Source organism: Spirosoma sordidisoli, from assembly GCF_004138325.1.
Taxonomy (GTDB): Bacteria; Bacteroidota; Bacteroidia; order Cytophagales; family Spirosomataceae; genus Spirosoma; species Spirosoma sordidisoli.
In genome coordinates, this window is the sequence record NZ_SBLB01000006.1 from 115,344 (window position 1) to 230,686 (window position 115,343).

Here is a 115,343-nt window from a genome sequence, read left to right on the forward strand (position 1 = left end):
AACAGCCAGCAGCGAAGACCTGGCCCGAGTGTCGCGGTTTTACGACATGGCCCCCGAAATGCCGAAAGTAGACTGGGCACAGGGTCTGAAGCACCTGCCGGTACAGAACATCATCAGCAACGCCAATGGTCAGAAAGGCATCTACGAGAAGATGATTGTTCGGAAACCGAACGACCCGGCCTGGTACACGGGTGGCTTGTACCACGACAACATGCCGTTCAACGTACCGAGCTACTGGTTTGCTTCCTGGTACGATGTCTCGACGGGCCCCAACCTGGCGCTGTTCAACCACGTCCGGAAAAACGCCGTAGACCCTAAAGTCCGCGACGCCCAGTACCTTGTCATTGCCCCTACCCTGCACTGCGCCTATAAACGTGCCACCGCCAACACCATCGTGGGCGAACGAAGCGTAGGCGACGCCCGGCTCGATTACGACGCCCTTACCTACGGCTGGTTCGACTACTGGCTCAAAGGCGAAGCGAACGACGTGCTCAAAACCACCCCCCGCGTCCGGTATTATACCATGGGCTCGAATAAATGGCAGACGTCCGACAGCTGGCCACCCGCCAACGCCACCCCAACGACCTATTACCTGACCAGTGGCGGACGGGCCAATAGTCTATACGGTGATGGCAAACTGACCACGACGCCCCCCGGCAAAAGCGACAAGCCCGACCTCTTCGCCTACGATCCGGCTTATCCGGTGCCCTCGTACGGCGGTAACGTCTGCTGTACCGGCAATGCCGTGCAGGGCGGTGCCTTCGACCAGCACCAGATGGAAACGCGACAGGATATTCTGGTCTATACCACCGAGCCCTTCGCCGACGGTGTCGAGTTGAGCGGCTCCATCGAAACAACGCTCTATGTGGCCTCCGACGCGAAAGACACTGACTTTACTGTAAAACTGATCGACGTATACCCCGATGGGAAAGCGTACAACCTGGACGAAACGATCCTGCGCGCCCGGTACCGCGAGGGTTTCGACAAGGAGGTCATGATGGAGAAAGGAAACGTGTATAAACTCACCCTTAGCCCCATGGCTACCAGTAACTTCTTCGCTCCCGGCCACCGGATACGGGTCGAAGTGTCGAGCAGTAATTTCCCGCGTTTCGATCGCAACATGAACACGGGAGGCAACAACTACGATGAGACCAAAGGAGTTGTGGCCCATAATCAGGTATTCCACTCCGCCCAGTACCCATCGCAGATAAAACTCCCCCTGGTGAAGAAATAATATACATTCAGCTGGTTTTGCTGACGCAGGAGTGGTCCGTGAGGACACGGACCACGGTGTAGGTATGTAGAGACGCAACCCATTGCGTCTCCTGTCCGGATGGTTTTCGCTGACGCGCGAGTGGTCCGACTACGCGTCCCGGTGCGGACGCGTACGCGGTGACGGAACCCTGTCATATTTATATACCGACGGGCTCGCGGATGCCGAACAAATCGCGGAACCACGCTGTTCTTGGAACATACCCCTGCCCCAGCCAGGCCACTGACAGGGGCAGCCTACAGCAGGTGAAAACCAGGACGCCGGTATGGCCGCGTCGCTACATAAACAACAGACGAATGAAAGGCTTTCAGTTTTCCGACTACATACCCCCCGAGCAGAAAGAAGGCTCTAAATTCGATCAGCTCCTCAACATATTCCAGCAACTGCTGCTGTTGACCTCCGGCGACGTTGAGCAGGCTATGTCGTGGATGAGCCAGCTCGACCGCCAATACGGCCTGACCGACGATAAATACGGCATCGGCAATTTCTTCGACGACCTCAAGGAAAAGGGATACCTGACCGAAGAGAACCAGGAAGGCCGCATCGTGATGACGCCCAAGAGCGAGCAAACCATCCGGCGATCGGCGCTCGAAGAAATTTTTGGCAAGCTGAAACGGTCCAAGTCGGGAGGCAATCACAAAACCCCGTTTACCGGCACCGGCGACGAGCTGAGTAGCGACCTGCGGACCTACCAGTTTGGCGACACGCTCGAACAGATCTCGATGACCGAGTCGATCAAAAACGCGCAGATCAACAGTGGCGTTGAGGAGTTTACGCTCATGGAACGCGATCTGGAGGTCACCGAGAAAGAGCAGAAGACCCAGACCTCTACCGTACTGATGATCGACATTAGCCACTCGATGATTCTGTACGGTGAAGACCGCATCACGCCCGCCAAGAAAGTAGCACTGGCCCTGGTCGAACTGATCAAGATGAAATATCCGAAAGACACCCTCGACATTGTGGTGTTCGGCAACGACGCCTGGCAGATTCAGGCTAAAGACCTGCCCTACCTGGAGGTTGGCCCCTACCACACCAACACCGTGGCCGGGCTTGAACTGTCAATGGACCTGCTGCGTCGGCGGAAAAATAAGAACAAGCAGATTTTTATGATTACCGATGGTAAACCGACCTGTTTGAAGGAAGGCATCAAATATTATAAAAACTCGTTTGGGCTGGATCGGAAAGTGGTGAGCAAAACCCTGACCCTGGCCGCGCAATGCCGTCGGCTGGAGATCCCGATCACCACGTTCATGATTGCCAGCGATCCCTACCTGAAGCAGTTCGTGCAGGAGTTTACGAAAGTGAACAACGGCCGGGCCTACTACAGCGGATTACAGGGGCTGGGCAACATGATGTTCGAAGATTTTCAGCGCAACCGCCGGAAAAACATCAAATAACGGGGATTCGGGATGACCCGTCGGGAGCTTCGCTACGTAGCGTCGGTACGATTTACGATAGCTGCGGGTGCTGATCTGACAACCGTTGACCGCGAATCCGAAACCAGCATCCGTTTAATCGCATGACTAGTTCACCTAAAGTCGGGACGTCCATCCCGACTTTGTTTTTGTTCCTGAGCATGACACTGACGGCTTCGGGTCAGCCGTTACCCGACCGGCTGACGGCCTATCTGCAACAACTACCTGCGTCGGCGCGGGTGAGCGTGGCGGTCGAATCGCTGGCCGACAGTTCGGTTTCGTTTGCGCACCGGGCCGACGAGCGGGTTCCGTCGGCGAGCGTGATTAAGCTACCGATCCTGCTCGAAGCGATGGAGCGCGTCAAAGCCGGTACGCTCGACCTGGACGAGATCCATATCCTGACCGACGCCGAAAAAGTGGGGGGCGATGGTGTGCTTAAAACCTATTCGCACCGCAGTCGCATTGCCTACCGCGACCTGCTCCGGCTCATGATGGTATACAGCGACAATACAGCCACCAATATTTTCATTAACGAACTGGGTATGGACGCCATCAACGCCCGCATCCGCGCGGTCGGTCTCCCCAGGAGCCAGCTGAACCGGGTCATGATGGATACCCTGGCCGCCCGGCAGGGGCGCGACAACTACGTAACCTGCCTGGAGATGAACAGGCTGTTGAAGAAAATCTACCACCGGCAGGTAGCCACGCCCGAGCTGTGTGAGCAGATGCTAACCCTGCTGAAGCAGAACGAAGATACCCTTACCATACCCCGGCTGCTGCCACCGGGTACCGTAGTTGCCCATAAAACCGGTACCCTGTCCTACGTCCGGGCCGACGTCGGCATCGTATACGCCCATCAGCCGTTTTTGTTATCGATCTTTGTAGAAGGGCTGCCAACGGCCGAAGCCGAGCGGACTATTGCCGAAACGGCCCGGATTTGTTTCACTTACTTCGCCAGGCCATGACGACCTTTGCCGATCGAGCTATTCCGTATTACCACACACTGACTGCCCCGACCAACTTACCTCCTGGCCTCGGGGTTATGAATCCATATCAGGAGCCGGCCGTGCAGGCCATCGTAAGCGAGTTCTACGGCAAATTCTACAACGACACGACCCCGCGGGTGTTTGTGCTCGGCATCAACCCCGGTCGGTTTGGCGCGGGCGTAACGGGTATATCCTTCACCACCCCCCAGAACCTGGATCGGTACTGCGGCATTGCCAACAGCCTGCTCGATACCGGTCCGTCGCGCCGGCCGGAACTATCGAGTCGGTTCATCTATCAGGTTGTCGATGCGTTCGGGGGGGCGGGCGACTTCTACGGCCGGTTTTTCCTGACGTCGCTCTTCCCGCTGGCCCTCACCAAAGACGGGAAAAACTACAATTTCTACGACGACCGCCTGACCACCGATGCCTTGTGGCCCGCCATTACCGAAGCGGTACGAACCCAGACAGGCTTCGGCTACGATCGGCGCGTGGCGGTCTGTCTGGGGCGTAAGAACGAAACCTACCTCCACCGACTCAATGACCAGCAGGGCTTTTTCGACCGGATCGTCACCCTCGACCACCCGCGCTATATTCTTCAATACAAGGCCAAAAGCGTGGCAACGTACCTCGATCGATACATTACCACGCTTCACGATTGTCTGGACGCACAATAACCCGTCTACTTCTTCATTTTGATGGTTGTGGTGTATGTTTTCGGCCCATTCCCATAGTCTTCTTCGGCCGACCTCACCAGGGTAAGCGTACTGTCGGTTCGGGCAACATCATATACTCTGGACTGGAGATTACTGGACAGAGTCAGTTTATTTCCTTCCAGTTTCCAGGTGGAATTTTCTGCAATTCCGATCAGGTCGTATGCATACAATGTACAGGTCGGAGCTTCTTTGATAATAACTCTCTTATTACTATTAAAAGTAACGGTGGTAGAGGTCAGGCAGGTGATTATATCAGTGCCTGACCCGTCAGACAAAGTATCCAGATAAGCGATCAGGTCAGTTATTTCCTCTCCCGTGTACAGCAGATCAGCGCCGGGCTCGCTTCTTAAGCCAGCGATACGCCAGGTTCCTTCAAGCAGGCTGGGGGTTACCGCGCTATCGGCCTCTTTCCTACAACTGCCAAACCAGAGCGGCATGGCCAGTAAGAGTGCCCAGGGCAATACCCTGGCTCCAGTCATATTCGTCATATGAGTTGTTTGATAAATGTATGATTCTGACTCAAGTTGAACTCAAGTTGACTATCAGATACAGTTCGACGGGTAGTATACAGTAGAAGTAACGGCCCCAAATCGGTAGTAAGCGGTCATCCCCACCCGAAAAGTATAAACCCCTTTATTGTCTCTTTCTGACTAAAAACCTGTTTCTCATGATCCGTATCCTGCTCGTTTTTCTGCTCGTCAGTTTATCCATCGTTGTGGCCCCAGCCCAGTCTGTCTACCAGCCGTCGGCCGAGAACCTGGCCGCCCGAAAAGCCTTTCAGGACGACAAATTCGGTCTTTTCATTCACTGGGGGGTCTACAGCCTCCTGGCCGATGGCGAATGGATCATGAACCAGCGGCAGATTCCGGCTAAAGACTACGAAAAGCTGCCGACCTTCTTCAACCCGGTCGATTTCAACGCGAAAGAATGGGTCAGCATGGCCAAAAATGCGGGCATGAAGTACATCACCATCACCAGCAAACACCACGATGGTTTTGCGATGTACGACTCAAAGGTGTCAGATTATGATATCGTGGATCGGACGCCCTACAAAAAAGACGTGCTGAAAATGCTGGCCGACGAGTGTCAGGCGCAGGGCATCAAACTCTTCTTTTACCACTCGCACCTCGACTGGCACCACCCCGACTACTACCCACGCGGTCGCACCGGCCAAAAAACCGGCCGACCCGAAAGTGGTGATTTTGAGAAGTACCTCACCTACATGGACACCCAGCTGACCGAACTGCTGACGAATTACGGACCCATCGCCGGCATCTGGTTCGACGGCTGGTGGGATCAGTCGTCCGACGATGCGGGCCACGTAGGAAAAACCGCTCCCGCCAACAAAAACGGCATCGACTGGAAACTGGACCGCACCTACTCACTTATCCATAAACTCCAGCCAGCGGCCCTGATCGGCAACAACCACCACGTAGCGCCTTTCCCCGGCGAAGATTTTCAGATGTTCGAGAAAGATCTGCCGGGTAGCAAATCGACCGGGTTCAACGAAGCGCAGACCATCGGACAACTACCGCTCGAAACCTGCGAGACCATGAACGGCTCGTGGGGCTTCAACATCAAAGACAATCGGTACAAGAGCACCAAAGACCTGGTTCATTACCTGGTAAAAGCCGCCGGCCATAACGCCAATTTCCTGCTGAACGTAGGGCCGATGCCCAACGGCAAGATCCAGCCTGAATTTGTCAAATCGCTGGCCGAAATAGGTCAGTGGATGCAGAAAAACGGCGAAACGATCTACGGCACGCGGGGCGGACCGGTTGAGGCCCGTAACTGGGGCGTTACGACGGCGAAAGGCAACAAAGTCTATGTCCACATCCTCGACTGGGCCGACCGGCAACTGACGCTGCCCGCCCTGCCGGGTAAGGTAAGCGCAGCCCGGCTGTTTGCCGACAAAAGCCCCGTCAAAATCACCCAGTCGGCCGAGGGTGTGGTGCTGACCATGGCGGCTCCGCCAGCGGCCGATATGCTGGATACGATCATTGAACTGGATATGGCGCCGGCTACCGCTAAGAAGTAAGATTTTGGCAGATGCCAAAACTCTGCGTTCTTTGCGTAGCGCTGCACTGGTTGCCTCAGGTTGGTGACCAGCTCGGCTTACTCTGCTCCTATGCTCATCACGACTACGTCAAACATCGAAGGTAAGCACATTACCAAGTACATCGGTCTGGTTAATGGGGAAGCCATTATCGGTGCCAACATTGTCAAAGACTTTTTCGCCAGCATCCGCGATGTGGTTGGCGGTCGGTCAGGCGCCTACGAACAGGGCCTGCGTGAAGCCAAAAGTATTGCCATCAAAGAGATGGTCGACCAGGCTACCCGGCTCGGCGCCACCGCCATCATCGGTGTCGATCTGGACTACGAGACCATCGACGGCTCGATGCTTATGGTCAGCGCCAACGGCACGGCGGTCGTAACGGACTGAGCTTACCAATAGCCTGTTCCGAACGCCAGTTGCTCCGTATGGCAGCTTCTGGCGTTGGCGGGTTCTGTCGTAAAAACGAAAAAGTCCGCCCGGTGAGTGGGTGTTCATAAACAAAAACGGGCTGAAGAGCCCGTTTTTGTTTAATTCGTATGACTGGCAGATCGGTTAATACCGGTCGTCGTCTTCGTCTTCCTCTTCGTCGTCTTCGCCGAACTTGCTACCGGGGCTGAACATCGACCCGAGCAGGTCTTTGAACGACTGGCCCGTATCCATCGCTTTTTTGCCGACGAGCGAATGCTCGGCGAGTCCGTGCAGGGCAAACTCCATCATGAACAGTTTTTCGGGCTTGCTCAGTCGCGACTGAAACTGATCGACTACATCGTCGAGGCCGTCGATGGTGCGGAGCCGGGCTTCGTAATCGCGGTTGGTCAGGTCGTTGAGGATGTCCATCGTATTGCCATCGCCAAACCAGTCGGTAATCTTTTTGTAGGGATTGCCGCGTTTGTCTTTCTTGGCTTTTTCCGGATTGGGGAAGTACTGCAGAAACTGGTTCCGGATGGCTTTCCCGATCAGGTTCTGGGCCACAATGACGGGACCCTCTACCTCACCTTCGTAAACGAGCTCGACCTTACCGCAGATAGCCGGCACAACGCCGTACAGATCGGCAATGCGCACGTAGGTATCTTTCTCCCCGTTCAGCAACGCCCGGCGTTCGGCCGCCGACAGCAGGTTTTCGTAGGCCGAGATGGTCATCCGGGCCGACACTCCGCTTTTGGCATCGACATATTCGCTTTCCCGGGCTTCGAGCGCAATCTGCTCGATGAGGTCGGCAATGATGTCGTTGGTTTTGACCATGCCTTTCTGCTCGGTCTTGACCACGGCTTCCTGCATCGTAATTTTCTTCCCGATCTCGATCGATTTCGGATAGTGGGTCACGATCTGGCTGTCGATCCGGTCTTTCAGCGGAGTTACGATGCTACCCCGGTTCGTATAATCCTCAGGGTTAGCCGTGAAGACGAACTGAATATCGAGGGGCAACCGAAGTTTGAAACCCCGAATCTGGATGTCGCCTTCCTGAAGAATGTTGAAGAGCGAAACCTGAATACGGGCCTGCAGATCGGGTAGTTCGTTGATGACGAATATGCACCGGTGCGACCGCGGAATCAGCCCAAAGTGAATGGTTCGCTCGTCGGAATACGGTAGTTTCAGCGTGGCGGCTTTGATCGGGTCGACATCCCCGATCAGGTCGGCTACCGACACATCGGGCGTAGCCAGTTTTTCCGTGTAGCGATCGTTGCGGTGAAGCCAGGCTATGGGCGTGTCATCCCCCTTCTCCGCAATCAGATCAAGCGCGTAACGCGACAGTGGCTCGAGCGGATCGTCGTTCAGTTCAGAACCGGCCACGAACGGAATGTACTCGTCGAGCAGATTCACCATCAGGCGGGCAATCCGGGTTTTAGCCTGTCCGCGTAACCCGAGCAGGTTGATGTGGTGCATCGACAGAATAGCCCGTTCAACGTCGGGAATGACGGTGTCTTCGTACCCCCATATTCCTGGAAACACCACTTCTTTATCCTTGATGCGTTGAATCAGGTTATCGCGCAGTTCCTGCTTGATGGATCGGGATTCGTAGCCGGCGGCTTTCAGCTCGCCCAGGGTCGTAATTTTGGTTAAATTAGATGATTTCAGGCTGCGATAGTTCATCGGGAGTTAATGATAATGTAGAATGAATAATGGGAATGTACAGGCCAGATGCGGGAGTCACTCTACATCATTCACTATCTACTAATCCTAACAGGCATTCGAATGAAATGGTTTTTAGACGTCAAAAATGGCTAATTTTACAGACCTTGTGCCAGGCAGGAGCCGCTTTATCGTTTATGAAATCAGCTTTATCCTACGTTATCCTTTCCTGTTTTACCCTCGCGATGGTAGCGGGCTGTCGCGTCCAGAGCAATCCACCGGAGCTTACCGGCCTGACGCCACGCCAGGCTTTTGTAGGCGAAGAAGCGGTGTTGAAGGGATACCAGTTCGGTACTGATCCGGCGGTATTGTTCAGCAACAGCGAAACCTCGCTGGCCGCGCCCATACTCAGCCATGACGACAATACCATTCGGGTCCGGATTCCATTGATCGCGCCAGGCCCCGCCCGGGTGCAGGTACGCACCGACGAAGGAACATCGGACCCGTTGCCTTTCATTGTACAGCAACCATCGCCGAGCGTAGCCACGATAACCCCCGGCAATGGCCTGCCCGGCACCGCCGTTGTCATTGCCGGCAATTACCTGAACCAGCTGATTCGGGTGCGTTTCAACGAAGCGGGGGCTGTCATCAAAGACAGCTCGGCCCAGAAACTGACCGTTACGGTTCCCACCAACGCACCCCGAGGGCCCCTGTCGATCATCATCGAAACCGCCGGTGGGCAAACTAGCTTTCCGTTTATCGTAGCGGGCACACCCACCATCACGGCCGTCAGCCCAGTCTCGGTGCGGGCCGGGGGCGACCTGCTTATTCAGGGAACGAACCTGACCGACGGCGTCGTACGGGTGAACGGACTGGCTATTTTCCGGGAACAGACGACCGTTAAAGACACGGAAATACGGGCCAGAATCCCTGACAACGCCACGTCCGGCCCCGTTACGGTTACGGTATTTGACAAGCTTGTAGCGACCAGCCCGCAGCCGGTTCAGGTCGTTCGGCAACCGGTGCTGGCTAACCTGAACAGCCGCGAGGGTATTCAGGGCGATAAGGTCTTGCTCAACGGGTTCAACCTGAGTACCGTGTCGGGCGTGCTGTTCAACACGACCGCGGCCCCCTTCCGGGTAATCAGCGATACGCAGCTTGAGGCAACGGTCCCCGCCCTGCCTGCTCCTACATCGGTAACGGTTACGCTCAGCGGTGTGGGGGGCAGTTTTGCCGAAAATAACGCTTTCTTTTTCTATACGATTCCGGGGGCTATTACCGTCAACCCGGCCCGGCAGCTCCGCGAACGGGCCATCACGATTACCGGTCCCAATCTGCATCGCATTCAGGAAGTTCGCGTGAGCGGGCAGCCGGTTCCGATTACAGGCCGGGTGGAAGGATCCGAACTTACGGTCAACGTGCCCGGCAATGCGGTTAGCGGCCCGGTTACCGTAACCAACCGGGCCGGTACCGCCACCACAGCCCGGCCACTGGTTGTCGTGCAAAAACCGGTTATAACCGACATTATTCCGAAGGTTGCCCGGCCCGGCGAGCGCGTCGTACTGCGGGGCGACTTCCTGCTGAATGCGCAGATCGTTTTTGCCGGCACCACCGCCCCGGCCGCCGATGGAGGTCGGAACGAGGACACAGAACGCTGGGTGCTGGTACCGACCGATGCGCAGACCGGCCCACTCCGGATCACCAACGCTACCAACGATCCAACCACAACGGAGTTGTTCACCGTGCTTCGGGTCGTTACCAACGTCGATTTTTCGCCCAAGACGGCTAAAGTTGGCGATGAGCTGGTCATCACGGGTACCAATCTGGCCTCTGTACAGGACGTTCGGTTCAACAACGGAGCGCTGGCGGCCACCCGGTTCACGCTGAGCAACAACACGATCCGGGTAACGGTACCCACCGGTGCCATTACCGGCCAGATCTGCCTCATCAACGGAGCCGGCACCACCTGTACCAGCGCCAACGTTACGATCAGTCGGTAAGTTTTGGGGAGGCTTACGACTTCACCTGCCTGATCTGCCGCACCAGCACCTCGTTGATACGCACGTAGCTTTCGTGGGTCCAGCCCGCTACGTGGGGGGTCAGTACGACCCGCTCCGACTGACGGAGATAATCGAAGGCGGTTTGCTGATCGGGCGTAAGCCGGGCCAGTTTCTCATTTTCGAGTACATCGAGGCAGGCCCCGCGAACTTTACCCTGTTCCAGTCCCCGCACTAGTGCCGACAGGGAGGTAATCTCGCCCCGGGCAATGTTGATCAGGTAGAACGGCCTGCTCATCTGGCTGATGAAGGAGTCGTTGACCAGCTGGCGCGTATCGGGCGTGAGCGGTATGTGCAGACTCAGCACGTCGGCATCGGCCATGATCTGTTCCAGCGAGGCTTCCTGGACGTACGCATCGCCGTAGTGGGTGCGGTACTTATCGTAGGCCAGCACCCGGCAGCCGAACCCACTCAGCCGCCGGGCCGTGGCGCTGCCGTTGTTCCCATATCCGATAATGCCGACGGTCAGGCTTCCCAGTTCGTAACCCCGGTTTCCTTCCCGGTCCCAGACTCCCTGCCGAACTTCGCGGTCGGCCTTCAGAATATTCGCCAGCAAACCAAGCAGCATTCCAACGGCATGTTCGGCCACGGCATCGCGGTTACCTTCGCCCGCGTGAAACACCTGAACCCCCCGACGGTCGGTTTCGTCGAGATCAATCAGGTCCAGGCCAGCGCCGGCCCGGCCGATGAACCGCAGCCGGGGGGACTGGCTCAGCAGATCGGCATCGACCGTGGTTTTACTGCGGATGATTAACCCGTCGAAAGGGGTGAGGGCGCTGATCAGTTCGGCGCGGGTGATGGTGGGCTGGTAGTCGAACGCAAACCCTGCATCGGTAAGCATCGTAAACAGCGACGGGTGCATCTCGTCGGCAATCAGAATGGAAGGCGTGTTCTGGGACATCCGTAGGCTTTTCGTAACTTGCGAATCAATTTCCTCACGACCCCTGTTTCTTCGGAGATGGCAACGGCTGAAACCGGCTACCTGTTCTTGCTCCGCAGCGGACTGAAGAGGGTGATGAGGAATTTTGGCGAAACTAACGAAAGTGCATGGAACAACGCCAATCCGACGAACTGAATGACGGTCGCCCCGAGCCAACGCCCGGCACGCAACCTGTACATACGCCCCAGGATCAGACCGAGTCAGCTACCGCAGCCCGGCAGATTACCATCAGCCAGCCGAACAAAGAAGACCGGCGCGAAAACCGGCCACCCAACCGGGGCAACCGACCCGAGCGCGAAGGTAATCCCAACCAACCCCGGCAGCAGTCTCCCAACGGCCCGCGCCAGAACGGCACCGGTCAGCCCGGCAACCGGCCAGCCAACCGACCCGAGCGCGACCCCGCTTCGGCCGAAGCGACACCCGGTCCGAAACAGGGTGGGCAACCCAACAATCGGCAGGGCGGCCGCGACAACCGCAACGAACCGCGTAACGACCGCGACCGGAACAACGGCGGACGCGAGCGGGAGGCTCCCCTCCGCGAAGCCGACGACCAGGCCGACCGCGATACGGGGCTGGGCGAAGGCGCCGGTCGTTCCCGCGATGAACGGCTCGTGATCGGTATCAGCCTGGGCGATTATAACGGGATAGGCCCCGAAGTCATTCTGAAGGCACTCCAGTACAACCGGCTCCAGAAGCTCTGCACACCCGTTATCTACGGGTCTATGCGGGTGCTGAATCGCTACCGAAACCTGATCGACCTGAAAGACTGGAACCTCAACGGAACCCAGACCATCGGTCAGATCAGCCACAAACTGACCAACGTCATTACCTGCTGGCCCGACCAGAACCAGGACATTCAGCCCGGGCAGGTAACCCCGGAAGCCGGTCAGGCTGCGCTGGCCTGCCTGCAACGCGCCGTCGATGATCTGAAAGCCGGTAAACTCGACGCCCTGGTTACGGCACCGATCAATAAGTACAATATCCAGTCGGAGGAGTTCAAATTTCCGGGTCATACCGAGTACCTCGCCGAGCAGTTCGGCGTGCAGGACAACCTGATGTTCATGGTCAGTCCAACGCTCCGCGTGGGTGTAGTAACAGGCCATGTGCCGCTGGGCCGGGTTCGGCAAAACGTTACCCGCGATCGTATTGCCCAGAAGTTAACCCTGATGATGCGATCGCTGAAACAGGACTTTGGCATCGACAAACCCAAAATTGCGGTGCTGGGCCTCAACCCCCACGCGGGCGAAGAAGGGCTGCTGGGTAACGAAGAGCAGGATATCATCAAACCCCTGCTGGCCGAATGGCGCAACAAAGGCCAGCTGGTATTTGGCCCCTACCCGGCCGATGGCTTCTTCGGCACCCGTAGCTACACCAAATTTGACGCCGTGCTGGCCATGTATCACGATCAGGGGCTGATTCCGTTCAAAGCCATTGCGTTCGAGGAAGGGGTCAACTTTACGGCGGGTATGCCCGTTGTTCGTACCTCACCCGACCACGGCACCGCTTATGATATTGCCGGCAAGAACCTGGCCGACGAAACCTCCATGCTCCAGGCGATCTATACCGCCATTGACGTAGCCCGCCAACGGAAAGAGTTTCTGGAACTGGAAGCCGGGGCACTCAAATAGCGACACTCATCAGGAACGATATTCGGTCTGCGGTTTTCAGTTTTCGGGAGCCAACACCGGGGTTACACCGTACCGACGATAAACTGACAACCGAATAAACGATACATAGTATGCTTAAATCAATGACCGGCTTCGGCAACGCAACCGTAGAAGCCGGTGGCCTGTCGGTAACGGCAGAAGTCAAGACCCTCAACTCAAAGTTTCTGGACATCTATTGCCGTATACCCCGGCAGTTTTCCGACAAGGAGATCGAACTGCGTGCCCTGCTTACCCAGCAGCTGGAGCGCGGTAAAGTGGAGCTATCGGTCAACCTGGCCCGTACGAGCGCGGTGCGGCCTGGCGTCACCATCAACCGCCCCCTGGTCCTGGCTTATGTGAGCGATATCAAGGAAACGGCCAACAGTATGCTGATGAGCGTATCGGACAGCGATGTGCTGCAACTGGCGCTGCAACAACCGAACGCCTACCTGACCGAGTCGGCCGACCCCGGCGCCGACGCGTCAGAATATGCCACCGTTCGGGCCGCCGTCGAAGAAGCCGTTCGGCGCTGCAACGAATTCCGGCAGCAGGACGGGGCCGTACTCGAAGGCAAATTTCAGGAGTATATCCAGACCATCAGCGACCGGCTGGCCGACGTCGAAGAGCAGGACGTTCGCCGGATTCCGGCTGTTCGCGACCGTATGCGCAACAGTGTCAGCGAGCTGCTCAACAGCGACACCTTCGACCAGAACCGGTTCGAGCAGGAGCTGGTCTATTACGTGGAGAAGTTCGACATATCGGAAGAGAAAGTCCGGCTCAAGAACCACCTTGGCTATTTTCTGGAAGTGCTGGCTACGGAAGAAGCCAACGGCAAAAAACTAAACTTCATCTCGCAGGAAATCGGCCGCGAAATCAATACCATCGGCTCCAAAGCCAACGATGCATCCATTCAGCGATTCGTTGTTCAGATGAAAGACGAGCTGGAGAAGATCAAGGAGCAGACCATGAACGTCATCTAGGGCGCTACGATCAGCGTATACCCCGGTTTCATAGCCTCGAACGGAATAACACGCCCATTGTAGCGAAGCTCGCTGGCGCGGGTCCAGCCGTTGCAGGGGGTGTTATCGACGTATGTCTTCAGCTGTATGACACCCAGACGACTGGCCCCACTGTCCAGCCAGAAACGGGTGGTGTCGCCCGTTTCCCGGCTGATGGTCAGCGCGTCGTAACTGCTTATGGCATTGGTGGCTGGGTTTACCCGGGCATCGGGCAGGCTCACCCATTGCCCGTTGCGGTAATACCCAATCCCTACATCGGCCGCCGTGGCGGCTGTAATCAGGGGTGCTCCGGCCGCATCGGTCAGAAAAACCTGTACCGGCTGGGGTGAACTCTGGCAGTCGACACTATCGGAACAGGCCGCCAGCAGGGTAGCCCCGCCCAGCAACAGTATTCGGACGAAAAAGGTCATACACGAAAAAGAGGGTACAATCGCAAACAAGATACTTGTTCTGTCGATTAAAATCTACCCGGGCGACATCAAAGAGCCTGGTAATACCAATCACGCCAGCCTGTTGTACCAAACCAGCTGGACTACGAATCGACTTTATGGCTGCTTTATCCCTCCCGTTCTACGAAAACCACGATACATTGACCCTGGCTCAGCGCCTGCTTGGCTGCGAACTGGTCCACGATTCTCCAGCGGGCCGAACAGCGGGTATCATCGTCGAAACGGAAGGCTACCTCACCGGCGATCCGGCCTGTCATGCCTACCGGCGCGCGACCAAACGCAACGCGGCTATGTTCGGCCCGGCCGGTACGCTGTATGTTTATCAGATTTATAACCATTACCACTGCATCAACGTCGTAACCGGGCCCGAAGGGGTGGGCGAAGCCGTACTGATCCGTGCGCTGCAACCCACCGATGGTCTGGCGCTGATGGAAGCCCGCCGGAACGAAGCGTTTACGACCGGGTTTGAACGCTACCGCAACAACACCATCGACGCCAGCACCCCCGAGGGGTTCCGCAACCTCTGCAACGGTCCCGGCAAACTGGTCATTGCCATGGGCATCAGTCGGGCCGATCATAATTTCTCGTCGCTGGTTTCGGGGCCGGTGTCCATACAGGAGCCTGTTCTGACCGATTTCGAGATGATTACAACCACCCGGATCGGCATCAAATTCGGAGCCGACCTACCCTACAGGTATTATATAAAAGGTAACCGCTTTGTAAGCAAAAAATAGGCGTTGTTACGTACATTCGGGAATCGATCACACTTGCTATGTACCACCGACCCGACTTGGCCGGGGTGTAGCTTATCCGTAGTCCCTTCCTGTTATGAACCGTTTATCGATCGCTCTTTTTATCCTGCTGGTAATCGGGAGCAGCCGACCTCTGGTTGCCCAAAACCGAAACGCCAACCTCACAGACGCCGACAAGATTGCCGGCCTTTCGCTGTTCTGGTCAGAAGCCCGGTACAACTTTGCGTACTTCGATAAAACGAAGGTCAACTGGGACAGTGCCTACCGGGCTTTTATTCCGCAGGTGCTATCGACACGAACGACTTATGACTACTACCGAACCCTCGAGCGGTTCTGCGCCTTACTGAACGATGGTCATACCAACGTCTACGCGCCCTGGTCGGTACTAGGCTACTCTACCTACGTTCCGCTGCAACTGCTTGCCATCGATCAGAAAATATACGTATCGCAGGTGCTGAAAGGTCTGTCAGACAGCGTCCCCATCGGTTCCGAGCTGTTGACCGTGAACGATCAGCCCATACGACAATACCTCGACCAGAAGGTGTTTCCGTATGTCTCCGCATCGACCGAACACCATAAGTGGAACAATGCGCTGTTCAGACTATGGAGCGCGACCAGCGATACGACCACCGTATACCCGATGACGTTCCGAACCCCTGACGGCAAGACCATCCGGTTCGACTCGCGGCTTTTTTCACAGCGGGAACGCAATCAGTCGCAATGGCTTCGCGGCAATGGCACAAGTCCGGCTAAATCCCAGCTTTCGCGGCTCACCATGCAACCGGGCAACATTGCCCATGTTGAGCTGAACAGCTTTGGCGATAAAAAAGTGATTGACCAGTTTAAAGACATGCTCCCGCAGCTCCGAAGCGCCAAAGGAATCATTCTCGACATACGGCAGAACGGCGGGGGCAATTCGGACATAGGGGCCGAAATTCTGAAGTATTTCACGGCCGAGAAGCGGCTGGTTGGCTCGGCCTGGCGTACCCGCGAGCACCGGGCCGCTTATAAAGCCTGGGGAACCTGGCAGGCAAAATCCCCTTATGATTCGACAAAAGCCAAAACCGACGCCTGGTACCGCCGGGCCTATCAGACCTTTACCGGGGATTTCTGGTATGCCGGTGATACCATGACCTACGATAACGACCTCAACGAGCCGAGGTTATCCATGCCTGTCGTAGTACTGGCCGGTAATCAGACGGCGTCGGCCGCTGAAGACCTGCTGGTTATTATCCGTCAGCTGAAGACCACCCGTATCCCCATCCTGGGCGAACCGTCTATGGGCACCACCGGCCAGCCGCTACCGTTCGACCTGCCGGGCGGTGGCAGTGCCCGAATCTGCACCAAACGCGATACCTACGTTAACGGAACCGACTTTGTAGGCGTTGGCGTAAAGCCGGACATCCTGGTGAAGCCAACTGTGCAGAGCCTCATCAGCGGCCGTGATGTGGTACTGGAACGGGCGCTGGCCGTACTGACCTCTTCGCCATCGGCTATCGGAAAGAAATGACGTTGCAGGTGGTGACAGGAACCTATTCGCCCAGGGCCGGCATTTGCTCTTTGTCCAGATGCCGGGCAAACGTATAGCCGGTAATCGAACACTCATGGAAAGCAATAGCCTGGGCCGCTGCTATCTTTAGCGGTTCCATACCATGAGGAAGTATAACAAACAAAGCGGGACAGGAAACGAATCTAACCCGTTTTCTGTCCCGCCCGTCTGGTTGGTTTATGGTCGCAACTTACCGTCTGGTTGTCAACACCGTCTGGCCGCCCGGATAAAGCACATCGGCGTTGTCTTCAGCCGTGATAAATACGTTATCAGGCTTTGTCGTTTCGGTGGTGGTCAGCCGGGCTTTGAGGTTCCTGGAGGCTGGTCGTATCTGACCCAGCTTTTTGGCGGCATCCCGGCCCGATTCCATCCAGACGACGTAGGTATCCCGGGGCGGGTCGAGCCGCTTTGGCTCGGCCAGATTCCGCACGTTTACGTCGACGACGAAGTTCTTGTTTTTATCTTTCTTCACCCTGACCTCTCCGGTAGCCGCCGGCACGATCTGGGATGGTACAAAGTTCATTTTCGGCGTGCACGAACTGATCGCGACAAGCAGGAAAAGTACGGAGGCAATAACGTTGATCGTTTTCATAACGGAATACTGGTTAACTAGAAATCTAACCAATAGTATTGTAGAGATGTTTTCCGTCCTGTCCTATACCCGCCGGCTACGCGGCACCCTGCTGGCTGGCTTTTGTCTGCTGAGTCTGCTGAACACGGGTTTCGGCGCCCACGTCGACACGATCGATGTGCCCAGCGCCCGCATGAACCGTACGCTACGGGCCGCCGTCGTTTTACCCGACCGCTACGTGAGGGCAAAACGACGCGACAGGCAGCCCTTTCCGGTCCTGTATCTGCTCCACGGCGGCACCGGTAGTTTTCGCGACTGGCTCACCAAAACGCCCGACCCAACCCTGCTGCACCGCTTGGCGGATCAGTATAACCTCATCATAGTTACGCCCGACGGCGACCCAACCAGCTATTATTTTGATAGTCCTCTGGTTAAATCCAGCCAGTTCGAGACGTTTATTTCGGCCGAGCTGATCGAAAAAATCGATGCTACCTATCGCACCATCCGTGACCGGAAAGGCCGGGTTATTGCGGGTCTGTCGATGGGAGGGCACGGTGCTATGTTCATCGCCAGCCGTCATCCCGACCTGTATGCCGCTGCGGGCAGCATGAGTGGTGTCATGGATATCAACACCGCCACCTGGAAGGTGGCGCCCGACTTTGCCAAATCCCGCGCGGCTAATTTTGCTACGCTGCTGGGCCCGCCAGCGGCCGGTAACTCGCCGTACCCGGGCTATACGATGGTTACGCTGGCCGACCGGCTTAAGGCCAATAACCTTCCACTGATCTTCGATATTGGCGTCGATGATTTCCTGATCGAAACAAATCGGGAACTTCACCGGCTGCTGCTGGCCAATCAGACGCCCCACGAGTATATCGAACGCCCGGGGGCCCACACCTGGCCGTACTGGCAGTACGCACTCCCCTATCAGGTTCTGTTTTTCAGCCAGATTCTCAAGGCCAATCAGGCCGCTACTCCTTAACCAAACCTATGAAAATCAGCCCTTTGTTTCTGTGCCTGGCGGCCCTGACCCTATTGACCAAACCCGGAGCAGGCCAGTCGTCTGTCGTCCCCATAACAGGTGGCCGGATTAGCGGAACCACGAACGCCAAAGGCGATGTACGTATCTACAGAGGCATTCCTTTTGCGGCTCCGCCCGTTGGAAACCTTCGCTGGAAAGCTCCTCAGCCGGTTGTCCCCTGGTCGGGTGTTCGAGCCTGCAACGCCTTCGGGCCAAGTCCCATGCAGGGCTCACCGGCCCCGTTCAGCATGTGGAGCGCCGAATTTCTGATTCCGAAAGAACCCATCAGCGAGGACTGCCTCTATCTGAACGTCTGGACAGCGGCCCGATCGGCCACCGAAAAACGGCCGGTCCTGGTCTGGATCTATGGCGGGGGCTTCAACAGCGGAGGGAGTGCCGTACCCATCTACGACGGGGAATCAACGGCTCAGAAAGGGATCGTGTTGGTTAGCATCAACTACCGCGTTGGGGCATTCGGGTTCATGGCTCACCCCGAACTGACCCGCGAGTCGGGAACAAACGCTTCGGGTAACTACGGCCTGCTCGACCAGATTGCGGCTTTGCAGTGGGTCAGACAGAACATTGCCGCTTTTGGCGGAGACCCGGCCAACGTGACCATTGCCGGCCAGTCGGCCGGGTCGATGAGCGTCAGCTGCCTGGTGGCGTCGCCCCTGGCCAAAAACCTCTTCAATAAAGCCATTGCCCAGAGCGGAGCCGGTGTCGGACGGCCCTATGCTTCCCTGAAAACGGCCGAAGAAACGGGGGTGAAAATTATGCAGACGCTGGGCGCTGCGTCGCTGGCGGAGCTGCGGGCTACCCCGGCGGCCGAGATTCAGCAAAAGGCGCAGGGGATACGCGGCCCTATTATCGACGGCTACGTACTGCCCGCATCGGTCACCGAGCTCGTTACAGCCGGCCGTCAGGCCAACATAAGCCTGCTGACGGGCTGGAACGAAGACGAAGGCCTGCTCCCCGGCCCCATCAAACCCGCCGTCGAGTTCCGTAAACAAACCGAACAACGGTACGGCCCCGACGCCACAACGCTCCTCCAGTACTACCCCGCCGGCACCGATGCCGAAGCCGATCAGTCGCAGCGAAACCTGGGGCGTGATCTGACCTTCGGAATTCAGAACTACAGCTGGGCCATGCTGGAGGGCGGGCAGGGCAAAACCGTATACGTATACCGGTTTCGGCGGAAACTGCCGGCTACGGGCCAGTATGCCAGTTACGGTGCGTTTCATACCGGCGAGGTGGCCTATGCCTACGACAACCTCCGGTTCATCGATCACCAGCTGCGACCGCTGAACGCTACCGATGCCGACCTGGCCCGCATTATGGCTACCTACTGGGCCAACTTCATCAAGACCGGCAATCCCAACGGTCAGGGCTTACCCCAGTGGCCGGCTTTCTCGCCGACCGGCAAACAGACCATGATTCTGGACATGCCGGCAAAAGCCCAGCCGCTACCCGATGCCGCTGCCCTCGACTTTCTGTCCGGGCTGGTCGGCCGGCAACCTTAAGTCTCAATTGCCAGCCGGTCAGGAGACCGTCTTGCCGTACGCCAGCGCTGGGGTACCCAGGCCGTATTCATTCTGTAATACCTGATAGGCACGCTCTTCTTCGGCATCGTACATGCTTTTGTCGAAGAGCGACTGGTGGCCCGAACTGACGGCGCTGGCCCATCCGTGCTGAGCATACGGATCGTACTCGAAGTTGGTGGCCCGCAGCCCCATCTCGCTGATCTGCCGAAACCATTTGGTGCCCGTATCGACCCCGTCGGTTATGCCCAGCGGATAGGCCGGTCCGTACGGCATCGTAACCCGGCGCGCCAGGGGCATATTGATCAGCGCCGTAAATTCGTTAAGCCGGCATTCGGGCAGGGGCCAGGAATGATCGGCGCAGATGATCTTCTGAAAGGGCGTTTTGCGGACGTTTCCGTAGGTCTGGTAGAGCTGCTCGATTTCGGCGTAGTCGGGCTGGTACTGATCGTACATACCGCCCCAGCATTTCTGCGCTTTATAGGCCGGGCAGTTCCAGCACTGACCCACTTTCCCGATACCTACCGCATCGCCTATACGCTCGAGGTACGCGCCCACAATATCGTCCCGGTAGAGAACGTCGTTGTGAGTCAGCAACAGATACGACTTATCGGTTTTCTCCCAGGCATACTGATACCGAACGGCATGTCGGAAAGCCGATAAAGACAACAGATGGCGTTTGTAGCTCTTCGTAATGTCTTCGTACCACAGGAAAAACCGGGGTGTATAGTACACCGTGTTGTAGTCCCGAAGCAGTTGGTGCAGTAACGTAAGGTCGCTTCCGTTGGGTTGTTTACGTTCTTCAGTGATGTATATTTTATCGATCCACTGACCGGAATACCGCATCAGCGATAGCAACGTGACGGCGGTCTGATATGGTTTTCCATACACGCTGACGGCAACGTCGACAAGAGGGCGGGCTTGCATTAAGAGTAGTTGAGGAGTTGGACATCTGTTTTATGGGGTTCATCTGAAGTTTCATAACGCGTTGAGCCACACCAAATTCTTCAACTTTCCCTCTGGAATATGTATACCAACTACCCAAAAAAAGAGGAGGACCAGATACCGTATAGTAGAGATAAAGCTGTATGCTACTTATAAATTTATCATGTAACTTTTGGGGAAATAAAGATAAAAACAGTTTTCATAATTTATTTATTCAAGTACAAATATTTTTACTAAACGGCTATTATCTACTCCCTGTTCAGGTAGTCGACCAACTCATCGATTGAGCGTAAACCCAGTTGCTGCGTTTGTTCCCGACGCATCATCAGGCAGTAACTGTTGTTGAATCCGAGCGGGCGCTGCCAAACCAGGCCATACTGCCGCGCAAAGGCATTTTTCACGTATCGGTACACCGTGTCAGCCTGCATCGGTAAGGTCCGGAGGGTAGCAGCGGGCGGTTGCAGAATAACCAGCAGCCCCGTTCCGGTATATTCAGGGTAAAAATCGATAGCCCCTGTCCGCAGGGCGTCGAAGCAGATCTGGGTGCCGCCCAGGCCCGTACGCGTGGCAACCCGCAGGCGCGTATGCCCCTCGATCAGCTGCCGGTAAATCTCCGACAGGATATACTGCTCGGTAAAGAGTTTCGAGCCCATCACCACGGTTTCGGTGCGGTTGCCGGGGGGGCTTGCTTTGTAGAGTCCCGTCTGCTTCAGAAAACGGGTAGCGATTTGTTTGGGCGACTGGTGTAGAAAATCGGCCTGGTAGTTCAGCGCGGTCATCACCGAATCGGTCAGTTTACCTGCCAGCCGGTCGAGGGTCGGGCCCAGTTCGGGGTGGCGGTCGAGGGCGGCCTGCCGAACAACGGGAGCGGCATCGTAGGGCGGAAACGCATGTCGGTTATCGGTCAGCACCACCAGATCGAAAGCCCGGATACGGCCGTCGGTCGAGTACCCGCTGATGATGTCGACCTGTCGGTTACGAATGGCTTCATACATCAGATTCTGGTCGATCAGTCGCGGGTGCAATCGGAGGCCGTACGTTTTCTGAAGGCCGGGATACCCATCGGCGCGTCCGTAGAACTCGTGTGCAAAGCCAGCCGTCAGTTTATCGCCCCGCATCGGCAGCAGGTAAAACCCCGACAGAACCGGCACCAGCGCCACGAAGGCAAGCGCCCCGACGCGCATTTTCCGGCCACTAAGCCGCTGCAGCGCGGCCAGCCCCAGGTCGAACCCGATGGCCAGCAATGCCGCCGGTATGGCCCCGGCCAGGATCATATTGGTGTTACTCAGCGCAATACCGCTGAAGATAAACTCACCCAGCCCGCCAGCGGCTACGTAAGCCGCCAGGGTGGCAACGCCTACGTTGATGACCGTAGCCGTACGCACGCCCGCAAAGATGACCGGCAGCGCCAGCGGCAATTCAACCTTGGTCAGGATCTGCCGACTGGTCATACCAACACCCCGGGCTGCTTCGCGAACCGTAGGGTTAACCTCCGTAATGCCTACGTAGGTATTACGGATAAGGGGAAGCAGCGCATACAGAAACAGCGCCACCAGCGCTGGACCAGCGCCAATCCCCAGCAGCGGAATCAGGAACCCCAGCAAAGCCACACTCGGTACGGTTTGCAGCACCCCCGCCACGCCCAGTATACCACTGGCCAGCCGCGGCCGACGGGCAATCAGAATACCGAGCGGAATACCCACCACCAGCGCCAGCAGCAGCGATACGAAGGTCAGTCCAATGTGGGTCAGGGTTTGTTCGAGGAGCTTGTCGGCGTTCTGGCGTAAAAAATCGAGCATGGATCAAACGTCTAGGAAATCGCGGACAAAATCGTTGGCAGGCTGGTTCGTCAGGTCGCCGGGCAGACCGATCTGCACGATACGGCCCTGGTGCATGAGCGCGATGCGATCAGCCAGTTCAAGAGCCTCGGCCACGTCGTGAGTCACGAGCACCACCGTTGTTTCCTGCAACTCACTGAGGCCAAACAGTTCACGCCGGACGTGACGACGGGTGAACGGGTCCAGCGCCCCGAATGGCTCGTCCATCAGGACCACCGGGGGTCGGGTCGCCAGCGCCCGCGCGAGTCCGACCCGCTGACGCTGGCCCCCGCTCAGGTCGGCCGGGTAACGGTTCAGGACGGCTTCGGGTAGCTGTAGTTTACGGATCAGTTCGTCCGTACGCTCCCGGATGCGGTCGGGTTCCCAGCCCAGCAGGTTCGGCACGGTAGCGATAGCCTCGGCTACAGTATAGTGCGGGAACAAACCCCCATCCTGAATAACGTAGCCGATGCGTCGGCGCAGCGTGGGCGCATCCTGTTGCCGCACGTCGGTTCCGTCCAGCCGGATCTGGCCGCTGTCGGGTTCGATGAGCCGGTTCAGCATTTTCAGGGTCGTGGTCTTGCCGGAACCACTGGTTCCCAGCAGCACCAGCGTCTCGCCCGGTGCTACGCTGAACGAAACGTTATCTACCACCGCCGTGGGGCCGTAGCGTTTGCTGAGGTTCTCGACCCGAATCATAAATGCCTGTCGGTTTATCAAGAGGTAAAGTTACAGGGAAGGGCCAGCGCCCAGCATATCGTCGTCACAAATTTGTCGCCTTGCCCGATGGACGGCGTTATTCCTGACGCGCACCGATTGTCGCTGCACGTAACGACGGTCTTTCCGGTCAAATCCCCAAAAAAACGCCGTTTACCCCCGGCCTAACCAGAGCGGGAGCAAACGGCGCCACAACTGCCGACCCGAATCGGCTTATTTCAGAATCTGCACGCTGATGACGGAGTTATCGTAAACCCGGTGGGTGGCTTTTTTGAAGTCCTTCTCCTCAGCTTTGAAGATATTATCGACGTAGGTCTGCGGATTGCGGTCAATGAGCGGGAACCACGTACTCTGCACCTGGATCATCATCCGATGGCCTTTTTTAAACGTGTGCAGAACGTCCTGCAACCGGAATGTCACGTCGGTTATCTCGCCGGGCTTAAACGGTTCGGGCTTCTCGAAGCTATTCCGGAAACGCCCGCGCATGGCTTCTGACCGAACCATCTGCTGGTAGTTGCCCAGGGTAATATTCTTGTTCGGCATGTACGGGTGGTTGGGTTCATTGGGCGGGTACACGTCAATCAGTTTCACGACCCAGTCGGCATCGGTGCCGGTGGTGCTCACTTTCAGCTTAGCCGTAATTTCGCCCCCCAGCGTCAGATCTTCGGTCAGCACATCGGTCTGAAAGGTTAACACATCGGGCCGCCGACCCGCAAACCGCTGATCTTCCGACATGTAGTTGAACGGCGTAAAGCCCTGCGTTGTGGTAATGTCTTCGGTATAGGGAACCGGTTTCATAGGGTCCGATACGAACTCGGTAAAGCCATTGCCGCTCGGATCGGCCGAGCCCATGATCTTGTTCGAGGCCAGCATACCGTCAGAATTCAGGAAATACTCTTTGGTTTGGGCGTCGGCAGCGGGCCATTTGTCGAAGGTGCGCCACTCGTTACGGCCGGTGTTGAAGAGGTACGCTTCGGGCAAACCGGTTTTGCCGTCGCCCGCTCCTTTCAGGAAATGACCGAAGAAGTTTGCCTCGATATTGCGCTGGTAGAAGGTAGCGATGCTATCGCCGAAATACACGTTCGAATGCAGCGTATGCCCCGTCTCGCGCGACCACCGGCCGTGCCCAAACGGGCCCATAACCAGGGTGTTGTAGGCGCCGGGTGTATTTTTCTCGATGGTTTTGTAGATGTTCAGCGGGCCGTAGAGGTCTTCGGCATCGAACCAGCCACCTACCGTCATCACGGCCGGCCGGGTATTTTTCAGATGCGGCAGGATACTGCGCTTCTGCCAGAACGCATCGTAGTTGGGGTGTTCAACGGTTTCCTGCCAGAAGAAGTTGTCCTTGTAGTATTTCTGTACATTTTTCAGCGGACCCAGATCGTACTGAAACTGAAAGCCGTCGCTGCTGCCGGTCTTGATAAACGAGTCGTTATACCAGGCCGTGGTAGTTGGTGCCGGATGCTGCACGCCGAATACCGGGTAGGTAAACAGATATGCCTGAATGAACGCGCCGTTATGGTGGAAATCATCGAAGAAAAAGTCCGACACGGGGGCCTGGGGCGAAGCCGCTTTCAGGGCCGGGTGCGCATCGGGTAATGACGCTGCCGTGTAGAAGCCGGGGTAGCTGATGCCCCACTGGCCCACCCGACCGTTGTTGTTCGGCACGTTCTTCAGCAACCACTCGATGGTGTCGTAGGTATCGGAGCTTTCGTCGGGTGCTCCGGCGGTAGTGGCCGCGGGCTGTGCTTTCTTACGCCCTTTCGTAGCGGCCGGTGCCGGATCGGGCAGGTTGGGGGTCATGTTGGTCCAGGTTCCTTCCGAAGCCCAGCGCCCCCGCACATCCTGATAAACGAAAATGTACTTGTCGCGCATCAGCGTACCCGATGGACCTACGGCCGCCGGGTACGCATCAGGCCCATAGGGCGCCACGCTGTAGCAGGTACGCTGCATTAGAAACGGATATTTGTTGATAGCCGACGCATCTTTCGGCACATACACGTTGGTGTGCAGTTTGGTGCCATCGCGCATGGGAATCTTGTACTCGAACTTCTGGTAATTGTCGCGGACAAAATTACCGGTTGCGGTTGTCTGGGCAGACGTGGCGGCACAGGAACCGATGAGCGCCAGCAGGCTGTAAAGCCATTTTTTCATGGGGTTGACGGGGTTAACGATGAACAACCGTAAAGATACAGATTCGGCCGGCATCGCGGCTTCATGACCGCACCCGTTACGCGTCGGCCCGGCCGCACCCGATCTCTAATCGGTTTCTAACATGGGGTTAATCCGGCTCTAAACCGGAGCCTGCACCTTTGTATCACACAAAACAACAAGGCTAACACGAGCCGGCTGTCTGTTCTGTTTCATTTTACCAACAATCGACATGCAATCCCTTCCGACACTACCCGCCGATGGATCGGCCCCTATCCAGGAAATCACCGAGACCATTACCTATAACGACCGGCTGGCCACCTTGTATCTGGGTCTGGGCAATGCCGTCTATGCGCTCACCAAAGTAGATGGCCGTATCCAGCGTGAAGAGTCCGATACGGTAGAGCGGATTCTGGTTAGTCTGCCCCAGGGGCATCTGGCGCTGCAGGCCTTCTCGGTGCTGGACAGCTGCGACGTGCCGGTCGAAGCCGCCTACGCCTTTGCCATGCGCCGATTCTCCGACAATCGGAAGGCGCTGAGCGAGGCCTTAAAAAAGCAGTTTGTTGCCCTGCTCCTGCAAGTTGCTGAAGCGCATGATAGCATGTCGACCAAAGAGCAGGAGTTCATCAAGCGGTTTCGGCGCGACCTCCGACGGTTTTGACCGGCCGCTTTCCAATCAATTGTGTATGAACCATGAAAACCATAAAATTTCTCTTGCTGCTGGTATTCCTGACCAGCCCCATTTTCATATTCTCCAACTTCCGTCCGTCGGCCAATGGGTCGTTCGGAGCCACTGTAGAAACGGAACCCGAGCGGATACGGGTGCTGATCGACAAACCCGCCAACAGCCTGCTGACGGTTCAGGTAACGGATCAGGACGGTTGGCCACTGTACGCCAGCACGCTCGACAAACAGCAGACTTCCAGCCCGTTTACGTTTAATCTGAACGGATTACCCGACGGGCAGTACCAACTCCGGCTATCGAACGGCAAACGAACGAAGATCAGCCAGATTCAACTGGTATCGACCGGCAATCCCGCCGACCAACGGCAGGTGCTGATCCAGCCCATTAACTAAGCCGCATCCGCGCCAACCGGTCTGTCATGGACTGGTTGGCGCGTTGTATCCGGGGTAATGGAGCTTCTTATTTCTGATTGGCCGCGTACCACTCGCGGAAACTCTGCTTCGGTGGCTCGGGCATTTCGCGGGCAATGGCCCAGGGGTTGATGGTACCGTTATGCGTCAGCGCGGAGGGCGTGCTGGCCAGCATCCGGCGCGCCACCCGTCCCAGCCGGGCATAGAGCCGGGGGCGGGCCAGCACTTTGGCCAGGAGCTGCATGCCGACCCGTTTACCAGCGGGCATGGCTTTCTGGCTGCCAATGATCTGCCGCCATTTATAGAGCTGAACGTGAATATCGATTTTGACCGGACACACATCGGAGCATGAGCCGCAGAGCGTACTGGCAAACGGAAGGGTACTGTGCTTTTTCAGGTCGACATTCGGCGACAGAATCGACCCGATCGGGCCCGGTACTGTATAGTCGTAACTATGGCCGCCACTCCGCCGGTAAACCGGACAGGTGTTCATACAGGCACCGCACCGGATACACTTCAGCGACGCCCTAAAATCCGGCCGGCCCAGCTGCTCTACCCGCCCGTTATCTACGATGATGACGTGCAGTTCCTGGCCGGGGCGGGGCCGGTGAAAATGGCTGGTGTAGGTCGTTGACAGTTGCCCCGTGGCCGAGCGGGCCAGCAGGCGCGTGTATACGCCGAGGTGGTCGAGCCGGGGAATCATCTTCTCGATGCCCATGCTGGCAATATGAACCGGAGCCAGCGTAACGCCCAGGTCGGCATTACCCTCGTTGGTACATACGACAAACCCGCCCGTTTCGGCAATGGCGAAGTTAACCCCCGACAGCGCTACGTCAGCCGCCACAAAATGCCCGCGCAGGTGCTGACGGGCGGTTTCGGTCAGAAATTGCGGATCGCTGGCGCCCTCGGGCGTGCCGAGGTGCTTGTGAAAAATCTGACCCACATCTTCCTTCTTGAGATGGATAGCAGGCAGTACGATATGGCTCGGTGGCTCGTCGTTGAACTGAATAATTCGTTCGCCCAGATCGGTGTCGACTACCTCTATTCCTTCTTTGATCAGAAACGGGTTCAGATGACACTCTTCGGTCAGCATGGATTTGCTCTTGACCAGGCGCTTTCCGTTATGCTGGCGAATGATCTGCAACACGATCTCATTGTGCTCCTGTGCATTGGCCGCCCAATGGACCCGAATCCCGTTAGCCGTCGCATTCCGCTCAAACTCCTCCAGGTACTCGTCTAACCGGCTGAGCGTATGATTCTTGATCTGCGAAGCCAGCTCACGCAACTCCTCCCATTCGGGCAACGAATAGGCCATACGGTCGCGTTTCTGGCGTACAAACCAGAGCGCGCCATCATGCCAGGTGGTGCGGTCAACGTCGGCCGTAAATCGTTTGGCTGCCTGAGCGTGCGTCATGTGAGTAGGGTTCTGCAAAAAGATAGTTTCGCTGGTTCGCTGCCGGTCTGCGCTCCAGTCGCCTGGGCCGGGCTTACCCAAAATTACGGCAAAGCAACCGCATTTCCCGGCCCGATTGTCAGTTAAACAGGCTCGTCGAGTAACAGCTTTGCTGCGCGGTTCAGGACCCAGGCACCTGCTTAATCGGTTTCGTCTAATTCAAATAACGCTTCTACCGGCTTTTGGAATACGTGAGCCAGCTTCAACGCCAGAATGGTGGATGGCACGTACCGGCTCGTTTCAATCGAGTTTATAGTTTGACGGCTCACCCCAATTCGATCAGCCAGGTCGGCCTGAGAGAGATTATTTTCAGCGCGGCATACTTTCAGACGGTTCTTCATGCGGTCAACTGCTGGGTATCGCGATGGGTAAGCCAGCGAAAACGACCGATGAATACCAGCAATACGGTAAACATGTTATAGATCATCATGCTAAAAAATACCCCGTCGTACGTGACTATAATGGCGACAACCAAAATGAGATAGTTTATATACACACTCCATTGCAAGGCTTCGAGCCGTAGCCTGCCAGTTCGCTCGTCCTCAATTTTCTCCCGAGAAAAAGCAATCAGCAATAAGCCCACAATACTTCCTAGACTGGCTATTTCATCCGTAAAGTTACCAGGTAATAAGGCAGTAGGCGAACCTATGGATAACCAGTCGATAGTATACTCACCATATAAAACAAAAAGTCCCAATATAACTGATGGAACCACGATCAGCCAGCCAGCTAACCGGTATTGATGCGGAAAAAGCCATTTTGTATTCATATAAATGTAAAGTTTGTTTGACCATGCAATGGTAAAGTAAATTTTACATATAGTCAAATAAACTAGTCTTTTTTATGGCAAATTTTGCAGGAGTTTGTTCGGAAGCCGGTAAAGAGGCATTGCCCCGCCAAGGATAAAGGTGGTGAACCAATGCAGGTGAGTTTATAGACAGACGCACCGCCGGGGCTACAGAGAAGGATTAGGCAGGACAGGGCTATCGACATGGCGCCCCTGGGGCTACGAAAGCGGATTGGCTTAGGTGGGGCCAGCGATATGACGCACCGCCCAGACTCGATGAAACAATGTGTTAATAACCTCACCCCTCTACCGCCGTAGGTGCGGTATGTCAGTAGCTTCCAGGACAGAAATCCGACACAAAGTCCCAGCGGGGCGACACGGTATCAACCATCAATTATGTAGTGGCCGTTAATATCTCGGCGACATGCATCACCCGCAGAGGAAGCTTCTGACGCCGGACAATTCCTTCCAGATGCATCAGGCAGGACACATCGCCACCGGTAATCACCTGGGCTCCGTTTTTGACATGATCCGACACACGATCCTGCCCCATCCGGGCCGACACAGCGGCCTCTGACACGCAGAACGCTCCCCCAAAACCACAGCACTCATCATACCGATCCAGCTCGACCAGCTCCAACCCCCGAACCTGCTTCAACAAGCGGCTCAGATGACCATCGCGACTCGGCGACATCTCCGAATCACTGGCCAGGCGCAGGCCCCGCTGACCGTGGCAACTCTGGTGCAGACCCACCCGGTACGGAAATTCAGCGTTGATACTCGTGATACCGAGCACCTCGGTCAGGAACTGCACCAGTTCATACGTGCGCTCCCGAACGTGCTTTACGGCGGGCGTCTGCTCAATGATGTTGAAATGCTTTCGGACGTGGTAAACGCAGCTACCCGATGGCGCAACGATGTAATCGAAATCGGCAAAGGTCCGTACGTAGTTGTGGTAGACCGGAATCGAATCGGCTTCGCAACCTGCGTTGGCCATGGGTTGTCCACAGCAGGTCTGCTCCATGGGGAAGACAGCCTGCACCCCCAGCCGCTCCAGAAGCTGCAGCGTAGCGATGCCTACCTGCGGGTAGAACTGGTCAACGTAGCAGGGAATGAATAGAGCAACGTTCATACCGTAGTGCCGAACCTCCGGGCCCGGAAGAAATCGTTTGTTGCGACCGAACCCGGCAGGCCAGCCTTACAGACTAAAAATTTTGTTCATCAACAGCCACTTCTCACCGGGCTGCGCCATGGGCAGCGCCTGCTGGTAGGTCCACATGAGGTCTTCCCACTTCTGTACGATGGGGTTAGCCGCATCGGCTGCGGCTTTGGCATCGAAGGAGAACGAATCATTGGTTTCCATCAGCATGAACAGCCGGTTCCCGACCCGGTAGATCTCCATGGCCGTTATGCCCGACTCGCGGATACTGGCTTCGATATCGGGCCAGATTTGCTCGTGGTAGCGTTCGTATTCGGCAATCAGCGCCGGGTCATCTTTCAGGTCTAGAGCAAGAGCGTATCGCATGGCCACTAAACGATGGGGGCGTGTTCAACCTCCGATGCCCGCGCCTGATACCCCTGCAGAGCGTAGAAGACGATGTACGAAAAACAAACCAGCGGCACGATCAGCGCGTAAACGGCTCCTTTGGCAAACAGCGCCCCGGCAACCAGCGGCAGCAGTGCCCCGCCCACAATGCTCATAATCACGAGCGACGACGCAATTTTCGACTCGGCTCCCAGGTTCTTGGTAGCCAGCGCGAAGATGGTCGGGAACATGATACTCTGGAAGAAATACGTGAAACTCAGCGCGATAACGGCCGTCAGCCCGCCCGACACCATGGCCAGAATGACCATCAGTACCGAACCCGCCGAGAACAGGGCCAGCACCTGGTTGGGCCGGATACGCGTCATCATCGATGTACCGACGAACCGGCCGAGCATGAACAGCAGCAGGGCAAACGACGCGTGAAAACCGGCCACCTGGGTCGGCGACAGATCACCCGATGCGCCCCCGGTCAGGGTGTTGATGCCGTTCATGTAGCCCTCGGCCAGCGCCCAGTGCCCATCGCGGGAGAAGTCTAGCTTCAGATCGACGAAATAGCCCCAGAGCGTAGCCTGAGCCCCTACGTTTACGAACTGAGCAATGACGCCCAGCGCCAGCTGCCGATGCCGCAGTACGCTGAAAATCGGAATCTTACCAGCCGCCTGCTCTTCTTCAGCACCGACCTCCGGCATTTTGGTGATCGCAAACAGAATGGTAACGAGTGCAATGATCAGCCCGATGGCCAGATAGGGGCCCTGCACCGAGAGCGCTTCCTGCACCCGAATGGCTTCGGCCTGGGCCGAGTCCATGGCGGTGAGCATTTCGGGGGTGTACTCCGTTTTCGAGAAGATAAACAGCGCCCCGATAATCGGTCCCAGAATGATGCTGATGCCGTTGAACGACTGCGAAAAATTGAGCCGCCATTCGGCCTTGGTCGGATCGCCGAGTACGGTTACGTAGAGGTTGGCGGCCGTTTCGAGAAAGGCAATTCCGCAGGCCATGGTAAACAGGGCGAACAGGAAAAAGCCGTATACCCGTACCTCGGCGGCCGGGTAGAACAGAAAGGCTCCGCCCCCGTAGAGCAGCAAACCGAACAGGATACCCCGCTTGTAGCCAAATCGACGCATGACATAACCGGCGGGTAAGGCCATGAAGAAATAGCCGAGGTAGAAGGCGAAATCGACAATGCCAGCCTGAAAGCGGTTCAGATCGAGCGCAATCTGAAACTGCTTGATCAGCGATCCGTTGAGACTGTTGGCCAGGCCCCACAGGAAAAACAAACTGGTGACCAGCGCAAACGCAATTTTGTAATTACCGGTAGCCTGACCAGGTTTCAGGGTAACGTTTTCGGTTGAAGGTCCGAGTGCCATTGGGTAGGGTTTAGAAATACAGAAAGCAGGAGCGCCGACCCGGCAGCGAGAGCCGCCCGAAGCCGACAGAAACAGTCAAATATAGGTCGGTTTTTGACAAACGCCGTAGCCCGGCCGTTAGTCGGTAATAGCCCGATCCAGGTGCGTATAGCCACCGTCGACGTGGATGAGCTGGCCGGTGGTGTGGCTCGACCGGTCCGAAAGCAGGAACGCCACCGCGTTGGCAATCTCTTCGGTGGTTGTCATCCGTCGCTCCAGCGGAATCTTCGAAACGATCTGTTGCAGCTTCTTATCCGGATCGGGCAGGGTTTTGATCCAGTTGGCGTAGAGGGGTGTCCAGCTTTCGGCCACAACTACGCAGTTGACCCGGATGCCGTACGGGAGTAGCTCAACGGCCCATTCGCGGGTGAGTGCGTTTCGGCCACCGTTGGCAGCGGCATAGGCCGAGGTGCCCCCCTGCCCCGTTTCCGCCACTTTCGAGCCTATATTGACAATGGCCCCTTTAGAAGCTTTCAGCGCGGGTAGCGCATGATGAACAATCAAATAATAGTGGACCAGGTTGCTGTGGAGCGATTTCATAAAAGCCTCGTACGAGCCGTTCTCCAGACTGACGCCGTCATTGACCCCGGCGTTGTTAACAACCCCATCGATCCGGCCGTACTGAGCCAGGACCTGCTCTACCGCCCGCCGACAGTCATCGGGTCGGCTGAGCTCGGCCGCAAACTGATGGGCCTGACCGCCATCAGCCCGCAGGGCATCTACCATTTTGAGGTTGTCGGCTTCGTTGCGGCCAATGATGACCGGAATGGCGCCTTCGGCTGCCAGCACCCGGCTAATGCCTTCGCCTATTCCTTTCGCCCCGCCCGTAACGAGGATGATTTTATCCTGAAGATTTAGGTTCATTACCAAAATGAATTAACAGTCATTCGTGGTCATTAAGTAGCGATTGCCCGTAAACTACTGAATGAGCACGAATGACTGTCCCGGTCAGGAAGGACTACCTGAGGGTGTCCGGCGCCGTTAGGGTACGTACGTTTCCAGCACGGTCATGTCGCCGTCGGGGACGAGCGTAACGTTCCGGACCGAAGCCGGAATCAGCACACACTGCCCCATTTTGAGCGAAACGCTATAGCCTCCGGGTGCATTGACGGTCAGCCCGCCCGATACGCAGATCAGGACAACGAACGAGTCGAGGTGGGTATAGTCGTGCTCGACTTCCTGGGTGAAGTTCAGCACGTTCGTGACGAAATAGTCGCTTTTAACGGCGTTGACGCTCTCGTTCTGCTTGCGCTCGTAGGCGGTCTTGTACTGGTCGTAATGGTGGTAGTCGATGGCATCGACGGCGAGTTCGGTATGGAGCTCCCGTTTCTGGCCGGTTGTGGCATCGACCCGGTCAAAGTCGTAGATGCGGTAGGTCGTATCGGAGGTTTGCTGAATTTCGGCCAGCAGCAGTCCTTTCCCAATGTAGTGGACCCGGCCTGCGGGCAGGAAAAATACATCGCCGGCCTGGGCTTCTTCGATGTTCAGCAGGTCCTGAATGGTATTATCGGCAACGGCTTTTACGTATTCTTCCTGGCTGACCTCCCGGTTAAAACCCGAGTTGAGCCTGGCCCCTTCGTCGGCCTGGATGATGTACCACATTTCGGTTTTGCCGTAGCCGCTCCCGCGCTGCTCAGCCAGCTTATCGTCAGGGTGTACCTGAATAGACAGGTCGTCGTTGGCGTCGATGAATTTGATCAGCAACGGAAACCGGTCGCCATACTGTTCGTATACGCGCTGCCCTACCAGTTCTCCTTTATACTGCTGCACCAGTTCGCGCAGCGATTTTCCTTTCAGCGCGCCCTCCCGAACAACCGATACGTTGCCTTCAACGTCGGACACCTCCCAGGTTTCTCCGCAGTTGGGCAGGGGCGAAAAGTCTTTCCCCAAAACCGTTTTAATTTTCTGACCACCCCAGATTTTGTCTTTGAAAATAGTTTCGAACGTAAGCGGATACATATAAATAAGCTATGATTAACGATACATAGTGCGCCAAAGCCCGTCAGGAGATTGTCTGACAGTCGGGCTACCGTTCCTGCGGCCAGGTTTGGCATCAACAACGGACCGGCAAGGTACGGGGTTTGTCGATTCAATGGAAGACGGGCAACTTCAGGGTTAAAAGAATTAGGAAATAGCTACTTTATGACCCCTATTTTGTTGGTTTACCGGGTATTAATTAGCCAAAATCAAGATTTTAAATGTTTGTTTAAAAAAACTATTCAATCTTCTTGCGCGTTGTTTGACTAACACATACTTTTGACTGCCCAATGAAAAAAGCAATGAACTGTTTCCCATCCCAGTCTACCGAAGAGCGTATCAAGGAAGCTGCCCGGCAGGTATTCCTGGAGAAGGGATTCGACGGGGCCACTTCGCGCGATATTGCCGAAGCCGCCGGGATCAACATTGCCCTGACCAACTATTACTTCCGAAGCAAGGAAAAGCTGTTTGTCACCATTTTCGAGGAGATTACCGAGTTCTTCTTTACCGGCATGTCGGCCATTCTGAACAAGCCGATCAGCCTGCGCGAGAAAATTGCCGAACTGATCGAGCATGACTTCCGGATGCTGCGCGAAAATCCCCGCCTGATCAACTTCATCCTCAACGAGGTACACCGGAACCCGGAGCGGATGGGCAAAATGATTGGCTTACAGAAAGTCCTTCACCACTCGATGCTGGACGAACAGGTTCAGCGGGAAGTGAGACAGGGTACCATTCGACCCATCAGTTCCATGCACCTCATGACCATGATGGTATCCAACATCCATTTCCTGTTCGTGAGCAAACCCATGACCACGCAAATCTGGAACATGACCGAAGACGAGTTTACGAAGTTTGCCGACGCACACAAGAACCTCGTTATCGATATGGTAACCAACTACTTATTCGAATCAGAAAAGGCCTAGCCTTTTTTTTGCCCTAATTTTAAACAAACTTTTAAAACGATTAATTATACGCCATGTTTAAAACAGAATCAAAATCCCGACGACTGGCCCGGTGGTGGCTCCCCGTTGCGCTGCTGGCCGCTGGCTCGTCTGTTCGGGCTCAGGAGTACACCCTCGATCAACTCCTGGCCAAAGCCCAGACCAGCAGCTTTTCGGTTCAGTCGGCGCGGCTCGACGAGGTTAGAACAGAGGCCCGGATTGCTGAAGTGAAAGCCGGCGCCCGCCCCCAGGTGAACCTGGCCGGCGACTACAAACGGTACCTGAAAATTCCGGGGCAGGTTGTGCCCGCATCGGCCTTTGGCGGTCCGGACGGTACGTATCAGGTGCTGGCGTTTGGTCTGCCCTATAACCTGTCGACAACCGTACAGGCCGTTCAGCCGCTCTACAACCAGTCGCTGCTGATAGCCACCAAAGCCGCCAAAGCCAGCCGCGACCTGTCGGCCCTGCAAACCCAGAAAGTCAGAGAAGACGTTGCCTACAACGTATCGGCTACCTATTATAATCTGCAGACAACGGCCCAGCAGATCGCGTTTCTGCGGAGCAACGTAACGGCTACCGAGCGCCTGATTGGTATTACCGATCTGCTTCGCCAGAACCAGCTGGCCAAAGGCGTCGATGTGGACCGGCTGCGGTTGAGCCGAACCTCCTCCCAGACGCAGATCGAGTCGCTGCAGGCTACGTATAATCAGCTGCTCAACACGCTCAAGTTCCTGGCAGGAATTCCGCAAACTGATTCGCTCACGATTCGCACCACCATCGACGAAACCACTCCTGTTGCGCCCGCCAACGAATACACCATCAACCGAACCGACCTGCAACTGCTCGATCAGCAGCGAACGCTGAACAGCCTGGAGCAGCAGAATATCAAAGCGGGCTTCGTGCCGACCCTGACGGCCTACGGCGTTGCCAACAGTACGGTATTTGCCGTGGGGGGCGATAACTCCTACCTTAAAAACGTACCAGGCTACTGGGTAGGTCTTCAGCTCAACTGGAACCTGTTCGACGGATTGACCCGCAAAGCCCAGCTCAGCCAGAAACGCATCGACAATCAGCAGCTGGATGTTCAGTCGCGGCAGGTGCGGGAATCGATCTCGATGGAGATTGCCAACGCCCGCAACCAGTTTCTGGTTCAGCAGCAGAACCTGAGCACTACCCGCAGTCAGGTAACCCTGGCCGAGCGGGTCTACGCCCAGACCCAACTCCAGTTTAAGGAAGGCACCGTCGATGTTACGGACGTGGTGCAGGCCGAAAACACCCTCCGCGACGCGCAGAACAACTACCTCAACACCCTGGTCAGGCTCCGCACGGCCGAGCTGGACTGGAAAAAAGCAACCGGCAGCCTCGTTAGCCGATAAGCCAGACCCGGTTTCTCACTCATCCGTTTTTCAGCACTCTCTTGCTTATACCGGCCGTATGACCAGCACCGCCCGGGTGGCTGCGACTGCCCTACCATCAAATACCACAATCCAAAAACGAAACAGGTTATGAAACGCATACTAACCGTACTGGCCCTCATCTCTACGCTGGGCCTGACCGCCTGGACGCTCCTCAACAACAAAGAGGCTGTAGAAGCCAGGGTCTACAAACCCAATCCCGATCAGAAAGTAGGCGTTCGCGCAGCCACGGCCGAACTACGCAATCTGACGCAGGCCAGCGAATTTCTGGGCTCGTTTTCGCCTAACCGCACCATCGAAATCCGTCCGCAGGCGGGTGGCCAGATCGTTCAGCTCCCCATCGAGGAGGGGCAGACGATAGGCGCCGGCCGACTCATTGCCAAGCTGGACGACGAACAGATCCGGTACCAGATCGAAGCCTTGCAGGTAACCCTCGAAGGGTATCAGAACGACCTCAAACGGTATGAGACCCTGGTGAAAGGCGACGCAACGCCGGCCATTAACCTGGAACGTACTCAGCTCAGCATCCGGGCCACCCAGGCGCAGATCAAGCAACTTCAGAAGCAGCTGGCCAATACCACCGTTACGGCTCCGTTTGCCGGTATCGTGACGGAGAAAATGGCCGAGCGCGGTTCGGTTGTGTCGGTAGGTGCCCCCATTGCCAAAGTAACGGACATCTCCAGCCTGAAGCTGGTCGTCGATGTACCCGAAAAATCGATCAATCAGTTCCGGGTGGGCCAGTCGATAGCCGTCGAAACGGAGGTCTATCCCCAGGTTCGGTTTACGGGCCGGGTCTCGATGATCAGCGCCGAAGGGGATGCGGCCCATAACTACCCCGTCGAAATTACCGTACGTAACTCAGCCGCCCATCCGCTGCGGGCGGGCATGTATGGCTCCATAGCCAACACCAGCCAGCTGAAAAGCCAGACGCTGGCCATACCCCGTCAGGCTATTGTCGGGTCGGAGAAGCAGCCCCAGGTGTACGTAGTTGAAGGAGGCAAGGCGGTACTGAAGCCGGTCAAAATTGGCGCTACGACCAATGACTACTACGAAATCATCAGCGGCCTCACGGCTGGCAGCCAGGTAGTTACCAGCGGTCAGATCAACCTCCAGAACGGCACGCCGGTAGTGGTTCAATAACGTAGCGGGCACCCGCACAGCGCGCTGGCCCTTTCACTCTTCCATCTACGATCATGAATTTCGTTGAAACGATCATCAAACGCCCCTCGCTCATTATCGTGCTGTTTGCGGTACTGACCATTGGTGGCCTGTTCTCCTATAATCTGCTGAGCTACGAGTTACTGCCCGAATTTTCGGTACCCACCATTACGGTGACGACCGTTTACCCCGGCGCGGCCCCTTCGGAAGTAGAAACCGAGGTCAGCAAGAAAATTGAAGATGCCGTGTCGGGGCTCGACAACCTCGACGAAGTGACGGCCAAGTCATTCGAGAATGCGTCGGTCCTGATCGTGCAGTTCAAGCCCGGTACGGATATCGACGCAGCCATGCAGGATGCCCAGCGCGAGATCGACAAAATGGTCAGCGACCTGCCCGACGATGCCCAGCAGCCCTCGCTGTCGAAGATATCGCCCAGCGACCAGCCCATCATGCAGCTCCTAGCCACCTCGTCGCAGCCGAACGCGGTGTTTTACCAGCAGATGGAAGACCGGTACCTGCCCGTGCTGCAACAGATCAAAGGCGTTGCCGACATCGCAATGGTGGGGGGCGACAAACGGGAAATCCGCGTGAACGTCGATGACGATAAGCTCAACTATTACGGGCTATCCCTGCTGCAGGTCACCCAGGCTATCAACCAGGCCAACCTCGACTTCCCGACCGGTAAGGTAAAAAACACCGCCGAAAACATGACCCTGCGGCTGGCGGGCAAGTTCACCTCACTGGACGACGTTCGGAAGCTGGTTGTGGCCACGCATGGACCCAGCGGCAGCCCCATCCGCGTTGGCGATGTAGCCAACGTAACCGACGGACTCACCGAACCCACCAGCATCAGCCGCTACAACGGTCAGAACGGGATCGGTCTGTTCATCAAGAAACAGTCTGACGCCAACGCCGTCGAGATCAGCCGGGCCGTGCAGGAAAAACTGGCGCAGATCGAAAAAGACAACAAGGCCGACAACGTTCATTTCGCCATTGCCTACGACAGCAGCGTGTTCACCCTGGCCTCAGTAGAAGCCGTTACGCACGATCTGTTTCTGGCCATTGGCCTGGTGGCGGTGGTGATGCTGCTGTTCCTGCACAGCGTCCGGAATGCCTTTATCGTCATGGTATCGGTACCGGCTTCGCTGATTTCGGCCTTCCTGTTCATGTATGTCATGGGCTACTCGCTCAACCTGATGACCCTGCTGGCCCTGTCGCTGGTAATCGGTATCCTGGTCGATGACTCGATCGTGGTGCTGGAAAACATTCAGCGCCACCTCGAAATGGACGGTCCGACGGGTCGGAAGAACCGCTGGCAGGCCACACTCGACGGCATGAAGGAAATCGGCTTTGCGGCCGTTGCCATTACACTCGTTATTGTGGTGGTGTTCGTGCCGATTACGCTGGTCAACTCGGTCATTGCCGATCTGCTGCGGCAGTTTTCGCTGACCGTAGCCTTCGCCACGATGGTCAGTCTGCTGGCCAGCTTCACCCTGACGCCCTGGCTGACGTCGCGGCTGGCCAAACTCGAACACCTCAATCCTAAAAACCCCTTCCAGGCGTTTCTGCTCTGGTTCGAGCGGGGTCTGACCGCCCTTACGGCCTGGTATCACCGGTCGCTCGACTGGGTGCTGAGTCATAAGCTGGCCTTCACGGGCATCCTGATCGCCATGTTTGCCTTCACGGGCTGGGTGATGAGCCTGGGCATTATCGGGTCGGAGTTCGTCGCCGAAGGTGATCAGGGCAAGTTTCTGCTCACCATGAAGCTCGACAAGAGCGCATCGCTGCAACAGAATAACCTGGCCGCGCGATCGATCGAAGATTACCTGCGCAAAAAGCCCGAGGTGCAGACCATTTTTGCCAACGTAGGGGGCGCCAGCACCGGTCTCAACAGTACCGGACAGGGCGAAACCAACCGCAGTGAGCTGACGGTACAGCTGGCCCCCGCCGACGAACGGCCCGGTCAGCAGCCTACCGAAGCCTATATGATCGCCGTTCGGCAGGAGCTGGCCCAGCGGTTTCCGGCCATCGAATTCAACTCATCGGTGGTGGGTATTGTCAACTCCGGTACGGCACCCATCGAGATTTTCCTCAGTGGCGACGATGTGAACCAGAACCTGGCCGCTGCTGAAGACCTGGCCAATCGGCTCCGCCGAACCCCCGGAGCCAACGACGTCAACGTATCCGTAGAATCGGGCAACCCCGAAGTACGGGTCGACATCGACCGCGAAAAAATGGCCCGGCTGGGTCTGAACATCCAGACCGTTGGCGCCACCCTGCAGAACGCATTTGCGGGTAACGACGACTCCCGCTTCCGGGACGGTGGCGAAGATTACGACATCCGGGTGATGCTGGACGCTTTCGACCGCAAGAACCCCGACGACGTGAAGCGCATCAACTTCTACAGCCCCGCGGCCAACCGGACGGTGCGGCTGGCCGAGTTTGCCAACGTATCGCTCAGCAACGGCCCTTCGCTGCTGGAACGCAAAAACCGCCGGTCGTCCGTAACGGTAACGGCCAACACCCTCGGTACGGGATCGGGAACGCTCACGGGCGTCATTCAGGCCGACCTCGCCAAAAATCCGCTGCCCGCCGGGGTAACGATCAGCTGGGGGGGCGATGCCAAAAACCAGAGCGAAGGCTTCGGGTCGCTGGGGATCGCGATGCTGGCTGCGCTGCTGCTGGTTTATTTCATCATGGTGTTGCTCTACGATAGCTTCATCTACCCGCTGGTGGTTATGTTCTCGGTACCGGTGGCGGTAGTAGGCGCGTTGCTGGCCCTGGCGCTCACCTCGTCGGACATCGGTATTTTTGCCATGCTGGGGATGCTGATGCTGATTGGCCTGGTTATCAAAAACGCCATTCTGATCGTCGACTTCGCCAACCAGCAGAAAGCGCAGGGTGTGCCCTTCCGGCAGGCCATCCTGCACGCGGGCGAAGAGCGGCTACGGCCTATTCTGATGACGACCATCGCCATGGTTATCGGTATGATTCCCATTGCCACCGCCAGCGGAGCCGGGGCCGAATGGAAAAACTCGCTGGCCTGGGTACTGATTGGCGGACTAACCAGTTCCATGGTGCTGACCATCTTTCTGGTACCGATGGTCTACTACCTCGTTGACCGGACGCAGCAGTGGTTCAGCACCCGCTTCAGCCCCTCGAAGAAGAGCGAGCCCGTTGCCGACGTGCTGGTTTCCTGACCGTATCGACCTTGTTCGGATTATATCCGCCCGGTATAGTCCGAACTCATTCATTCTCATGTCCAAACAACCCAGCTAACTCATGACATCGCAGCAAATCGACAATCAGCTTCGTACTATCCTGACCAACACCGGCATCAGCACCACCGCCCTGACCGACCAGGCTCATTTCAGCCGCGACCTGGGCTTCGACTCGCTCGACATTACCGACTTATTACTCCAGGTAGAATCCGGTTTCAGCATACGGATTCCGGACGAAGACTGGTGGCAGCTTCAGACGCTCGGCCAGTTGAAGGATTATCTGAGAAATCAACTGACGTTTGGTGAAACGCAGCTCTTATAAAGCGTGTTAATCAGATGACCTCTTTACACGACCATCCGTTACACTGTGCTTGCCGGCCAACCGGCGGCAAGCACAGCTTTTTCCATCAACTCACATGGAAACGCTTATTGAAGAACCTATACGAAGGGAGCAGTCGCTCCGGTACCAGCTGTCATTCCGTCCGTTTCTCCGCTACCTGAACGCCCAGCGTCAGGCGGCCGGTTCAGGCAGTATGGCCCGGCTGTACACCTACCTCATCGAGCAGTTTGAGCCGGTAGCCACCCTGACGAGTCAGTCGCTCGACGCGCTGCCGGCCGATACGCTCAGCAACTACTTTCAGCTGGCTACCACGGCGGTTCTGCCGCTGGCCGACTCCAGCCAGTCTGTTCCGTACGCCTTTGGGCTTCCGATGCCCCTGCGGCTTTTTCATCATTCGCCCGCGCTGGAACGGCTGATCAGCCAGTTTCCTCAGCTGCTGGTTACCCCGCCCGTTCATGACGACCCGGCCAGCAAACAGCGGTTTCTGTACCGGCTTATCCTTGAGAAATGTTACGACGTATCGATGCCGTACAGTCCCGGCCTGTCGTTCCGGTTTCAGCAGGAAGTAAGCGGCCTGACAAAATATTACCAGCTGGACGTCAACGTATCGTTCGTTGAGCCGTATGCTACCGGTGAGCTGCCCCCTCTTCAGCCCGCCTGGATCGAGTTTGCCCGGGGTAGTGCGCCCCTGCCCGCCCAGGTCGAGCCGCTGCCGCTGGAGGAGTTTACCTTCGAAGGCTTTTCTTTTTTTCGGGTCGAAGACGTAACCGAGTCCGAGTCCATTCAGCAACTGCGCGACGTTTTTGTACACCTTACCTCAGCTACCGAACCCGAATCCTACACCCATTTCGAGACGGCCCTGCGCAACCTTTGCGGTCAGCCCGGCCTCGAAATCGGGTTGTTGCCGCTGCCTAAAGTGAACGGACAGCCGGTCGTTCTGCCCGATAATCACGAGCGGAGCGTTTTTCTGCGATTCTCGGGCCTCCGCATGGACGACTGCGATGAACTCATGACCCAAACGATGGTCAGCGAGCTGAGCTGCAACCCCTGTCCGCACCTGGTCACCGACCTGAGTGCACTCCCCCAACCGGCTTATCAGCTACTGGCCAGCAAAGGGTTCCGCAGCTTTCTGCTCTACCCGATCGTGGTTGGCGGAGAGATGCTGGGGGTTCTGGAGATGGGAAGCCGGCAACCCAACGCCTTCGACGAGACCATGCTGGGCCATATCGAGCGGGTGCTGCCGCTGATTCAGGAACTCATCCGCTACCAGCTCCAGCAGTTTCAGGATAGGCTGGAGACGTATATCCGGACCAAGTTTACCTCGCTGCAACCGGCCGTTGAGTGGAAGTTCTACGAAACCGCCTGGGCCGAGATAAGCCAGCCCACCACCGACCCGGCCCATACGAGTCCGTTGCCGATCCGTTTTCCGCAGGTTTACCCGTTCTATGGGGCCGTCGACATCCGAAATTCGTCTGCCGAGCGGCAGAAAGCCATTCGCCAGGACCTGCTGAATCAGCTGAGCCTGATCGAAGAGATTTTATACCAGGTTCGGCAACCGGCCGTCGGCGATCGCCACAACAAACTGATGCTGAGCAGCTACCAATGGCAGACTCACCTCACCAACGGACTTACGCCCGACCAGGAGCAAAGCATTACCCTGTTTTTTCAGGACGAAGTGGCGCCGTATTTACAGCGGCTGCAAACCGAACAGCCGGCCCTGACGGCAGCCATCAACCAGTATTTTGCGCAGATCGACCCCAAAACCGGGTTCGTGAATCAGGCGCTGTCGGCCTATGAACAAACCATGGATCGGCTGAACAACGTCGTCAACAACTACATCAACCAGGAAGAAAAAGAGCTACAGGCGCTGTTTCCCCACTACTTCGAGCGGTATCGCACCGACGGCACCGAGTATAGCATCTACGCCGGCCAGTCGATTGCGCCCGGCACCAGCTTCCCCGAAACGGTTCGGCAGCAGCTCTACCAGTGGCAACTGAAGTCGATGGTCGATATGGCCCGGCTTACCCATCAGCTGCGTCCCGAACTTCCGTTGCCGCTACAAACCACCCAGCTGATTCTGGCGCATACCCAGGCCGTAGACATCAGCTTCCGGCGCGACGAACGCCGGTTCGACGTAGAAGGCTCCTACAGCATCCGGTACGAGGTGCTGAAAAAACGCATCGACAAGGTAAACATCCGCAACACGAACGAGCGGCTCACCCAGCCCGACACCATCGCGCTGGTATACACCTACTCCGACGAGATCGCTGAATACCTGCCGTTTATTGCCGAACTCCAGCGGCAGGGCAAGCTGAAGCCGGGCCTCGACTACGTTGATCTGGAACCGGTACAGGGTGTCGCTACCCTGAAAGCCCTCCGGGTAGCCATCCAGTATCCTGACTGACCGTCACCCCACCGGCATGAAATCACTACACAACATAGCCTGCGGGCTGGCCGTACTGATTGGTCTGGTCGGCGGCTACCCACGGGCACTGGCCCAGACGGCCCCGCCCGACTCGGTTCGGCACCGGATTATTCTGATTGGCGATGCCGGTCGGCTTCGGCAGCAGCGCAACCCGGTTGTCGACGCCGTAACGGCCCGCTACGACCTCAACAACGCCCGCACCACCCTGCTGTACCTGGGCGATAACGTGTACCCGCGCGGACTACCCGACGAAGGCAGCCCCGACTACAGCGCCCAGACCGAGGTGTTGCGGTACCAGGCTCAGCCCGGCAAACAGAGCCGCATCCTGTTCATACCCGGCAATCACGACTGGGGCAAAGGCAAACCCGACGGCTGGGAACGGATCCGGCAGCAGGGCCGCTGGATCGACAGCCTGAAAGCGCCCAACATCCGCCTGCTGCCCGCCGACGGTTGTCCGGGTCCGGAAGAAATACACCTCAGCGATCGGCTGTTGCTGGTCATCCTCGATACGCAATGGTGGCTCCACCCCTATGACAAGCCCGGCACCGATTCCGACTGCGCCTGCAAAACCCAGGACGAGGTGCTGGTCCGGCTCCGCGATATTGCGTACCGCAACCAGGGAAAAGGGCTTATTCTGGCTACGCACCACCCGTTTCGGAGTTACGGTATCCACGGCGGCTACTATACGGCCCGGCAGCACCTTTTCCCGCTGACCGATTTTGCGCCCCGGCTATACGTACCCCTGCCCGGCATAGGGTCGCTGTATCCGCTGGTGCGGGGGGTGTTCGGCAACATTCAGGACCTGCCCAACCCGACCTACCGGGAGATGGTCCGCGCCATCGAAACCACGCTGGCCCAGGTGCCGAATGTCGTGTTTGTGTCGGGTCATGACCACTCCATCCAGCACATTGTCGATAACAACCGGTCGTATATTGTCAGCGGATCGGGTATTAACCGGGAGCGGGTGAAGTCCGGAAAACTGGCTCGCTTCGTCAGCCCGGACTGGGGCTACGTGGTGCTCGATGAGCTGACCAGTGGCAGCCTCAACGCCACCTTTCATACCGTCGACGAAGCCGCCACGGCTACCCAGGTCCATGCGGCTGCGATCTTCGGCCGGCTTCCGGCTATTGATTCAACCCGGACGGGGTCGGCTCGTTCCACCCGCTGGCCCGACAGCGTTACCGTAGCCATAGCCCCGGCCTACGACAGCGTAGGTGGCGTTCACCGGCTGCTGCTGGGCAACAACTACCGCCAGACCTGGGCCACCCCGGTTACCTTTCCGGTCTTTGACCTGACCCATACCCTGGGCGGCTTCACCATACTCCAGCGGGGGGGCGGTATGCAGACCAAATCGCTGCGGCTGGCGAATGTCGATGGACGCGAGTGGGTATTGCGGAGTATTCAGAAAGACCCGACCGGTGCCCTGCCGGTGGCCCTGCGCCAGACCATTGCGAAAGACGTGTTACAGGATGAAATATCGGCCGGGTTTCCGTTTGCGCCACTGGCCGTCGCTTCCCTGGCCGAAGCCGCCGGGGTTCCCCACGCAACACCCCGCCTGGTTTACGTACCCGACGACCCCGCCCTGGGCATCTACCAGGCCGATTTCGGGCAGTCGGTAGCCCTGCTGGAAGAGCGTAATCCGGTCGACGGCAAGTCGGTCAGCACCGCCAAAGTCCTCGAAGCGCTGGCCGACGATAACGACAACCGCGTAGACCAGCGGGCCGTACTCCGGGCCCGGATGCTCGATCTGCTGATCGGCGACTGGGACCGGCACGAAGACCAGTGGCGGTGGGGCTCTCGCAAAACCACCGGCGGCAAAATATACTACCCCATTCCCCGCGACCGCGACCAGGCTTTTTTCAGGGCTGGCGGTCTGCTACCCTCGGTGGCGGCCCTGCCGTGGCTACAGCCCAAATTTCAGGGATTTGCCACGAAGCTGGGCAACGTAAACGGGCTGATGATGAACGCCCGCTACTTCGACCGGCTGTTCCTGCAGGAACTTTCCACGCGGGACTGGATAAACGAGATTACGGATCTGCAAACCACGCTGACCGACAGTGTGCTCCGCCAGGCCATCGGCCAGCTCCCCGAAGCGGTTCGGCAGCAGTCGGGCGATCGGCTGTTCGAGACGCTGCGGGCCCGTCGCGGCTGGCTGCTGCGCGAGGGGCTGACCTACTACCGGTTTCTGGCCAAAACCGTCGACATACCCGGTTCCGATAAAGCCGAGCTGTTTCGCGTCGACCATCGGGACGACGACCATGTAGCGGTTTCGGTGTATAAGATCGGCAAAGACGGGGCCGATGCCCGGCGGCTGTACTACCGCGTTTTCGACACGTCGGTTACGCGCGAGATCCGGCTGTACGGACAGAAAGGCAACGACCGCTTCGAGGTCGGCGGAACGCAGAACGCTAACGTAACCATCCGGCTCATCGGCGGCAAGGGCAACGACGTCTTCACCGTTACGGGTACACCCGGCAAACCATTCATCTACGACCGGACAACCGAAGCCAATACCCTGCCGGAGCCCGGCCTGGCCCGGCTGCGGCCCGGCACCGACAAAGCCGTTAACCAATTTGATCCGCACGCATTCACCTACGACCGGCTGGCCCCGCTGCTGTCGGCAGGCTATAACCTGGATGACGGCCTGCTGCTCGGCGCGGGGGTGCAATGGAAAACCCACGGGTTCCGGAAAGCCCCGTTTGCGACCGACAACCGGCTCCTGATCAGCCGGGCGCTCGCCACCGACGCCGTATCGCTCCGGTACAGCGGCACCTTCACCGACGTAATCGGCCGAAACGACCTCGTCGTCAGCGCCGTGGCGAAAGCGCCTACCAACGTCTCCAACTTCTTCGGCCCCGGCAACGAGTCGGCCTACGACCAGACCCGCCGGATCAGGTACTACCGCACCCGTTATAACCTCATCACGGCGTCGGCCCAGCTCAGGCACACGCTGGGTACGCACGCCAGTATATCGGCGGGGCCCGTATTTCAGTATTTCAGCCTCGACCTGGCCGACAACCGGGGGCGGTTTATCGAGCGCTATCTGGCCGATCAGGGAACGGCAGTTTTTTTACAGCGGGAAAGTTATGGCGGTATACAGGCTGGTATAACCCTCGACACCCGCACCGATCCGGCGCAGCCGATCGGGGGCGTTTACTGGCACACCACCCTGCTGGGGCTACAGGGTTTCGGGCAGCAGGCCAATCACCTTACGCAGCTTCAGTCGGCTTTTCATCTGTATACGCGCCTGGACCCGGCCGGGCGGCTGGTGCTGGCCCACCGGATCGGGGGCGGCCTGACGTACGGCAACCCGGCCTTCTACCAACTGCTGTACCTCGGCGGGCAGGATAACCTGCGGGGTTTCCGAAACTTCCGTTTTGCGGGTAACCACATGCTTTACCACAGCCTTGAAGCCCGGCTCAGGCTATTCAGCTTTCAGTCGTTCCTGTTTCCGGGTCAGGTCGGGCTTACGGCTTTTCACGACATCGGGCGGGTATGGTTCACCGGCGAGTCGTCGCACCGCTGGCATAACGGCTACGGGGGCGGGCTGTACGTGACCCCGGCCAGTCTGCTGGTCATAACGGCGCAGGCCGGTTTGTCGACCGAGGGGGTGTTGCCGTACGTTTCTATGGGTTTCCGATTCTAATCTTTACGTCCAATCCCGCTGCCCTATGCAGGCCATTAACCTTCACCACCTAAAAAACTACGTGCACCGCTTCTTTCAGGAGCACCCCCGCCCCGAACTGGTCTACCATAATCTGGAGCATACCAAAGAGGTGGTCAACGCCGTCGATGAACCGGCACAGCATGCCAGCCTTAGCGAGTCCGATTACCTGGCCGTGATGGCCGCGGCCTGGTTCCACGATCTGGGCTACCTGACAGGCCCACCCGAGCAGCACGAAACCGCCAGCGCCGACCTGGCCGCGGCCTACCTGCGGGAAGCCGGGGCCGACGCCGACCTTATCGACCGGGTGCAGCGCTGTATTCTGGCAACCCAAATGCCGCAATCGCCCCAAACGCTGCCCGAAGAAATCCTGTGCGACGCCGATCTGTACCACCTGGGCTCCGACGCCTATAAAGACCGGCAGAAACGGCTTAGGAAAGAGCTGGAGCAACTGAGCGGGCAGTCGATTTCGGGCAGCGACTGGCGGCAGCAGAACATAGCCCTGCTCGAACAGCATCGGTATTTTACCCCGTATGCACAGCGGCACCTGCAAAAAGGACAGGCCGAGAACCTGGAACGGATGCGCGACAAACAGGCCGAAAAGGCAGCCGTCGCCCCGGCCAGTGCGGTTACGGAAGCCCAGCCGCAGCCAGCCGCTCCGGCCAGTGAACCCGAAAAAGGTCGAAAAAAAGACAAGGAGAATCGCCCGGACCGCGGGATAGAAACCATGTTCCGGACCACCTCGACCAATCACCTGCGGCTGAGCGAAATTGCCGATAGCAAGGCCAACATCATGATCTCCGTCAACTCGATTATGGTGTCGGTACTGGTATCGGTACTGCCCCGCCGAATCGAAGAAAACCCGAGTCTGATGGTGCCCACGGCGCTGTTCCTGACCACCTCTATCCTGACGATCATCTTCGCTATTCTGGCCACCCGACCCAACGTCACCCAGGGCACTTTCTCCCACGAAGACATTCAGCAGCGAAAGGGGAACCTCCTTTTTTTTGGCAACTTCCACCAGATGAGCCTGGGCGAATACGAGTGGGGCATCAGTGAGCTGATGCGCGACAGCACCTATCTCTACAGCTCCATGACGCGCGATATATATTACCTGGGCAGGGTCCTGGGCAAGAAATACAAATTGCTACGGGTGGCCTACAACATCTTTATGTTTGGCTTTGTGGTATCGGTGCTGGCCTTCCTCGGCGTCTTTTTCTACTCCGGCAAATAACGACACCCCACCATCAATCGCCCCAACCCAGCCAGCCTCTACCTGTCGGCGTCTGTAAGCAGTACAAAAGCCCTCAGAGGTTGTTGGGGGAAGTCAGTTGAGAAGGTAAAGCCGTGATGAGACCCGATTTTATACCCCCCCAGCCCCCTAAAGGGGGAGAGAGCCCCGCCGTTTTTTCTCCCCCTTTAGAGCTTGTTTGGGGAAGGAATTTATGTGAATTCCTCTAGCCCGAATGGCTACCGTTTCACCCCCCAGCCCCCTAAAGGGGGAGATAGGCCCGCCGAATGGGCTCCCCCTTTAGGGGGCTGGGGGGGTGAAAAGTCCAGCCCATTCGAGCGGACTAACGTCAGCAAGTATCTTCCCCAAACAATCCCGTCAGGGGGTGATATGTCCATAGCCTCCCCGCAGCCAACGTGATCCATCTCCGGCGGGAGTGACATGTAAAAAGCCCCATGCTCTGCACGGGGCCTGTTTATTGTCGATCACTGACGGGCCGATAGCCGGGCCGTTGTTGATTATTTCTGGCTGATCTCCGCTTCGCCGGCCGATGCCTTGTACACACCAACTTCGGCCAGTTCAACGGGGCCACCAAGGCTCGTAAACGAGAACCGCAACCGCGAGGAACGCACTGCCGGAAACCGCAGCAGCCGCTTGTGGCCCACGGTGGTAAACGATTGCAGCGGCTGCCACGCACGGCCATCCCAGTACTCGACCCGTCCGCCCGATACGCGCTGCCCGCTGGCGATGTTTTCCTGGATGGAAATTCGGTCGAACGACGACTCGCCCGCCAGGTCGACCGTCAGAGACTGGCTGGCGGGCAGCGTCACGAACGTGTTCAGCTTTCGGTCGGTTAGTTTGGGATTCTTCGCCACGAGGTTGGTCCGGAAGGTTTCGTTCAGAATGGTGCGAAACGCTTTCAGACTGGCCACATCCGAATCAGACAGGAGCCCGTCGCGGTTAGGCGGCACGTTGAGCAGCAGCAGGCTGTTCCGCCCGACGGACTGGTAATACAGATTCACCAGATTGGCCCCCGAGCGGACCTTGCTGTCTTCGGCAGGGTGATAGAACCAGCCGGGCCGGATGCTCACGTCGGTTTCGGCCGGAATCCAGCGCTTACCCGCCGGGTCGCCCGTGTTCAGGTATTTCGAGTCGGCCACGCCCGGCGCCATGCCATCGGTGTTGATCATCGACCAGCAGGTTTCGCCCGCATTACCGGCTTCGTTGCCGACCCAGCGCACATCGGGTCCGGCGTCGGAAAACATAACCGCGTTGGGCTGCAACTCGCGAACCAGTGCCCAGTAACCGTCAAAATCATAGGTCATGTCTTTGGCATTCTCGCCCTTAGCTCCATCGAACCAGACTTCCGATACCTCACCGTAGTTGGTCAGCAGTTCGCGCAGCTGCGCCTTGTAATAGTCGTTGTAGGCGGCCGTGCCGTAGCGTGGCTCGTGCCGATCCCAGGGCGATAGATAGACGCCGAATTTCAACCCGAACTCGCGGCAGGCATCGGCTACCTCCCGAACAACATCCCCTTTGCCACCCTTCCACGGACTGCTCTTTACCGAATGGTCGGTCAGTTTGGTTGGCCACAGGCAGAAGCCATCGTGGTGCTTGGCAGTAATGATGGCCATTTTGAATCCCGCATCGCGCAGGGCCCGCACCCACTGCCGGGCGTCGAGTCGGGTCGGGTTAAAAATAGCCGGGCTTTCGGTACCATCGCCCCACTCTTTATCGGTAAACGTGTTGACCGTAAAGTGCAGAAACGCCGTGGTTTCCAGTTGCTGCCAGTTTAGCTGGCGGGGGGTAGGTTTGGGTTGGGCCTGGCCGACCGTACCCAAAAGAAGGCTCGCCAGCAGGAGGGCGGTTACATACGTCAATTTCATGCAGGGAAACAATCAGTAGTCAATAGTCCTGCAAAGAAGCCAATAAATTGGAATGAGTACTGGTGAACCTGTCAGATTTCTGCGAACGGCCTCGTACCGTCCATCCATTCTACCGGGACAGCTTTCCGGCGACCCCCCGGGGCGCTACTGGTTTTTCTTCGCCGACAGCCCGACCGTTTGCCGAACGACCTGCATGGTAGCGGCCTGCCGTTGCCGCACGAAGGCCATGGCTTTGTTCACCCTGGCTTTTGCGGCCGGATAGTCGCGGTGAATAGTCAACAATTCGGCACTCAGGGCTTCGGCGGGGGTCTGGTCGATCTCGAACAGCCAGTTACCCAGACCGATATCGCGGAACATCCAGCCTTTGCGGCCGTGGGCCAGGGGCCGCGCATGAACAACGGGCACGCCCAGCGCCAGCCCCATGATGAGCGAATGCGGCTCAATCCCGAACATCGAATGGGCGCGGGCATAAACCGACATGGCTTCGTCCGCATTCCAGTAGGTATCGCGCCAGACCACCTGCCGCTGAATATCGGCGGGGAGCTGGTCGTATACGCCGGTTTTGGCCTGCGCCACTTCCTTGCTCACTTCGGGTGCCAGCAGTACTTTCAGGCCCGTTTCTCTGACCCAGGTCGTAATGAGCTCTCGTACTTTGGCCAGCCGCTGCCGGTCCTGCTCCTGCTGGGCGGGGGTTGGCTGCGCCGGGTTCAGCGGACTGCCTTTGCTTTTGTCGTACAGGTGCGGGGTGTTGGTCCGGATCACGACCGTCAGAAATTTCTGGTCCTCCAGCCCATTCTTTTTCAGGAAAGCCATTCCTTTCTCTTCATCACGAACGTCGATGCCGAAGCAGCCGTCGGGGCCGAACTCCAGCTTGCCGGGCCGGAACGCATGCTCGCTCAGGAACGCCCGGGATTCATCGTCGCGGCAGTAGATAAACGCAGCCCGGCTCAGCACGTCCTTAAAGACAGGCATGGCCGGATGCGCGAACTTATCGAACGACTGCCCATACAAGCCGAACGGAATGCCGCGGTCGAGGCAGTAATAAAAAGGCGTCAGGCCCGCCATGGTAGTCCCCCATTCGTAGCCGAACAGCCCGTAGTTATACACCATACCTGAGTTGACTATGTACAGGCTGGCCCGGTCGAAAGCCTCTTTCAGCTCTCCCTCAAAGGGCTTATCGCGGTCGTAGAAGGCACCGCGCACGATTTTCACCTTCGGAAAATGTCGGGTGATGACTTTTTCCGTTTCGGGCCGCGGGTCCTGGTGCCACAGTAGAATCTCGGCTTCGGGTACGTACCGTTCCAGCAGACGCAGCGTACCGGGGGTGTGGCCCTGATCGCCGATGTTGGCATCGTTCCAGGACGACCGGAGCAGAATAACCGGGTTCCTGGGGGGAGCAACGGCGGGTCGATCGGCTACCCCTGGCAGGGATTCGGCTGGCAATACCGCCGTTGCCGACGACAGCGCCGATAGTTTGATAAAGTCGCGTCTTGTTGTCATAGATTAACTGGCGGTCAGGGCCTTCCGAACTACACCCATGGTTTCCTGCTGGCGTTTCTGTACAAATTTCTGAGCCTGAGCAACGGTTTTCCGGGCGGCTTCAGGGTTCTGGGCCATCTTCAGCACCGTCGGTACAATACGGGCCACGTCGGCCGGCGTATCCATATCGAACAACCACTGGTCCAGGCCAATATCGCGCCACATGAAGCCTTTGCTCGTCTGCTCTTCAAAGCGACAGACTATAGCCGGTATACCGTTGGCAATGCACATAATCGGCGAATGCATCTCCAGCCCGAACAAACCCGCCGACCGCCGGTAAGTACTGACGGCCTCGTCGGTCAGCCAGTACCGATCGCGCCAGACCACCCGGGCTTTCACATCATCGGGCAGCGGGTCGTACAGCATCTCTTTGCCGATCCTGACCTGGGTTTCGTTTTCCGGCACCAGCAGCACCTTCATGGGCGTTTGCCGCACAACGGCTATGATGGCCTCCCGGATGGGCGCGTTATCGTGCTCTTTCATCTGTTCGTTACGGGCGTGTTTGGCCGGATTGACGGCCAGCTTCTTCTGCGGCAGCTCCCACCAGGGCGAGAACCGGAGCTGCGGAATGGCACACAGAAACCGGCCGTCTTCGAGCCCATGCTGCCGAAGAAACGACACGGCCGCTTCGTCGTTTTTCACATCGACCGCAAAAGCGCCATCGGGGCAGAACTCCATCACCGGGTTAGTGACCCCGGCTTTCCGGGCAAAATCAAGCGAGACCGAATCACGGAAATACGCGAACCGGGCCTGGTTCAGCAGCTCCACATCCAGCGGGTTGACCGTTTGCCGGTCGGCAGGCAGGCCGTAGATGCCGGGGAACGTGATGCCGTAGATGCCATAGGGCTTGCCGGTCTCCCGGTGCCAACGGTCCAGGTCAGGACGCGCCACCAGCGAGGGGCCGGAGCCGTGTAACAGAAAGCTACAATCGGCAAACGCCCGGGCCACATCGGCTGGCGTCTGTACGATCGTCACCCGGGGAAACCGCTTCCGCAGCATCTCCTCCACGCCGTTGTCGACATGCATGGGCCACAGCCGCACCGGTGCGTCGGGCAGGTATTTTTCGAGGAGCGCCAGCACACCCGGCGTGTGGCCAATGTCGCCAATATTTTCGGTCTGCCACGACGACCGGAGCAGTATCGTTTTTTTATCGGCCAGCCGGGCCAGCGCGGGCAGGCTCATCAGCAAGCCGGCCAGAGCGGGCGTTTGCCGCAGAAACGTACGACGGGTTTCCATCTATCAACTAGGCTGTTTTTTTCAGAAGTCCCATGGTTTCGCGTTGCCGCTGCTCAACGAACCGACGTCCCTGGGCGGCCTTGGCCCGGGCCGCTTTGGGGTCTTTGGCCATGGCCAGCACCGTGGGCACGTAGCGGCTGACATCCTGCTCGTTGTCCATATCGAACAGCCAGTCACCCAGCCCGATATCACGCCACATGAAGCCTTTGCTCGTCTGCTCGGCAAAGCGACCCACCACGGCCGGAATCCCGTTGCCAATACACATGATGGGCGAGTGCATCTCCAGGCCGAACAAACCCGCCGACCGCCGGTAGGTGCTGACGGCCTCGTCGGTCAGCCAGTACCGATCGCGCCAGACAACCCGTGGCTTTACGTCATCGGGTAACTTATCGAACAGGATTTCCCTGCCCAGCTTCACCTGCGTTTCGTCTTCGGGGCAGATCAGTATGTTCATGGGCGTTTGCCGCACAATAGCCACCATGGCCTCCCGAAGCGGAGCGTTGTCGTGTTCTTTCATCGCCTGGTTGCGCGCGTCGCGGGTGGCATCGAACGGGGTCTTTTTGCTGGGTATCTCCCAGTAGGGCGTGAAGCGGTTACGCGGTATCACGCACATGAACTTACCGTCTTCCAGCCCATGCTGCTTCATGAAAGCCAGCGCAGCCTGATCGTTCTGCAAATCGACGGCGAAGGCGCCATCGGGGCAGAACTCCATCACGGGGCTGGTTACGCCATTGGATTTGGCAAACGACAGCGACACCGAATCGCGGAAGAGCGCAAAACTGGCGTTGCTCAGCAGCTCTACATCCAGCGGGTTGGCCGTTACGCTGGCGTTGGGATCGGGGCTGTACACGCCGGGGAAGGTGATGCCGTAGATGCCATAGGGCTTACCGGTTTCGTTGTGCCAGCGCTCCACATCCTTACGCGCCACCAGCGAGGGGCCCGAACCGTGGAGCATAAACGCGCACTCCTTCAGCGCCCGCGCCTGCTCATCGGGGGTTCTAAGGATAGCCACCTTCGGAAACCGACGGCGCAGCAGTTCTTCGACACCATTGTCGACGCTGGAGGGCCACAGCCGCACCTCGACATCGGGCAGGTATTTCTCCAGCAGAGCCAGCACACCGGGCGTATGGCCAATGTCGCCGATGTTGACCGTTTGCCAGGACGACCGGAGCACGATCGATTTCCTGGCGGCCGGCTGCGCCAGGGCGGGTATGCTCATCAACAACCCCATCAGCGATGGGGTCTGCTTCAGAAACTCTCTTCGGTTAGTCATAAACGAGGGTACGGTTAATAGCCCGGGTTCTGGGCCAGATTGGGGTTAGCGTCCCGGTCCGATTGCGGAATGGGCAGCAGCACATGAAAGGGCTGAATGGCGGCATTTCTATTGAAGCTGTTCTCAGCCTTGACGGCTGCGAGCAGACGGCCCGTCCGGATCAGATCGAACCGGCGGCTCCCTTCAAACGTCAGCTCCAGCCGCCGTTCCAGCCAAACGGCCTCCTGAAACGCCTGGTAGCTGAGGCCACTCAGCGGGCTCAGGCCCGCCCGGGTTCGTACCCGGTTCAGCGCGGCAAAGGCGTCGGCCGTTGGGCCGTTGTTGGCTTCGTTGAGCGCTTCGGCGTACATCAGCAGCACATCGGCATAGCGCAGAATGGGAATGCTGGTTCCTTCGCCCCCGTTGGTTTTGGCCGTTCTGTCCCACAGTTTCTGGAAAGCGACCGCTTTGGTCGGGTCCGGATCGGTTATGGACAGGTTGGTCGTAACCCCGTTGAAGACATAGGACGTCAGGAAGGTAACCGCCTTGCGCTGGTCGGCGCTGGTGTAGGCGTTGAACAGGCTCGCCGTTGGCCGCGCAATACCCGATCCGCCACCGGGGTAGATGGGCCCCGACCGTACGCCAAAACCCCGGCCCAGTCCGTGGCCCCGCACGTCGGTCAAGTACTGTACCTCGATGATATTCTCTTTGCCACCCCGGGCCGTCAGGGCGAAGGCTTCGGCAAAGGTAGCGTACAGGTCATAGACGCCCAGATCGATTACTTCTTTCGCTTTGGCAGCGGCCTGCGCCCAGTAAGGCGAGTTTTTGGTGGTGCCGGCCCGGGTCAGGTAGACCTTGGCCAGCATGCCTTTTGCCGCGCCCTGCGTCATCCGGCCCGATTCGCTGGCCGGATACGATTTGGGCAAATCCGCTTCGGCTTCTTTCAGGTCGGTTTCGATCTGTTCGTAGATTTTGGCTACGGGGTCTCGTGGTACCGCCAGTCCCTCCAGCGAAGTTGTTTCCTTAATGACCAGCGGCACATCGCCGTAGAGCCTGACGAGGTTGAAATAGTGAATGGCGCGCAGGCATTTGGCTTCGGCTACGTACCGTTTTTTCAGCGCTTCGTCCATCGGAATACCCGGCACCCGGGCCATGACGATGTTGGCGCGGTTGATCCCCGAATAAGCGCCACCGAACCCGCCGATCAGGGTATTGGTCGATACGATGTTGTAGCGCCACAGCAGCGGCCGGTCAGCCGCCCCGGTCAGAAACGGCACCCCGTCGTCGGTGGTCGTCACGTCGACGCTATGTTCAATGGGGGCGTTCAGGGAAGCGTAACACGCGCCCAGGGCGGCCCGCGCATCATCGGCGGTTTTGAAGTAGGTAGCGTCGGTCAGGTTCGTGACCGGCACCAGATTGAGTTGATTTTCGCACCCCAGCGTCACCAGGGCCAGCAACGGAAGTATGTACTTGATTTTCATGGGTCAGGCGATGCGTTTAGAAAGAGAGGTTCAGACCAGCCAGTACGGTTTTAGCCGTTGGATAAGCCCCGTAGTCCAGCCCCTGGCTGAGCGATGAGCTGCCAAACCGGTTCACTTCGGGGTCGTAGCCGGTATAGTTCGTGAAGGTGAACAGGTTCTGAGCCGTCACGTACACCCTGGCGGTGCTGACCGACAGCCGGTCGAGCAGGCTTTTAGGCAGATTATACCCCAGCGAGATATTCTTGACCCGCAGGTACGAGCCGTCTTCGACCTGGAAACTGGACAGAATCCGCGACCCACCGGCGGCATTGGCGCGGGGAATGGTGTTGCTGGGATTGGTGGGCGTCCAGCGGTCCAGCACCCGCGCCGACTGGTTGTTACCGCCCGTCAGGTTGATGAGGTCGAAGGTGCCGTAGTTCAGTATGCTGTTACCCGATACGCCCTGAATAAAAATGTTCAGGTCGAAGCCCCGGTAGGAGAAGGTGTTGTTAAGCCCTCCGAACAGTTTTGGGTTGGCATTGCCGATCACGTCCCGGTCGAGGTCGTTGATGGTTCCGTCGCCGTTCAGGTCTTTGTAGCGCAGATCGCCGGGCCGGGCCGTTTTCTGAGCCGATGCGTCGACTTCGGCCTGGTTTTGAAAAATACCGTCGGTTACGCGCCCGTAGAAGTTACCCAGCGGACTCCCTACGCGCAGCAGAATCGGGTTGATGGTGGTGGCGAAGATGACCGCATCGGCTCCCGTGGTGAACTCCTGTCGCCCATCCAGCGTCAGAATTTTGTTCCGGTTCAGGGTTACGTTGAAGTCCGATGTCCAGCGGAAGCCGCCCCGTGCCGAGTTGCTGTTGATATTGACGGTATTCAGCGCCAGTTCAAACCCTTTGTTTTCAACGCTACCGATGTTTTTCAGGGTCGCGTTGAAACCCGAGGAGGTCGGTACACCCACGAAAAACAGCAGGTCAGCGGTTTTTTTGATGTAATAATCGGCCGTAAGCTGAATCCGGTTGTTCAGGATGCCTACGTCAAGGCCCGCGTCGAACTGGGCGCTGCGTTCCCAGCGCAGGTCGGGGTTGGCAATACCGGCGGTGGTGGCGCCGGAGTTGAGTACCCCTCCCAGTACGTGTGAGTAGTTGCCGATGTTGGCCAGGTACTGATAGTTTCCGATTTCCTGGTTGCCCGACAGCCCGTAACTGACTCGTAGTTTGGTATCAGACAATATGTTCTGGTTCTTCAGCCATTTCTCGTTGGCCAGTTTCCAGGCAAAAGCCCCCGACGGGAAGAACCCAAACTTGTTGTTGGTACCGAAGCGCGACGACCCGTCCCGACGGGCGGTAAAGGTCAGCAGAAAGCGGTCGTCGAAGCCGTAGTTGACGCGGGCCAGGTACGAAATCAGCCGCCAGTCGTTGGCTCCGCTGCTGGGCGCCAACAGCGACGAACCCGCAGCCAGGTTGTTGTACAGCGCAAAGTCGTTCGGGAACGTATTGGCTCTTGCCATCACATTTTCGGTAGCAAGCCCCTGAATGGTGTATCCCAGCAGCGCGCTTACCGTATGGCGGGTGGTCAGTTGCCGGCTATAGTTCAGCGTATTCTCATTGAGCCAGCCGATGCTCTGCACCGCGTTGACCGAGGCCGAACCGCCCGAGCTAGACCCGTCCAGCACCAGCCGCGAGCTGTAGTTGTTGCCCTTTGTCGCTTGCAGATCGGCCCCAAAACTGGTTCTGACGGTCAGCCCTTCCGTGATTTTGTAGTCGACGTAGGAGTTGGCCAGCAGGCGAATCAGCGAGCTGAGGTTCCGGATTTCGTTGGCAATGGCAACCGGGTTATCGACGCCGTATCCGTTCAGGGTGCCCAGGTTCCGGAAGTAAGTGCCGTCGGGGTTATAGACCGGAAACGTAGGCGAGTTACTCAGCGACGCACTCGTTACCCCACCGCCCGCGTTGCCGTCTACTTCGGTCCGGGCACTCCGGCCGGTCGTATAGGCTCCCTGCACGGTAAGCCCCACCCGCAGCCGCGACGATACGTCATTGTCGAGGTTGGCGCGCAGGCTGTAGCGTTTGAAGTTCGAGTTGATGATGATCCCCTGCTGATCGAAATACCCGAACGACACCGCGTAGCGCGACTTTTCGGAGCCGCCCGACACGCCGAGCTGGTGGTTCTGGATGGGCGCGTTGCGGAGTATTTCGTTCTGCCAGTTGGTGCCTTCGCCCAGGCTGGCCGGTAAGGGCCGGTCGGCGGTGCTGCCGTCGAAATAAGGGCGCCCGCCGTTGTTGGTCTGCGCTTCGTTGACAAATTCGGCAAACTGCCGGGCGTTGAGCAGCGGTATGGTTCGCCGGGCCGACTGCGACCCGTAATACATCTCGTAACTCACCACCGACTTGCCCGCCCGGCCGCGTTTTGTCGTTACCAGCACCACCCCATTAGAGCCCCGCGAGCCGTAAATGGCCGTAGCACTGGCATCTTTCAGGACTTCGATCGATTCGATATCGTTCGGGTTGATGGAGTTGAGGCCCGTTGTCGGAAACCCGTCGATTACGTAGAGCGGGTCGTTGCTGGCGTTGACAGAACCCGACCCGCGAATCCGGATCGTGGCCGCCCCGCCGGGCCGGGCTGAGTTCTGCACGACCTGTACCCCGGCGGCCCGCCCCTGCAGCGCCCGGTCGAACGCCACGATGGGTGTCGCCTTGATGTCGGTCTCCCCCACCCGGGCCACCGCCCCCGTCAGGTCCGACTTCTTGACGGTTCCGTAGCCGACCACCACTACCTCGCTCAGGGTTTTGTCGTCTACCTTCAGCGTAACGGCCAGCGTGGTCCGGCTCCCGACCGGTATTTCCTGCGGCAGGTACCCTACATAGCTGAACACCAGCACAGCCTCGGGGCCCGGAACGCTGATGCGGTAGTTGCCGTTCTGGTCGGTCGACGTGCCCCGTACGGAGCCTTTCACCACGACGCTGACGCCCGGCAAACCAGCCCCGGTTTCGTCGGAGACGGTACCGCTCACGGTTTCGTCGGCCACATCCGCACTGGTCGGGCTGGCCGATACCCCGGCGGTGCGCTGGGCAACGGCCGATTCGGCACCAGCGGGAGCAGCCGTACCGGGTTCAGAAAATCGGCTGTTGCTGCCCAGGTCGGGCCGAGCGGCCGGTTTGGCCAGTACAACATAAGACGTTCGGTTGATTTTTTTGTAGCGCAGCCCGTGGGGGCTCAGGATGGCCGTCAGCGCTTTTTCCAGTGACGATTCGGCCGCAAACTGACTGGGCGAAACCAGCAGGTTATCCACCGTTTTCAGCTCAAACAGAATGTCGACCTGGTACTTACTTTTCAACTCGGTCAGGACTTCTTTCAGCTGGCGCGACGCGTTGGCTCTGGGCATCTGCCCCTGCCCCGGCTGCGTTTGCCGGGCAATGGCCAGCGCCTGCGACCAGCCCGGTTGCGGCCCAAAAAGCAAAGCGGTTAGCAGCAACCCCCAGCAGGAGGCTTTGGGTAGTCGGTAATTCATAGGAAGAAAGGGTTAGCGGAATGACTGCTTAGCGGGTCGACAGGCGCACGTGATTACCCTGTCGCACCACATTGATATCGAGTAGTTCAGAAATCGTTTGCAGAAGCTGATCGACGTTATCGGCCCGGAACGACCCCATCAGCACGCGGCTGGCCAGCGCCTTATCCCGGATTTCTACCTCCAGGCCGTAGCTTTCGCGGAGCATGTAAGCCACCTCCTGCAGCGTTGTTTCGTCGAATACAAATCGTTTGTCCTCCCAGCCGGGATACAGCTGCGGCTGATCGAGGGCCCGGTGGGTCAGGCGGTTTCGGCGGTCGAGGGTCACCTGGTCGCCGGGCTTCATGAGCAGTTGTTTCGGCTGGTTCCGGTCGGCGTAGTTGACCTGCACTTTTCCTTTCCGAAGCACGACTTTAGCCCCCCGCTCGCGGGTGTAGACGCTAAACTCGGTGCCGAGTACCACCACGTCGAGCCGCTGGTCTGTTCTGACCACGAACCGCCGGTGGTCGGGCAGGTGCTTCACCGCAAAACTGGCCTCGCCCCGCAGCCAGACCTCCCGCGACTGGTTACCAAACCCCCAGCGCGGCACCTGCAGCGTCGTATTGGCGTTGAGCGTTACCCGGCTCCCGTCGGCCAGCCGGACCGTCGAAATCTCGCCGTAGTCGGTGCGGTAGGTCTGATACCGGAGCAGATCCCGAAACAGCCAGCCCCCCAGGCCCAGCAACAGCACCACCGACGCAGCCATGAGCCAGGTCCAGCCGTAACGCCGTTCCCGTGTCGGCCGACTGGTATCGACCGGTGCCGGAGCGGGCTCGTCGGTATGCGGATTACTGGCCAGAAAGCGGCTGTATTGCTGCAGGGCGGCTTCCGTCTGGGCCACATACTGCGGACCATTGTTTTCCCACTCCTCCAGCCAGACGTAGTACTGCTCTTCGTTGGCCCGCGTCCGCAACCACTGCTCGATCAACTGCCGTTGCAGGGGCGACGTTTTTCGGGCAAAGTGGTCGAAAATCAGTTCTTTGTTTATTTCTGATTTCATAGCGATGACAGGCGTTTACAGACAAGACACGTTTTTGGCAGAATCACCTTACTGCTGGTCGAAGAATCTGGCCAGAATGGCGGGCAGCATCAGCATCAGCCAATGGTTTTTCAGCCCCTTTCGCACCAGAGCCAGGGCCTTGACGATGTGAACTTCTACGGTCTTGATAGATATGCCGAGTTCATCGGCCACTTCCTGATACCGTTTCCCTTCGAAGCGGTTCAGCAGAAAGACCTTCCGGCACTGGGGCGGCAGCTGCTCAACGAGCTCTTGGACCTGCTGAAGCACCTCGTCATACTGCATGATCTGATCGGGACGCTGTTCGATACCACCGTCCGTATGGCGGGCTTCGTCGAGATCGTCGAGCTGCTGAAACTCCAGGCGCAGGTGGTTGTAGGCTTCGTTCCGAACGCTCCGGAACAAGTAAAACCGGTACGAGGAGGTCACGGTAGCGTAGGCCCTGGTTTTCCAGAACCGGCAGAACACCTCGCTGACCAGATCTTCGGCCACCTCCCTCGAGTATACGAAGCGCACCGCATGGCTGCACAGCGCCTTGTGATACCGACGAAACAGCAGTTCGCAGCCCCGGCTGGGGTCCTGCTCCATAATACGACGCAGAAACAGCTCGGAGTCAGGGTTCTCCGGCTCTTCGGCTTCCGGCCTGCCTACAGGCGTTGCCCGAAGTGGCAACACCCGCAGGCGGAGCGAGTCATCGGCATAGTCGTCTGGCAGGCGTTCTGGCATAATCTTCGGTTCAGACAAAATTTTCTAAAAAATATACTCGAACCTTTCTATAAGACCAGACAACAATTCCGGCATATCACCTTACTCGGCGCTCCTTTTTTTTGAATTATTTTTTCGGACCGTGCTTCCCGCCTACTCAGGCAGCGCCGATGGCATGGCGTCGGCGGGTCGGCTTCCCCAGTTCAGGTTTGGCTGAGGGCCCATGATCAGGCTCAACTCCCCGCCCGCCAGCAGTTCAGCGTGGGTAAGGTAGGTGCGCGCAAACGGTTTGCCATTGAGCGTAGCCGACTGGATGTATACGTTGGCGGGGCTGTTGTTACGGGCGCGGATGGTAAACGGCTTCCCGGCGCCGGACCGGATCGTTACGGCATCGAGAGCCGGACTGCCCAGCACATAATAGGGCGTTCCGGGACAGACCGGGTACAGGCCCGCCATGCTGAACACCAGCCAGGCCGACATCTGGCCGCCGTCTTCGTTGCCGCTCAGCCCGCCGGGACCCGTACTGTACTCGTCGGCGATTAGCTGCCGAACCCGCGCCTGGGTCTTGTAAGGCGCACCGGCGCAGGCATACAGATACGCAATCTGGTTGTTGGGCTCATTGCCGTGCCAGTAGTGCCCGCCGTTGAACAGGGTATCCAGCTTGGCCACCAGCCGATCGCGCCCACCAACCAGCCTGGCCAGCCCCGGTATGTCCTGCGGTACGAAAAACGTGTACTGCGCCGGAGAGCCCTCGGTAATGAACGACGCCCGTAACGCAAACGGATCGAACCGGTCAATCCAGCGTCCGTCGGCGTAGCGGCCCCGAACGTAGCCCGTGGCGGGGTCCAGTACGTTGCGGTAGTTGCGGGCGCGGCCGGACAGGGTGGCCGCATCGGCGGTTTTGTTCAGCGCTTTGGCCAGCTGGGCCAGGCAGAAATCATCGTAGGCGTATTCGAGGGTCCGGGATACCTGCTCCCGCTTATGAAACGCCTGCCAGACCGAGTCTTCGAGCGGAATGTAGTTATAGGTCAGGTACGAGCTCATGGCGCGTCGCCCTTTCCCGGCTTCGTAGCTGGCCCGGTCGCTGTTGGCCTCGAACGCATTCCGGCGCAGGTACCGATAGGCCGTGTTGACGTCGAAGTTGCGCACCCCCTTCACGTACGCATCTGCAAAGGCCGATTGGGCATGGTCGCCGATCATGGCTGCGGTATAGCTGTTCCAGCAGGGGAAGATGGGCATCCAGCCCCCCTGTTCCGCTTTTTTCACGAGCGATTGCATGAGGTGTCCCGATCGTTGTGGATTCAGCAGGGTCTGCAGCGGCTGGCAGGCCCGGAAGGTGTCCCACAGGCTGAAATCGCAGTAGTAGTCGAACCCGTCGGCTTTATGAATGGCTGTATCGTCGGCAAAACCGGGGTATGACCCATCCACGTCGGAGAAGATGCGGGGCGTCAGGTTGGCGTGGTACAGGGCCGTGTAGAACAGCGTCTTGTCGGCGTCGCGGCCAGTGGCCTGCATCCGGCCCAGCTCGGTATTCCAGGCGGCTTCGGTCTGCTGCCGGACGCGCGCCAGATTCCAGTCCGGAATTTCCTGGCGGAGGTTGGCCCGCGCCCCGGCTTCGCTCACGAACGAGGTGCCGACCCGCACCCGCACTACCTCGCCGGGCTTCAGGTTCCAGCGAACGTACGCGCCCACCGATTCGCGTTTGCCGGTGCCTTTGGCCTGCTTCGCCCCCGCGGTCGGCTCGTAGTTGGTCCAGGTACCGAACGACGCCAGCGGCCGGTCGAACTGCACCACAAAATGCCCGCTGAAGCCCGCCGACTGTCCCGACCCCTGGTAAATCCGGTGGGCGGGGTTGTAGCCAACAATTTCGTTCCGCTCGGGATGGATCTCGACAAAACCTTCGCCCTCGTCGCTGTTGGGCTCGATCAGCAGCGCACTTTCTCCGCCTTTCTCATAGGTAAACTGCAGGAGCCCGGCCCGCGTATGCGCCGACAGTTGAGCCCGGATACCCGAATCGACCAGCCGAACATCATAATAAGCCGGGGTTACGGTTTCTGCCGCATGATCGAAGCGCGAGCCCCGTTCGGCGGGGCGCAGGGTCAGCGGGCCCGACAGCGGCATGATTGTCAGCGAGCCGTAGTCCTGTACGCAGCTGCCGTTGAGCCAGTGAGTGCCCCGAAATCCGTTGATTTTAGAGTCGTTGTAATAGTAGGGCGCCAGGCATTTGGTCTCGGTGGCCTGGGTCTGCGGGGTCCAGGTCGTCATGGCATGGGGCCGGCCGATGGCGGGTATAATCTGTCCTTTCAGCTCGCTGCCAGCTTCGCTGTGTTTTTTGGCGGTAGGCGTCTGGCTGGGGGCCGAGCCAATCAGGGGATTAACGTACGCAACGGGCGATTTGACCAATCCGGGTTTGGGTTGCCCCAGCAATGGACCGGCCAGCAGGAACAGCAAAAAAAATAGACGCATATCGATCGAACTCAGGCTTTTTATAAGCCTAGAAGCATGATCGACCGCAAAACATAATCATCAACAGGTCAAAATTATGATACTGGATGCGCCCGATACAGCTGCCCGAGCGGAAAAGCGTTGCCAAAGAAGAGTGGGCAGGCGGTCAGGTATACTCGTTATACCAATGCCACCCGTCTGGTTTCAACGGCGACTATTAGTTCGTGAACCTATCGGCCAGTTTCTGATTTCCTGCCAGCGAGAGTCTTCGTCCACAGAAAAAGCGTAACCAGCTGTTTATCATACCTATTACAAAAACCAACGGGCAACAGCGCTAAAAGTACTGTTGCCCGTTGGTTTTCACCCCGTCACTGTCATTTGTTTCTGTCGGCAACCGTTGTCGCCATATCATGCGGGGGTTGGCCGGTCTGAACAGCTTCCGTTGCGGATTTTTCTTTCTTTCCTATGTACAGGCCACCGATTACCAACAGTGTGCCGATAACCGTATACGACGTTATGGGTTCGTTTGTCAATAGGTAAGCGTAAACGAATCCGAATATCGGACATAAGAATAGCCAGAGTGAGGCTTTTGTCGGCTCTGCTTTCAGTAGATATAACCAAAGCTGAACGGCAACAATTGAGATAGGCACAACTAACCAGAGTGCCGAAGACCAGAATAACAGCCCAAAATGATTTTCGGCTCGATCAAACAAAAAAGCGGTAAACGGTAAGAGAATGACACTGCCAAATAAAACCTGCCAGCCATTGATGCATAATCGGGGCAAGGTCCATTGTATACGCTGGTAATAAACGGTTCCTACCGAGTAACACACCATCCCGGACGTCAGTAACAACACGCCCAAGGGGGTGGCATGCGCATTGACCAGTAATGGATACACAGCAATGGCCACTCCGCTTAATCCGAAAAAAAGGCCCGTCCAAATATTCCAGGTAATTTTCTGCCGCAACCAGATAGCGTTCAATACACTGATCAACAACGGGCAGGTAGCACTCCCCAGCGTTCCGATTCCTGCTGTTACGTGTTTCATAGCGTAAACGAAAACAGTGGGGTAGATGGCCATACTTAATAAACCACATAGCAGCAGAGAAACCCATTCGTTGCCCCTCGGCAAACGGTCTTTGTTGATTAACCGTGAAATACCCAGCATCAATACCGCGGCAAGAATAAAGCGGGTGTTTATAAGCAAAAGTGGCTGCGAGACGGTAATTCCTAATTTTGTGGCTACTGAACCCGATCCCCAAAGCGCTGCGAAAAGTACCCCTGCGAATAGTATTCTCATTTTTTTAGTCGTTCGTAAGCGGTGGGCGGTTCGTTTCAATCCAGACGCAGCGGCATTCAACCAATTTCCCCTATCTGGCTACTGAGCGACAACAGGCATTGATGCTAATTGCAGCGTCTTTCTTCAGGCGGCCGAATAATCCGGAATGATCGACAACCCGGGTGACCAACCTATAAACCAACTGACGAGCTACTGACACTCAGGTATCGGGACCGGTAACGAGCCACCAGCTTCTGGTCGACAAACGGGTGCTTTTTTGCCGTATAGAGGAAGAACCGTCCAGGACTGCCTGCCTATTCTATTGAAAACGTCGAAGCGTAGCCGTACGACCTGCTGGCCCACGACTACGCTTCGACGTTTACTAACCAGAACCGGTTACGGCCTGAGTTTGATTACTTCTGATCCGGCCAGCAGGAACGCGCCGGTGCCGTATACTTCCCAGCTGTCTTCGCTGAAGTTCCGGCGCGGATCGGCACCGATGGGCTGCACCCACCCCACCCGCCCTTCCGGCGACACGAGTTTTGTCAGAGCTATCCACGCTTTCTCGACGGCGGGCTGGTACGTCTTCCTGGGCAGAACCCCCTGGTTGATGCCCCAGGCCAGCGCGTAGCAGTCGAAACCCGACCCGCTGGCTTCACCACCCGGATACGAGGCCGGGTCGAGCAGGCTGGCCCGCCAGAGCCCGTCGGCCTGCTGAAGCGCCAGCAGCCGCTCGCTCATCTGCCGGTACAGGTTCAGGTAAAACGGGCGGCTGGGGTGCTTGGCGGGCAACTCCTGCAGAACGCGTACCAACCCGCCCATGACCCAGCCGTTCCCCCGCGACCAGAAGATCTTCTGGCCATTGGCTTCTTTTTTGCCGTTGCCGCTGGCGTCGATCAGGTAACCGGCGTCGCGGGCGAAGAGGTGCTCCTGCGAGTTGTAAAGCAGGTCGTAGGTTTGCTTGAAGAGCGAGTCAGAAAATGCGTTGTACGACGGATCGTTCAGGGTTTTGCTCAGCTGGGCCAGCACGGGGGGTGCCATAAACAGCGCATCGCACCACCACCAGGTCAGGTTGTGTTTAGCCAGTTCGTTACCCGGCACCGTCCGCAGCTTCTGTACGGTATCGATCGTGGGCTGAATCATGCGCCGGTCTTTCCGCAGCCGGTACAGGTTGATGTACGTCTGGCATATGGCGATATCGTCGGCATGATCGTACCGCCGACCGGGCTGCCACTTCATCCGCTCGCCCATGGCCAGCAAAGAATCGAGAATCTCGGGTGATTTGGTGGTTTCGTAGGCGGCAAAGACACCGGCATAAAACGCGCCGTTGGTCCAGTCGGTCGGGCTATGTTTAGGGTGCTGGAGCTGCCATTTCGTCGCTTTCTGGAGTACATCGCGGATGTAGGCGGGTGAGAAAACGGCGTCGCGGGCTGCGGGGCCGGGCTTGTGAGCGGGTCGGGTCGGGGGTTCGGCCAGGGCCGTTCCCAACACGAATGACAGGCCCAGAACGGGCAGCAATCGACGACACTGGCTTAGTAGATTGATCATTGTATCAGCATTCTGTACGCTTAGCAAAGAAGCCGTCAGGGCCGGGCCTACTCATAAACCAGCCAGTTATGGCCTGCTTTATCAAACGAAAGCCCCTGTCAACGCTGACAGGGGCTCCGGGCTGCGTGGCTAATAGCCGGGGTTCTGACTGATCTTGCTGGGGTTGATATCAATCTGACTCTGCGGAACCGGAAAGACCAGGTTGTTTTGTGTCAGGTTCGTTTTGATCCCGATGGCCGCGGCTTTGGCCTGTAATACCGGCAGCGCCCGTCCCGTACGCACCAGGTCGAACCAGCGATGTCCTTCGAAGGCCAGTTCGACCCGGCGTTCCTGCTCCAGCGCCAGCCGCATATCGGCCTGCGACAGAGCCGTTTTGTCGGCCAGCCCAACCCGTTTCCGAACGCGGTTCAGCAAGGGCAGGGCTTCGGCGGTACGGCCGGTTTCGTTCAGGGCTTCGGCGTAGAGCAGCAGCACGTCGGCATAGCGCAGCACGTAGAAATTATCTTCGGCGTCGCCGTTGACCGTGGGGGCGTCGAGGTACTTCCGGATGTAATAGTAATCGATGCGGGTGCCGCTGCTGTTGACGTAGCTGGTAGCGAACGAAGCAGCTCTGCGGGGGTCGTTAGCCTCGAACGCCTGCTCCAGATCGGGAGTTGGGCGGTTGTTGCCGCCCCCGCCAAACTGAATAACGGCGTTTCCCGAGTTCTCGGGTGCGTAGGTATTGCCGAAGTTACTCCCCTCGCCCAGCGACCCTTTCTTATACTGCACCTCGAAGATCGACTCGCGGCTGTTTTTGTTGGCGGGCCTGAACAGATCGGCGTAGACGGGCAGCAGATCGTAGGTGTTGGCATCCACCACTTCTTTCAGCTTGGTGGCCGCTTCGGCGTATTTGCGCTGGGTCATATAGACCTTTCCCAGCAGCGATTTGGCCGCTCCGCGGGTGGCCCGCCCGATGTCGGCGCCGGTATACCGCTCCGGCAGAGCCGCTTCCGCATCGGTCAGGTCTTTGGTGATCTGCGCGTATACATCGGCCACCGGCGACCGCCCGTATTCGTAGCCCTGCGTGGGATCGGTGATTTCGGTCAGCACGAGCGGCACATCGCCAAAGGTGCGCACCAGGTTGAAGTACATCAGCGCCCGCAGAAATTTGGCTTCGCCCACCAGCCGCTTCTTCAGGGTCTCGTCCATGGTTACGCCCGCAATTCGGTCAATAACCACGTTGGTCCGGTAGATGCCCCGGTAGCCATCGTTCCAGCGGGTGACCAGAAACGGATTGGTTGTCCGCAGGTAAAACTTATCGAACTCGTCCTGATCCGTTACGGAGCCCGACAGAACCGGGGTGGTATCGTCGGAGGGAATTTCGGAGAATACGTAGTTCTGTCCGTACTGACCCGCAAACTGCAGCGCTCCGTAGGCCCCGTTCAGGGTGATGATCATGTCAGACTGCGTTTTGAAAAACGAAGCCGTGTTGGCCTGCGCAATGGGAGCCAGATCCAGAAACTGCTCGCGGCAGGACGCCAGGCTCAGACTGAGCAGACTGGCCAGGATATATGATTTTTTCATGGAAGTCGTGTCTAAGAGTCAAGCGTTAAAAGCCCAGATTGATGCCCGCGGTATAGGTCCGCGCCAGCGGGTATGAACCGTAATCGACGCCCCCCGTCAACGGCCCTTCGTAGCCGCTCACTTCGGGGTTGTAGCCCAGGTATTTGCTGACGGTCAGCACATTCTGCGCACCGACATAAACGCGTAGCGTCTGCATCTTAAACCGGTTGGCCAGCGTTTTGGGCAGGTTGTAGCCCAGCGTGATATTCCGGATGCGGAGGTAACTGGCGCTTTCGATCCAGCGGGTAGACACCTGGTTGTTGTTGCCCGTAGACCGGCTGTTGGCGCGGGGCGTTACCCCATCGCCCGGGTTCTGGGGCGACCGCCAGCGGTTCAGCACCGTGGTGAGCTGGTTGGCGTTTCCTTCGAGATTCTCGAAAAACCGGCGCGACAGGTTCAGGATTTCGCCCCCTTGTACCCCCTGCACCACAATACCCAGATCGAGTCCCTTGAACGAGAAACTGTTGGTGAAACCGTATACGAAGTCGGGCTGGTTATTCCCGATCAGCGTGCGGTCGTCGGCGTTGATACGGCCGTCTTTGTTCACGTCTTCGTACTTGACATCACCGGGGCGGCTGTCGGCAAAGCGCGGGTAACTGTCCAGATCCGCCTGATCCCGGAATACGCCCAGCTGCCGGTAGCCGTAGAAACTGCCCAGCGGCTCGCCAATGACCGAGATGTTGGTTTCGCCGATGCCCGAGCCACTCCGGACGGGATCGCCCGTGGGTCCGAGGGCCAGCACTTTGTTGCGGTTAAACGAGAAGTTCAGATCGGTTGTCCAGGTAAAGGCGCCGGTCAGGTTGCGGCTCGACAGGCTGAACTCCATGCCCTTGTTCTCCACTTTACCAATGTTCCGCACCGCCGAGGTAAAGCCCGTCAGCGACGGCACCTGTACCGACAGCAGCAGATCGGTCGTGATGCGTTTGTAATAATCGACCGTCAGAAACAAACGGTTCTGGAACAGGCCGATGTCGGCCCCGATGTCCGTTTGCCGGCTCTTCTCCCAGGTCAGACTTTCGTTACCTATTGTACTGGTAGCCAGGCCATTGACCAGGACGTTGTTGAATACGTAGTTGTCTTTGGTCAGCACCCCGATGGCCGGGTAGTTGTTGGGACGACCGTCGGGGCCCAGGAACGCATTGTTGCCCGACAGGCCGTAGCTGGCCCGCAGTTTGAGTTCCGAGATGACCGGTATGCTTTTCATGAACGGCTCTTCGGTTACGCGCCAGCCCACCGACGCCGATGGGAACGTACCATACCGGTTGTTGGCCCCAAACCGCGAGGAGCCGTCGCGCCGGATCGACACGTTGAACAGGTACCGGTCCAGTAACGCGTAGTTGAAGCGGGCGAAGTACGATGCCATCGTCCACTGATCGCGGAAGGAAAGCCCACCCGTAATCACCCCCGCGTTGATGGTGCGGACGGCGTCGTTGGGGAAATTATTGGCCGTTACGCGGTTTTCTTCGTAATCGTTCCGCTGGGCTTCCATACCGATGAGGGCTTCGGCATGGTGTTTGGTCCCGATGTCGAGGGTGTAGTTCAGCGTGTGGTTGGTTACCCAGTTGATATTCTGCGAGGTGAACGATGTACCGTTGTTGGCGTTGGGGGGCAGAAGCTGATTGAGCGGAATGGCCGACGTCTGGAACTGGTTCTGGCGGAACGACGACACATCGCCCCCAATGGTGCCGCGGTAGCGCAGCGATTTCCAGATGCTCAGTTCGGCGTAGGCGTTACCCAGCAGCCGGAGCGTATTGGCTTTGTCGTCGCGCTCGGTGATATTGGCCACGGGGTTCGTTATGCCGGGATAGTCGTACGGCGCTGCGATAGACGCCTGCGAGTTGTAGGTGACGCCGTCGGCCTGGTAGATCGGCAGAATGGGCATGGCCGACAGAGCCGCGTTGATGACCCCGTTGTTGGCCCAGTGCCCGTCGGAGTTGACCCGGTTTTCGAGCGTATACGACGGGCTGAAACTCAGCCCTACTTTCAGCTTCGACGACAGCTGCGCATCGATGTTCGACCGGACGGTATACCGGTTCAGGTCCGACCCGCGAATGATGCCCTGCTGTGTCAGGTAGTTGCCCGACACGAAGTACTGCACCCGGTCGGTTCCGCCCGAGGCCGACACCTGGTAGTTGCTGATGGGCGCACGCCGGAAAATCAGGTCCTGGTAATCGTAATACGTCAGACTGGCCGGGTTGTCGAAGTTATAGCCGGCAATCTCGCCCCGCGGGTACCGGTACCGCTGGCCGGAGGCCCGCTGGCTGTTGGGGTCGTTGATCGATGCCCCCGGCACCCGTTCCAGGTAGGCCGTATTCGAGGCTTCTTTCGAATACTCGGCAAATTGCTGCGCGTTGAGTAGCTCTACCTTCTTGCTCACCTCCTGAACGCCCGTGTAATAATCGACATTGATGCGGGGCTGGCCCGACTTGCCGCGCTTGGTGGTGACGAGTACGACACCATTAGCACCCCGCGATCCGAAAATGGCCGTAGCCGACGCATCTTTCAGCACGTCGATTTTCTCGATATCGTTCGGGTTGAGGAGGTTCAGCCCACCCGCATTGGTCTGGGTACCCGAGTTGATCGGCTGGCCGTCGATAACGACCAGTGGCCCGTTACCCGCGCTGATGGAACCCAGCCCGCGTACTTTTATGGACGGCGCATTACCCGGCGCGCCCGTATTCTGCTGTACGAGTACGCCCGGCAGCCGACCCGTCAGCCCTTCAACCACGTTCGTGACGGGCTGGTCGCGGATGGTCTGGGTGTTGATGGACGCGATCGACCCCGTCAGCTCGCGCCGGTTCTGGGTACCGTAGCCCACCACCACAATTTCGCTCAGGGTTTTATCGTCGACGGCCATAGTCACGTTGACGGTGCTGCGGTTGCCCACAGCGACCTCCTGGGTAACGTAGCCAATAAACGAGAGCACCAGCGTAACGGCACCATCGGGCGCGTTGACCCGGTAATTGCCTTCGCCATCGGTGGTGGTGCCCCGGCTGGTTCCTTTCACGACCACGCTAACCCCGGGCAAACCCGCGCCGGTAGCCCCGTCGGTTACCCGACCGCTGATGGTCTGGTCGGCCACGGCGGTCCGCTGTAGCGTATTCGTCAGCGGTGCCGACGGCTCCGTTTCCAGCCGCTGCCCGCTGGCCAGCGCCGTGGTCGGCAGGGTCGTTATCTCACTCGCTTCCGATACTTTGCGGGCTTTGGTCTCGGCCAGCACCAGGTACACGCCGGTTTTCACCTTTTTATAGCGAAGCCCCTGCGGCCGCAGCACGTTGGTCAGATTCCGCTCCAGCGATGCGCCGGGGTCGATAACGCCGGGCAGTATGCGCTGGTCGCTGACGAGCCGGTCTTCGAACAGGATATCGACCTGGTAGCGCACCTTCAGCTGGTTCAGCACGTCGCGCAGCTGAATGGTCTGCGGAGGAGCCAGCTGGTAGGTTGCTCTGGGCAGCGACCGGGCCGTTGCCATAAACTGGGCCAGTCCGGGATAGCCGCTGAACAGCAGCATTCCGACCAGGCCGACCGATGATAAACGTATAGCCATCATGTAGTACAGGATTTAGTAGATAACAGGCAATTAATCAGTGAACAGAACGCGGTCATTATCGCGGATGTAGTTGATCTGGAGCAGCTCAGCCACCAGCGCCAGCACCTCATTGGCATCGCGCGCCGGAAACGAGCCCGACACGGTTCGGCTGGCCAGCTGCGCGTCTTTGATGGTGACGGTGAGGCCGTAGTTTTCGTGCAGTATATCGGCGATCTCGCGCAGGGAGGTCTGCTCAAACGTGAATCGGTGTCGTTTCCAGGAAGCCAGCGCTTCCGGATGCCGGACGGGCGCAATAGCCAGCCGACCGGTTGGGCCGAGGGTGGCCAGATCGCCGGGGCGCATCGTCAGCGAGGGGCGGTCTTGCTGCTGCCGGAGACTGAGCGCCACCCGACCCGAGTGCAGCACCACGCGCGTACTCCGCTCGCGGCTGAGAACGGTAAACTGCGTACCCAGCACCGTTACAACCAGGCCTTTGGGCGTCTGTACCATAAACCGCTGGTGATCGGGCAGGTGCCGGACCGCAAAGTCAGCCTCTCCGGTGAGCTCGACCGTGCGCGGGCCAGCGCCGAAAAGGCTCGGCCCGAAAGTTACTCTCGGAAACCGCAGCGACGAATTAGCGTTCAGGGTCACGACCGAGCCGTCGGGCAAGGTCAGGGTCTTGATTTCGCCGAAGCCGGTCTGCTCTGTCCGGTACAGGAGCTGGTCGCGCAGCAGCCAGCCGCTGAGCCCGACAACTACGCAGACGGAAGCCGCTACGGCCCATACCCGACCCAAACCACGACTCATCCGCTGCCAGACGGGGTTCGACCCGGCGGGGGTATTGACCGGGGTCGCGGAGGTGACCAGGCTAACCCGCCGGGCCAGCTGTTCAAAGGCGGGCTGCCAGTCGGTACCCGCCTGCAGGTGTTTCAGCTCCCATTCGTGCAGCCATTGGTAGTACTGCTCGCGGTTACCGGCTTCGGCCAGCCAGGTCTCTACCGATTTTTTCTGGAGTGGACTGACCCGACCCGAAAAGTAATCGAACAGCACCTCTTTAGTTATGATGTCTTCCATACATGAGCCTTTCTTGATTGGACACGCAACCCGGCGTTTACCCTTAGTAGAGCCAGGCTGCCAGGAGCAGGCCCGCCGACAGAAATACGCGCCGGAGCTGCTGCAAGGCCCGGGCCATATGAGCCTCTACCGTTTTAAGGGCCAGGCCCAGTTCATCGGCGATTTCCTGATTTTTCCGGTTCTCGAACCGGCTCATCAGAAACACCCGCTGACACTGGGGCGGCAGCGCATGAATCACCTGCTCGACCCGCTGAAAGGTTTCGTCATACTCGATCAGCGTCTGGGGGGTTTCGGTCTGGCCGGTGTCGTCGAGCGCGTCGAGCGAAGCGGGGGTTCGGGTGCCAGTCAGCTCGTCGCGGAGGTAGTTGTGGGCGCGGTGGCGAACGGCCGCGTAGAGATAGGTGCGATAGGTATGCTGAACGGATGCGTAACTACCCGTTTTCCAGAGCTGATAAAATACCTCGCCCACAATATCTTCGGCCACTTCGCGGGTGTAGACGAACCGCAGCGCATGGCTGCACAGAGCCTGATAATACAACCGAAATAGGGCTTCGAAGCCCTGTTGGGGCGATTCGGCAAAGGCGAGCCGAACAAAATATTCGTTGTCCCGCACGGGTACCGGCCCATTCGCTGGCCCGGCGGACTGGGGTGAACGGGCCGGGTCCGGTCCTGTTTGTTCGTCGAGTCCGGTCATAGAGTAGTAAGTCAAGTACCAGAATGACACCAATCAGCTGCCTTACCCTTAGCGTACCTTATCGTTTCAATGAAATATTTTCTCTAATTTTTACTAAAAAGCGGGGCAACTCATCCTGATTGACGCTCAGTGGTTTCGTGCCGACCAGGACGACTCCTTATCCAAAAAGTCCGGGACCCGGCTTGTACCGAACGGCTCATTTCCGGGACGGACATTGTTTCAGCAGCCAGGTTGCCAGCTCTTTACCAGCCCGGAAATTCTGGTACTCGTTTGGAATGCGTCGACCATCGGTGTATTCGTTATACAGCCACGGATCGCCCACTACGAATACGGTACCTTTTCCTACTTTCGCTGTCGCCATGATGACCCGGCCTTTCGCGTCGGTCAGGGCGGACTGGGCCGGGCGGGTCAACGTCAGGGGCGACAGTTCTTTGATGTAAATGGTCCGCGTGGTGCTGAATATAGGACCGCCGGCCGGGATAGTCAGTTTGCCCCCCTCCCATTGGGTTCCCTGCACCGGGTTTACCAGCTCGCTGCCGAAGCGAACGCCGAAGCGGCCAGCCAGTTCGTTAAAATGAGGAATCTCGCAGTTGGCGGTGTCGTTGGCCATCAGCACCAGGACCCCACCCGCCCGCACCCAGTCTTCAACAGCCTTGCTGTCGGTCGGCTGAATATAGCGGGGAGCAGCCGTTTCTTTGGGTGTGTCAGGATCAACGATGATGTACACATCGACGTTTTTGAGGCTCTGGGCCGTGGGCGCCATGGGTACGGCAACCGTTTTAGCACCCAGTTCACGGAAGGTATTGCCCCAGAGCCAGAAGCCCGAATGCATACGATCTTCCCAGGTATAATGAAACGGTTCGCGCTCGGGCGCTCCGGGACCGGCATCGCTCTTTCGGAATTCGTGGTTAAAATAGTAGTCCAGTCCCACGTTACGTCCCCGGCCAACCGCCGGCTCATCGGCTATCTCCATTTCGACACTGGCCATAATAAAGGGTCCAACGCCTTTGAGATCGTTTTTTTTGATGGGTTCGCTCAGGTAATACGCGTAGCTGCCATCGCGGTAGGGGTTACCGCCCAGCCCGCCTACGCTCACCGTTCCGTTCAGATGCGGCAGTCCGTTGGCGTCGGTCTCGATAAAGGTTTTCTGGATACCGGCATAGCCACGCCGGGCGTTGTCGAGCAGGGGGGCGGGCAGGTAGCCCATCCGTACACCTTTGGCCAGGGCATACACGAACATGCACGACGCCGACGCTTCGGGATAGTTACCCTTGCGGCTGGCCTGATCGGGTATCTGATACCAGCAGCCCGTGGCTTTATCCTGGTAGCGCACCACGATGGGCATCAGCCGCTGCAGATACCCCACGAGGTCGGCCCGGCGCGGGTGATTCGACGGAAAATAATCGAGAACATCGACCAGCGCCATGGCATACCAGCCGATTGACCGCCCCCAGAAGTTGGGCGATACCCCGGTTTTGGGATTGGCCCATTTCTGCTGGCGACTCTCGTCGTAGCCGTGATACAGCAAACCGGTTTTCGGGTCGAGCAGATTTTTCTCGATCAGCGCGAACTGCAGGGCGATATCGTCGAAGTTTTCGGGTTGCCGGTAGAGGGCGCTGTATTCCGCGTAAAAAGGTTCGGCCATGTACAGACCGTCGAGCCACATTTGGTTCGGGTACCGCTGTTTGTGCCAGAAGCCCCGCGCCTGGGTGCGCGGCTGGCGGGTCAGCTGGGCACGGAGGGTATCGGCCGCCCGCCGAAACTTCTCGCGACCCGCTTCGGTCTGCTGCGCCAGCGTGAGCAGGGTCCGGCCGGGGGTAATATTGTCGAGATTGTACTCGTCCATCCGGAACGTACGGATGCGGCCATCGGCACTGATGAACCGGTTCATGTCGCGCAGGATATAGGCATAATAGCGACCGTCGCCGGTGCGTTGCCAGACCCGTTCGAGGGCTTTCAGCACGAGTCCCTGTTCGTAATCCCAGCGGGCGGGGTTGCCTTCTTTGGTAACGATGGAATCGCGATGGAGGGTCATGACCGTTTCGGCCATGCGCTCAGACATCGGTTTGGGCTGGGCCATAAGCCCATAGCAGCCAGGTATAAGCAATAAACAGGTCAGGTAAACGGGTAGACGAACGGGCATTGGTTTCGGGGGTATGTATCCTCAAAAGCGTCTACCCCCTCTATTCTTACCTAATGCAGCCCGAGCGGCCGGGGTTACAGCACCTGTTCCAGCATACGGATGTAGCCATCTACCCCTTCGCTGATTTCCCGCAGGTAGATAAACTCATCGGCCGAGTGCGACCGTCCCGAATGGCCGGGGCCGCACTTCAGCGAAGGGCAGTTCAGCACCGCCTGATCCGACGTGGTGGGCGAGCCGTAGGTATGTCGACCCAGCGCCAGCCCGGCCCGCACGATGGGATGATCGGCCGGGATGCTCGACGGTTTGAGCCGAATCGAGCGCGGCTTCACCTCCGACCGAATATTTGTGCGGATGGTATCGATGACTTCCTCGAGGGTATACTGCTCCGTAACGCGCACATCGACCGTAAACGTACAGACATCGGGCACTACGTTATGCTGGCTTCCGGCCTGGATAATCGTCACCGACAGTTTGATGGGCCCCAGCGTTGGCGACTCTTTCGGAAACTGGTAGGTTGTGAGCCAGTTGATGTCCTGTATGGCTTTGTAGATGGCGTTCTCCCCTTCGTTCCGGGCCGCGTGACCGCTGACGCCATGGGCGGTACAGTCGAGCACAAGCAGGCCTTTTTCGGCAATAGCCAGCTGCATCTCGGTCGGCTCGCCCACTATGGCGAAGCTGATCGGTGGCAGGTGCGGCAGCAGCAGCTCCAGCCCGTTGCGCCCCGAAATCTCTTCTTCGGCGCTGGCCGCCATTACGACGTTATGGCTCAGGTCGGGCCGGTCGTAAAAGTAGACGAACGCGGCTATCAGCGATACCAGACAACCACCGGCATCGTTGCTTCCCAGCCCGAACAGCTTATCGTCGCGCTCGACGGGCGTAAACGGGTCGAGCGTCCAGGACGGGTTGGGCTTCACCGTATCGTGGTGTGAGTTGAGCAGCACCGTTGGTTTGGCCGGGTCGAAGAACCGGTTTTTGGCCCAGATGTTATTCTCCAGCCGCTCGTACGGGATCTGCTTTTCCCGAAAAAAGGCTTCGATCAGCGCAGCCGTCTGCTGCTCCTCCCGACTGAACGAAGGGGTAGCAATCAGGCGTTTCAGCAGCGCGAGAGCGTCGGCTGTGAGGGTGGTTTGCAGCGGAGTCGTATCTGAGAGAACGTTCATATGCGTGGTCGTTTACGGCCCAAAGATACGACCAAAGCCCCGAAAAGCGGGCGATATCAGGCCAGCCAGCCCCTTACCGGATAACCGCCTTGATGACAACGGGCTGATGATCGGACGGGTACCGCTGCTGATTGGCGTCGGTCAGAACGGCATAACTGAGCACATCGATGTCTTTACTGACGAAGATATAATCGATCCGGTCTTTCATGGGCGCATCGAAGGCAAAGGCGTTGAACGTACCGACCGGCCCGTAAGGCGGGGTAGCTGTTACCCGGTAGGCGTCGTTCAGCCGGGTTTGCATGGTCCGGATCTGCTCCGTATCGGGAGTCGAGTTGAAATCGCCCGTACAGATGACGGGGGCATCTTTGGCGATCTCGCTGATTTTCTGAACCAGCAGCTTCCCCGACTGCCGGCGGGCCTCGACCCCCTGGTGATCGAAATGGACGTTGAACACATACAATTCTTTCCGGCTTCGCTGATCGCGGAGTTTAGCCCACGAGCAGATGCGGTTGCAGCAGCTAGCATCCCAGCCGAGCGAGGGTTTATCCGGCGTTTCGCTCAGCCAGAAATCGCCCGATTGCAGCACAGAAAAGCGGTCTTTCCGGTAAAAGATAGCCGAATGTTCTCCGCCTTCTTTGCCATCGTCACGGCCTTTACCGATGCGGGCAAACCCAGGCATCTGGCTCAGGTCGTTCAGCTGATTCAGCAAGCCCTCCTGCGTGCCCATAATGTCGAACTCATGGTAACGAATCAGGCCCTTCACGTTTTCTCTCCGATTGGGCCAGGCGTTGGGCCCATCTTTAGGGGTGTCGTATCGGATGTTGTAGGTAGCTACGCGGATGGGGTCTATTGTCTGGGCCAACAGGCTGGCCGGGAGCAGGGCAGAAAGCAGAAACGACAGAATCAGTACACGCATGACAGAAAGAGTAACGTTGACAAAAGAAAGAGATACAGCATTTACAACCAGAAACGGATCGACTGGTCAGGCCTCGTAGAACGGCACGCCCCGCTCGCGCAGAAACGCCTTAATAACGTCGACGTGAACACACTGACCCACGTTCAGAAAGGGATAGTTGGAAACGCGGCTCCGGCGGCCGTTGACCATGACTTCGCGGTCTTCGATGTCGAAACCCAGGTGCAGGTGCCGCGTGGCCGACTGCATCCCGTAGATCAGCCCGTTCGTGTCGAAGAGCGGGCCCCCGCTTTGCCCGCGCAGGCCGGGGGTACTCATTTCAATCCCCACAATACCGGAGCTGTCGCTCAGCAGGCGGGTAACGATCCCGTCGATCGGAAAACGGGGCGACGTAACCTTTCCTTCGGCGGTCCATTCGATATCGTCACTGCCGGCGTTGTAGCGGTAGTTGGTAAACTCTGGAAACGGGTAGCCCAGACGGCATAAACTGCGGCCAGGTTTCACCCGACTGGTGTCTTGCAGGAAGGTGGCGTGGGATTGATAAAGCAGTCGATTATAGCCCTTGAACCGCAACAGGGCCAGATCCTGCGTCGGGTGCATCTCGATGGTCACTTCGGAAAACAGATCGACGCATCCCACGAAGCTGTTGCGCACCCGGATAATGGTGTCGGACTGTAATTTGAATTTTTCTTCGAGCTGGCTGATGCGCTGGGCCGCATCCCGTTCGCGGAGTACCGACCGTCGCTCACCCTGAAAGTTCAGGTAGTTGTGGTAGATGGTATCGGCTTTGGCAACCAGCTCGGCGACGTGCTTACAGGTAACAGCACAGCCGTATTCGTTCACAAAAAAAAGGGTGGCAGTTCCCGGAATCACTTCATCATGCCCATACAGGCGCACAATCGAATGCAGCGGGCGGGTAAACGGATCAACGCGGTCAATAGCGTCAACAAACATACAATCAGGCGGTCAGGTCGGTGAGTTGGTCAATTCGTTCTCCAACGACGATACGGACGAACGAATCAGGGGGCAAGTTACTAAATACCCGCCGACTCAGCGACCTGACCGGCCTGCTTACTGCTTCGCTTTTACGTTCACTCCGGCAGGCACTACGGCCCCGCCGGCGCTGGCGCTATCGGGGGGCGCCTGCTGCGAAACGCCCGGATCCGATGAATTAAGGGTATCGCCCTGCCGACCAAATACGGAACTGTCCGAGCCGGAAGCCGTATCTGTCGTCATAGTTTCAGTACTGCTTTCGGTGCTGGTTTCCTTATTGCTGCCGGAGCAGTTCCATAGGCTCAGGCTGGCACCGGCCAGCAGGCCCACCAGCAGAAATCGCCGGGTCAGTTGATTCAGGTTGTTTGTCATTGCTTTTCGGTTGTTGAGTAATTATTACTTATTTATGGTCGAATCGCGGATACCGAGCGCACCCGGGGCCGTTGAATCAGCGGTTTGCCCATTGGCATCCTGAATACTCTGTCGCGTAGCCGCCGACGCATCCTCGGACCGGTCTGACTCGACCTGCGCGGTTGAATCGGTACTGATGCCGTCGGCACTGTTCTGGTTCTGGCTGAATTTCTGAACAATGAGCGCAATGACCAGAATAGCCATGGCGACCATAGCCCAGCGCAACCACCGGACGTTTTCGCGCCGACGATCGCCTTCCGCACTTTTCGGAATGTTGGGATTGACAATGGTGCCGCTGAAGTTATCGGCTCCCTGCACCTCGGTTTGCGGTCCGGCGGGGGTTTGTAACTCCTCGAATCCGAGCAGGCTGGATACCGCATCGAGTCCGTCGGGCATGGCTTTGCGGAACTCGCTGGCCTGACCCAGCAGCAGGGTTTGCAGGCTGTGGGCCGTCAGGCCATTTTCCTGCTCCTGCCGGCCCAGGACACCCATTAGTACCGCGCCGGAGAGCCCCAGCACGGTGCTGACCGACTGCGGTTTCGCCCCACTGTAGGCACTCAGTAACTCCGTAGAACGGGCTAATTTATCGTCGAAGATCTGTTGTAGAAACCCGTTTCCCGCCCCGGCAACCGCCTGGGTTTCGGCTTCAGTGTCGAGCGCCTGGCTGACGTCGAAAGGAGTTTTGCCGTAATCGCCCTTATCCAGAAAGCTAAGGATGGACGACGATCCGCCGGTCGACTGTACCCGCCGGGTCAGTCCGCCCAGCAGCGTGGGCAGTGCGCCGGTAACGGCTTTGTGTATGGTGGCTGGCGACTCGTTCAGTTCAGCACCGAGCCGGTCGATAACACCGGGTGTGAACTGCTCGTTGAGAAGCGCTAATAAATGAACGGCCATGTTTCATAACGTTGGTTGACAACGGATAAACCGGCCCATTGGGGGTAATGTTTATGACAACGTTTCGGCAGGCGTGTACGGTCACAGCCAGCCGGCCAACCCTACACGCCTACCGAAACGTCGGACTTTTGCCTGTATCAGGCTTACAGTTGCGGAATCCGCAGCACCTGATCCGGATAGATCAGGTCAGGATCTTTCAGCATAGGCTTGTTAGCCTCGAAGATGATCCCATATTTCGTGGCATCGCCGTAGACTTCCTTGGCGATTTTAGACAGGCTGTCGCCCGATTTCACCGTGTAGAACGTACCGGCCGGTGTTGGCTCGGCAACGTCCAGCTGGTTGTCAACGGCCGATACGCCTTCTACGTTACCAACGGCCAGCGCAATTTTCTCCGCATCCTCCTGCGACTTCACCGAACCGCTCAGGATAACCGTATCGCCTTTGGTCTTCACGGTAAGGGCGTTATAGGCCAGTCCCAGCTGTTTGACGTGGTCAAGCAGGGCCTGCGCCCGTAGTGGCTCAACCTTTTCGGCCTGTGCCGGATCGGCCGGGGCAGCTACCTGCTCCTTGTGAAAAATCTTTTCCCCAACACCCTTGAAAAATGATAAGAGACCCATGAGTTAGTAGTTGTTTAATGAAACATGTACACTTAACGGCTGGCAAGTAAGTGAACCTTTATCATTCAAACAACCCGCTGGTTTTATGTTTGTTTCAGTTTATACCCCCGAAATAATACTAGTATTTATACCTTATAGGCAAACTTCAGGCGCCTAATCGGGTTCTATCATCGTTTTACACCCAATATATTATCATCTATTAGAGAACCCATTTCGGTAAACGCACAATGAAGCAAGTTCAACTCACTGCCCTGGTTTTATTAATCGGCTCTACCCTGGCTATGGGCCAGCAAAAACTGGAAGGCGGGATAAAAGGTGGCCCCACCTTTACGCATGGGTACACGACCATACCCTCCATTCCGCTGTCGGCCAGCGTAGCTATTCCGCAACTCGACAACAAAAGCAACGGGATTGGTACCGGCTATTCGTTCGGGATCTGGGGCCGTCAGAATTTTGACCGGTTTTACATTCAGGTCGAGGTCGATTACAACCAGTTTATACTGAAACAAAAAGCAAACCTGACGATTCCGGCCGGGCTGGCCGCTGTGTTATCGGGGCTTTCGCTGCCGCCGGCGGTACCGGCTCAGACCCCCGCTACGGTCAACATAACCTCCACATCGACCCTGGAGTCGTTCAACATACCTATCCTGTTCGGGAAACGGTGGAGCGACGGAAAAATACGGGCGTTTGTAGGCCCCAACCTGTTGTTTACCCGCAAAGCCGAAGCCAAACGAAGCACAACGGCCACCATAGCGGGCTTAACGTTCAACGCACCGGAAACAACTTCTGACCTGAAAAATCCGAATCCGCAGAACCCCTCGGAGCGCGCGCTGGAGGTGAAATCGTTTACCTATGCGGCAGAGGTCGGCGTAGGCTATACGTTTCTCAACCGACTCGACGTAGACGCGCGCTATGCCCTGCCGGTTGGCGGTGTGTATAAAGACAAGAATATCAAAGGATACCTGGGCATAGCGACCCTAAGCCTCGGCCTGCGGCTATTTTAATCAAAACAGGCCTGTCCACGCGGTGTGGACAGGCCTGACTTACTGGCGCTCTTCGACAAGGGCAAAGCCCTGACCAACGGGACGAAGCCGGTACCGAAGCATACGAACACCGCCGGTAGGCTCAGCGTTGGCGTCGCCAAACTGATAAACCGGGTATTTACGGCACAGTATGCCCCGCTCAATCCACAAACTGTCGTGACCCATGTAGCCATCGGCTACGGGTAAACGCCAGTTCACGAGTGTCACGTCTGCCTTACGCTCGGGTAAAAACTGCCAGCCATAGACCCGACCAAACGAACCGCTCCCGTTACTGCTACTATAAATATACAGTTCGGGAAAGCGGTTATTATCCAGGTCAGCTACTTCGGCCCCCGTAATGGCGCCGTCTATGCGGATCCGAAAGTTGGTTAGCAGCAACTGCCCGCGGTATGCTTTGATGGCTACCTCACGTACAGCCCCACTGTCCGGTGCGTCGACCGTGAAGGTGTACACGTTGAATCGAAGTGACTGGCTGAACGAAGTCCTTGGTTCGGGCTGGAGTGGCGGCCGGACTGTTCCCAAAGCGAGCGAAGACTTACCGGAAGCTGACAGCAGAGCCCAGCAGGCTATACTAACAATACCGCCAATAAGTCCCCATAGTTTACCGCTCATCAACTTCGTTCGCTTGTAGTTTCCCACCAATAACGAATCGAAGCGCAAATTAGTTGATTGACTAAGGTTCCAGGAACACCTCGCCTACGCTGGTTAACTGATAAAGGGTGGGAAGCACTTTCAATCCTCTGGCGGTCAGGTTGTACTCAACGCGAGGTGGTACTTCATTAAATGATTTCTTCTCTAAAACACCAAGTTCAATCAATGCTTTCAGTTCCTGAATTAGTACTTTTTCACTGATGTCAGGAATCATTCGCCGGAGTTCGCCGTATCGCCGGGTCTCCGTGCCTAGTTGAAAAATGATGAAGAGTCGCCATTTCCCACAAATGATATCCAGTGTTTTCTTTAGAGCTGATTGAGTAGAGGGAGTTAAAGTCTGCTTGAGGTTTTGGTCGTCCATAATGACTGTTTGTACTAACCTAATGGTTCGTAACGTACTGATTAAAAGGGAATTGCGTCCATATGAGCAAAGATATATATTTGTTTGAGAAGAATTACACAAACACTCTATAGGTTAAGATTTTTAAGCTTTTTATTCGGCAAAATAGCGCAATGATTACGAACGTATTTTTTATTTCTGCTACCTACAGCGTTCCGGATGCCCTACTCGCTCCTATCTATACGTCTGATGTATTCTGGTCAACCAGTGCTATTTATCAATACTCTATAAACTCTATAAAATTACTCATTTTATAATTACCTGCTGACACTCTGTATCATTTTTTTTACGGGATTTGGGATTGATGCCCACGGCGTAGCGCAGCGGTGTATTTTTGCCAGTCAGATGGCTACCCAAAAAACAGTACTTGTCATTGCAGGCCCCACTGCGGTTGGTAAAACGGCTCTTTGCGTGCAGCTGGCCAAAGCGCTCGCTACTGATGTGGTGTCTGCCGACTCGCGGCAGCTGTATCGGGAACTCAGCATCGGCACGGCTAAACCAACACCGGCCGAACAGCAGGGCGTTCCTCATCACTTCATCAGCTCTCACTCCATTACCGATCCCGTTAATGCCGGTCGGTACGAACGCGAATGTCTGGCCCTGCTGACTACTCTTTTTCAGAAAAAGGACGTGGTGATTTTAACGGGCGGAACGGGTCTGTACATCAACGCCGTCTGTTTCGGGCTTGACGATATGCCCACGGTCGATCCGGCCCTGCGGGAACAGTTGTTCACCCGCCTGCAAACCGAAGGCCTGGCCGCGCTACAGACCCAACTCCGGGACCTCGACCCGCTTTACGCCCAAACGGCCGACCTGCAAAATCCGGTACGGGTAACGCGGGCGCTGGAAGTATGCCTGGCAACCGGGCAACCGTATTCATCGTTTCGGCGCCAGCAGGTAGCCGATCGCCCGTTTCGTACGGTCCTGATTGCGCTCGACCGACCGCGCGATGAATTATATGCCCGGATCGACGATCGTATGGATGCCATGCTGGCTAACAGCCTCCTCGACGAGGTGCAGTCGCTGCTGCCCTACCGCGATCTGCCCGCCCTGCATACCGTTGGCTACCAGGAGGTTTTTCCGTATCTGGACGGCACCTACGATTACGATGAGATGGTGCGACTGCTGAAACGCAACTCCCGGCGGTACGCCAAGCGGCAACTCACCTGGTTCAGGAATCAGGGGAACTACCAGCCGGTTTCCGTAGCCAGCGCATCACCGACTGACGCGCTGGCTACTATTCTTGACCTACTCAACGAGCCGCACTAACCGGCTCTTTACTGGGCCCGGTAGGCGAGCATCCCTCCGGTCACGTTGCGGACGTTGGTGAAGCCGTTTTCTTCCAAGTACTGTTGCGCCCGGGCACTCCGCGCGCCCGACCGGCAGTGAACGATCACTTCTTCATCCTGCAACCCGTCGAGTTCATCGATCCGGTAGGGCAACTCACCCAACGGAATCAGGGTAGCGCCAATATTATCGGCTTCGTATTCGTTCGGCTCCCGAACATCGAACAGATTCAGCTTTTCGCCTTTGTCGAGCCGTTCTTTCAGCTCCTGTACGGTAATATCCATGGGTATACTGGTTAGTGGTCTTACTGTTGCACAATCAGCTTCTGCACTACGGTTCGCTGCCCGTCCGACAATCGAATCAGGTACAGTCCGGCAGGCAGGTGGCCGATATCCAGCGTTTGCTGGCCACGGCCGGGTTCAACAACAACCAGCAAACGACCGCTCGGGTTCAGTATCTCGAGCCGCCTGAGCTGCGTATGATTCCAGCGAATCAGACCCGTGGTGGGGTTGGGGTATACGCTCAGCGATGAAGCCGGTATGGGCTCGGGCAAAGCCGTTACCACCGTATCAGGCCGACCGCCCATAACGGGCCGGATCATAAAGGCACCCTGTACGTCGAGTGCCGACGACTGCTGATTCTGGGCCCAGCTGGTTCCGCCGTTGTAAAAGATCTGACTCCCGAACAGACTGCCTTTATCAAAACCTATCCGGAGCTGGGTGGTATCGCTGGTCGTGACCTGCTGATACCCGACGTAGAAGGTGTCGGTGACCGATATGCCCCGGTCGAACGGAAAGGTGATGAATCCGTTGCGGGTTGTGGGATACTGGGTCGCAAACGACTTGCGGTAGATTACCTGGCCAGGCAGGCCGTTGCGGTTGTTGTAGACGTTGATAGTAAAAGGCTGGCCGCTCTGGTTGATCCGAATCGGCACCAGACACATTCGAACGCCGGCAATCACATCGGGTTTGTTCAGAATAAACCGAACAGCTACCTGCTCGCGGGGGCCGATCTGCCGGGCAAACTCCCAGCTTCCGTCATCGTAGGCATAATAATCGTCGAGCGTAGCCACGGCCGAGAGCGTATCGTTCCGGCGCAGGTTAACCCCCGGTATAGATGGGTTCTGGTCATCGGTCGTGAGCAGATCGAAGGTATAACGCAGGGAAGCCCGCGTAGCCGAGCCAAATCCACCGGTCAGTCTGGGAACGGCGCGTTTCCGCTGCGAACTCAGCGCCTGAATCAGTTCAGAAGCGGTTGAGGGGTCGTTCTGCAGCACCTGCCCCGTCAGCTCGTCGCGAATGCTGAAGCGGAGGGTGGTAAAGTTGAAGGTATTGAACAGGTTGTTGATATCGGTCGTGACCGAGTCGGCTATTTCGCCGGCTGGATTCACGGCATACTGCGCCAGCGGCATGGCCGTATACCGACGCAGCAGCGGGCTGATCGCCTGCCGCATGGCCACGTCTTTCACGAACCGGTCGGCGCGGGAGCGGCCCCGGTTCAGGTACACATAATCAACGTTCCAGGTATCGAAAGGCCCCGATGCCCGGCCGTAGGATCGGAACCGGAACGCAAAGCCCGCGTGGAAGTAGCGGGTATCGCGAACGGGGATAAACACCTGCGGAAAGTTATTGTTGGGCGATCCGCCCTCGACCCGCCAGACGGTTTGCCAGGCGCCGGTCCGGTCCAGAAACTGAAGCGTCAGCGAATCTCCGGGATCGGGCGACTCGCCCAGGCCCCGAATCTGCCAGTAAAAACTCAGGTAAACCGAGTCGGCTGCCGACAGGCCCGCCAGCGTAACGGGTCGCGACTGCAGGGTATCTGTATAACCCTGCGCCAGCTGGTTGTTCGGTATATACTGCTGATTGTTGGCCCGCAGTCCATCAAATGTAGCCACCCCTACCGTGGGGTGGTTTATCGCCATGGTATTGTTGATATAGACGCCACTCCCGGGCTCCCAGCGGACGGGGTCGGGCCGGTCACGACCGGCCTGAGCCGAGCCGGTTGAAAAGTCGTCGAAAAAAGGCAGCGACAGCGGGGTCTGGGCCCACGTGGCCGTGACCATCAGGCTACTGACTATCAGCAGAACGATACACCGTAAACGTCGACCGGGCGCGTAGTTTGGCTGATCTGGTAAAGCAATTCCCATGTAGTCTCTGTACCGGACACGGTTTATTGATCCGGCTCAATTGGCCCCACAATCCAGAGGTCCATTGTTTCGCCGACGCGGATTCGTTCGCCCGACCGGGCTTCGGGTCGCTGCCGAACTACCGTGCCAACTTCCTTCTCGGGATCGTCAACGGAAATTTTCGTGCCAACTTTGAGGTTTGACCCAACAATGGCCGCTTCGGCTTCGTCGAGAGGCAATCCTACAACGTCGGGAATTGCGAACATCGTATTACCCAGTCCATCGCCAATTTCCAGATCGATGCGCGCGCCTTTCGGTACGGGGGTTCCGGGCACTATTTCCTTGCCGTTATAGAGCTGCCGCAGTACCGCATTTTTTGCCACATCGGGCCGGTACGTTTTCTCCCCTTCTTCGAGACCCATCGATTTCAGCATCAGCACGGCACTCCGGTCAATCATATCGACCAGTTTCGGCATGGGTACCATTGGTGCTACCCGTTTGGTGATGGTGACGTAGATCTTCCGGCCTTCCTTTACTTTGGCATTGGCGCGCGGATACTGCTGGATAACGGTCAGCGGCTGGGCTCCAGCCACGAAGGTACAGTCACTGACTTCGTAGCGCAGGTCGCGGTCGTTCAGGATATTCTGCATCTCATCGAGACTCAGCCGCGTCACGTCGGGTACGGTTATGGTCTGGCCATGGTTGGTCGTGAAGGGCAGATAAATAAAGAAAAACCCCAGAAAAAGCGCAGCGAACAGGGCCAGAATAATGCCAGCATGAACCAGCAGGTCGGTTACTGATCGGGTGCTGATTTTTGTCATTTGTAAAAGTAGGGCGTCAGCGGGTGAGGTATACGGCTACAGGCCTGCCTGCAAAAGTAACAGAATCTCAGACCGGCTGCCGGTAACCGGTCAGCATTTTTTTAATGTACTTCCCCATAATATCGAACTCCAGGTTGACCACATCGCCGGGTTTCAGATCCCGGAACGTGGTGTGCTCGTAGGTGTATGGGATGATGGTTACCCGAAATCGGTCAGCTTCCGAATTGAAAACGGTTAAACTGACTCCGTTGATACATATCGATCCTTTTTCGACCGTTACATTATCGGCCACGCCGGGATCGTACTGAAAATCATACAGCCAGCTGCCATTCAGGTCCTGCACGCTGGTACAAATGCCAGTCTGGTCGACATGGCCCTGTACAATATGACCGTCGAACCGGCCATTAGCGGGCATACACCGCTCCAGATTAACGCGGTTGCCCACGTCCAGCCCACCCAGATTCGATTTGCGCAGCGTTTCATCGACCGCCGTAACGCTGTATCGGCCGTCGGCAACGCTCGTGACCGTCAGGCATACGCCGTTATGACTAACGCTCTGATCGATCGTCAGTTCTGACGCCAGTGACGACTCGATGTGAAAGGTAATATTGGTGCCTTCGGAGACACGGTCGGCAACAAGGCCCGTTGTTTCAACTATTCCAGTGAACATGATTCTTATGTAGGATCGCTCACTGAAAACAGCGAACTGCCAAAGGGGGTTCGGCTAATCAGTTTTTGTTCGGTATGCGCAATCCGATAAAGTGTCTCGTTAACCAGGTTCCCGGGCAGATACACGTCGGAGGTGGGTTCGTCCGGACTGCGCCACCCCAGTCGGAGCTGTAGCCGCTGCCATTGTCTGACCAGCAGGATCAGGGGCGATAGCAGCAGGCTCCAGTAGGTTGTATAACGGAGTCGCAGGCCAGCCATCGGGAACAGCCGCTCCAGGTCGGCCCGAACAAACCGGCGCGTGCTGCCCACGGCCAGGTCGTGCTGCCCCCGAAATACGTCGAACGCATTATTATTGCTGATCAGCACCCCGCCTGGCCGCAGCCGACGACGCAGCTCGGTGAGCAGCCGAACCAGCGCCGGATCGTCGAAGTAACAGAATACATCGTTACAAACGATGGCGTCATAGGTCTGATCGGGCGCGTAGCCCGCCAAATCGTTCAGATCGAGCAGGGATGCGTTTAGCCCGCGCTCGTGGCAAAACGCCACCGCATCGGCCGAGCCGTCGACCCCCCGCAGATCGGTATACCCCTGCCGACGCAGGAAATCGAGCATACCGCCCGTGCCGCAGCCAGCATCTAAAATAACCATGTCCCGACGGTTACCGAACTGCTGACACAGGGCGCGACCAACGGATTCGTGCAGAATGCGGTACCACCACAACTGCTGCTCGATCCGAAACATCTTTTCATACTCTTCTGAGCGACCAATCATAGGTAAAACAGGCAGTGGAAAAAGAGAAAAGGCAACAGCGCCAGCAGGGATGAGCGCGACGCGGGCGAGGCATCGGCCTGCGTCTTTTTCTCGACATAGGGCGGCAGGCCACTATAAGCCATGAATAACTTGCCGATGTACTCGCCCAGTACGCCCAGGCACAAGAGAAGCAGGCCCAGACCGGTGCCAACCGCCCAAAGTACTACGCCCCAGCCCTGCAGCTGCAGCAGGCCCAGCGCCCAGCCCAGCCCGCTCCCGGCCCCGATCAGCAGCCCCAGCCCGAGCAGCGCAGCGCCCAGCATCGTAAATCCCCGGATGGGCCAGAGCGAATAGCCTATGAACACGTTCAGAAACAACCCGATCAGCTTGCGAACCGTGTAGTTGGAGCGGCCCTCCGCGCGGGCATTGTGCGGCACCATAACACTGCCTACGTGTCGGGTTACCCGGAATATCAGCCCATCGATGTACGGGTACGGGCCACGGTACCGGATAATTTCATCGACCACGTCGCGACGGATCAGTTTAAAGCTCGACAAATACAGGTCGCGGGGTTTACCGAGCGAGTAGGTGGTCAGTGTGTTCACCAGCCAGCTCCCCCAGTTTCGGAACCAGTGGTGTTTTTTCTGATCATATCGGCTATACACCACATCGTACTGACCGGTTTCGGCCGTCTCGAGCAGGGTCAGGATCGTTTCGGGCGGATTCTGAAAATCGTCGTCGATAATGGCTACGTACTGTCCCCGGGCATGGTTGAGCCCACAAAGCACGGCGTTGAACTCCCCAAAGTTTCGACGCAGCGAAATAAACTGCACCTGAGGATGAGCTTCGGTCAGTTGCCGGCAAACCGCTTCGGACCGATCCACACTGCCGTCGTTGACCAGTACCACCTCGTAGGACCAGGCGGCCAGGCAGTCGTGCAGACGGGCAATCAGCGGTCCAATGGTTCGCTCGCTGTTGTAGACCGGTATAACAACGGAAAGATGCATAAGCCAGTAAGTACAAGGGAAACGGGGTCCTGTTACCCTTCCTGTTTGTTAATAACGTCGATAATATAGGAAACGTCGGCTTCGGTCATGGCCGGGTTCAGGGGCAGGCTTACCACCTCCCGATGCAACCGCTCGGAGATCGGCAGCGACCGATGCGACTCCGACGCATACGCCCCCTGCTGATGCGGTGGGATTGGGTAATGCACGTCGGTTCCTATGCCGTGCGCGTTCAGATACGCCCGCAGGTCATCGCGACGGGGGTGCCTGATCACGAACAGATGCCAGACATCCTGATCGATCTGGTCGGCCGGGGGCAGCGTCACGGCCGGGTTGGTGATGCCAGCCAGATACAGCCGCGCCAGCGCCCGGCGGTAGTCATTATCGGCGTCGAGTCCCGGCAGTTTGGCCGATAGCACAGCCGCCTGCAACTCGTCGAGCCGACTGTTGTGACCGATCCGATCGTTGACATACTTCTTCGCCGAGCCGTAGTTCCGCAGCGCCCGCAGCCGGTCGGCCAGTTCATCGTCATTGGTGGTTATCGCGCCGGCATCGCCCAAAGCGCCCAGGTTCTTGCTCGGGTAGAAACTCCAGCCGGCCGCATCGCCCAGATTACCCGCTCGTTGGCCCCTGTCGATCGCCCCGTGGGCCTGGGCGGCATCTTCCAGTACCTTCAGCCCATACTGAGCCGCCAGTGCCATAAGGGCCGACATGTCGCAGCACCGGCCATACAGATGAACGGGGAGAATAGCCCGGGTTCGGGGCGTTATCAACCGCTTCACAGCCGCCGGATCGAGGAGGCAGGTAGCCGGATCGGGTTCTGCCCAAACCGGCACCAGTCCAGCCAGCGTCACGCTCAGCACCGATGCAATGTAGGCGTTGGATGGTACGATGACTTCACTGCCCGGCGGGAAATCCCAGGCTTTCAGCACCAGCGTGAGCGCATCCAGTCCATTAGCTACGCCAATGCAATGCCGGGTACCACAGTAAGCAGCAAAGGCCTGCTCGAACCGACCCACTTCGCGGCCCAGAATGTACCAACCCGACAACAAAACTCGTTCAGTAGCTTCGCGCAGGGCTGGTTGATAGGGTTTGTTGATGCGTTCTAAATCCAGAAACGGGATCATTCCGACTCAGCCAGCACCGACTGTGTAACGTTCAGATTGTTGGTATACGGTTCGTAGATATAGTCATCTTTGTCGTACCGTTGGTTGGAGACGACCAGCAGGATGGCATTGTCGGTGAACTCGTCCATAGTGTGCCAGTCTTCCGGATGCAGTACCAGACACTGCCGGGGGTCGTTCAATATAAAGTACTGTTCCTCCTGACCGTTGTTGGTATAGATCCGGCAACTGCCACTCACACAGATCAGAGCGTTCCAGGCCAGGTGATGCCGATGTCCGGCCCGGGCATGCTGACCAGCCTGATAAATGTAAAAGACCCGTTCTATGGTACCAGGTATAATTCCCTCAAAAACGGTTAGATTACCTTTGTCAGACGCAAAGGTTTTGAGTTCGTACAGTTGGGGCATTTTGTAATGTTTTAGTTTATTGGGCCATGATACGCTGAATCGTGGCCAGAACACCATATTGACTTTCAGAGGTTAAATATATTAAAAAGGGATTAAATCCTCTATGAAGTTAGTGGGAAGTCAGTACAGCCTTCGTGCTTAGTTTAGTAATATTGACATTTGAGCATTTACGAAAATTAGATTTTTAATACATGAAAACTACTCAGTTGCTGTGGATAGGAGTCTGCTTGTTGGGAGCAATACTACTCTATCTGGCTCTGTCCGACAACGGCACGGGTGCAAAATCGTCGCATTCATCGGCTGCAGTTGATCCGGTTTTGTACAAAAAGGAAGTAGAATCTGACAGAACCAAGAAAAACGACTACATGCGCACCAACGCGGAGTCGCCTATTTCGGACAAAACAAAGTTTACGGGATTGTTATATTTTCCGCCCGATCCGGCGTATCGCGTGCAAGCCCGGCTCGAACCCTTCGCCGATAAAACCCAAAAAATTATCGTACGGATGAGTGATGGCAGCGAGGAAGTCTACAGCAAGTACGCCCATGCGGTCTTCAGCCTACAGGACGAAGCCTGCCGACTCCTGATCGTTCAGGCAACCGACGGTACGTATTCGATCCTGTTCCGCGATGCCACCTCTAGTAAGGAAACCTACGGTGGTGGGCGCTACCTCGATCTCGAAGCCGACGCCCTAACCGGAACCCAGACCGTAATCGACTTCAATACGGCCTACAATCCCTACTGCGCCTATAACCCCAGCTACGCCTGCCCTATTCCACCTGCGGAGAACACATTACCCGTTGCCGTGAAGGCCGGAGAGCGGTATCAGGAACACGACTAACCCTGCCATACTCTTCTGCTTTTTTTGTCAACTGCCTACTGCCCACTGCGTACAGGCAGTTATCTTTGCACCATTTTTAGCCTGAATTTGTCCCTCCATGGAAGTTTCCTATAAATGGCTGCAAGCGTACATTGACTTGCCCGAATCGCCCGAAGAAGTTGGCAAACGACTGACGGCTACGGGTTTAGAAGTAGAAGGAATCGACACCATCGATGCCGTACCGGGCGGCCTCAACGGCGTGGTCATTGGCCAGGTACTGACCTGCAACAAACACCCCGACGCCGATAAGCTCAACCTCACAACGGTCGATGTGGGCGCGGCCGAGCCGTTACCGATCGTATGCGGAGCGCCCAACGTAGCCGCGGGTCAGAAAGTGGTGGTGGCTCTGGTGGGAGCCACTCTGTACCCCCGCTCGGCAGACGGCAGGCCGGCAGAACCCTTCCAGATCAAGAAGGCCAAAATTCGGGGAGCCGTCTCCGAAGGCATGATCTGCGCTGAAGATGAGATCGGGCTGGGTCAGTCGCATGCCGGCATCATGGTGCTCGACACCGATCTGCCGAACGGTACGCCAGCCGCCCGGTATTTTAACCTCGAAGCCGATTATCAGATTGCCATAGGCCTGACGCCCAACCGGATCGATGCAGCCTCCCATTTTGGTGTAGCGCGCGACCTGAAAGCAGCCCTCAACCGGCCGCTTCGCCTGCCGTCTGTCGATGCCTTTACGGTGCATAGTACCGACTTCACCCTCGACGTACGGGTAGAGGATACCGAGGCCTGCCCGCGCTATACGGGACTGACAATAAGCGGTCTGACCGTTCGGGAGTCGCCCCAGTGGCTGAAGCAGCGGCTGATCGCTATTGGCCTGAAGCCGATCAACAACGTTGTCGACATCACCAATTTTGTCTGCCATGATCTTGGTCAGCCTCTGCATGCCTTCGATGCCGACCAGATTGCGGGCAATCAGGTGGTGGTCAAAACGTTACCCGAAGGAACACCCTTCGTTACCCTCGACGGGGTTGAGCGTAAGCTGTCGGCCACCGACCTGATGATCTGCGATGCCGAGAAACCCATGTGCATTGCGGGGGTGTTTGGCGGTCAACAGTCGGGCGTGACCAGCCAGACTACCCGTATCTTCCTCGAATCGGCGTATTTCGCCCCTACGTCGGTGCGCAAAACGGCCCAGTACCACGGGCTGAAAACGGATGCTTCGTTCCGGTTTGAGCGGGGTACCGACCCCAACATGCCGGTATTCGCGCTGAAGCGGGCCGCGCTGCTGATTCTGGAAGTAGCCGGTCCGGACGCCCGGGTCACGTCGGCCATTACCGATCTTTATCCGTCGCCGATCGCCCCCTTCCGGGTGCTGGTTCGCTACCGGAATATTGACCGGCTCATCGGAATCCGCATCGACCACACGGAGATTCACCGGATTCTGGACGCGCTCGACATCACGGCCGATGAGCAGACCAGCGAGGGCTTCGTAGCGGTCGTACCCCCTTACCGCGTCGATGTAACGCGCGAAGCCGATGTTATCGAAGAGATCCTGCGCATTTACGGCCTGGATAACGTACCGCTGTCGCCGGTGCTGGCCGCCGACTCGCTTTCGGAGTTTCCTAAAACCGACCCCGACCAGTGGCAGAACCGGATTGGGCAGCTCCTGGCGGCCAACGGTTTTTATGAGATACTGACCCTGTCGCTCACCCGGCCTGCTTACCACGACGCCATCCGCCAGACACTTCCCGGCGCTGACGTGACCCTGCTCAACCCCCTGAGCGATGATCTGTCGGTGATGCGGCAAACGCTGCTGTTCTCGGCCCTCGAAACGCTCGTCTACAACATCAACCGTCGGCAGCGCGATCTGAAAACGTTTGAGTTTGGCAAGGTCTATCATAAAGCCACCGCCGACGACGGCAGCGTGAAATACGTTGAACGGATGCGGCTGAGCCTGGCGCTGGTCGGTAACCAGCAGGCCGAGAGCTGGCGCCAGAAGAACCAGCCCGTCGAGTACCATGATCTGGCAACGGCTGTGCAGCGGGTTCTCAACCTGTTTCGGGTCAAATCGGTCGATACCCAGCCGGCCGACCCGACCTTGTTCCAGTACGGGCTGACTTACCTGGTGAACAAAAAGCCACTGGTCAGTCTGGGGCTGGTACAGCCTAAACTTACGAAGCTGGTCGACCTGAAGCAGCCGGTTTTCTACGCCGACTTCGACTGGAGCGCCCTGCTGAAACTGGCGGGCAGCAAGACCCGCTACGAAGAGGTATCCCGGTTTCCGGAGGTTCGACGTGACCTCTCGCTGGTGATCGACAAAGCCGTTACGTTCGAGCAGATCAGTCGGCTGGCGAGTCAGACCGAGCGGAAGCTGCTGCGTTCGCTCAACGTATTCGACACCTACGAGGGGGCTAACCTAGGGGCTGACAAGAAATCGTACTCCGTTAGTTTTATTCTACAGGACGCTACCCAGACCTTAACTGACGGCGCCATTGATAAAACGATGCAACGGCTCATAACCGCTTTTGAGCGGGATCTGGGTGCCGTTATCCGGAAATAAAAGCAACGTAGTCGCTTCCTTCACGCCTAACCCCTGCTATGACCGTGGCCAGTGAGCATCAGATCATCGCCCTCGTTGAACAACTGACTCATAAGGTTCAGATACTGAAGGGTATACTGGATAATGGCAAGCAGGAAATCAAGCGGCTGGAACAGGAAAATGCAACGCTGAACGAGCGCCTTAAGGAACAACAATCGCTCGTTAAAGAGTTACAGAAAAAACAAGTTAATTCTGAAAAAAAGACGCCAAAGTCAAAAGATTTTGGTAAACTTGTACAAAACAATCTGTCTGGAACAGATACGAATGCCGCGTTAAAAAAGCAGCTCGACGAGTATATCCGGGAATTAGAACGGTGTATTGCTCATTTGAGTAGTTTGTCATAAACCCAAATTAGCTCCGGGGTTTTGGCCCCGCCTGAGCCGACCGCAGCGATGGAAGAATTGCCAGTTCGCGTAAAAATAGCCGACCGAACCTACAAGCTGTTTGTAGAGCCGGAGTCGGAAGCTATCGTGCGCGAAGCCGCCAAGCTGATTCAGGAAGAACTGAAACAATACCGGGAAATGGGCATCAATGAAACTCAGGACGCCCTGGCTAGGATCGCCTTCGACTGCTTAGTGACTAAGCTCAGAGGAGAACGACATATGCAACGCTTACAGCAAATGGTATTTGACAAAATAACTCAATTAGATCAGGTCGTTACACCGGCCATAACAACATAAAGAAGACCAGCGGGCTACCCCACCCCAAACGCCGAGTTAAGATTGAAGGCACTCGTATCGGGACAGGTTGATGGTTATTTGTTCAACCCTAACGATATCAGTCCAATGAACACAACAAACTGGCTAATGCTCTTTCTTGACAATATTGTCATGATCGGCATTGGCATATACGTGGGCCGCAAGCTCTTGTCCCGCGTGTCATCGAAGCGTCAGAAAGAAGCAGAAGATCAGGCAGCCATCATTCTGAAAAATGCGGAAGCTCAGGCCGAAACGATTAAGAAAGACCGCATACTGGAGGCCAAGGAAAAGTACCTGAAATTAAAAGCCGAATTTGAGGAGACGACCAATCAGAAACGAAATATACTTCAGCAGAACGAGAACAAACTCAAGCAACGCGAGCAGCAGCTCAACCAGCAGGCCGAACAGCAACGCGCCCGCGATGGCGAGCTGAACCAGCAGCGTAACGAGTTAAACCAGCAGAAGAACAGCCTTCAGCAGCAAATCGATGCACTCAACCGTCGTCGGGAAGAGGTAGACCGCCGGCAGCAGGAAGCCGACCGGATGCTGGCCGACCAGGTAGCCCAGCTCGAAAAAATAGCCGGTCTCTCGGCCGACCAGGCGCGGGAGCAACTGATCGATACCCTCAAGGCCGAAGCCGAAACCCGCGCTAGCTCCTACATCAAAAATATCGTTGAAGAAGCCAAGCTGACGGCTACCAAAGAAGCCAAAAAGGTAGTCATCGAAACCATTCAGCGCACCGCTACCGAACACGCCATCGAGAACTGTGTATCGGTCTTCAACATCGAATCTGACGACGTAAAAGGTAAAGTAATCGGTCGGGAAGGCCGTAACATCCGCGCGCTCGAAGCCGCTACCGGCGTTGAAATCATCGTAGACGACACTCCCGAAGCTATTATCATCTCGGGCTTTGACCCGGTTCGTCGCGAAATTGCCCGCCTGAGCCTCCACCGGCTCGTGCAGGACGGCCGGATTCACCCCGCCCGTATCGAAGAGATCGTGGCCAAAACCCGCAAGAACATCGAAGATGAAATTGTGGAGATCGGCGAGCGAACCGTTATCGACCTTGGCATTCATGGCCTGCACCCCGAACTGATCAAGATGGTAGGGCGCATGCGTTTCCGGTCGTCGTACGGCCAGAACCTGCTTCAGCACAGCCGCGAAGTAGCCAAGCTCTGCGCTACGATGGCCGCCGAACTGGGCCTGAACGCCAAACTGGCCAAACGGGCGGGTCTGCTCCACGACATTGGTAAAGTCTGGCCCGAAGAAGCCGAACTGCCCCACGCGATCCTGGGCATGGAGCTGGCCAAGAAATACAAGGAGAACCCGGAGGTAATCAACGCCATCGGGGCTCACCACGACGAGATCGAAATGACGAGCATGATCTCCCCCATCGTGCAGGTGTGCGATGCGGTTTCGGGGTCGCGCCCGGGCGCCCGCCGGGAGATGATGGAGTCGTACATCAAACGGTTGAAGGAGCTGGAAGAGCTGGCCGGCAACTTCCCCGGCGTTACCAAATGCTACGCCATTCAGGCCGGGCGCGAGTTGCGGATCATGGTCGATGCCGACCACGTATCGGACGAGCGCGCGGGGGTATTGAGCTACGAAATCTCGCAAAAGATCGAAAAGGAAATGCAGTACCCGGGCCAGATCAAAGTAACGGTCATTCGCGAAATGCGGGCCGTAGCCTACGCCAAGTAAGATACCCTTCGTGAATACTGTCTGATGGACAGTAAGTAATGGGAGCCACCAGCCTCATTATTTGCTGTCCATTATTCATTATCCATTTTTCCGTTTACATTTAGGCCGTATGGATTTTCTGACAACGGTTCTTTTGCTGCTCGTTGGAGCAGGCGGAGGGGTAGCGCTGGCCAACGCCCTCCGTACCCGCGCTGGCGTTACCGATATCCGGCGTGATTCGGTGCTCCTGCTGGAACGCATCGAAAAAGTATGTAAGGTCGTTATGGCCGAGGGCTATTTCTCGGAGATTTACAATTACCAGGATCAAAAGAAAATCCTGTATCTGCTGAACGATCCCAAGAAAGCCATGATCATCGCCAAGTCGAAGGTACTGGTCGGGTTCGATTTTGCGAAAGTACGCTTCCGCCTGCCCGAATCCGGCGAGAAAAAGCTCATCATCGAATCCTTCCCGGAGCCGGAGGTCCTCTCTATCGATACCGATTATAAGTTTTACGACATTCAGGCCGGTTATCTGAATCACTTCAACAGCGCCGATTACACCAAGATCCTCGACGATGCCAAGCAGGCTATGAACGAGCGGGCTTTGCAGAGCGACCTGCCCAAGATTGCCAACAACCAGATTCAGTATATGATGTACCAGCTGGCCTCATCGATGGGGTGGCAGCTCCAGCTCCCCGAAGCCGATCAGCGTCGGCTGGACGCGCTGAAAGCCAGTGCCGAAGAACCCGCACCCGCACACAAACAACTACCCGGCGGCTCATAACTTTCTGCCGTTGCCGTCGTTGTTGTGCTGTATCTGCTCAACAAACGGTATTATGCGCGTCCTCTACCTGCTTATTCTAGTTCCTTTTCTGGCAATGGGCCAGACCCCCGAAGAGGCCTCCTGCCAATCGGGTAAGGTGCGTTACTTTGGGCGGTTGGCCACCAACGCCCGGGCGCGGGTCGCCTACCCCGGCGACGCCACCATCGATATTACTTATTACGGCCTCGACCTGCGCCTGACCCATACGCCCAATTACCTGCGCGGAGCCGCTATCATCCGGCTCAAAAGTACCGCTGCCAGCCTGAATCAATTTTTCCTGGATCTAAAACCCCAGCTCACCGTCGATTCGGTAACCAGCGCCGGCCGTCGGCTCAGCTTTACGCGATCAACGGATCGGGTCACCATCACGAGCCCGCAACCGCTCAGCCTGGGGCAGGCGCTTAGCCTTACCGTATACTACCAGGGCAACCCCGCCAGCCAGAGTGGGTTCGGCAGTTTTGCCTTTTCGGCCCACGGCCCCAACAACGCGCCCGTTATCTGGACTCTGAGCGAGCCCTACGGCGCCAGCGACTGGTTCCCCTGCAAGGATACGCCCGCCGATAAAGCAGACTCTTCGGCCGTCAGCATCACCGCCGACAAGCGATTTGTTTCGGTATCGAACGGCCTCCTGCTCGGCACCACCGACAACCCCGACAGCACCCGCACCTACCGCTGGCGCAACAGCTACCCCATTGCCCAGTACCTGATTTCGCTGGCCATGACCAACTATACGCGCTACGACACACCCTTTACCTATCAGGGGCAAAGCATGCCCGTTACGCATTACGTCTATCCGGAAACCCTGCCCAGCATCCGAACCAACCTCGACCGGACCACCGATATGCTGCGGGTATTCTCGGAGCTGTTCGGGCCTTACCCGTTCCTCCGGGAGAAATACGGGCACGCCCAGTTCGGCTGGGGGGGCGGCATGGAGCATCAGACCCTTTCGTCGATGGGAGCCTGGAGTACCAGCATTATTGCCCACGAACTGGCTCACCAGTGGTTTGGCGACAAAATCACCTGCCGCGACTGGCAGAGTATCTGGCTAAACGAAGGCTTTGCCTCCTACGCCGAAGCGCTTTATGCCGAAGCCAGCGGGGGGCGCAGCTCGTACACCACGGCTATGAACAACTTCCTGCGCGGTGCCCGCAACGCCCGGGGGAGCCTCTATGTCCAGGATATTTCATCGGTGGACAATATTTTCGACGGCAACCGAACGTACTCCAAAGGAGCTACCGTGCTGCATATGCTTCGGTGGGTCCTGGGCGACGATCGTTTTTTTCGCACGCTCCGCGCGTATGCAGAGGCCCCTAACCTGGCGTATAACACGGCCGTAACGGAAGATTTTCAAGCAATAGCCCAACAGGTTTCAGGGCAAAATCTGGATTATTTCTTCAGGCAGTGGATTCGTGGCGAAGGCTACCCCACCTACCGCGCTACGGTCAGTGCGGGCACCTCGGCCAGCACGATAACCGTACGGCTGGAACAGCGCAACGCCACCGCCACCAACCCCGCTTCGTTTACCATGCCGGTACAGATTCGCATTCAGTCGGCCGTGGGCGATACTACGGTTACGGTGCTGAACGACCGGGCCGACCAGACCTATACGCTGCCCACCCGGGGGGCGGTTACGGGGGTGGTTATAGACCCCGACAACTGGCTGCTGAAGTCAACAGAAGCCACGGTGCTTCCCAATCTGGTTACGGCCCTTCCGGAACCGACTACTTCGGAACTGCGCGTTTACCCTAACCCCACCTCCGAATCGCTCACCGTCGATTTCGCCACCCCGGTTGCCGGGCCGGTTACTTTATCCCTGACAAACCTGCTCGGCCAGCTCGTACGAACCACGCCAACCGAGCGGTTACCGCCGGGCGTACATAGCCGGGCCATCGGTGTACGAGGCCTGTCGGCGGGGTCGTATACGATTCGCATCAACACCGAAGCGGGTAGCCAGAGCCGGGTAGTTCTGATTCGTTAGGCGCTTTCCTGACTATGAAAAAGCTGTTGTTTATTTTTCTGATTACGACCGGTACCGTACTCGGTCAGGATAAGCTTGGTATCAGCCGGTTCAATCACCTGGCGCTGCATGTGAAAGACATTCCGGCCAGCGCCACATTTTATCGGGAGGTGCTGGGCCTGAAACCGGTGCCTGTTCCGGACAACCTGAAAGCCACCCGGGCCTGGTTCGATTTGGGCAATGGTCAGATGATTCACCTGCTCGACGGCCGTACCGAAACCATCACCCACGATCGGAACGGTAGCCACTTCGCCCTGTTTGTCGATAACATTGGTCAGTCCGAAGCCTTTCTGAAGGCCAAAAACATAACCTACCACCGGCAGGTCCGCTTCGACGGCGTGGTTCAGCTTTACTTCGCCGACCCGGACGGCTACCTGTTCGAACTGAACGAAGGCAAAAAACCCACAACCGGTTACTGATACAAACAAGGGGTTGCTGATGAGTCAGCAACCCCTTGTTATTTCTCACTTCTTCACCAGCTTTCTGGTATAGACCCTGCCGCCGGCTTCGATTCGGATCATGTAAACCCCCGCTGGCCAGGCCGACAGATCAATGTCGGCGTTAACGGCCGAGAGCAGGCGGGTGTCGTTCCATTGGTGAATGGTCCGGCCCTGCTGATCGACAATAGCACCGCTGACCGACGACGGCCGGGGTAGTGTCAGATTTAGCCGGGTTAGCCCGTCAGATGGATTAGGCATCACGAGCAGACCGGCGTCAGGCTGGCCAAATTCCAGGGCCGGGAGTCGACCCGCCCCAGCCCGTAGGGTTGTGCTCAGCGTGGTTCGGCAGTTTTCCGGCGTACCCGACCCAACCGTAACCGAATAGACGCCAGCCTGGGTAGCTGTCAGGGAGCGTCCGGCTACACCGGTTACTACAGCCCCGTCTTTAGCCCAGGCATAGGTCGGGTACTGGTAATTGGCGCTGGTCGCGGTGAGCGTCACCGACTGACCGGCCGTTATCGCCGAACTGCTGGCTGCGAGGGTGGCCATCGGTGCCGGATACACCGGAATAAGCACATCGTCGGAAAGCACCTTGCGCCCGTCGGCATCGGTAATCTCGGCGATGTAGGATGTGTAGTCCGGATTCACCACCGCCGTTTGGGAGGTAACGGCAGTATAGGTCGGATTCAGCCCCGACAGCCCCGACACCACCTGCCCGCGTACCAGCCACCGAACCGTATAGGGCGCTTTACCACCGGTTACTGTAGTAGACAGAGAGACCGGGCTACCCGCACAGGCTCCTTTTCGATCGTAGGCCGAGCTGGCATCGGCGTTGAAACCCACCGCAGCGGCATCTACCGTCAGCGTAGATACGGCCGTGCTGGTTGCATAGTCGGTTACTTTCAGGCTGTAGGTTCCCAGCTCGCTGTCTTTGATGCTGACATTGCTCAACTCGATACCTTTACCGGCCGCGTACACCTGTCCGCCCGGGATTGGCTTCACCGCGCCGTCGGGAGCCGTGTACTCCCATACGCTGTTGTAGTACGGGGTAGTGCCGTTGACGTTGAACGGGTAGCCACCCGATACAGTAGCCACCAGATAGGCTCCTCCTCCGCTGGCAGGGGAACTCCGGCGCTGTATCTGTACTTTGGGCAGGTCGTTATACACCTGAAAGGTGCTGTTGGCGGAGCATCCGTCGGCCACGCCCCGCAGGCTGAGCTGGTAGATGCCCGGCTGCCGTACCCGTATCGAATCGACCAGCCCCGACTGAAGCACGACCGTACTATCGCGCACCCACTGTAGCGTATGGTAATAGATCTGGCTGATATCGCCCCGGTAGCCACTGGTACTGGCCTGCCGTTTCAGGGTCATCAGACTATCCTTACCGGGAGCCAGAACGATAACCCGACTGTTCCAGTTGTTGAGCCGGTCGCGGCTACTGGTCGTCGGGAAAGCCGTAATCAGGCATTGGCGGGGTGACGCAGCCGCATCAATGGCCAGCAGGTTGTCGCCATTGTATCGCTTCCCGATCTGAATGCCGTTGATCGTACCCAGCAAACTGTTCACAGACTCGTTGTTGACCTGAACGGAGGTTATTTCTCCGTAATTGCGAACGTCGGCCAGCCGCCGGATACTATCGGCTGGCGCCGATGTAAGTTTCAGGATCGTTCCACTCAGCCCGTAGAGCGTCCCATTACGCGACACTACCGTACCTACCCCACCCGGGTAGTTATTGATCTGACCAACCCGCACAGTGCCTGCCGCGGTACTGTCCAGCTGCCAGACGTCGACTTTATACCCGATCAGCTTGCGGTCTTTATCGTAATTCGAGATATAACCGACGCCGAACAGACCCGCGTCGGTCGGGTAAATGGCCGGGCCAAAATCGTAAGCCCCTACCGACTTGATAACCTGTTTGGTACGTCCGTCGGTTAACCAGACCGTATAAGGATCTCTGGTCCCCTTACGGCTTACGATCATCCACTTGCCACCCGTACCAGCGCCCTTCCCATCGGGCCTGAGGGACTGGATGGACCACTGCGAAAGGTTATCGTCCAGCACCTGCAGCGCTCCGGTACGGTTGTCGAGCGCCGAAATCGTAAACCGGTTGAACGGACCACCGGTTGAGTCGGCCGTATGCGTAACAATAAGCTTACTGGCCGGGCCGTCATAGAGGGTGTAGAACCGTTCGTCTCCTTTGGTAAAGGCCTGCGCAGACAGCTGATTGAATTCATATCGCTTCACCTGGCGGATGCTGTCCGTAGCCGGATCGGCCCGCCAGATCTCGTAATACCCCTTACCGGTGGCGGGCGAGCTGGGTAGGTCGTAAACGAGGAACAGACCCTGTCTATCAGCCGTATTCATGTTATAGGCATACTGGCTGCGGCTCCCACTAGCCGGCCGGGGCAGCACTATTTGCCGCAGTACGTTCGGGTTACCGGACCCATTGGTGCGGAAAAGGGTAAAACTACTCTGCTTCGTGTCGCTTTTAAACGTGCTATAGATAACTCCCCGGGTACTGGCCGACACGAAATCAGGATAATCGCTGCTCCCGGCAACCAGCGGTACAGGGGCCGCCGTTCCATTATCCTGAAGCAGCGAGTAGTAAGACCTGCCTTTATCATAGATGGACGACAGCGTATAGATCTGATTGTTCTGCACCAGCATTTGGTTCAGGCTATTGACCCGGTACCTGACAGCCTGATAGTTTATTTCGCGGGTGCCGGCTGCGGTACCGTCTGTTTCCCAGGCCACATTACTGACACTGTTGGAAGAAAACAGCAGCTTGTTCTGATTGGCCGTAAATCGACTGCTAAAGTAACCACCGCTGGTAGCTCCTCCGTTAACGCCCCCCAGATACCCCCCGCTGCCAACCAGAATATCATACTGACTGCCGGTGCTGATGGGTCCGGGGATCAGATCAGCGACCAGGCGGGTACCAGCCTCAGTACCATCTGACCGCCAGAGTTCAACCCCACTCACGCCATCGTCGGCCCAGAAGTAAAGTATATTGTTAAGCACAAATGGCCGAAAGGCTCTCAGGCTGTTTTTTAGCTTGGTCAGACTGATATCGTAGCGTCCTGTAGAGCTGTTGTAATCCGCATAGTAGTAAAATGTCGAGTCCGAGATAAACGCACTCGACTTACCCGCCCGGATATCTTTCACGATTTGGGTACCGGCAGTAGTCCCATTGGTTCGCCAGAGTTCGTAGCCGGTTTTGCCATCGTCGGCCAGGTAGTAGATAAACCCGTTGACGGATACGGCGCCCTGAAACGGTACAATGACATCGGCTTTCGTCATCAGCGAATCGACCCGCTGTGCGTGGGCCCATGCGGTAGCCAGCCAGATAGAAGCTGCTGTGAGCAGCAGACAACGTCGTGTACGTTGGTATAGGTTTTTCATAAAAGCTTGGTGTAGATAGAATGAACTCCTGGGTGAGTCACCGCGACTCCCGGGTTAATATACACAGAAGCAAAATACTGTATAGTAGTAAATTACGGCCGCCTTTCGGTTAATTTACCAGACGGTTGTTTACCCTCCGTTCAATAAAAAAAGCGTCATCAACAACCATTCGTCACGCCCTGCGACCGTTTTCTCAAATGGACGGCTTTGTTGATTGTACGGTCAGTAGCGGTTGTTTATCTTTAAGAGGAAAATTATACGAAATCAGTAAAACTGATAGTTGTACTGATACGTACCTCTCTTCACAACCAACCGTAACCTTCATGACTCAATCAATCTTTACCTCTAAAACGGCCCTGCCCGATCTGCCCGATGCCCGCGGCTTCGATCGCTCTACCCCCGACGAAAAAGCCGATATCTGGCAGCAGGTGCTCAATCATTCTGTAGAAGGACTGGTTGGTCTGGTAGCGGTCCGGAGTGGCGATTCAGATCAGGGAGCCATTGTTAACTTTCGCTACAAATTCATCAACCAGATTGCCCTGCGCGATACGTTCCGGCGTCATCCCGAGCAGCTTCACGATATTACGGGGCGGCTACTGACCGATTTTTTCCCCTCCATCCGCGATACGGCTCTCTTTCATACCTACGTTCATGTCATCGAAAGCGGCAAACCGCAACGGGTTGAGCAACATTATAACGTAGACCACCGCGACATCTGGGTTATTCAGTCGGTAGCTCCCTTTGGGCAGGATGGTGTGATGCTGTCGTATTCCGAAACCAGCGATCTTCACCAGGCCGCCCGTCGCCTGTCCCGCCAGACCAACCTGCTCAACGGGGTGTTGAACTCGTCACCCCATGGCATCGTGGTGTTTGAAACCGTTCGCGACGGCCTCGGTCAGCTAACGGGTTTTCAGATTACGCTGGTCAATCAGATGTTCGAGCTGCAGACCGGCCGTACCAGCAGTTACTTTGTCGGGCTTTCGCTCAACGACATATACCCCATCGGTCCGGGGCGGGTCGAACAGTTGAAACGGCTGCTGGAAACCGGCCAGCCGATCCATTTCGATGAGTTCATCCCGGCGCTCGGCCGCTGGTTCAACATCACCCTGACCCGACTGAACGACGGCTTTGTGGCTACGGTTCAAGATATTACAACTGAAAAGCAGGTTCGGCAGCAGCTCGAAGAAACCGTTCAGGAGCTTCACCGATCGAACCGGAATCTGGAGCAGTTTGCCTACGTCGCCAGCCACGACCTGCAGGAGCCCCTCCGCAAAATCGTCGCGTTTGGCGATGTGCTCAACAGCCAGTTTGCCAGCCAGCTGAGCGAGCCAGCCAGCGATCTGATTCGGCGGATGCAGCGCTCGGCCGGCCGGATGCGTTCGCTGGTACAGGACCTGCTGACCTATGCCCGCCTGTCGGGAAGCCGCGACACGTTCGGGCTGGTTGACCTCAACCAGTTGCTGGCTTCGGTCATGGATGACCTCGAAATAACCATTCAGGAACGAAACACCCGGGTAGACATCGGCATGCTGCCGGCGGTTTGGGGCGATGCGGCCCTGCTCTGGCAGTTGTTTCAGAATCTGATGAGTAACGCGCTGAAGTTTCAGAAGCCCGGTCAGCATCTCAGTGGACCGTTGCCTCACATACGGGTACAGGGTCGGGTTGCCACGGATACCGAGTTGCCCGCCGGACTGTCCGCTACGGATGTGTCGCAGTCGGGTCGGCGGTACGCCATCGTTGAAGTGATCGATAATGGTATCGGATTTGACGAGCGCTACCTCGACCGTATTTTTACCATTTTTCAGCGCCTGCACGGCAATCTGCACTTTAGTGGCACGGGGGTGGGTCTGGCCATCTGCAAAAAAGTTATCGATCTTCACGGAGGTACCATCACTGCCTTAAGCCGTGAGGGTGAAGGAGCCACGTTTGTGCTGTATCTACCTATGCAGTAACCCCTTCACTCCATTCCATCACTATTCATAGCGTGGCCCCAACATTTTGGGTGTAGCCGGGTTCATAATATACGCTCGTACAACACATTTGTGCGCCTATCGGGCTATATCCCCAATCCTCTACAAACGTTTATGGCAGTAATTAACTCAGCGTCCTCATCACGTGAACTAAGCAATAAGCACAACCGACCAGTTAACTCACTTCAGTCGCCTGTTCTGCCCGAAACCGGCGATGTTCGTGATCTGGTTTGCTTTTCACATTTGCGGTGGAACTTCGTATACCAGCGCCCGCAGCATTTACTCAGCCGGGCCACCCAGCATTATCGGGTTTGGTTTATTGAAGAGCCAATTTATGATAACAGTGGTTTGCGCATGAGCGTATGCCGGCAGGACGACCAACTCCACGTGCTGGTGCCGCACCTGCCCCACGGAACTACACCCGCCGATGCACTTCGTCTGCAACGGCAGCTGGTTGATCAGTTTCTGGCCGACGAACGCATTGCCGACTTCATTGCCTGGTATTATACCCCCATGGCCCTGCTGTTCAGCGATCACCTTCAGCCACAGCTAACCGTATACGACTGCATGGATGAACTGTCGGCTTTCTGGGGCGCTCCCCCTCAGCTGCTTGAGCAGGAGAAACGGCTTTTGCAGCGGGCGGGCGTTGTCTTTACGGGCGGCTACAGCCTGTACGAAGCCAAGCAGCATCGGCACCCCAGGGTGTTTGCGTTTCCGAGCAGTATTGACTTCTCTCACTTTTCAACGGCGCGTCAGAATCAGACCGACCCGGCCGATCAGCAGGCGATTCCTCATCCACGGATTGGATTTAGCGGAGTCATTGACGAACGGTTCGACTATGACCTGATTGGTGAGGTGGCCCGTCGTCGGCCCGACTGGCATTTTGTCCTGATCGGCCCGGTCGTAAAAATCGATCCGAACCTGCTGCCCAAGAGTGACAACGTTCACTACCTGGGCATGAAAGCCTATAAAGAATTACCGACTTATTTCAGCAACTGGGACGTAGCCATGCTGCCCTTCGCGCTGAATGACTCGACCCGGTATATCAGCCCTACGAAAACGCCCGAATACCTGGCGGCTGGCCTGCCGGTAGTGTCTACCCCCATCCGCGATGTTGTCCGGACGTACGGCACCGAAGATTTTGTCCTGATTGCGGAGTCGGCCGACGCCTTCGAACAGGCTATCGAGCTGGCCCTGGCGGGCAAACATCCCGGCGACTGGTCGGCTATCGACACCTTCCTGATCGAGAACTCCTGGAACCGGACCTGGAACGATATGCACCGGCTCATGGTCGCCGAAATGAACGTAGCGGTAGAACAGTAAGTCGGGTCGTAGAGCAGCGGTTAACTAGCCGCTGCTCTACACTTACCCCCTCGGTTCAACCAGCACGACGTCTTCTTTCTCGACAACAACCTGCCCTTCGGCCAGTCCTTTGGGCTTTCTGACGTACTTTTTAGGGGTTACAATAACCGGGCACAGGCTATCGGTCCGGCGTTTCGAATACCAGGCTGCCAGCTCGGCCGCCCGTTCAATGACCGTTTTCGGAAAGGGTTTCCCGGCCCGGTATTTAATCAGCACATGCGAGCCCGAAACATCCCGGGCGTGGAGCCACAGGTCATCTTTATACGAGAATTTCTGGGTGAGCAGGTCGTTGTTTCTGGCATTGCGGCCAATCAGGATTCGAAACCCGTCTACCAAAACTTCCTTGAAAAGCGGAGCCGCTTCATCGTCGACGGCCCCCGTTTCCGAAGCCATCAGGTGGTGCTGCTTGATAAAACGACGTAATTCTTTCAGCGTCCTGATGTCGGTCAGCGCCTGTTTGTACTGATCGATCCGAACCAGTTCGGCCTCCCGGTCGGCAACCTGGCCCGTCAGGTGCTCCTCCTCTATTTTCTCGTTTTTGGCCTTCCGGTAGAAATTTTCGGCGTTCTTCTGCGGGCTCAGGTCGGGCTTGAGTTTAAGCGTAACCGGCTGGTCGCGGTAAAAATCGTATAAGGTTATTCGTTCAGGTGATCGACCGCCCTGCCCCTCCGGAATGTCGTGCAGATTGGCCATCAGGATATGTCCCATTTCCTCGTGCGAAACCCCTTCCTCGCGCGCAATGAGTCGCTGCATGGTAGCCTCAATCTGCGCAGCGGCCCGGCGCCGTCGTTTGTCCAGCAGCCGCAGCAGCTCGGCTTTCTCCCGCTCAAAGGTGTTAAGCCCATTATAGGCAATAAAAAACCGATTGGCGGCTTCGATCGGATCGTCGAAGACCCGCACGGGAACCTCCGGGTCCGGCCCGTCGATGGGCAGTAAACTCAAGGCCGGTTTGTAATTGAACCGGGTCAGGTAGTAACGGGGTTCGCTCAGTTCCCGTACCGTTTCCTGAACCAGTGCCCACAGGCGGTCGGGCTCCGTGGCGCTGTCGATCCCCAATCGCTGCTGCTGTTGACCGATGTAGTCATTGACCACCTTGCCAAACGTAGGAAACAACGGGCGATAGGTATAGCCAGCCCGCTCAAACGCCTGGTACGACTGATCAATAGGCCGATCCATAGTGCTGAGCAGCAACTGGTTATCCGTAGCCAGGTTCTGGTTAAACAGATCCACCACCTCGTTTCCCTGAAAAGCCAGCAGGTTAGGGCGGTTACCAAAAAACTTAAACAACAGGGTAAAGTCATCCTCGAGTCGGATAGCCAGGCAGCGTTCGTTGAGAAACGATGTCACGGCTTTTACTGCCCGCCCGGCGCCTTCCTCACCCACCAGCGACTCGAACAGGTTGACGCTGTTGGTACGGGCCCGCTGCACTGTTTCGGGGAAAAGCAGTCCCGAAAAGTCGGGTCGGAGCGTTGCCTTGATGAAGAACGGCTTGTAGTAGTTGATCTTACCCCGCGCCTGCGCAAACACCAGCACCAGTTCATCCCGATCCTGGCTGAAGCATTCCATGAATTTCAGGCCCACCAAGTGCGGCTCGAGCGCAGGCGCCAGCTGACGCAGAAAATAATAGTTTGTGTGCATTACTGTGTGAAGATACAGGATTGGCGGGCAAGCCTATCCGATACATAACCGTTTGCCATCATTTTATCGCTATTTCGGCGGGCTGTCGTATATACACCTATACATCCAGACGTTGCTCATCGATACATACCTAATGCGCAGGGCATCACCGGCTTAAGCATCTGATTTTCTCATCCCGTATACATCGGCCAGGCACCCCTGGCTGATTGTATCAAAAAAGTCCAATAAAGAGCTTCTGTAATCAAATAAGCTGTCTGATGACAACTCCTGCTGACATTAATTTTTTTTAATTTCTCATCGCTAATCACATTTATACACTAAATACCTAGTTTTTATAGGTATATATACTTAGAAATTGTACTCTAACAAGTTAGATAGCGTCAAATTTCTATTTTTAGGGCTTTGCAATATGATTTAACAGATATAATATTTGTGGGATTTACAGCCCAACCAAATTAATCACACAAATAATCCAATCCCGTTAACCTCATGAAGACAAGGCTACTCAGGTTTTTACAGCCTGCACTCCTGAGCGCATTTATGCTGCTCTGCGTTCTGAGCGTGCAAGCTCAGGACCGTCGGCTTACCGGCGTAATCACTAGTGCAGAAGGTGCTGTACCTGGTGTCAATGTGGTGCTGAAAGGTACGCAAACCGGTACAGCTACCGACGCTGAAGGCAAGTTCTCGATCAATGTTCAGGGGTCTAATCCAGTACTGGTCGTTTCGGCCATTGGGTACAAAACCCAGGAAGTCCCCGTAGGCAATCAGAGTACCATCAATATCACCCTGTCCGAAGATGCCACGGCTCTGCAGGAAGTGGTTGTAACGGGTTACTCGACCGAAAACCGTCGTGACGTAACCGGTGCCGTTTCAACGGTAAAGCCTGCTCAGTTGCGGGTTGTTCCGTCGACCAACGTCGAGCAGCAGTTACAGGGCCGCGTGGCGGGGGTAACCGTCATCACCAACGGGCAGCCGGGAACGAGCAGCCAGATTCGGGTGCGGGGCTTCGGTTCGTTCGGGGGTAACCAGCCACTCTACGTAGTGGATGGCGTACCTACCCAGACGGCGCAGTTCATCGCTCCTGACGACATCGAAACCACAACCGTGCTGAAAGATGCGGCTTCGGCTTCGATCTACGGAGCCCGGGCCGCTGCCGGCGTTATCGTCCTGACCACCAAGAAAGGACAGCGCCGTGCGCAGAAGCTGAGCGTCAGCTACGACGGGTTGTTCGGCGCTACCGATCCCGGTAAAAGCCTGCCTATCCTGAACCCGCAGGAGCAGGCCGACTGGACCTGGCAGGCGCGTCGGAACGACATTTTCCAGGCCGGTGGCACGGTAGGGCCCAACAGCTTTACGGGTATTGCCAACGGCCAGTACGGATCGGGCCAGACCCCCGTTCTTCCCGACTACCTCCTGGTAGGCAATACAGTAGGCGTGGTTGGCTCGGTTGATCTGGAAGCCGAACGGCTCAGATACAATACCGACCCCAACAACACCTACCTGGTTATTCCGGCTAATAAAGCAGGCACTGACTGGTACCGGGAAATTACCCGGGTAGCTCCGCTGCAGCGGCATACGCTGGGTTTCCAGGGCGGTACCGAATACAGCCGGTACTACCTGAGTCTGGGCGTACAGAATCAGGCGGGTATCATTACGAACAACAACTTCTCGCGCTACACCTTCCGGGCCAATACCGAATTTGACGTTACCAAGAAAATCCGGTTTGGCGAGAACCTGCAGTTTGCCTACGTTTCGGCGACTGGTCTGCAGGGTGGTACCGGCAGCTCGCTGGGCAACAACACCAACAACAACTCCAGCGTAGCGTCAGACGAAAACGACGTACTGCTGGCGTTCCGGATGCCTCCCATCATTCCGGTATACAACTCGTTTGGTGGCTATGCCGGTACCAAAGCCCCTGGTTTCAACAACCCGCGTAACCCCGTTGCCAATCGCCAGAGCTCAGCCGACAACCTGAACTACACGCTGTTTGGCTTCGGTAACGCCTACCTCGAGTACGACGTGATTCCGGCGTTGACGCTCCGCAGTAGCCTGGGTGGTACGTACTTTGCCAACTACAACAACTTCTACAGCCGCGCCCAGTACGAAAACTCGGAGAACAACACCAACTACACCTACGGCGAAGGCGCCAATACGGGTCTGGCCTGGACGTTCACCAATACGGCTCAGTACAAGAAGACGTTCGGCATCCACGACATCAGCGCGCTGGCCGGCATCGAAGCCCTGAATACAGGAAGTGGCCGGGGCATCAACGGTACCGGTATCAACCCGTCAACCACGGATCCGAACTACGTGACCCTGAGCACCACAACGCCGGGTTCGTCGCGATTGGTGAACAGCTACTACGGCCTGGGTAACAACTTCTACTCGCTCTTCGGTCAGGTTCGGTATACCTACAACGACAAGTATATTCTGACGGGCGTTGTTCGTCGCGACGGGTCCTCGCAGTTTGGTGCCTCGAACCGCTACGGCGTATTCCCGGCCTTCTCGGCCGCCTGGCGTATTTCGTCGGAAGAGTTCCTGAAGAGCATGCCGTGGATCTCGGACCTGAAAATCCGGGGTGGTTACGGGCTCATGGGGAACTCCAACTTCCTGAGCTCGACCAACCAGTATAGCCTGTACGCGTCGAACCCCGGTAACGGCTACGACATCAACGGCGGTAACACGGCCATTGCCCCCGGCTTCTACCGGAGCCAGATCGGCAACCCGAACGCCAAATGGGAAACCAGTGTATCGTCGAACATCGGTATCGACGGTGCGTTCTTCAACAACAAGCTGGAGGTTGTGCTCGACGTATGGCGGAAAGATACCAAAGACCTGCTGTATCAGCTGGCCCTGCCCGGCGTTGTGGGTACACTGGCCAGCGCTCCGTTCCTGAACCTGGCCGGTATGCGGAACCAAGGTATCGACCTGCTGATCACGAATCGCGGCACTATTTCGGGCGATCTCAGCTACGAGGTTACCGGTATTGGTAGCATTCTGGACAACAAAATTACGGCCATCGACCCATCGGTTCCTTACTTCACCGGTGGTGGTACCCGTCTGCCGGCGGTAGTGCGGAACCAGCCTGGCCACGCGCTGTCTTCGTTCTACGGTTATAAAGTAGTTGGCCTGTTCCAGAGCCGCGAAGACGTGTCGGGTTCGCCCACGCAGAGTGGGGCGGCTCCGGGTCGATTCAAATATGCCGACACCGACGGCAACGGAACCATCGATGATAACGACCGGCAGTTCCTGGGCAGCCCGATTCCGAAGTTTACCGGTAGTATTACCCTGACCCTGAAATACAGAGGGTTCGACCTGAATACCAACCTGTACGCATCGCTGGGCAACCAGATCTTCAACAACGCCCGCTGGTTTACCGATTTCTATCCGTCGTTTACGGGAGCCGCCGTTAGCGCGCGGGTGAAAGATTCGTGGACACCACAGAACACGAACACCACGATCCCCATTTTCGAGTCGGCCTCCAACTTCAGCACCAACACGCAGATCAACTCCTACTACGTAGAGAACGGATCGTACGCCCGGATGCAGTACCTGACGGTTGGCTACACGTTCCCGAACGCGCTGCTCGACCGGATCAACCTGAGCCGCCTGCGGTTGTCGCTGTCGGCTACCAACCTGTTCACCGCCACGAAATACAGCGGTCTCGACCCGGCCGTAGGTGGCTCGGCTGATACCAACTTCGGTATCGATGTTGGTAACTACCCGGTTACCCGCGGCTACAACGTTGGACTGAGCTTTGGTTTCTAACCCTAACAGAGTCATGACAGGCGGAGTTGGCCCCGCCAGACCCCGCCTGTCAGCCTATAAACGTCTGTAAAATCTGATCATGAAAAAGCCGATTATAAAAGGAATAACCCTAACGGCCATGCTATCGCTGGTCACGTTCGCCTGTAGCGACAAATTTCTGGACCTGTCCCCCACCGGCACGTTGCGCGGGGGAGACAGCCAGCTCTTCAGCAAAGCCGGTATTGAAAGTACGCTCGTTTCCACCTACGCCCAGCTGAATGGACGCGGTTTCTCGCGGGCAGCCAGCTCGTTTAACTGGGTACGCGGCAGCGTATCGGGGGGCGATGCCAACAAAGGCTCCAACCCCGGCGATGCGGGCGGTAACAGTAACTTCACCACCTTCCAGCGGTTCGAGCTGCTGCCCACCAATGGCGACGTGAACGACAAATGGCGGGGTATGTACGAAGGAATCAGCCGGGCCAACGCCGTACTGCGCGCCATTCCGCAGGCCGCAGCCGATGTGTCGGACGACGATAAGAAGCGGATCTCGGCCGAAGCGCGCTTCCTGCGGGCCCACTACTATTTTGAGCTGAAGCGCTCCTTCAACATGGTACCGTACATCGACGAAACCGTCGATTACGGATCGGGTATCGAGAAAGTACCGAACAACACCGATATCTGGCCCAAGATCGAAGAGGACCTCAAGTACGCCCAGACGAACCTGCCCGCTACCCAGAGTGCGGCTGGCCGGGCTAACAAGTGGGCAGCTACCGCCTACCTGGCCAAAGCCTATCTGTACCAGAAAAAATACACCGAAGCCAAGCCCCTGTTCGATCAGGTTATTGCCGAGGGCGTAACGGCCAGAGGAACCAAGTACGATCTGGCCGCTAACTATACCGATGTGTTCAACGCAGCTACGGAGAACAACGCGGAATCGATCTTCGCTACCCAGTCGGCCGCCAACACGGGTTCGGTGAGTAACTCGGCTCAGGAGCTGGACCTCAACTTCCCCTACAACACGGGATCGAACGGTCCGGCGGGCTGCTGCGGGTTCTTTGCGCCCAGCTTCGAACTGGCGAACTCGTTCCGGGTGAACGCCAACGGGCTGCCGCTGCTCGATGGTTCGTACAACACCGGTGCCAATCAGCTGAAGAACGACCAGGGTATCGACTCAAAAACGCCTTTCACCCCCGACGCTGGCCCTGTTGATCCGCGGCTCGACTGGTCGATCGGACGCCGGGGTATTCCCTACCTCGACTGGTCGATCCACCCCGGTCTTGACTGGATTCGCGATCAGAGCTTTGCCGGTCCTTACTCGCCCAAGAAGTTTATCTTCTACAAATCGCAGGATAAAACCCTGACCGACGTAAGCTCCTGGACCAACGGCTATTCGGCCATCAACTACAACATCATCCGCTTTGCCGACGTACTGCTGATGGCCGCCGAGGTTGAAATTGAGGTAGGAAGCCTGGAAACTGCCCGTACCTACATCAACCGGGTTCGGACACGGGCCGCCAATCGTACGGCCTGGGTAAAAGCACCGGATGGCAGCAATGCCGCCAACTACGTGATCAGCAACTATACGACCCCGTTTGCCAGCAAAGAAGCCGCTCGTACGGCCGTTCAGTTTGAGCGCAAACTGGAGCTGTCGGGCGAAGGCCACCGTTTCTACGACCTCGTTCGCTGGGGTAATGCCGCTCCGGTGCTGAATGCCTTCATCGCCTACGAAAGCCAGCGGCTTCCGACGGGCTATGCCGGTGCCAGATTTACGGCGGGTAAAGATGAATACATGCCGATTCCGCAGACCCAGATCGACTACCAGGGCCGCGACGTGCTGAAACAAAATCCGAACTATTAAGTAACGGAGCATCCGTACCCACGAAGACGCCCCCGCTGATGGTCAGCGGGGGCGTCTTCGTATAAACAATACCCGCCCGGCCTCAGTTGTTATCCTACTAAACAACTCGACTAACAGCATGGCTAACAACAAAACCACCGACCAGCCCGGCTCGAATGACAAACGGCCGCATGGCGAGCATACGCGCAACCACGAAGCCCGCGACACGAGCGGCCTGCGCCCCAACGCCGAGCAGACAATGACCAACGCGAATAAAAGCAAGCAGGGGCCCGAAGACGAGCACGACCCGGCGCTGCATGGCAAATCAAAAGCCGAACTGGCCGAAGAACGGGGTGGCCACGGGCACTCTGGCCACAGCAGCAGCCGCAATGGCAGTAGAAAGTAAGCGATATTGAGTTATGCATGATGGGCGACCAGCACGTATCGAGTGGAGGGCGCTCATCATGCATGACTCATCAATCGGTACCGATGGACTTTTCCCGACTCAGAGCCGAACTCAGGCAGGAACACAAGGATATTCTGGCCTACTGGCAGCGCCACGCGCCCGATCCGGTCAACGGCGGTTTCTACGGCCGGGTCGATTATCAGAACCGCCCCGATCCTGATGCGGAGAAAGGCATTGTGCTGAACAGCCGGATTTTATGGACGTTTTCGGCCGCCCTGATCCACACGCAGCACGACGATTACCGCCCCATTGCCGACCAGGCCTTTCAGTACATCAGGCAGCATTTCGTCGATCCGCAATACGGCGGAGTGTATTGGTCGGTCACCGCCAAAGGCCAGCCCAAGCAACCGATCAAGCAGCTGTATGGGCAGGCTTTTACCCTATACGGGCTGAGTGAGTACGCCCGCGCTACCGGCTCCGCGCCTGCTCTGGCGCTGGCTAAAGAGATCTTCCAGACCATGGTCCGGCACGCCCATGACCCGAAGAAAGGCGGTTTCCGCGAAGCCTTTGCCCGCGACTGGTCCGCTACGACCGACTATATCCTCAGCAAGTCCGACAGGCAGGAAACCAAGACTATGAACACCCACCTCCATATTCTGGAGTCGTTCACGGCCCTGTACCGCGTCTGGCCCGACAAGACCGTAGCCGATCAGATACGGGGTATGCTGGCCGTCTTCACGAACCATATCGTTGACCCCAAAACGTACCGCATGAACCTGTTCATGGATGACAACTGGCAGGTACGCCGAACCGCCGTTTCGTATGGTCACGACATCGAAGCCTCCTGGCTCCTGCCCGAAGCCGCCGACGTGCTGGCCGCCAGAAACCCCGCCGATAAACCCCTTCAAAAGCAAATCCGGACTCTGGGTATAAACATGGCCCGCGCGGCTGCCGATGGCTACGCGGCCGACGGAGGTATGAACTACGAATACGAGCCCGACACCCGACACCTCAATCAGGAACGCTCGTGGTGGGTGATGGCCGAAGCTATGGTTGGCTTCCTGAACGCTTACCAGCTCACCAATGAGAAACCCTTTCTCGACAAATCCATTGCCAGCTGGGAGTTTACCAAGAAATACCTGCTCGACACCAAAAACGGCGAATGGTTCATGGGCGTCGACGCGAACCACAAGGTGCTCGGCAACGACAAGATCAGCATGTGGAAATGTCCGTATCACAACAGCCGGGCCTGCCTGGAAATGCTGGACCGGCTGGAGCACCTGCGCTAGCGAATCAGTACCGGTACGACACCGTCAG

Annotated in this window: 91 protein-coding genes (2 of these 91 cut by a window edge); 39 read left to right on the plus strand and 52 right to left on the minus strand. The window is 57.3% G+C overall.

Annotated features, from left to right (window positions below; all coding sequences use genetic code 11):
• The 4 genes from EQG79_RS20830 to EQG79_RS20845 form a co-directional block, all read left to right on the plus strand.
• A protein-coding gene (locus tag EQG79_RS20830) for a CocE/NonD family hydrolase (RefSeq protein WP_240699410.1) crosses the window boundary here: on the plus strand, window positions 1-1,234 show its 3' portion. The gene continues 611 nt to the left of window position 1, outside the view; the window shows 1,234 of its 1,845 coding nt (coding positions 612-1,845); its start codon lies beyond the left edge, outside the window; it ends in the stop codon at window positions 1,232-1,234.
• 335 nt (window positions 1,235-1,569) lie between these two features.
• On the plus strand, window positions 1,570-2,673 hold the full coding sequence (locus tag EQG79_RS20835) for a vWA domain-containing protein (protein WP_077921192.1): 1,104 nt from the start codon (window positions 1,570-1,572) through the stop codon (window positions 2,671-2,673).
• A gap of 122 nt (window positions 2,674-2,795) precedes the next feature.
• Window positions 2,796-3,656 (plus strand): serine hydrolase, encoded by an 861-nt coding sequence (locus EQG79_RS20840; RefSeq protein WP_129603695.1) that lies wholly within the window; start codon window positions 2,796-2,798, stop codon window positions 3,654-3,656.
• Window positions 3,653-4,351 (plus strand): uracil-DNA glycosylase family protein, encoded by a 699-nt coding sequence (locus EQG79_RS20845; RefSeq protein ID WP_077921194.1) that lies wholly within the window; start codon window positions 3,653-3,655, stop codon window positions 4,349-4,351. Before EQG79_RS20840 ends, EQG79_RS20845 begins: the two co-directional genes overlap by 4 nt.
• Window positions 4,352-4,356: 5 nt before the next feature.
• On the opposite strand, the gene EQG79_RS20850 is transcribed toward EQG79_RS20845, so the two are convergent.
• The gene (locus tag EQG79_RS20850) at window positions 4,357-4,878 is read right to left on the minus strand and encodes a lipocalin family protein (RefSeq protein WP_129603697.1); all 522 of its coding nucleotides are present in this window, start codon (window positions 4,876-4,878) and stop codon (window positions 4,357-4,359) included.
• 179 nt (window positions 4,879-5,057) lie between these two features.
• Between EQG79_RS20850 and EQG79_RS20855 the strand changes: the two genes are divergently transcribed.
• Both EQG79_RS20855 and EQG79_RS20860 read left to right on the plus strand, forming a co-directional pair.
• Window positions 5,058-6,428: an alpha-L-fucosidase gene (locus EQG79_RS20855; RefSeq protein ID WP_165358937.1), complete on the plus strand. Its 1,371-nt coding sequence runs from the start codon at window positions 5,058-5,060 to the stop codon at window positions 6,426-6,428.
• A 90-nt stretch (window positions 6,429-6,518) separates the two neighbouring features.
• Complete coding sequence (locus EQG79_RS20860) at window positions 6,519-6,833, plus strand: YbjQ family protein (protein WP_077921196.1); 315 nt, start codon at window positions 6,519-6,521, stop codon at window positions 6,831-6,833.
• A gap of 165 nt (window positions 6,834-6,998) precedes the next feature.
• Here the strand turns inward: EQG79_RS20860 and EQG79_RS20865 are convergent, their stop codons facing one another.
• Window positions 6,999-8,537 carry a P-loop NTPase family protein gene (locus tag EQG79_RS20865; RefSeq protein ID WP_129603699.1) on the minus strand — a complete coding sequence of 513 codons (1,539 nt, stop codon included), beginning with the start codon at window positions 8,535-8,537 and terminating at the stop codon, window positions 6,999-7,001.
• Between the two features lie 176 nt (window positions 8,538-8,713).
• Here EQG79_RS20865 and EQG79_RS20870 point away from each other — a divergent pair, with 176 nt between their 5' ends.
• Window positions 8,714-10,516: an IPT/TIG domain-containing protein gene (locus EQG79_RS20870; protein ID WP_129603701.1), complete on the plus strand. Its 1,803-nt coding sequence runs from the start codon at window positions 8,714-8,716 to the stop codon at window positions 10,514-10,516.
• 13 nt (window positions 10,517-10,529) lie between these two features.
• Here the strand turns inward: EQG79_RS20870 and EQG79_RS20875 are convergent, their stop codons facing one another.
• Entirely contained in the window at window positions 10,530-11,474 is a 945-nt protein-coding gene (locus EQG79_RS20875) for a 2-hydroxyacid dehydrogenase (RefSeq protein WP_129603704.1), read from the minus strand.
• Between the two features lie 146 nt (window positions 11,475-11,620).
• Between EQG79_RS20875 and pdxA the strand changes: the two genes are divergently transcribed.
• Together pdxA and EQG79_RS20885 are read left to right on the plus strand one after the other, a co-directional pair.
• Complete coding sequence (pdxA, locus tag EQG79_RS20880) at window positions 11,621-13,141, plus strand: 4-hydroxythreonine-4-phosphate dehydrogenase PdxA (protein ID WP_129603707.1); 1,521 nt, start codon at window positions 11,621-11,623, stop codon at window positions 13,139-13,141.
• 110 nt (window positions 13,142-13,251) lie between these two features.
• The gene (locus tag EQG79_RS20885) at window positions 13,252-14,139 is read left to right on the plus strand and encodes a YicC/YloC family endoribonuclease (protein ID WP_129603709.1); all 888 of its coding nucleotides are present in this window, start codon (window positions 13,252-13,254) and stop codon (window positions 14,137-14,139) included.
• On the opposite strand, the gene EQG79_RS20890 is transcribed toward EQG79_RS20885, so the two are convergent.
• Window positions 14,136-14,588: a hypothetical protein gene (locus EQG79_RS20890; RefSeq protein ID WP_129603713.1), complete on the minus strand. Its 453-nt coding sequence runs from the start codon at window positions 14,586-14,588 to the stop codon at window positions 14,136-14,138. The genes EQG79_RS20885 and EQG79_RS20890 overlap by 4 nt on opposite strands.
• A 137-nt stretch (window positions 14,589-14,725) precedes the next feature.
• Between EQG79_RS20890 and EQG79_RS20895 the strand changes: the two genes are divergently transcribed.
• Both EQG79_RS20895 and EQG79_RS20900 read left to right on the plus strand, forming a co-directional pair.
• A complete protein-coding gene (locus EQG79_RS20895) occupies window positions 14,726-15,361 on the plus strand; it encodes a DNA-3-methyladenine glycosylase (protein WP_077921204.1) in 636 nt (211 codons plus the stop codon).
• Window positions 15,362-15,455: 94 nt separating this feature from the next.
• On the plus strand, window positions 15,456-16,889 hold the full coding sequence (locus EQG79_RS20900; RefSeq protein WP_129603715.1) for a S41 family peptidase: 1,434 nt from the start codon (window positions 15,456-15,458) through the stop codon (window positions 16,887-16,889).
• A gap of 229 nt (window positions 16,890-17,118) precedes the next feature.
• Here EQG79_RS20900 and EQG79_RS20905 read toward each other — a convergent pair whose 3' ends face one another.
• Window positions 17,119-17,520 (minus strand): hypothetical protein, encoded by a 402-nt coding sequence (locus tag EQG79_RS20905; RefSeq protein ID WP_077921206.1) that lies wholly within the window; start codon window positions 17,518-17,520, stop codon window positions 17,119-17,121.
• A gap of 46 nt (window positions 17,521-17,566) precedes the next feature.
• Here EQG79_RS20905 and EQG79_RS20910 point away from each other — a divergent pair, with 46 nt between their 5' ends.
• Together EQG79_RS20910 and EQG79_RS20915 are read left to right on the plus strand one after the other, a co-directional pair.
• Window positions 17,567-18,481 (plus strand): alpha/beta hydrolase, encoded by a 915-nt coding sequence (locus tag EQG79_RS20910; protein WP_129603717.1) that lies wholly within the window; start codon window positions 17,567-17,569, stop codon window positions 18,479-18,481.
• An 8-nt stretch (window positions 18,482-18,489) separates the two neighbouring features.
• Entirely contained in the window at window positions 18,490-20,040 is a 1,551-nt protein-coding gene (locus EQG79_RS20915; RefSeq protein ID WP_129603720.1) for a carboxylesterase/lipase family protein, read from the plus strand.
• An 18-nt stretch (window positions 20,041-20,058) separates the two neighbouring features.
• Here the strand turns inward: EQG79_RS20915 and EQG79_RS20920 are convergent, their stop codons facing one another.
• The 4 genes from EQG79_RS20920 to EQG79_RS20935 all read right to left on the minus strand — a co-directional run bounded on the left by EQG79_RS20920 (window position 20,059) and on the right by EQG79_RS20935 (window position 25,691).
• Window positions 20,059-20,985 carry a hypothetical protein gene (locus tag EQG79_RS20920; RefSeq protein WP_129603722.1) on the minus strand — a complete coding sequence of 309 codons (927 nt, stop codon included), beginning with the start codon at window positions 20,983-20,985 and terminating at the stop codon, window positions 20,059-20,061.
• 266 nt (window positions 20,986-21,251) lie between these two features.
• Window positions 21,252-22,802, minus strand: a complete 1,551-nt coding sequence (locus EQG79_RS20925) for an ABC transporter permease/substrate-binding protein (protein ID WP_129603725.1) — start codon at window positions 22,800-22,802, stop codon at window positions 21,252-21,254.
• Between the two features lie 3 nt (window positions 22,803-22,805).
• Window positions 22,806-23,519, minus strand: a complete 714-nt coding sequence (locus tag EQG79_RS20930; protein ID WP_077921211.1) for an ATP-binding cassette domain-containing protein — start codon at window positions 23,517-23,519, stop codon at window positions 22,806-22,808.
• A 231-nt stretch (window positions 23,520-23,750) separates the two neighbouring features.
• A complete protein-coding gene (locus EQG79_RS20935) occupies window positions 23,751-25,691 on the minus strand; it encodes a CocE/NonD family hydrolase (protein WP_129603727.1) in 1,941 nt (646 codons plus the stop codon).
• A gap of 229 nt (window positions 25,692-25,920) precedes the next feature.
• On the opposite strand from EQG79_RS20935, the gene EQG79_RS20940 reads away from it, so the two are divergent.
• Window positions 25,921-26,349, plus strand: a complete 429-nt coding sequence (locus EQG79_RS20940) for a tellurite resistance TerB family protein (protein WP_236648727.1) — start codon at window positions 25,921-25,923, stop codon at window positions 26,347-26,349.
• Between the two features lie 32 nt (window positions 26,350-26,381).
• Entirely contained in the window at window positions 26,382-26,765 is a 384-nt protein-coding gene (locus EQG79_RS20945; protein ID WP_129603730.1) for a copper resistance CopC family protein, read from the plus strand.
• 67 nt (window positions 26,766-26,832) lie between these two features.
• Here the strand turns inward: EQG79_RS20945 and EQG79_RS20950 are convergent, their stop codons facing one another.
• The 8 genes from EQG79_RS20950 to EQG79_RS20985 form a co-directional block, all read right to left on the minus strand.
• On the minus strand, window positions 26,833-28,197 hold the full coding sequence (locus EQG79_RS20950; protein ID WP_077921213.1) for a lactate utilization protein B: 1,365 nt from the start codon (window positions 28,195-28,197) through the stop codon (window positions 26,833-26,835).
• Between the two features lie 179 nt (window positions 28,198-28,376).
• Window positions 28,377-28,577, minus strand: a complete 201-nt coding sequence (locus tag EQG79_RS20955) for a helix-turn-helix transcriptional regulator (RefSeq protein WP_077921214.1) — start codon at window positions 28,575-28,577, stop codon at window positions 28,377-28,379.
• Window positions 28,574-29,005 (minus strand): hypothetical protein, encoded by a 432-nt coding sequence (locus EQG79_RS20960; protein ID WP_077921215.1) that lies wholly within the window; start codon window positions 29,003-29,005, stop codon window positions 28,574-28,576. The genes EQG79_RS20955 and EQG79_RS20960 overlap by 4 nt, the downstream gene beginning before the upstream one ends.
• 412 nt (window positions 29,006-29,417) lie before the next feature.
• The gene (locus EQG79_RS20965; RefSeq protein WP_077921216.1) at window positions 29,418-30,155 is read right to left on the minus strand and encodes a (Fe-S)-binding protein; all 738 of its coding nucleotides are present in this window, start codon (window positions 30,153-30,155) and stop codon (window positions 29,418-29,420) included.
• 66 nt (window positions 30,156-30,221) lie between these two features.
• Window positions 30,222-30,548: an L-rhamnose mutarotase gene (locus tag EQG79_RS20970; protein WP_077921217.1), complete on the minus strand. Its 327-nt coding sequence runs from the start codon at window positions 30,546-30,548 to the stop codon at window positions 30,222-30,224.
• 5 nt (window positions 30,549-30,553) lie between these two features.
• Window positions 30,554-31,936 (minus strand): L-fucose:H+ symporter permease, encoded by a 1,383-nt coding sequence (fucP, locus tag EQG79_RS20975; RefSeq protein ID WP_129603732.1) that lies wholly within the window; start codon window positions 31,934-31,936, stop codon window positions 30,554-30,556.
• 117 nt (window positions 31,937-32,053) lie between these two features.
• A complete protein-coding gene (locus tag EQG79_RS20980) occupies window positions 32,054-32,839 on the minus strand; it encodes an L-fucose dehydrogenase (protein WP_077921219.1) in 786 nt (261 codons plus the stop codon).
• 117 nt (window positions 32,840-32,956) lie between these two features.
• Window positions 32,957-33,934 (minus strand): type I phosphomannose isomerase catalytic subunit, encoded by a 978-nt coding sequence (locus EQG79_RS20985; protein ID WP_129603735.1) that lies wholly within the window; start codon window positions 33,932-33,934, stop codon window positions 32,957-32,959.
• 308 nt (window positions 33,935-34,242) lie between these two features.
• Between EQG79_RS20985 and EQG79_RS20990 the strand changes: the two genes are divergently transcribed.
• The 8 genes from EQG79_RS20990 to EQG79_RS21025 all read left to right on the plus strand — a co-directional run bounded on the left by EQG79_RS20990 (window position 34,243) and on the right by EQG79_RS21025 (window position 48,353).
• Window positions 34,243-34,878, plus strand: a complete 636-nt coding sequence (locus tag EQG79_RS20990; RefSeq protein ID WP_077921221.1) for a TetR/AcrR family transcriptional regulator — start codon at window positions 34,243-34,245, stop codon at window positions 34,876-34,878.
• A 53-nt stretch (window positions 34,879-34,931) separates the two neighbouring features.
• Window positions 34,932-36,272 (plus strand): TolC family protein, encoded by a 1,341-nt coding sequence (locus EQG79_RS20995; protein WP_077921222.1) that lies wholly within the window; start codon window positions 34,932-34,934, stop codon window positions 36,270-36,272.
• Between the two features lie 129 nt (window positions 36,273-36,401).
• Window positions 36,402-37,451, plus strand: a complete 1,050-nt coding sequence (locus EQG79_RS21000) for an efflux RND transporter periplasmic adaptor subunit (RefSeq protein ID WP_077921223.1) — start codon at window positions 36,402-36,404, stop codon at window positions 37,449-37,451.
• A 53-nt stretch (window positions 37,452-37,504) separates the two neighbouring features.
• Window positions 37,505-40,669, plus strand: coding sequence for an efflux RND transporter permease subunit (locus EQG79_RS21005; protein WP_129603739.1), 3,165 nt, complete (start codon window positions 37,505-37,507; stop codon window positions 40,667-40,669).
• 82 nt (window positions 40,670-40,751) lie between these two features.
• The gene (locus EQG79_RS21010) at window positions 40,752-41,012 is read left to right on the plus strand and encodes an acyl carrier protein (RefSeq protein WP_077921225.1); all 261 of its coding nucleotides are present in this window, start codon (window positions 40,752-40,754) and stop codon (window positions 41,010-41,012) included.
• Window positions 41,013-41,106: 94 nt separating this feature from the next.
• The gene (locus EQG79_RS21015; protein WP_129603742.1) at window positions 41,107-43,434 is read left to right on the plus strand and encodes a GAF domain-containing protein; all 2,328 of its coding nucleotides are present in this window, start codon (window positions 41,107-41,109) and stop codon (window positions 43,432-43,434) included.
• Window positions 43,435-43,450: 16 nt separating this feature from the next.
• Window positions 43,451-47,101: a BamA/TamA family outer membrane protein gene (locus tag EQG79_RS21020; RefSeq protein WP_129603745.1), complete on the plus strand. Its 3,651-nt coding sequence runs from the start codon at window positions 43,451-43,453 to the stop codon at window positions 47,099-47,101.
• 25 nt (window positions 47,102-47,126) lie between these two features.
• Window positions 47,127-48,353 (plus strand): Pycsar system effector family protein, encoded by a 1,227-nt coding sequence (locus EQG79_RS21025; RefSeq protein ID WP_129603748.1) that lies wholly within the window; start codon window positions 47,127-47,129, stop codon window positions 48,351-48,353.
• 515 nt (window positions 48,354-48,868) lie between these two features.
• On the opposite strand, the gene EQG79_RS21030 is transcribed toward EQG79_RS21025, so the two are convergent.
• The 22 genes from EQG79_RS21030 to lysM form a co-directional block, all read right to left on the minus strand.
• Complete coding sequence (locus EQG79_RS21030) at window positions 48,869-50,236, minus strand: alpha-L-fucosidase (protein WP_129603751.1); 1,368 nt, start codon at window positions 50,234-50,236, stop codon at window positions 48,869-48,871.
• A gap of 144 nt (window positions 50,237-50,380) precedes the next feature.
• The gene (locus tag EQG79_RS21035) at window positions 50,381-51,736 is read right to left on the minus strand and encodes a polysaccharide pyruvyl transferase family protein (RefSeq protein ID WP_129603753.1); all 1,356 of its coding nucleotides are present in this window, start codon (window positions 51,734-51,736) and stop codon (window positions 50,381-50,383) included.
• A 3-nt stretch (window positions 51,737-51,739) separates the two neighbouring features.
• Window positions 51,740-53,011, minus strand: a complete 1,272-nt coding sequence (locus tag EQG79_RS21040) for a polysaccharide pyruvyl transferase family protein (RefSeq protein ID WP_129603756.1) — start codon at window positions 53,009-53,011, stop codon at window positions 51,740-51,742.
• A 7-nt stretch (window positions 53,012-53,018) separates the two neighbouring features.
• Window positions 53,019-54,284 (minus strand): polysaccharide pyruvyl transferase family protein, encoded by a 1,266-nt coding sequence (locus EQG79_RS21045; protein WP_129603758.1) that lies wholly within the window; start codon window positions 54,282-54,284, stop codon window positions 53,019-53,021.
• 14 nt (window positions 54,285-54,298) lie between these two features.
• On the minus strand, window positions 54,299-55,744 hold the full coding sequence (locus tag EQG79_RS21050; protein WP_129603761.1) for a RagB/SusD family nutrient uptake outer membrane protein: 1,446 nt from the start codon (window positions 55,742-55,744) through the stop codon (window positions 54,299-54,301).
• A gap of 16 nt (window positions 55,745-55,760) precedes the next feature.
• Entirely contained in the window at window positions 55,761-59,237 is a 3,477-nt protein-coding gene (locus EQG79_RS21055; protein ID WP_240699411.1) for a SusC/RagA family TonB-linked outer membrane protein, read from the minus strand.
• 28 nt (window positions 59,238-59,265) lie between these two features.
• Window positions 59,266-60,273 carry a FecR family protein gene (locus EQG79_RS21060; protein WP_129603763.1) on the minus strand — a complete coding sequence of 336 codons (1,008 nt, stop codon included), beginning with the start codon at window positions 60,271-60,273 and terminating at the stop codon, window positions 59,266-59,268.
• Between the two features lie 48 nt (window positions 60,274-60,321).
• On the minus strand, window positions 60,322-61,017 hold the full coding sequence (locus EQG79_RS21065) for an RNA polymerase sigma-70 factor (protein WP_129603766.1): 696 nt from the start codon (window positions 61,015-61,017) through the stop codon (window positions 60,322-60,324).
• Between the two features lie 132 nt (window positions 61,018-61,149).
• Window positions 61,150-63,462: a GH92 family glycosyl hydrolase gene (locus EQG79_RS21070; protein ID WP_129603768.1), complete on the minus strand. Its 2,313-nt coding sequence runs from the start codon at window positions 63,460-63,462 to the stop codon at window positions 61,150-61,152.
• A gap of 353 nt (window positions 63,463-63,815) precedes the next feature.
• Window positions 63,816-64,742 carry a DMT family transporter gene (locus EQG79_RS21075; protein ID WP_129603771.1) on the minus strand — a complete coding sequence of 309 codons (927 nt, stop codon included), beginning with the start codon at window positions 64,740-64,742 and terminating at the stop codon, window positions 63,816-63,818.
• A 375-nt stretch (window positions 64,743-65,117) separates the two neighbouring features.
• Window positions 65,118-66,269 carry a glycoside hydrolase family 88/105 protein gene (locus EQG79_RS21080; RefSeq protein ID WP_129603774.1) on the minus strand — a complete coding sequence of 384 codons (1,152 nt, stop codon included), beginning with the start codon at window positions 66,267-66,269 and terminating at the stop codon, window positions 65,118-65,120.
• Between the two features lie 129 nt (window positions 66,270-66,398).
• Window positions 66,399-67,832 carry a RagB/SusD family nutrient uptake outer membrane protein gene (locus EQG79_RS21085; protein WP_129603777.1) on the minus strand — a complete coding sequence of 478 codons (1,434 nt, stop codon included), beginning with the start codon at window positions 67,830-67,832 and terminating at the stop codon, window positions 66,399-66,401.
• A 25-nt stretch (window positions 67,833-67,857) separates the two neighbouring features.
• The gene (locus tag EQG79_RS21090; protein ID WP_077921239.1) at window positions 67,858-71,421 is read right to left on the minus strand and encodes a SusC/RagA family TonB-linked outer membrane protein; all 3,564 of its coding nucleotides are present in this window, start codon (window positions 71,419-71,421) and stop codon (window positions 67,858-67,860) included.
• Between the two features lie 30 nt (window positions 71,422-71,451).
• The gene (locus EQG79_RS21095; protein WP_077921240.1) at window positions 71,452-72,474 is read right to left on the minus strand and encodes a FecR family protein; all 1,023 of its coding nucleotides are present in this window, start codon (window positions 72,472-72,474) and stop codon (window positions 71,452-71,454) included.
• Window positions 72,475-72,517: 43 nt separating this feature from the next.
• A complete protein-coding gene (locus EQG79_RS21100; protein WP_240699412.1) occupies window positions 72,518-73,183 on the minus strand; it encodes an RNA polymerase sigma-70 factor in 666 nt (221 codons plus the stop codon).
• Between the two features lie 181 nt (window positions 73,184-73,364).
• Window positions 73,365-75,311: a glycoside hydrolase family 88 protein gene (locus EQG79_RS21105; protein WP_394343317.1), complete on the minus strand. Its 1,947-nt coding sequence runs from the start codon at window positions 75,309-75,311 to the stop codon at window positions 73,365-73,367.
• 74 nt (window positions 75,312-75,385) lie between these two features.
• Entirely contained in the window at window positions 75,386-76,471 is a 1,086-nt protein-coding gene (locus tag EQG79_RS21110) for a M20 family metallo-hydrolase (protein ID WP_077921243.1), read from the minus strand.
• Between the two features lie 73 nt (window positions 76,472-76,544).
• Window positions 76,545-77,387, minus strand: coding sequence for an endonuclease/exonuclease/phosphatase family protein (locus tag EQG79_RS21115; protein WP_129603780.1), 843 nt, complete (start codon window positions 77,385-77,387; stop codon window positions 76,545-76,547).
• Window positions 77,388-77,453: 66 nt separating this feature from the next.
• Complete coding sequence (locus tag EQG79_RS21120; protein WP_129603783.1) at window positions 77,454-78,338, minus strand: trypsin-like peptidase domain-containing protein; 885 nt, start codon at window positions 78,336-78,338, stop codon at window positions 77,454-77,456.
• A gap of 117 nt (window positions 78,339-78,455) precedes the next feature.
• The gene (locus EQG79_RS21125) at window positions 78,456-78,749 is read right to left on the minus strand and encodes a hypothetical protein (RefSeq protein WP_077921246.1); all 294 of its coding nucleotides are present in this window, start codon (window positions 78,747-78,749) and stop codon (window positions 78,456-78,458) included.
• A gap of 24 nt (window positions 78,750-78,773) precedes the next feature.
• Window positions 78,774-79,682, minus strand: coding sequence for a DUF937 domain-containing protein (locus tag EQG79_RS21130; RefSeq protein WP_077921247.1), 909 nt, complete (start codon window positions 79,680-79,682; stop codon window positions 78,774-78,776).
• A gap of 143 nt (window positions 79,683-79,825) precedes the next feature.
• Entirely contained in the window at window positions 79,826-80,299 is a 474-nt protein-coding gene (lysM, locus tag EQG79_RS21135; protein ID WP_077921248.1) for a peptidoglycan-binding protein LysM, read from the minus strand.
• A 227-nt stretch (window positions 80,300-80,526) separates the two neighbouring features.
• Between lysM and EQG79_RS21140 the strand changes: the two genes are divergently transcribed.
• Window positions 80,527-81,303, plus strand: coding sequence for an outer membrane beta-barrel protein (locus tag EQG79_RS21140; RefSeq protein WP_129603786.1), 777 nt, complete (start codon window positions 80,527-80,529; stop codon window positions 81,301-81,303).
• Window positions 81,304-81,342: 39 nt separating this feature from the next.
• Here EQG79_RS21140 and EQG79_RS21145 read toward each other — a convergent pair whose 3' ends face one another.
• Together EQG79_RS21145 and EQG79_RS21150 are read right to left on the minus strand one after the other, a co-directional pair.
• A complete protein-coding gene (locus tag EQG79_RS21145) occupies window positions 81,343-81,954 on the minus strand; it encodes a hypothetical protein (RefSeq protein WP_077921250.1) in 612 nt (203 codons plus the stop codon).
• A gap of 61 nt (window positions 81,955-82,015) precedes the next feature.
• Window positions 82,016-82,354: a winged helix-turn-helix transcriptional regulator gene (locus EQG79_RS21150; RefSeq protein ID WP_077921251.1), complete on the minus strand. Its 339-nt coding sequence runs from the start codon at window positions 82,352-82,354 to the stop codon at window positions 82,016-82,018.
• Between the two features lie 384 nt (window positions 82,355-82,738).
• Here EQG79_RS21150 and miaA point away from each other — a divergent pair, with 384 nt between their 5' ends.
• Complete coding sequence (miaA, locus tag EQG79_RS21155) at window positions 82,739-83,662, plus strand: tRNA (adenosine(37)-N6)-dimethylallyltransferase MiaA (protein ID WP_077921252.1); 924 nt, start codon at window positions 82,739-82,741, stop codon at window positions 83,660-83,662.
• A gap of 8 nt (window positions 83,663-83,670) precedes the next feature.
• Here miaA and EQG79_RS21160 read toward each other — a convergent pair whose 3' ends face one another.
• The 8 genes from EQG79_RS21160 to EQG79_RS21195 all read right to left on the minus strand — a co-directional run bounded on the left by EQG79_RS21160 (window position 83,671) and on the right by EQG79_RS21195 (window position 90,580).
• A complete protein-coding gene (locus EQG79_RS21160; RefSeq protein ID WP_077921253.1) occupies window positions 83,671-83,964 on the minus strand; it encodes a rhodanese-like domain-containing protein in 294 nt (97 codons plus the stop codon).
• Between the two features lie 20 nt (window positions 83,965-83,984).
• A complete protein-coding gene (locus EQG79_RS21165) occupies window positions 83,985-85,742 on the minus strand; it encodes a T9SS type A sorting domain-containing protein (RefSeq protein WP_236648733.1) in 1,758 nt (585 codons plus the stop codon).
• Between the two features lie 107 nt (window positions 85,743-85,849).
• On the minus strand, window positions 85,850-86,626 hold the full coding sequence (locus EQG79_RS21170; RefSeq protein ID WP_077921255.1) for a PASTA domain-containing protein: 777 nt from the start codon (window positions 86,624-86,626) through the stop codon (window positions 85,850-85,852).
• 67 nt (window positions 86,627-86,693) lie between these two features.
• Window positions 86,694-87,296: a riboflavin synthase gene (locus EQG79_RS21175; protein ID WP_129603792.1), complete on the minus strand. Its 603-nt coding sequence runs from the start codon at window positions 87,294-87,296 to the stop codon at window positions 86,694-86,696.
• Window positions 87,297-87,301: 5 nt separating this feature from the next.
• Window positions 87,302-88,066, minus strand: coding sequence for a class I SAM-dependent DNA methyltransferase (locus tag EQG79_RS21180; RefSeq protein WP_077921257.1), 765 nt, complete (start codon window positions 88,064-88,066; stop codon window positions 87,302-87,304).
• Complete coding sequence (locus tag EQG79_RS21185; protein WP_077921258.1) at window positions 88,063-89,052, minus strand: glycosyltransferase family 2 protein; 990 nt, start codon at window positions 89,050-89,052, stop codon at window positions 88,063-88,065. The genes EQG79_RS21180 and EQG79_RS21185 overlap by 4 nt, the downstream gene beginning before the upstream one ends.
• Window positions 89,053-89,084: 32 nt before the next feature.
• Entirely contained in the window at window positions 89,085-90,176 is a 1,092-nt protein-coding gene (locus EQG79_RS21190; protein WP_077921259.1) for a DegT/DnrJ/EryC1/StrS family aminotransferase, read from the minus strand.
• Window positions 90,173-90,580: a sugar 3,4-ketoisomerase gene (locus tag EQG79_RS21195; protein ID WP_077921260.1), complete on the minus strand. Its 408-nt coding sequence runs from the start codon at window positions 90,578-90,580 to the stop codon at window positions 90,173-90,175. Before EQG79_RS21195 ends, EQG79_RS21190 begins: the two co-directional genes overlap by 4 nt.
• A 365-nt stretch (window positions 90,581-90,945) precedes the next feature.
• Here EQG79_RS21195 and EQG79_RS21200 point away from each other — a divergent pair, with 365 nt between their 5' ends.
• The 8 genes from EQG79_RS21200 (at window position 90,946) to EQG79_RS21235 (ending at window position 99,643) form a co-directional block, all read left to right on the plus strand.
• The gene (locus tag EQG79_RS21200; protein ID WP_317126259.1) at window positions 90,946-91,419 is read left to right on the plus strand and encodes a DUF1684 domain-containing protein; all 474 of its coding nucleotides are present in this window, start codon (window positions 90,946-90,948) and stop codon (window positions 91,417-91,419) included.
• A gap of 97 nt (window positions 91,420-91,516) precedes the next feature.
• The gene (gene pheT / locus EQG79_RS21205) at window positions 91,517-93,967 is read left to right on the plus strand and encodes a phenylalanine--tRNA ligase subunit beta (protein ID WP_077921261.1); all 2,451 of its coding nucleotides are present in this window, start codon (window positions 91,517-91,519) and stop codon (window positions 93,965-93,967) included.
• Window positions 93,968-94,005: 38 nt separating this feature from the next.
• A complete protein-coding gene (locus tag EQG79_RS21210) occupies window positions 94,006-94,350 on the plus strand; it encodes a hypothetical protein (RefSeq protein ID WP_236648735.1) in 345 nt (114 codons plus the stop codon).
• A gap of 48 nt (window positions 94,351-94,398) precedes the next feature.
• Window positions 94,399-94,686 carry a cell division protein ZapA gene (locus tag EQG79_RS21215; RefSeq protein ID WP_077921733.1) on the plus strand — a complete coding sequence of 96 codons (288 nt, stop codon included), beginning with the start codon at window positions 94,399-94,401 and terminating at the stop codon, window positions 94,684-94,686.
• Window positions 94,687-94,791: 105 nt separating this feature from the next.
• On the plus strand, window positions 94,792-96,405 hold the full coding sequence (rny, locus tag EQG79_RS21220; RefSeq protein ID WP_077921262.1) for a ribonuclease Y: 1,614 nt from the start codon (window positions 94,792-94,794) through the stop codon (window positions 96,403-96,405).
• A 109-nt stretch (window positions 96,406-96,514) separates the two neighbouring features.
• Window positions 96,515-97,168 carry a DUF4230 domain-containing protein gene (locus tag EQG79_RS21225; RefSeq protein ID WP_129603798.1) on the plus strand — a complete coding sequence of 218 codons (654 nt, stop codon included), beginning with the start codon at window positions 96,515-96,517 and terminating at the stop codon, window positions 97,166-97,168.
• Between the two features lie 52 nt (window positions 97,169-97,220).
• Entirely contained in the window at window positions 97,221-99,185 is a 1,965-nt protein-coding gene (locus EQG79_RS21230; protein WP_129603801.1) for a M1 family aminopeptidase, read from the plus strand.
• A gap of 14 nt (window positions 99,186-99,199) precedes the next feature.
• On the plus strand, window positions 99,200-99,643 hold the full coding sequence (locus EQG79_RS21235; RefSeq protein WP_129603804.1) for a VOC family protein: 444 nt from the start codon (window positions 99,200-99,202) through the stop codon (window positions 99,641-99,643).
• Between the two features lie 45 nt (window positions 99,644-99,688).
• Here EQG79_RS21235 and EQG79_RS21240 read toward each other — a convergent pair whose 3' ends face one another.
• The gene (locus tag EQG79_RS21240; RefSeq protein ID WP_129603807.1) at window positions 99,689-103,066 is read right to left on the minus strand and encodes a T9SS type A sorting domain-containing protein; all 3,378 of its coding nucleotides are present in this window, start codon (window positions 103,064-103,066) and stop codon (window positions 99,689-99,691) included.
• Between the two features lie 323 nt (window positions 103,067-103,389).
• On the opposite strand from EQG79_RS21240, the gene EQG79_RS21245 reads away from it, so the two are divergent.
• Together EQG79_RS21245 and EQG79_RS21250 are read left to right on the plus strand one after the other, a co-directional pair.
• The gene (locus tag EQG79_RS21245; RefSeq protein WP_161492751.1) at window positions 103,390-105,018 is read left to right on the plus strand and encodes a sensor histidine kinase; all 1,629 of its coding nucleotides are present in this window, start codon (window positions 103,390-103,392) and stop codon (window positions 105,016-105,018) included.
• Window positions 105,019-105,150: 132 nt separating this feature from the next.
• Complete coding sequence (locus tag EQG79_RS21250; RefSeq protein WP_129603810.1) at window positions 105,151-106,359, plus strand: glycosyltransferase family 1 protein; 1,209 nt, start codon at window positions 105,151-105,153, stop codon at window positions 106,357-106,359.
• 42 nt (window positions 106,360-106,401) lie between these two features.
• On the opposite strand, the gene EQG79_RS21255 is transcribed toward EQG79_RS21250, so the two are convergent.
• The gene (locus EQG79_RS21255; protein ID WP_129603813.1) at window positions 106,402-108,036 is read right to left on the minus strand and encodes an NFACT RNA binding domain-containing protein; all 1,635 of its coding nucleotides are present in this window, start codon (window positions 108,034-108,036) and stop codon (window positions 106,402-106,404) included.
• Window positions 108,037-108,525: 489 nt separating this feature from the next.
• Between EQG79_RS21255 and EQG79_RS21260 the strand changes: the two genes are divergently transcribed.
• From EQG79_RS21260 to EQG79_RS21275, 4 genes are all read left to right on the plus strand, one after another.
• A complete protein-coding gene (locus EQG79_RS21260; protein WP_077921270.1) occupies window positions 108,526-111,804 on the plus strand; it encodes a SusC/RagA family TonB-linked outer membrane protein in 3,279 nt (1,092 codons plus the stop codon).
• A gap of 79 nt (window positions 111,805-111,883) precedes the next feature.
• Window positions 111,884-113,641: a RagB/SusD family nutrient uptake outer membrane protein gene (locus EQG79_RS21265; protein WP_077921271.1), complete on the plus strand. Its 1,758-nt coding sequence runs from the start codon at window positions 111,884-111,886 to the stop codon at window positions 113,639-113,641.
• 118 nt (window positions 113,642-113,759) lie between these two features.
• Window positions 113,760-114,026: a hypothetical protein gene (locus tag EQG79_RS21270; protein ID WP_077921272.1), complete on the plus strand. Its 267-nt coding sequence runs from the start codon at window positions 113,760-113,762 to the stop codon at window positions 114,024-114,026.
• A gap of 83 nt (window positions 114,027-114,109) precedes the next feature.
• Entirely contained in the window at window positions 114,110-115,315 is a 1,206-nt protein-coding gene (locus EQG79_RS21275) for an AGE family epimerase/isomerase (RefSeq protein ID WP_077921273.1), read from the plus strand.
• Window positions 115,316-115,319: 4 nt separating this feature from the next.
• Here EQG79_RS21275 and EQG79_RS21280 read toward each other — a convergent pair whose 3' ends face one another.
• On the minus strand, window positions 115,320-115,343 hold the 3' portion of the coding sequence (locus EQG79_RS21280; RefSeq protein WP_129603816.1) for a TonB-dependent receptor. It continues 2,334 nt past the right edge of the window; 24 of the gene's 2,358 nt are visible here — the last part of the coding sequence; its start codon lies off the right edge, out of view — the gene reads right to left on this strand; the stop codon is at window positions 115,320-115,322.

What these genes read in the sequence shown, in the direction of transcription:
- EQG79_RS21120 (WP_129603783.1), bottom strand. Translation starts at nt 78,338, where the DNA reads ATGTTTGTTGACGCTATTGACCGCGTTGATCCGTTTACCCGCCCGCTG.
- EQG79_RS21150 (WP_077921251.1), bottom strand. Translation starts at nt 82,354, where the DNA reads ATGGACGACCAAAACCTCAAGCAGACTTTAACTCCCTCTACTCAATCA.
- EQG79_RS21140 (WP_129603786.1), top strand. Translation starts at nt 80,527, where the DNA reads ATGAAGCAAGTTCAACTCACTGCCCTGGTTTTATTAATCGGCTCTACC.
- EQG79_RS20990 (WP_077921221.1), top strand. Translation starts at nt 34,243, where the DNA reads ATGAAAAAAGCAATGAACTGTTTCCCATCCCAGTCTACCGAAGAGCGT.
- lysM (WP_077921248.1), bottom strand. Translation starts at nt 80,299, where the DNA reads ATGGGTCTCTTATCATTTTTCAAGGGTGTTGGGGAAAAGATTTTTCAC.
- EQG79_RS20890 (WP_129603713.1), bottom strand. Translation starts at nt 14,588, where the DNA reads ATGACCTTTTTCGTCCGAATACTGTTGCTGGGCGGGGCTACCCTGCTG.
- EQG79_RS21025 (WP_129603748.1), top strand. Translation starts at nt 47,127, where the DNA reads ATGCAGGCCATTAACCTTCACCACCTAAAAAACTACGTGCACCGCTTC.
- EQG79_RS20955 (WP_077921214.1), bottom strand. Translation starts at nt 28,577, where the DNA reads ATGAAGAACCGTCTGAAAGTATGCCGCGCTGAAAATAATCTCTCTCAG.
- EQG79_RS20870 (WP_129603701.1), top strand. Translation starts at nt 8,714, where the DNA reads ATGAAATCAGCTTTATCCTACGTTATCCTTTCCTGTTTTACCCTCGCG.
- fucP (WP_129603732.1), bottom strand. Translation starts at nt 31,936, where the DNA reads ATGGCACTCGGACCTTCAACCGAAAACGTTACCCTGAAACCTGGTCAG.
- EQG79_RS21240 (WP_129603807.1), bottom strand. Translation starts at nt 103,066, where the DNA reads ATGAAAAACCTATACCAACGTACACGACGTTGTCTGCTGCTCACAGCA.
- EQG79_RS21075 (WP_129603771.1), bottom strand. Translation starts at nt 64,742, where the DNA reads ATGAGAATACTATTCGCAGGGGTACTTTTCGCAGCGCTTTGGGGATCG.
- EQG79_RS20840 (WP_129603695.1), top strand. Translation starts at nt 2,796, where the DNA reads ATGACTAGTTCACCTAAAGTCGGGACGTCCATCCCGACTTTGTTTTTG.
- EQG79_RS21010 (WP_077921225.1), top strand. Translation starts at nt 40,752, where the DNA reads ATGACATCGCAGCAAATCGACAATCAGCTTCGTACTATCCTGACCAAC.
- EQG79_RS21270 (WP_077921272.1), top strand. Translation starts at nt 113,760, where the DNA reads ATGGCTAACAACAAAACCACCGACCAGCCCGGCTCGAATGACAAACGG.
- EQG79_RS21275 (WP_077921273.1), top strand. Translation starts at nt 114,110, where the DNA reads ATGGACTTTTCCCGACTCAGAGCCGAACTCAGGCAGGAACACAAGGAT.
- pdxA (WP_129603707.1), top strand. Translation starts at nt 11,621, where the DNA reads ATGGAACAACGCCAATCCGACGAACTGAATGACGGTCGCCCCGAGCCA.
- EQG79_RS20845 (WP_077921194.1), top strand. Translation starts at nt 3,653, where the DNA reads ATGACGACCTTTGCCGATCGAGCTATTCCGTATTACCACACACTGACT.
- EQG79_RS21195 (WP_077921260.1), bottom strand. Translation starts at nt 90,580, where the DNA reads ATGCCCCAACTGTACGAACTCAAAACCTTTGCGTCTGACAAAGGTAAT.
- EQG79_RS21035 (WP_129603753.1), bottom strand. Translation starts at nt 51,736, where the DNA reads ATGACAACAAGACGCGACTTTATCAAACTATCGGCGCTGTCGTCGGCA.
- EQG79_RS21250 (WP_129603810.1), top strand. Translation starts at nt 105,151, where the DNA reads ATGGCAGTAATTAACTCAGCGTCCTCATCACGTGAACTAAGCAATAAG.
- EQG79_RS20920 (WP_129603722.1), bottom strand. Translation starts at nt 20,985, where the DNA reads ATGCAAGCCCGCCCTCTTGTCGACGTTGCCGTCAGCGTGTATGGAAAA.
- EQG79_RS21070 (WP_129603768.1), bottom strand. Translation starts at nt 63,462, where the DNA reads ATGCGTCTATTTTTTTTGCTGTTCCTGCTGGCCGGTCCATTGCTGGGG.
- EQG79_RS20940 (WP_236648727.1), top strand. Translation starts at nt 25,921, where the DNA reads ATGCAATCCCTTCCGACACTACCCGCCGATGGATCGGCCCCTATCCAG.
- EQG79_RS21005 (WP_129603739.1), top strand. Translation starts at nt 37,505, where the DNA reads ATGAATTTCGTTGAAACGATCATCAAACGCCCCTCGCTCATTATCGTG.
- pheT (WP_077921261.1), top strand. Translation starts at nt 91,517, where the DNA reads ATGGAAGTTTCCTATAAATGGCTGCAAGCGTACATTGACTTGCCCGAA.
- EQG79_RS21065 (WP_129603766.1), bottom strand. Translation starts at nt 61,017, where the DNA reads ATGCCAGAACGCCTGCCAGACGACTATGCCGATGACTCGCTCCGCCTG.
- EQG79_RS21015 (WP_129603742.1), top strand. Translation starts at nt 41,107, where the DNA reads ATGGAAACGCTTATTGAAGAACCTATACGAAGGGAGCAGTCGCTCCGG.
- EQG79_RS21055 (WP_240699411.1), bottom strand. Translation starts at nt 59,237, where the DNA reads ATGAATTACCGACTACCCAAAGCCTCCTGCTGGGGGTTGCTGCTAACC.
- EQG79_RS21000 (WP_077921223.1), top strand. Translation starts at nt 36,402, where the DNA reads ATGAAACGCATACTAACCGTACTGGCCCTCATCTCTACGCTGGGCCTG.
- EQG79_RS21050 (WP_129603761.1), bottom strand. Translation starts at nt 55,744, where the DNA reads ATGAAAATCAAGTACATACTTCCGTTGCTGGCCCTGGTGACGCTGGGG.
- EQG79_RS20905 (WP_077921206.1), bottom strand. Translation starts at nt 17,520, where the DNA reads ATGAAAACGATCAACGTTATTGCCTCCGTACTTTTCCTGCTTGTCGCG.
- EQG79_RS20875 (WP_129603704.1), bottom strand. Translation starts at nt 11,474, where the DNA reads ATGTCCCAGAACACGCCTTCCATTCTGATTGCCGACGAGATGCACCCG.
- EQG79_RS21080 (WP_129603774.1), bottom strand. Translation starts at nt 66,269, where the DNA reads ATGATCAATCTACTAAGCCAGTGTCGTCGATTGCTGCCCGTTCTGGGC.
- EQG79_RS21145 (WP_077921250.1), bottom strand. Translation starts at nt 81,954, where the DNA reads ATGAGCGGTAAACTATGGGGACTTATTGGCGGTATTGTTAGTATAGCC.
- EQG79_RS20995 (WP_077921222.1), top strand. Translation starts at nt 34,932, where the DNA reads ATGTTTAAAACAGAATCAAAATCCCGACGACTGGCCCGGTGGTGGCTC.
- EQG79_RS21060 (WP_129603763.1), bottom strand. Translation starts at nt 60,273, where the DNA reads ATGAAATCAGAAATAAACAAAGAACTGATTTTCGACCACTTTGCCCGA.
- EQG79_RS21020 (WP_129603745.1), top strand. Translation starts at nt 43,451, where the DNA reads ATGAAATCACTACACAACATAGCCTGCGGGCTGGCCGTACTGATTGGT.
- EQG79_RS21110 (WP_077921243.1), bottom strand. Translation starts at nt 76,471, where the DNA reads ATGAACGTTCTCTCAGATACGACTCCGCTGCAAACCACCCTCACAGCC.
- EQG79_RS20930 (WP_077921211.1), bottom strand. Translation starts at nt 23,519, where the DNA reads ATGATTCGGGTCGAGAACCTCAGCAAACGCTACGGCCCCACGGCGGTG.
- rny (WP_077921262.1), top strand. Translation starts at nt 94,792, where the DNA reads ATGAACACAACAAACTGGCTAATGCTCTTTCTTGACAATATTGTCATG.
- EQG79_RS21095 (WP_077921240.1), bottom strand. Translation starts at nt 72,474, where the DNA reads ATGGAAGACATCATAACTAAAGAGGTGCTGTTCGATTACTTTTCGGGT.
- EQG79_RS21225 (WP_129603798.1), top strand. Translation starts at nt 96,515, where the DNA reads ATGGATTTTCTGACAACGGTTCTTTTGCTGCTCGTTGGAGCAGGCGGA.
- EQG79_RS20935 (WP_129603727.1), bottom strand. Translation starts at nt 25,691, where the DNA reads ATGAAAAAATGGCTTTACAGCCTGCTGGCGCTCATCGGTTCCTGTGCC.
- EQG79_RS21235 (WP_129603804.1), top strand. Translation starts at nt 99,200, where the DNA reads ATGAAAAAGCTGTTGTTTATTTTTCTGATTACGACCGGTACCGTACTC.
- EQG79_RS20915 (WP_129603720.1), top strand. Translation starts at nt 18,490, where the DNA reads ATGAAAATCAGCCCTTTGTTTCTGTGCCTGGCGGCCCTGACCCTATTG.
- EQG79_RS21175 (WP_129603792.1), bottom strand. Translation starts at nt 87,296, where the DNA reads ATGTTCACTGGAATAGTTGAAACAACGGGCCTTGTTGCCGACCGTGTC.
- EQG79_RS21260 (WP_077921270.1), top strand. Translation starts at nt 108,526, where the DNA reads ATGAAGACAAGGCTACTCAGGTTTTTACAGCCTGCACTCCTGAGCGCA.
- EQG79_RS21185 (WP_077921258.1), bottom strand. Translation starts at nt 89,052, where the DNA reads ATGCATCTTTCCGTTGTTATACCGGTCTACAACAGCGAGCGAACCATT.
- EQG79_RS20925 (WP_129603725.1), bottom strand. Translation starts at nt 22,802, where the DNA reads ATGCTCGATTTTTTACGCCAGAACGCCGACAAGCTCCTCGAACAAACC.
- EQG79_RS21090 (WP_077921239.1), bottom strand. Translation starts at nt 71,421, where the DNA reads ATGATGGCTATACGTTTATCATCGGTCGGCCTGGTCGGAATGCTGCTG.
- EQG79_RS20855 (WP_165358937.1), top strand. Translation starts at nt 5,058, where the DNA reads ATGATCCGTATCCTGCTCGTTTTTCTGCTCGTCAGTTTATCCATCGTT.
- EQG79_RS20910 (WP_129603717.1), top strand. Translation starts at nt 17,567, where the DNA reads ATGTTTTCCGTCCTGTCCTATACCCGCCGGCTACGCGGCACCCTGCTG.
- EQG79_RS21125 (WP_077921246.1), bottom strand. Translation starts at nt 78,749, where the DNA reads ATGACAAACAACCTGAATCAACTGACCCGGCGATTTCTGCTGGTGGGC.
- EQG79_RS21045 (WP_129603758.1), bottom strand. Translation starts at nt 54,284, where the DNA reads ATGACTAACCGAAGAGAGTTTCTGAAGCAGACCCCATCGCTGATGGGG.
- EQG79_RS21190 (WP_077921259.1), bottom strand. Translation starts at nt 90,176, where the DNA reads ATGATCCCGTTTCTGGATTTAGAACGCATCAACAAACCCTATCAACCA.
- EQG79_RS21245 (WP_161492751.1), top strand. Translation starts at nt 103,390, where the DNA reads ATGACTCAATCAATCTTTACCTCTAAAACGGCCCTGCCCGATCTGCCC.
- EQG79_RS20835 (WP_077921192.1), top strand. Translation starts at nt 1,570, where the DNA reads ATGAAAGGCTTTCAGTTTTCCGACTACATACCCCCCGAGCAGAAAGAA.
- EQG79_RS20970 (WP_077921217.1), bottom strand. Translation starts at nt 30,548, where the DNA reads ATGCGATACGCTCTTGCTCTAGACCTGAAAGATGACCCGGCGCTGATT.
- EQG79_RS20885 (WP_129603709.1), top strand. Translation starts at nt 13,252, where the DNA reads ATGCTTAAATCAATGACCGGCTTCGGCAACGCAACCGTAGAAGCCGGT.
- EQG79_RS21170 (WP_077921255.1), bottom strand. Translation starts at nt 86,626, where the DNA reads ATGACAAAAATCAGCACCCGATCAGTAACCGACCTGCTGGTTCATGCT.
- EQG79_RS20960 (WP_077921215.1), bottom strand. Translation starts at nt 29,005, where the DNA reads ATGAATACAAAATGGCTTTTTCCGCATCAATACCGGTTAGCTGGCTGG.
- EQG79_RS20945 (WP_129603730.1), top strand. Translation starts at nt 26,382, where the DNA reads ATGAAAACCATAAAATTTCTCTTGCTGCTGGTATTCCTGACCAGCCCC.
- EQG79_RS20980 (WP_077921219.1), bottom strand. Translation starts at nt 32,839, where the DNA reads ATGAACCTAAATCTTCAGGATAAAATCATCCTCGTTACGGGCGGGGCG.
- EQG79_RS21200 (WP_317126259.1), top strand. Translation starts at nt 90,946, where the DNA reads ATGCGCACCAACGCGGAGTCGCCTATTTCGGACAAAACAAAGTTTACG.
- EQG79_RS21230 (WP_129603801.1), top strand. Translation starts at nt 97,221, where the DNA reads ATGCGCGTCCTCTACCTGCTTATTCTAGTTCCTTTTCTGGCAATGGGC.
- EQG79_RS21165 (WP_236648733.1), bottom strand. Translation starts at nt 85,742, where the DNA reads ATGGTCACGGCCACGTGGGCCCAGACCCCGCTGTCGCTGCCTTTTTTC.
- EQG79_RS21130 (WP_077921247.1), bottom strand. Translation starts at nt 79,682, where the DNA reads ATGGCCGTTCATTTATTAGCGCTTCTCAACGAGCAGTTCACACCCGGT.
- EQG79_RS21210 (WP_236648735.1), top strand. Translation starts at nt 94,006, where the DNA reads ATGACCGTGGCCAGTGAGCATCAGATCATCGCCCTCGTTGAACAACTG.
- EQG79_RS21160 (WP_077921253.1), bottom strand. Translation starts at nt 83,964, where the DNA reads ATGGATATTACCGTACAGGAGCTGAAAGAACGGCTCGACAAAGGCGAA.
- EQG79_RS21265 (WP_077921271.1), top strand. Translation starts at nt 111,884, where the DNA reads ATGAAAAAGCCGATTATAAAAGGAATAACCCTAACGGCCATGCTATCG.
- EQG79_RS20900 (WP_129603715.1), top strand. Translation starts at nt 15,456, where the DNA reads ATGAACCGTTTATCGATCGCTCTTTTTATCCTGCTGGTAATCGGGAGC.
- EQG79_RS21105 (WP_394343317.1), bottom strand. Translation starts at nt 75,311, where the DNA reads ATGCCCGTTCGTCTACCCGTTTACCTGACCTGTTTATTGCTTATACCT.
- EQG79_RS20860 (WP_077921196.1), top strand. Translation starts at nt 6,519, where the DNA reads ATGCTCATCACGACTACGTCAAACATCGAAGGTAAGCACATTACCAAG.
- EQG79_RS20965 (WP_077921216.1), bottom strand. Translation starts at nt 30,155, where the DNA reads ATGAACGTTGCTCTATTCATTCCCTGCTACGTTGACCAGTTCTACCCG.
- EQG79_RS21180 (WP_077921257.1), bottom strand. Translation starts at nt 88,066, where the DNA reads ATGATTGGTCGCTCAGAAGAGTATGAAAAGATGTTTCGGATCGAGCAG.
- EQG79_RS21040 (WP_129603756.1), bottom strand. Translation starts at nt 53,011, where the DNA reads ATGGAAACCCGTCGTACGTTTCTGCGGCAAACGCCCGCTCTGGCCGGC.
- EQG79_RS20985 (WP_129603735.1), bottom strand. Translation starts at nt 33,934, where the DNA reads ATGTATCCGCTTACGTTCGAAACTATTTTCAAAGACAAAATCTGGGGT.
- EQG79_RS21115 (WP_129603780.1), bottom strand. Translation starts at nt 77,387, where the DNA reads ATGCGTGTACTGATTCTGTCGTTTCTGCTTTCTGCCCTGCTCCCGGCC.
- EQG79_RS20895 (WP_077921204.1), top strand. Translation starts at nt 14,726, where the DNA reads ATGGCTGCTTTATCCCTCCCGTTCTACGAAAACCACGATACATTGACC.
- EQG79_RS20865 (WP_129603699.1), bottom strand. Translation starts at nt 8,537, where the DNA reads ATGAACTATCGCAGCCTGAAATCATCTAATTTAACCAAAATTACGACC.
- EQG79_RS21085 (WP_129603777.1), bottom strand. Translation starts at nt 67,832, where the DNA reads ATGAAAAAATCATATATCCTGGCCAGTCTGCTCAGTCTGAGCCTGGCG.
- EQG79_RS20850 (WP_129603697.1), bottom strand. Translation starts at nt 4,878, where the DNA reads ATGACGAATATGACTGGAGCCAGGGTATTGCCCTGGGCACTCTTACTG.
- EQG79_RS21215 (WP_077921733.1), top strand. Translation starts at nt 94,399, where the DNA reads ATGGAAGAATTGCCAGTTCGCGTAAAAATAGCCGACCGAACCTACAAG.
- EQG79_RS20950 (WP_077921213.1), bottom strand. Translation starts at nt 28,197, where the DNA reads ATGACGCACGCTCAGGCAGCCAAACGATTTACGGCCGACGTTGACCGC.
- miaA (WP_077921252.1), top strand. Translation starts at nt 82,739, where the DNA reads ATGGCTACCCAAAAAACAGTACTTGTCATTGCAGGCCCCACTGCGGTT.
- EQG79_RS21255 (WP_129603813.1), bottom strand. Translation starts at nt 108,036, where the DNA reads ATGCACACAAACTATTATTTTCTGCGTCAGCTGGCGCCTGCGCTCGAG.
- EQG79_RS21030 (WP_129603751.1), bottom strand. Translation starts at nt 50,236, where the DNA reads ATGAAATTGACGTATGTAACCGCCCTCCTGCTGGCGAGCCTTCTTTTG.